The organism is uncultured Erythrobacter sp., from assembly GCF_947502395.1.
Classification (GTDB): Bacteria; Pseudomonadota; Alphaproteobacteria; order Sphingomonadales; family Sphingomonadaceae; genus Erythrobacter.
On sequence record NZ_CANMZM010000002.1, the window covers coordinates 1 to 115,343 of the forward strand.

Here is a 115,343-nt window from a genome sequence, read left to right on the forward strand (position 1 = left end):
GACTTCGTTTCATCCTCGTCTGACTCCTTCGTGCCAGACTCTAACAAAAATCGGTCACATTCCAGAGGAGCGCGTCAGTCCCGTGACGCGTATTTCGCCTTTTGGCCAGTGCAATGTGACGCCAGTAATCTGCTGCGCCTAACTGCCAAGCCGCCCGGCCGAGACCCATGGATTCCATTATGGCTTTGCTCCCAAAAGATTCTCTCGACAAGAACCCGCGCTTCGAGACACACAGCGACTGACATCAAATGCGACGGCAATAATCGCGACACATAGTGCTCACCGCATCTAGATCCTGTTGACAAATTGGATTCACAAGTGCTGTGAGATGTGATTCAAGATAGCTTTTGCGGAGGTTATCTTGGCGCGGTTGCTGATGAGGGATGACGAGTGGGCATTCTTTGAGCCTTTTTTGATGGCGGTGCGGGGTCAGGGCGGTCGCCCGGCGTCCAACCATCGCCGTGTGCTCGATGGCATATTCTGGATTGCTCGCACAGGTGCCGCATGGCGCGATCTGCCTGAAGAGTTTGGCAAGTGGTCGAGCGTCTATCGCCAGTTCCGGCGCTGGACGCTGGCAGGGCTGTGGGAGTTGGTGCTCGATGCCCTCAATGATAGCGGTGCGGTGCCGGACGGCGTGCAGATGATCGACAGCACCGTGATCCGCGCGCACCATCTGGCAGCGGGCGCAAAAGGGGGACTCAAAGACAGGGTTTTGGCCGTTCAAAAGGTGGCTTCACCTCCAAAATACACCTCATTACCCCAAAGATCTCTGGCGCTCACGGCCTCCCTATCCGGGCGGAAGTGACCGGCGGTGAGGTCTCCGACTTCAAGGGCTTCGATGCGCTGGTCGATGATGATCTGGCCGCGGCTCGCATGTTCCTGGCTGATCGAGGCTATGACAGCGATCATATCCGCAAAACGATCACCGAGCGCGGTGGAACAGCCGTGATCCCGGCCAAGGCCAATCGCAAACAGCCGGTGGCGCATGACACCGTCACCTACGCCCTGCGGAATCGGATCGAGCGATGCTTTGCCAAGCTCAAATGCTCACGCCGTCTCGCCACCCGATACGACAAAACATCAGCACGCTATCTCGGCTTCATACATATCGCCGCAACACGCCTCTGGATAAATCAATTTGTCAACAAGGCCTAGACCAGACCTGTGCACTGTATGCATGATTACCCGCAGATTGTGCAGACAGTATCTGATCAAGAAATCTCCGATCTGCCCAGAAACATGGCCTCCGCCGCTTTCGATCGCTGGCACAAAAGCCACTCGCCAATTCAAACGCCAATAACCAATGATTGAGGGCCACAAGTCCATTTCAGATCAAGCAAGGAATCATGAAAATGGCTGCAAAGGTGACGTCCAGAAATTACTAAGAACTCAAAAGAGAGTTTGTTTCCTGCACTCCTGGCGCTTGGAGTTTCAAGGCGTATTTCTGAAGGCTTGACGCTATTGAACTTTAACACCATAGCGAGCACCGCCTGTTGCTGCTCTTTACGACGGCCTGATAGAGGATTCCAATGAACTTTAACGCTGACTTTTTTACCAAGAACTTCAACGAGCTACAATCGCACATCTCCTCGATGTCATCTGGTTATCCTCTAAACTATCAAAGGGTTGATCAGAAAACGGAGCCTGTGATCGATGCATTGCCACACTTTAGAGGGTCCAAGGTTCTTGAAGTTGGGAGCAACTTTGGAATGTATTCACTTCTCATGAGCCCAATTGCCAAGCGAGTTACCGCGCTAGAGTTGGATCAAGACAATATCGAGATTAGCCACAAGTTCCGCCGGTTTTTTGAAGGCAAAGGCTGCAAATTTGAGAATCTGCAATTCTATCAACAGACAGCGAGATCTGTTGTAGATCACGACTATGACGCACTTTTGTTGACTCTTGTTCTTTACCATTTGAACAATGATGAAATCTCAATCTTGTTGAAGGATGCCAAAGAAAAAGCTTCGAAGATAATCATCCAGTGCAGGCCTGCTCGGATGATCAAAGTGAACGACGGATCACTCAAGAGCCACGTCAGCAAAACAAACCTTTACAACGGCTTATGTGATATCGCGTCGAATATCCAGTTTCTCGAGAATATTGGAATGACGAGGATCAAAATCGTGGTGAACGAGAACATGCTCGGCAACGAAGTATTTCCAGTTTTGATCAGCGAGCGCTGACTTGAAACTCTCCGACATCGATTTTACGCGCCTGCGCAACATGACAAGCGACGATCGATGGGGCGCAGACACTCCTCGTGATCGTCACGTTTATTGTGATGACACCTATTGGTATAAGGTTTGGGGCCCGGATTACCTAGCGAAGTCTGGCTGCTTTTACGGAAATCAATACAAGCTCCTTGGTGACATTAAAGAGCCGCATGGTTTCGCAGTTGGCTTTTTTTCTGAGAACATTGCTTCTGCGTTTGTCAGCTATATCTATGACGAAAATGAAAAAGTGAGAGGATACGTTACCCGAGCAGGGACTATGTCCCAAGTCATTCCAAATGACTTTGTGGAAGCCGTGTTTAACGCTTGCGTGAGAAGCGGATGGGTCTTTTCTGACCTAGGTTGGAAGAACGTCATCACGGTAGATGGACGTCCTTCACTAATCGATTTTGACAGCCATTTGGCTTCCTTAGCGCATTTGGATTTGGAGTTCGAAGAGGCTTCAGGTGCTCTGCGCCCTCACGTCGCGCCCCGTTTCCGAAAGCTCTTACGATCATATTTTGACGATCAGTGAGTTGCAGCAACCCAAGTGGCCTGCGAGTCACTTGACCATACCCTCGACCACCTCAAGGCACCTTACCCACGTAGATCGGCGTGGTTGTCCAAGAACCAGCGATAGGTTCCTTCAACTCCCTGATCCAACTCGATCTGGGCGCCCCAACCCATCTTCGATAAGCGCCCAACATCCATCAGTTTTTGCTTCGTTCCATCGGGCTTGCTGGGATCTGTCTTTATCTCTCCCGTGAAGCCCGTCACCTTGGCAACAAGGTGCGCCAACTCCAGGATAGAGACATCCTTGCCGCAGCCAACATTGATGTGGCTGAGCATTTTTTGCGTGTTCGCTTCATAGGTCTCGCGAGGTAGATCAAGCACAAACAAGGACGCTTCCGCCATGTCATCAACATGGAGAAACTCACGTCGAGGACTTCCCGTCCCCCAGATCACAACCTCATCAAAGGAGGCCTCCTTCGCTTCGTGAAACCGTCGGATCAGCGCGGGGAGAACGTGGCTATTCTCAGGATGGAAGTTGTCACCAGGTCCATAGAGGTTTGTCGGCATGACCGAGCGAAAATCCGTGCCGTGCTGGCGATTGTAGCTCTCGCAAAGTTTAATCCCTGCGATCTTCGCTATGGCATAAGGTTCGTTGGTGGGTTCAAGAACGCCCGTGAGCAGGGAGTCCTCGCGCATGGGCTGCGGAATGCCCTTGGGGTAGATGCATGAAGAACCCAGGAAAAGCAGGCGCCTGACACCTGCTTCGAACCCCTGTTGGATGGTGTTCGCCTGCATCATCAGATTGTCGTAGATGAAGTCTGCAGGATAGGTGTTGTTGGCATAAATGCCGCCCACACGCGCTGCTGCCAATATGATCACATCGGGGCGCTCTTCTAGCATGAAGTCAGCAACAGCGGCCTGATTTATGAGATCGAGCTGATTGCGATCCCGCGTGATCAGTTCAATGTCTTCACCCGCCGCATTGCGTGCTTCGAGCTTTCGAAGAATAGCACTTCCCACCATGCCCTTGTGGCCTGCGACAAAGATCTTAGTCATGGCGTGATTAGCTCTCTAGACTGACTGGCAGCTCAAGCCCATGCGACTTCAGCAAGGCATGACGTTTCGCCTCTTTGAGGTCAGCGGCCACCATCTCAGCACACATTTCCTGAGCGGAAATCTCAGGCTCCCAGCCAAGCAGATTGTGCGCCTTTGTGGGATCACCTAGAAGAGTCTCTACCTCGGCTGGCCTGAAATACCGTGGGTCAATCTTCATGATAACGTCGCCAACTTTGAGCGCCGGAGCCTCATCGCCCTCAATCGAAGACACTGTTGCAACCTCTTCGAGGCCTTCCCCGCTGAACTCTAGTGCGATGCCAAGTTCTTTTGCCGACCAATGAATAAACTCACGCACAGAATATTGCTTTCCGGTGGCGATCACGAAGTCGTCAGGTTCGTCCTGTTGCAGCATCATCCACTGCATACGAACATAATCATGGGCATGGCCCCAATCGCGCAATGCGTCGATGTTACCCATGTAGAGGCACTTTTCGAGGCCTAGAGCAATATTCGCAAGACCGCGGGTGATCTTGCGGGTAACAAAGGTTTCGCCACGTCTAGGACTCTCGTGATTAAACAGAATCCCATTGCAGGCATACATGCCGTAGGCTTGCCTATAGTTGACTGTGATCCAGTAGGAATAGAGCTTTGCCACGGCATAGGGCGAGCGAGGATAGAAAGGGGTCGTCTCTTTTTGCGGGACTTCCTGAACAAGACCATAAAGTTCTGATGTGGATGCCTGATAGAAACGGGTCTTTTTTTCAAGGCCCAGAAACCTGATCGCTTCAAGCAGGCGCAGAGTTCCAATTGCATCCACGTCGGCAGTGTACTCGGGCGATTCGAAACTTACCGCGACATGGGATTGAGCCGCCAGATTGTAGACTTCGTGGGGCTCTGTTTCCTTAATGATCCTGGTCAGATTGGATGTATCGGTCAGATCTCCATAGTGGAGCGTCAACTTGGAATTGGGTTCATGGGGATCTTGGTAGATATGATCTATGCGCTGCGTATTAAATGACGAAGCGCGGCGCTTAATACCATGGACCTCGTAGCCCTGCTCCAAAAGAAACTGAGCAAGGTATGAACCATCTTGCCCAGTGATACCTGTAATAAGTGCGCGTTTAGTCATGTATTATCGTGTACCTTCTAGGAAAACTCGACGCGTGCCGTTGTGCCCTACCGATTTGCAAACTGGTTCAGGCTTGGTTCTCCATTTCCCGACCCCGGTCTCAAAGACGAATGTCTCCCAGTTTGATCGCAATTGGTCATTTTGACATGACGGGTTGGCATAGGGGACTATTTCTTCTCGAAACTCACATCGCCATAGCCTTGCCGTAGAATACGTCCACCCCCCTTTTTTATCATTTTTTTGCTCAACTGTTTCTATGCTCTGCAATCAAATCCATCGGAATTGGCCAGTTCTCTTCATCGAGAGCGAATTGACTTACGCACATCCCTCGCTTAGCGCGGCTGCAGATGGTGCGGACGATGCAACACGCATTGCTCGCTAAGAGGGAAGCCGGTGCGCTTTGACGAGCAAATCCGGCGCTGTGCCCGCAACTGTGAGCTGGGAGCCCTGAACTACTTATGTCACTGGCGATGACCTTTGGGTCGAAGCTGGGAAGACAGTTCAGTCGCGTTGATCAGTGAGCCAGGAGACCTGCCATCGCGTCGTTCGTCCGGGGCCGGGTTCAGCCTTGCGGGACAGGAAAGCTCTTTTTCCGAAGTAGCGGCAGTTCGATGGCCATTTTCCTTGGTCGTGCGCGTTTTGGCGTGCGCGATCGGGCCACTGTCTATTGCGCCGCCTGAAGGCAGGAAACCTTGACGCGGAAAAACTCTGGATATCACATTGATAAAACGAAACTTTTATCTTGCAGCCGCGTCAGCTCTCGCGCTGCCATCACCTCCTCTCATGGCTCAGACCACCGATCGGCAGGGCGGCGAAACCACCGAATCTGCTGACATTGTTGTCACCGCCAACCGCACCGCGCGTGCGCTTTCACAAGTCGGCGAGTCAGTCACGGTGATCACCGAGGATCAGATTGTTGAACGCCAGTCCAGTGAAGTAATTGATCTTCTGCGTACCGTCCCAGGCGTCACTTTCAACCGCAATGGCGGCATTGGCACAGCAGCTGGTGTGTCCATCCGCGGCGCGCAGAGCGTTCAAACCGTTGTCCTGATCGACGGAATCAAACTCAATGACCCATCCACCATCGGGGCAGGTTTTGATTTTGGCCCGCTTCTCACCGGCAACATCTCCCGCGTGGAGGTGGTGCGCGGCTCGCAATCGGTGCTCTACGGAAATGAGGCGATCGGAGGGGTGGTCAATCTTCTAACGCGAGAACCAACAGACGAATTAGGGGTCTTCGCAAGAGCTGAATATGGCGGGCGCGACACGGCGGAGCTTGTAGGAAATGTCTCTGGGCGCCTTGGCCCAGTCGCCGCTAGTCTTGGCGGCACCTACTTCACAACGGACGGCATCTCCGCCTTTAACGAGAAGCTCGGCGGCGCTGAAACAGACGGGTTTGAAAGCATCGGCTTCAACGGGAAGATCGATGTGGCGCTTGCCGACAATGTGTCACTCGATCTGCGCGGCTTTTATGCCGATGGGGAGACGGAGATCGATGGTTTCGCTCCTCCTACTTTTGCCTTTGGCGACACCAACGAAGTGTCCAACCGAGAGGACTTTGTGGGCTACGTCGGCCTTAACGGCTCATTCCTCAATGGTCGTTTCCGCAATCGCCTGGGCTTTGCCTACACCGACATCAGCCGGGACAATGTCAATCTTGATACAGATTTCGTCACCTTCGATGGCAATGGTGAGAACCGTCGCTACGAATATCAGGGCGTGTTCGACGCGGCCAAGGACATACAAGCCGTCTTTGGTGCCGAACGCGAGGAATCAGAATTCTCCTCATCGAGCTTTGGCGCGTCACCAACCACAGCGGAGGTCTCGCTCAACTCCTTCTATGGACAAGTCAACGCGCTTCCCTTTGAAGGCCTCTCGCTCACCGGCGGCGTTCGCTATGACGATCATGAGACCTTTGGCAGCGAAGCCACTTTAGCTGGAAGTGGAGCCTTCACACCCAATGGCGGCGATACGGTAATGCGCGCACGCTATGGCGAAGGGTTCAAGGCCCCATCGCTGTTCCAGCAGTTCAGCAATTTCGGCAATCCGAACCTCGATGCCGAAGAATCGCAGAGCTGGGACGTGGGCATTACCCACCGATTCCTAGAAGATCGCGCAGAAGTTGGCGTCACCTACTTCAACCGCGATGGCACTGACGAACTTACCTTTGTGAGTTGCGTCGACAACCCAATCGCTGCATGCAACGATCCGGCGAACCCAAGGCCCTTTGGCACCTATCAGAACACTGACAGCGTCTCCACCGATGGGTGGGAATTTGAGATCGCACTCCAACCAGTCGATGGGTTTGACGTTTCTCTAAACTACTCGATTATCGACGCGTTTGACGACACCACCGGCAATCGGCTTGCGCGTCGGGCTGAGGAAACCGCCAGTCTTGTCGCAGACTACCGCACGAGGAGCGGCTTCAGCGTAGGCGCAACCGTCCTGATCGTGGGTGACAGTTTTGACAACGTTGCCAATACAATTGAAAACGATGGCTATGTGGTGGCCGACCTTCGCGCGAGCTTCGGCATCACGGAGAACCTAGAAGTGTTTGGCCGGATCGAGAATGTGACCGACGAGGACTACGAGACCATATTCCAATTCGGCCAACCAGGCCGCGCTGTCTTTGGTGGCGTGCGTTATCGGATGTGATGCGCTTTGCACCGATCCTTGCAGGCTCGCTAAGCCTTTCACTTCTTGCCTGTTCTTCAATTGAGGAGCAGGAGCCGAGTGTGCCGCAAGGATCGGTCGAGCCTCAGCGGATCATTAGCCTCGATTATTGCGCGGACCAGTACGTGTTGCGCTTTGCGGATCGGGAGGACATCCTCGCGCTCTCCATCGATGCAGACAAGCGCTTCTCTTACCTGCGCGAAGAGGCAAAGGGCCTCCGTAAGGTCCGTCCGCGTGCGGCCGATGTGCTGGCATTGGAGCCTGATCTGATCGTGCGCTCCTATGGTGGCGGTCCAAACGTCACCAGCTTTATGGAGCGAGCCGGGGTTCCGATTGTGCAGATCGGCTTTCCACAAGACATCAATGAGGTGCGCTCAGAGATTGAGCGTATCGGCAAGGCGCTTGGCCAGCCTGGAGAAGCGCGCGGAGTGATCGCCGAGTTTGATCGCCGGCTCGCCGCGCTCACAAAGCCCAGGGGCGGCGAGCCAAATGCGCTCTACATGACACCGGGCGGTGTGACGGCAGGGAGCGGAACGCTCATCCACGAGCTAATGACGGCGGCCGGCTTGTACAATTTTCAGTCTCAGCCCGGGTGGAACCCCATTCCGCTTGAAAGACTCGCCTATGAGCGCCCGGAATTGGTGGTCGCTGCCTTCTTCGAGAGCAAGGCGAATGACCTCAAGAATTGGAGCGCAACTCGCCACCCAATCGCGAAGGCGCAGTTAGAAGAACTGCCCATTGCCTCCCTTGATGGCGCATGGACTTCGTGCGGGGGCTGGTTCCTGATCGAAGCGATTGAGAAAATGTCCAAGGCTGGGAGAGATGCGTCTTGAGCCGACTCTCCCTTTTCTTGGCGCTCGGCCTGATTGCAACGATTGTGCTCTCGCTGCTGCTTGGCTCGGTGCCTTTGCCGCTCGACCGAGTTCTCAGCGCACTGGCATTTCAGGCTAGTGTAGGCGATCAATTGGTCGTCTGGGACATTCGTCTACCGCGCAGCCTCGCCGCTGCATTGGTGGGGGCGGCCCTGGGAATGAGCGGGGCGGCCTTGCAGGGCCTCTTGCGCAATCCATTGGCGGAGCCCGGCATTCTGGGGGTCTCCGCAACCGCGGCGCTGTTTGCCAGTTGCACGCTCTATTTCGGCCTGACTTCCAGCGTGCCCTTCGCGCTCCCCCTGGCTGCTGTTGCAGGGGCGCTTGTTGCAACACTGGTGGTTGCTGCTGCTGCGCTTCGCACCCAATCCGTGGTGACTCTCATCCTGATCGGCGTTGGTCTGTCGAGTTTTTCCGCCGCGCTAATGGCGCTGCTTATGAATTTGGCACCCAATCCCTTCAGCCTCGCTGATATGGTCAATTGGATGTTAGGCACAGTGGCCAATCGCAGCATGGAAGACCTTTTGCTTGCGGCACCCTTCGCTCTCGCTGGAATGATGGTGCTGTTTGTGTCGAGACGCGGGCTTGCTGCCCTCGCTCTCGGTGAGGAAACGGCGGCAGGTCTGGGCCTCGATCTCACCAAGCAGCGGCTTGCGATTATCTTGGGCGCTGGCCTTGCAACCGGCGCAGCAGTCGCCCTCGCCGGAGCCATAGGATTTGTCGGCATTGTCGCGCCGCACCTCGTGCGGCCATTGGTGCGCTATGATGCGTCGCGCTTGCTTGTTCCTTCTGCCCTGCTGGGAGCGCTCCTTCTGGTCCTCGCAGATATCGGGGTCCGGGTTCTCCCTACCGATTTTGAGATGAAACTCGGCGTGGTGGCTTCGCTGATCGGTGCGCCGATCTTCATTTGGATCGCAGCGCGAAGGAGGCTTGCATGAGCTTGTTTGCAGCATCGCGCCTCTCCTATGTTGCATCAGGGAGCGCGCTTGTCGAAGATGCAAGCTTCGCTCTTGAAGCGGGTACGCTGACCGCTTTGATCGGGCCCAATGGCGCTGGTAAGACCACCATGCTGCGTCTCGCTCTGGGGCTTCTCGAAGCCAGTGCGGGCAGTGCGCAAATTCGAGGCCGGAACATTGCAGCAATGAGGCCGATAGAACGGGCACGACTGCTCGCCTATCTTCCTCAGCAACGCCCACTCGTTTGGCCCCAACCCGTGCGCGACATCGTAGCCCTCGGCCGCTTTGCTTACGGCGGAGGACCTTCGCATCTATCGTCAGGGGATGCAGATGCTGTGACAAGGGCGATTGCATCGTGCGACCTAGAGGGTTTCGAGGAAAGGGCCGCCGATACGCTCTCAGGAGGAGAACTCTCGCGAGTTCACTTGGCACGCGCTTTGGCTGCGGAAACTCCGGTTGTGATTGCGGATGAGCCGGTGGCGGCGCTCGATCCGCGCTACGCTCATGAGATCTTGCGGCTGTTCAAATGCGCATCCGGCGAAGGTCGGGCTCTGCTAACGGTGCTCCACGATTTGCCCCTTACAGCACGTTATGCTGACCGGATTATCTGGATGAGCAAAGGGCGGGTTATTGCCGATGGCACCCCGAACGAGACCCTAACACCAGACCGATTGCGGGAAGTTTTCGGGATCGAGGCGTGTATTGATGTCGATGGCACCGGCAGCGTTTCAATCGATATATTGGGGCCATCAGCCGAAGACGGCTAGCTAGAGCTCTTCCTCGGTCTCAAGTTCGCCCGCTTCCAATTGACTAGCCACTCTCAAAACAGCCCGGGCAATTTCACCCGGCACTTCTTCCTGCAGAAAGTGGCCTGCCTCGGTTTCGGTCGTGGGCGCATTAGGGAGGTTCGCCTGCATGGTCGGAAGCGCCGACCCGAGGATCGGATCATTGACGCCCCAGACGATCTCAACTGGGACATCAAGAGTGGCAACATAGGCTTCAATCTCGCGCATTTGGGTGGCGCTGGGATGATCGGGGCCATCGGGAACCATCCGCATTAAGGCAACCGGGGCTTTAGCGTTGCCGCTTTCCTCAACAGGTCGTCCATAAAGCGCTCGCACGTCTTCCGGCATAGATTCTGGATCGCCTTGTGCGCCTGGCAAGCGGTCAAAGATCGAGCCAAATACTTCTAGTGCCATCTCACCCACAACGGGCGTCTTCACCATCGCATGCGCGGAGGAGAGGTCGCGCTTTTCGGTCGGCGCAGTGAAGCCTGTGTTCATGACCACGGCGCCTCGCATTAATCCGGGAGTGCGGGCCATCGCCCCCATACCCACTGGGCCGCCCCAATCTTGCCCAACATAGATCGCCTCGCTGATTTGAAGCTGGGCCAGTGCCGCCGTCATCCATCGCATGTGGTTTTCCAAAGTATGCTGATCCTCTGGGACTTTGCTTGAGAAGCCCAAGCCCACCATTGTCGGCATGATCAGCCGAAATTGGTCCTTAGGCAATTCCTCGGCCACTTTGCGATAGAGGAAGCCAGAGGTCGGATTGCCGTGCTGCATGTAAACCGGCATTCCCTCTCCAACTTCCATGACGTGGATTTTGATCCCGGGCTCAACTTCGACAAAATAGCTTTTGTAATCATCGCCCACGAATGCCTGCGCGTATTCTGGCAATGGAAATGCTTCGAATTCACCGGCCTCAAGTGCAATCACGCCCCCACCTTCAGGTGTGACCAGGCTTCCTGGCCGAGTGATGACGAAAGCAAACACCGCAAACGCAATGATGATAACGCCTAAGCCGATGAGAATCTTCTTGATCATGTATGGTGCTCTTTCCGTTTGACCGACTATGCGGGGTAGAGATTCTGCACCTGCAACTGAGGATTTGTCCAGCAATCATGCGCATGACAAGACCACCGGACCAGGACTGAGAAGATCAACTCCGTTGCCCGAGGACATAAAACCTATTGGGCAAACTTGCGATATTGCAGCGGTGTCGCATTCTCCGACTTTCGGAATGCAGATGTGAAGTGCGATTGGTTGGCAAAGCCAACGGCGGTAGCGATCTCGGCAATCGGCCAGACCGTGTTTCGCAACAATCTCTTGGCCTCGCCCATGCGCTGCGAAGTCACAAATTGGTAGGGAGTCATCCCAAAGGTGAAAGAGAACCGCTTTGAGAATTCCGAAGGACTCATTTTACACAGGTCGGCCATAGTCTCAATCTTGATCGCCCGATCAAGGTGCCGCTCGACATAATCGCTGACCAGCTTCTTTTGGATTGTGTTGAGCGATTGCCGTGCCACGTTGTTATCAGCGTCGACCTTATGACCATCAACTTGGCCCCCAGACCCGCTATGGTTTGCCAAAGCGGTGCTGACCAAGGCTTCGACCTGCCCATCATCAAACGGTTTGACGAGGTAACCATTGGGCCGAACAGCAGAAGCTTTGGCAATCGTCAAATGATCAGCGTGGCTGGTGATGAAGGCAATCGCAACCACATGTTCTTCTCGTAGTTCGGTCGCCAGTGCGATCCCGTCCCGATCTCCGTCAATCTGAATATCGATCAAGACAAGGTCGGGCGCCATTTGCTCCACCAGTGCGACACCATCGCTGAATGTTGTGGCGGAACCTGTCAATTCATGCCCGAGCGAGCTGAGAATCTCAGCAAGGTCACGTGCAATCACACGATCATTCTCAATTACTAAAACCCTTGCCATCGCCACCTTTATCGGCGCTCAACGGAGCAAAGTCCATTAGATCATTTCGAACGAAATCGGTTGCTCGCAAGAATTGAACATTTCGGCCGAAATCTTGAAATACCGAATCAGAAGAAGCCCGTATCTCTCCAATTGTCTCGACAGTCAGTCCCGAGACATAGGAGGAAACAATGGCTTCGGCAGTCGCTTTGCATCAACCACCGCCCAGATCGATGCAATTGCCCGAGATCGTCTTGGGGAAACCGCGATTTGCGAACCAGAGCAGCCCATATGGGGAACCGGACTGGGCGGCGATTAGATCGATTGAAGTGGTGCATATGAGTGACGACCCGTATCATTGGAAGGCATTGCTGGTCCGTTCGCTTCGTGGCGACGGAGAAGCCTTTAGGGAGCTTCTGAGTGACTTTGGTGAAGTCCTTCAGATGTTCTTCGACAGACTCCTGCCGGAAAGTGCAGCATCCCAAGCCGTTGATGAGACATTGCGAAGTGTCTCAGAGAAGCTGGGGACCTGTGACACCCGCCGATCGATCCTTTCCTGGCTGCTCGCCATTGCGATTTTCCGAGTCACCCATGCCCAGCAACGGAGCCTGATCCAGTAACTAGTTTACAAGTTATGCGTGTCCTACCCTCTCCCCCGAACCCTGCGAACCCGACGCAGTGAGACACGCATCTGCGCCCGGCGCCATCGACTAAGTCGAGACGCGCCGGGCGCCTTTTTTTGTTCGCTCAGGCGGCTTTTTTAGCAATTTCGTATGTCCAGATCGTTCCGGAGCTGTTGCTTTCGACTGTGCTGATCGAATCCAGCTGCTCAGCAAGATCCCTGATCAACGTCATGCCGATCCCATTGCTATCGCCAATTGATATGCCTTCGGGCAAGCCCACGCCATTGTCCTTGACTTCGATCTCGATGTTCGTGCCCAAATCCACAAGCGAGAATTCAATGTGTCCTTCATTTTCGTCGAAGGCATGCTTGTATGCATTGGTAACAAGCTCACTGATTAGAAGCCCGAGCGGGGTGACCCGGCCTATATCCATATTGGCCGATTGCACGCTGCGCGAAAGCGTGACCCCCTTTCGACCAAAACTCTCTTCCAGCAGAGTGAGTAGACGCTCAAAAAACTCCTTCACTTCAACCTCGGGCTCATCTTGGCTCGCCTTGCTGTAAATATGGTCATGCAAAATAGCCATCGTCCGGGCGCGACTGGCCGCTTCAAGTTGTCGCTGGTGCGCCTCCTCCGCTGTCACCAGTCGGCGAGCATCCATATTGAACAGGCTTGTGAGAAGCTGGAGATTGTTCTTCGTTCTGTGATGGATCTCGGAAATAAGAGTGTCCTTGGATGCGGCAAGGCTCTTCTGGATTGTAAATGAACGAAAGATAAGGAACGCAACCAGGCCAATCGCCAATGCCAAGGCAAAGCCAAGTGTGGTTTGCAGTCTCGATTGCGAAAGCTGAAGCTCGGAAATCTGTGCTCGATCATTCATCCTTTGGATTCGTTCGTCACGGTCGCGCAACTCGAACAAAAGGCCGCTGTTTGAGATGGCCTCAATTTTCTCATTTTCAAAACGATCATTGCTCAGAGTCAGCGCCGCCTTGAAATATGGGGCAGCAGCTTCAGGGCGCCCCAGCTCGGTCAGCAGCGATCCCATGCTTTCCGCATATTCCAGGGCCCAGAAAGTGTTGCCTGGATTATCAAGCAATCCGGCTGCCCCCTCGGCACCTGGCTCCATTATCTCGCGCGCCCGATTAAGTGCAGACTGGGCATCATCCAATTTCCCATCCTCAAGATACCGCGCCGCTAACCAGTTTAGCGCAGCACCCGCTTCGGCTGGGTCGCGAAATTCAAGGATTTGGGGTACCGCTGTTTCCGCCATCGCAATCGCGTCGCTCCGCCGGTTGATGCCGTAGAGCGCCAATGCATTTTGATAGTTGATGTGTCCTGTCAAACGATTGCCGTTCACTTTGGCATTTTCACCGCGCACTACTTCGAAAGCTTCAACCGCCTCCTCGTACTTTCCCTCATTGGACAACGCGCTAGCTCGATTGACCTTCGCTGCGACACGCCGTTCTGACCCTTCCGGCTCATACTCGTCGTAAATCGCGATGGCTTGCTCATACAAACGGATGGCCTGCAGATTATCTCCGAGGTCGGAGAAAACGTTACCAATATTAGCATAGACTATACCAGTCGACGCGCGGTCGTCATTGGCTTCAAACGCAGCCAAAGCTCTTTGGTACTCATCAACTGCCGCGACGAAGTCACCATCGGCCTTCGCCCTAACGGCTAGTGCGTTGTGAATGAAAGGGATCAGTCCTACGACATCATTCTGACGAGCCAGCTCAAGGGCAACCCGCATTCGGCGCTCCATCTCCTGATGATCGCCTCCGAGGCGAAAAATCCGAATTCCCCGAGCTAATTCATAGTGCGCCCGGGCAAGCGCGTCGTTTGACACCGTCACTCGTGTGCCAAGATCATTGAGTTTCGTGACAGTATCAGGGTCTGGTGAATGCGAATAGTATCGCGAGAAATGGGCTTCCAGAGGAAGGCGTGCAGCGGGATCGAGCGCCGCAATCAGGTCTTCAAATTCAGACTCCGGAATGAATGCAGGCAGAGTTCGGGCATACTCGCGGGCGATGCGGGCCTGCTCTGACACGGGCAGGTTTGGCAGCTGTTCAACGCATGGCCGTCCTGTCTCAATCCTGTCCGGCGTTCTCTTAGGGAGATTCGAGAACACTTGATCGCAGGCATTTGCGCCTTGTGCAGAGGCAGTGGCAGGAAGCGCTCCGGTCAGGAAGAAACCCAAGCAGAATAAACAGGTTAGCAAACCCGCGTTGCATCCGTCACTTCCACTCGACTGCGAGATAAAAAAGCCCTCTTTGTTACGCACGAACTGAGTACTTGTTCTTTGATCTAACGCAAAACTTGTGATTTTGATCCAAGTCGTAAGATGTCTTTTCAGTCAGTTGAGGCCACGGGCGGCGGGTCTGCCAGTTGCCCGGCACCAAGCAAGTCGCCATAAGTCTCAAAGTCGATGTGATGAATGAGAACGAATGTCTGCTACACGTTGGAAAATCTCGAAGTGCTGCGGCCTTTGAAATAGCAATCACAAAGGTGGTGAGCGAATGACCAATCGCAACGTTGGTTGTCTGGGGCGAGATGCAGCGCAAACTTCACTAACCTTGCCAACAACCCATTTAAGTATTTAAAAAAGAAGGTATCATTTTCCGCTAGAAAGACGTCGAGCTACTTTGGCTGCCGCCATGCTACGGCTCGTGATATGGTATGACTCTGGCCCCCACAAACTCAATAGTAGTTGAAACAAAGCATGCTTTTCGAGGCTCGATCCCGGTCAAATCGGTAGAGAGATAGCGATTGTTGCCGTCTGGAAAGACGGTCGCGATCGATTTCCCCTCTTCCCTTTGCAGCGCTGTTTTGATGGCTCCGATCAAGTTGGCACCGCTCGAAATACCTACTCCTACGCCAAGCTCTCGGCACAGCCTTTGCGCCATAAGGATCGCATCACCGTCATGCACTGCGATAACTTCGTCTAAATCTTCGAGATTGATGATGTCAGGAATGAACTCATCGGATATGCCCTGAATGCGGTGAGAGCCAACCTTGTGGCCAGTGCTAAGGGTTGGTGACTCCGCCGGTTCGATCGGGTGCACACCAATAGACAAACCGATTTCTCGCAGGTAGCGGCCGACCCCGGAAACCGTTCCACCGGTTCCTACGCCGGCAACAAAGGCGCCAAGATCGGCTCCGTCGCCCTGAAGCTGGGCAAGCAACTCGGGTGCTGTTCCTTGGAAATGGGCTAGGCAATTGTCCATGTTGAAGAACTGTCGGGGTAGGAAGGCCTCTTCTTCTTGGCCCAATGCTTCTGCGCGTGCGATTGAGCCTAGAAAACCGCCTTCCTCCTTGGAAACCAGTCGAAGCTCAGCGCCAAAACTCTCCAAGAGAGCCTGGCGTTCTTTGCTCATCCAGTCGGGCATGAAAATCGTCACCGGATGCCCTAGGGCGCCTCCGATGGCTGCCAAGGCGATCCCCGCATTCCCGCTGGTTGCCTCGGCTATGCGCTGTCCCGGCGCAAGCTTGCCAGCCTCGGTGGCCCGCTTAAGGATCATCAAGGCCATGCGATCCTTGATGCTGCCCGAGAAATTGAACATCTCTGCCTTGGCGTAGACGGTGATGTCGCGGCCTCTTGCGCGCAGGTCCAATCGAAAAAGCGGGGTGCCTCCCACCATCTTGGCAACACATGGCCAACCGAACGAAGGTTGCGACGAAACTTGATTGAGCATCCAATTATCCTGTCCCAGTTAGACCATTGAGAAGATCAGCCATCACTCGAGAGAAATCATCGTCAAAATCCCTATAATTTACCCATTATGTGTGATATTTTCACACACATGAAAGATTTCACAGAACATTTTGACGGGAATGATCGAGCAATCCTCAAGGCGCTACAGCGAGACGCGACCATTTCGCTCGAAGCTCTGGCTGAGACTCTGAGCCTTTCAACCAATGCCTGTTGGCGGCGTGTCAAAAAGCTCGAAGCGAGCGGCGTGATAGAGAGAAGGGTAGCACTCGTTTCTCCAGAGGCTGTTGGACTGAATGTCACGGTTTTCGTCTCGGTGAAGACCGATAACCACAGCGCTGAATGGCTGACCAGGTTTGCCGATGCCACCTCTCGGGTAGCAGAGGTGGTCGAATTCTATCGGATGGCCGGAGACGTGGACTATTTGCTCAAACTGCTGGTGCGCGACGTCGCCGATTATGACCGCGTCTATAAGAAGCTGATCGCTGCCGCTTCACTCGCTGATGTGTCCGCCAGTTTTGCAATGGAGCGGATCAAGTATGAAACGGCTGTTCCGATAACTTAAAGCATGCAGAGCTGGCTGTATGCAGATTTGTCCGGACAACTCTTCCCAATCAGGCAGGAGGCGCGTAGGTTAATGCCCATGTCAAAGCTCTCAACAATGATCGCAATTGGGCTCGCAGTAATAGCGCACCCGACCCTAGCCAATGACACCATCCCTGCTGGGATCTGGACCAATACCGAGGATGCTTACTTCGCCGAAGAAGAAGGTCGCGAGAAGGCCGATTGGGTTGGGATCGAAGTCGGTGAGGATGGCCAATGGCGGATGATCGACGCCTTCGGCGCATCCAAGAGCGTTTGGTCTTCCGAACCCATACCAAACTTGTCACCGCGTGCAGGAGGCGGCTGGCAGATCGGAGCAAGCGAACTTCGCAAGGCTCGCGCAATGTCCTGCTGGGTCTCGGTCAAGAAGTTTGCTGGCAAACCCAACGGCGATGCCGACTGGGCCTTTGCAAACAAACTCAAGATCTTTGATCAAGGCGGGCGAGTGCTGGTTGCCGGTGAAGGCGTGGCACCCGATGTCACTATCCGGGTGCGCAATGTCACTTGGGCACGTGGGAGCCGCAACAAACCCTCGCTGGTTCTTTACATTCACAAACAGGACCCAGTCCGAGCAGAGAGTTATTCTTGGGCTGCGCCCGACGCCGATCTGATCGGCGTAAACCTTCGCTGGGTCCAAGCAAGTTGTAGCCGGGAGGAAAGCTGAACCATGCAATCAACACGCGCAATATTTATTGAGACCGGCGGGCCTGAGGTCATCGAGTGGATCACTGAAGAGCACCCTGCTCCTGCTCCGGGTGAAGTCACTATCGAACACCGCGCGGTGGGTCTCAACTACATCGACACCTATCACCGGCGCGGGATCTATCCGGTCGCTTTGCCCAGCGGGATGGGGCTTGAGGCAGCAGGGCGGATCGTCGCTCTTGGTGAAGGAGTTGAAGGCTTCAAAGAAGGCGACCGGGTGGCGACGTTTGGGCCACTCTTGGGGGCCTATTCCACGCATCGCAACATTGGTGCAGAGCACCTGTTCCTTTTGCCCGACTCGATCGATGATCAAACGGCAGCTGCGGCAATATTGAAAGCCTGCACTACCGAATACCTCGTAGAGCGTTGCGGGAAGGTCGAGGCCGGATGGCCAGTGCTTGTCCATGCAGCAGCGGGTGCCACCGGGCTGCTACTGGTCCAGTGGCTGCATCATATAGGAGCCGAAGTGATAGGCACGGTTTCTACCGACGCGAAGGCTAAAGCCGCCCGCACGGCTGGGGCAGATCATATAATCTTCTATAAAGAAGAAGACACTGCCGCGCGAACGAGAGAAATCACGGGCGGGAAAGGTGTTCGTGTTACCTTTGATGGAATCGGCAAATCAGCATGGGAAACTTCGCTTGATGCAACTGGACAGCGTGGATTAATTATCAATTTCGGTAATGTTAACGCACCAATCGGCGAGATTGATGTTGGCGTTTTGGCGCTCAAAGGCTCGCTCTACAACACGCGACCGATGCTGTTCCATTACTACGAAGATCCGGTGGAGCGCGCCGCAGGAGCCGCTCGGGTCTGGGACATGTTCGACAACGGCGCACTGTCTGTGACTATTGGGCAGACCTACGCATTGTCCGATGCAGCCCAAGCACACCGCGATCTGCAAGCGGGCAAGACGACTGGCTCGACCGTACTCCTGCCATGAGCAGGATTGCCCCTATGCAGGTCGAGGACCTGCCGCCCGCCACCCGCGAAGCGCTGACCTATGCGCAAGGGATCATGGGATTTGCGCCCAATGATGTGCTGACGATGGCGCATTGGCCCGAACTGCTCGAGGCGATGGAGCGGTTGGTCCAAACGATCTACAAACCCGGTGCATTAGACCCTGTGCTCAAGCGACTAATTGCGACGATCACCAGCGGGGCGGCGGGATGTCGATATTGCCAGGCGCACACCGCGCATGGTGCTGTCCAGATGGCCGGAGGGGAGCGGAACAAAATCGCCAAGGTATGGGAGTATTCTACCGACCCTGCATTTTCGGATGCGGAGCGTGCCGCGCTGGACCTTGCTTTGGCCGCCGGGTCGCAGCCCAATGCAGCAACTGATGACCATTTCCGAGAGCTTGAGAAGCATTTCTCCAAACAGGAAATCATGGAGATCATGGGGGTGATCAGTCTATTTGGCTTCCTCAATCGCTGGAACGACACGCTAGCCACAGAGCTGGAGGACAAGCCTCTAGACTTCGCAAGCTCAACCTATTCAAGCGATGTGTGGGAGCCCGGCCGGCACCGGCGCAGTTAGCTTTTCCAGGCGGCCCCGCCAACCCAATCACCTGCGACGCCGAGGAAGTGGTCGACCTTGATTTCATCCCATACCCCAGCAGCAAAGTAGGGATCGTTTTCAAAGGTTTGGCGCGCATCGGCTTCATCCTCGGCCTTGATGATCAGCAGGGAACCAACGGTTTTTTCGCCATCCTTTAGCGGACCTGCGACCGCAATCTTCTCCAGAACCGTTTCAACATACGCAAGATGATCCGCAAGAAGGCGTTCGCGCAGGCTCGCTCCATTGGCACCATCACGGCATAGAAATGCAAACAAGGTCATTCAGAGCTCTCCTGTGGCGGGGTGAAGACCGATGCATCAATCGGGTCGCCGATGGTTATTTTCTCCCAAGATACCACATTGTTGATTACACCATCGTACAACAAGGTAACGGAGCGGGCCTGCACCCATCCGCTTTCGGGTAACCGAACAAAATCATCGTAAATGCGCTCATGAAAGCCGCGTGGGCTGTCGAAGGCCATATAGCGGACAAAACCGCTTTCACCGTCAAATCCAAAAAGCGTTTCCTGACCTCCAGGATCGGTGATGCGCACGATGGAAACGCTGTGGCCAGCAATGGTGCGCGGCGGCACAAAGCTGAGCGCGAAGCCTTCATCGAGCGCTGAACGAATGATCCCAAAGCCGAAATTGTTCGCCCAATAGGCGTCGGCTTGGTCTTTGGGCATGATGCCGTTCTGGGTCCAAGTGGTCTCACCATTATAGCCGACCTCGAACAGGGTTCGCCCCCCGTCTTTGGCAACGATCCGAACCTTGCCATCTGCGCCGTGCGCGACCGTGCGTCCGCGTTCAAACTCGCGCCACATGCGGTAGTCGTCGGCGGTGGAGCTAACCGCTCCAGTGGCGGGGTCGAAGAAGGTTGCCATGCCTGAGAGTTGGAGCGTTTGCGGGTCGACAAATGTATCGCCGCCATGCGCTGTCAGTCCGCGCTCGATGACATCTCTTGGGGTAAGTGGGCTATCAGCCTTCACAGATGCAGCGCTCAGCATGCAAAGCGCGAGAAGTGTCATGATCCAACGGGTTATCATGCGCCCACCTCCACCAGTTCTAACAGTTCGCCGCCCGCACCAATCGTGGTCGCCGATCGTCTGCCCTGGTAGAGCGGTCCATCGCGCGCTGTCGGCGGGTTGATCCAGTCGACATCACAAGCGTCAAGATCGCGAACTGCCAAGGTGACCAGCGCATTGCCAGGTGGAAGGCAACCAGAATGGCGGAGCCTTTGGGTGGTCTGCGCAGGGTAATCATCCACCTCCACAATCGGCATTCGTTCATGTTGAACCATGGTGATCATCGTCTGCGTATCTGCTGGAAGGCCAAAGGCGTTGTTGATCATCGAATAGGGCAAAGTGTAGTCCGCCCCGCGCGTGAGGCCGACCTTGTCACGGTACCATTCAACACTCGCATTTCGGTCCGGGGTCGCCAGAACGACAATGAAAATCCGGTCTATTGCTGATCCTGCTCGCGGCAAATCAGTCCCTGGCATATCGTTCAGCACTTGGTTCAAATAGACCATTTCGCGGCCTGTCCCGAGCACCTGCATCGGGATGAAGGCGGGCTCAATGTTCTCAAGCTTCTTGGGTGGGCCAACGATGTTGAAACCTGCCTTTTCGACCACCTGTGGCCAATGCCAAACATCTTCAACGGTGCACTCAAACGCCGCCCAGCCGTGGCTTCGCGTGGGGAGAAAGTCGGGATGATCCGCCTGCTCGACTAGGCGGAACCAGCACGGCTCTCCGCTCTTAGGTCGCAGCACAGCGTAAGGAGCGCCTGCATTGCCTGCGCATCCCCAACTCGCGGCCAGATCATCCGGCAATGCGCCTTGCTCGACCACCTCAAGCCCAAGGCAATCGCGGTATCCGCGCAAGGCCGCTTCGAGATTGGGAACGGTTGAAAGCCCACCAAGGATCGTCCCGTGAGCGATGCTCATTGGCCGAACTCTGGCTTACGTTTCTCGACAAAGGCGGTGGTGCCTTCAAGGAAGTCAGCGCCTGTGAACGCCTCGCCAAATATTCGCAGCGTGTCTGCGTCATCGCCGCTTTGACCATCCAGAACGCGACGGACAAACTCCTTGGTTTCTCGGATCGAATGCGGGCTTGCGGCAAGCAGGGCGTTAGTGAGCATCTCAGGCGTATCGGTGATTTCTTCGATCAGACCAATCCGCTTGGCCTCCTCCGCATTGAGCAGCATGCCAGTATACAGCATCCGCTTTGCGTGACCCGGTCCGACCAGGTCAGTAAGCAGTTTCACGTCATGCAAGGGATACACAAGGCCAAGTTTTGCAGGCGTAATCCCAAAGCGCGCCTTTGCACCTGAAGCAACGCGAAGATCGCACGCCAAGGCAATACCGCAGCCACCTCCAATGCAATCCCCCTCCACCACGGCAACCGTCGGCAAGGGAAGCCGCGCCAGTTCAAACTGCACCCGATTGATCGCCGTCTGATTGCGGGCGCGCCAGTCAGCGTCGTCCTTGTTCGCGAGCAATTCGCTGATGTCAGCCCCTGCGCAAAACGCGCCGCCCGGTTTGGCCGAACGGATGACCAACACCCGCACCGCGTCGCTCTCGCATGCCTCGCTAAGCAAAGCAGGCATTGCCTCCCACATCATCATGTTGAACGCGTTGCGCTTGTCGGCGCGGTCAATCAGCAGGCTCGCAACCGGCCCGTCGATCTCAAGGCGTAGATTGTCGGTATTGAAGCTCAAGCTGGGTTCTCCGCCATAAAGTGATCGGCGATTGCCTTACGTGTCGTCACCCAAACCCCGTCATGCATGCGGACATGTTTGAAGAACTCCTCAAGCGCCCAAATACGGCCCGGGCGACCGATAATCCGCAAATGGAGGCCCAAACTCATCATCTTAGGGTTCCCTTCCTCGCCCTCACGATAAGCTTGATCAAAATTCGCCTTGGCATAGTCGAGCCATTGGTGAGGCGTGAGCGCGGGATCGGTCCACATCTTCATGTCGTTGTTATCGAGTTGATAGGGTACGATGCACATAGGAGTGCCGGTCGTCTCACGGTCCCAGAAGGGCACGTCGCCGGAGTAGTCATCCATGTGATAGGTAAAGCCCTCTTCCTGCAAGAGTCGCCTTGTGTTGTCGGTCAGCAGATAGCGCGAGAGCCAGCCATAGGGCCGCACGCCGCATGTCTGCTCAATGCTAGTCACAGCTTTGCGGATGAACTCGCGTTCCTGATCCTCGTCCATCTTGAATTGGTGCACCCAGCGCCAGCCATGGCTGACCGGCTCGTGGTCGAGTTCAACAATCGCCTCCGCAATCTCAGGATGGTTCTCAAGGCTCAGTGCGGCAACCGTCCAACTCGCCATGATGTCATAGCGTTTCAAGAGTTTGACGATCCGCGCAGCGCCCGCTTTGATGCCATAGAGGTAATTGGATTCATTGGAATAATTGCGAATCTTCGACTTCACAAAGACGCCAAGCTCATCGACGGGCTCCATCCCGCGATCGCCGCGCGCGATGGTCATCTCGCTGCCTTCCTCGACATTGACCACGACGCTAAGGGCAAGCTTTGCCCCGCCCGGCAAATCCATGCGCTCTTCCACCAAAGGCATCAGTGCATTTCCTCCCCGCCGCTCACATTGAGGGCCTCTCCGGTAACATAAAACGCTTCATCGCTAGCAAGCCAAAGGCATGCGGCCGCGGTGTCGCTCGGTAGGCCAGGCCTTCCCATTGGATTACGTGCACTCATATTGGTGAGGTAATCCTCAACGGTGTCGAAGCCGAGGAGCTTAGAAAAATAGTCATTCTGCTTGGCTCCCAGCCCAGTGGTCACATGGTTGGGGCAAATCGCATTGACGGTGATCCCATGCGCGCCAAGCTCAACTGCTGACGCGCGGGTCAAACCCACCATGCCGTGCTTTGACGAGACATAGGCGGGCAAATGCGGAAAGCCGGTTTTGGCCGCTTGACTAGCGATGTTGATGATCCGGCCACCTCGATCTCTTTCAACCATCGCGCGCGCCGCGGCTTGCGTGCAGTAGAATGCGCCGGACAGATTTACGCTTAGCACTTGGTCCCACTCATCTGCGGTATCGACTTCGAGCAAAGGCTTCATCTTGAAACCGATACCAGCGTTGTTGACGAAGACATCAACGCCGCCAAAAGCCTCAACCGTCGCCTCAATCAATCCAGTGCACTGATCAGCCTTGGAGACATCACAAGCGAATGTCGCAACCTTGGCGCCGCGACCGTGAAGCTCTTGCGCAACAGCGTCTGCCTCGTCGTCAATGGCAAGGTCAGACACCACACAGTTCGCACCTTCATCGGCGAAGGCTTGCAAGATTCCCTGCCCCAGCCCTTTCTGTTTGCCAGAGCCAGTAACAACAATCGTCTTTCCGGAGAACTTGCCCACGATCAAAGATCCTCCTTACAAATCTTCTGTCAGGATGAATTGCGGGCCGTCAGCATAGTCCTGAAACGGCGCGGCTTTGGCTTGAAATTCAGGGTCCGACACGTCGGCGATGAAGTCGTCCATATTGGTGATGTCGAGCACCTCGAAATAGGCATAAGGCGGCGGTGTATCGGGGTCTCCGAACAGTCCGGTTGCCTTGTGAATGGTAAAGCTGTTGACCGACGGCAGCGCGCTTGCGGTGGGCACATCCTTGGTCTTGGCCCATTCTTCATATTCGGCGATGTCAGTGCCAGCTTTGAGGTTGAAGGGTACGATTATTCTCATGTCGTCTCTCCCATAGATTGCGGAGCGCGATAGGCGCTGAGTTTGTTGTCAATGTGTCTTGCGAGGCGGAATAGGCCGGCCTCTGCACCACCCGCGCCAATGATCTGGATGCCGACTGGAAGGCCGTCCCGCGTCCAGCCAGCTGGGATGCTGATTGCGGGAAGTCCGGCAATATTCGCAAGGCAGGTGAAGTCAGCCTGCGCGGCGGGCTCTGGATCAGAATGAGGAAAGGCTGTATTTGGGACAGTGGGAAGGATCAGGAAGCCGTGTTTCTTCACGATGTGCTGCACCTCGAACTGCATTTGATTGAGCACATCCATATCGAGCGCGAGTTTCTTCTCAGGCCGATCTGGCCCATAGGTCAGAAGTTTGCGCAGGTTGGGTGACAACCCCTTCACACCCTCAAGGTCCGCCGCCATGTTCAGCGATGTCTTGATAAAGCCAGCAAAGCGAATGCGCGAATTACTCTCGCTCAAGCTCGTTTGCTTGGGCTGTGCTGGCAGGACTGAGACCACTTTTTCATAGACACCGGCGACCTCAGGATCAACCTCGACTCCATGCTCAACCAGGGTCGCGCCTGGTCCAGCTATGTCTGCTTCCCCGAAATCGCTCATCACCCGCGCAACCCGCTCGAGCGTGTCGAGATCGCGCGCCAAGGGACCTATCGCGTCAAGGCTTGGATCAGCGGGGATGAGCCCATCCTGACTCACCGCGCCGGTTGCAGGTTTAAACCCATAAACCCCGCAATGCGCCGCCGGAATGCGGACCGAGCCCATGGTATCAGTGCCCAACGCGATATCGCAAAGGCCTGCTGCGACCGCTGCACCGCTGCCTCCCGATGATCCACCAGGGGAGTATCCTTCGCGGTGGGGGTTGTAGGTCGGCCCAAAATGCGGGTTGTCAGTCTTTGAGCCCAGAGCCCCCTCTTCCATGTTGAGAATGCCAGAGATAACTGCGCCCTCTGCGCGAAGCCGCTTCACCACCTCAGCGTCGGCATCAGCAACCCGGCCTTCCCAAGCACCGACCCCCGCGTGAAACGGCATGCCCTTCACAGAAATATTCGCCTTCACTCCGATGGTGAGGCCCGCAAGCGCACCCTCCCCGCCAGAGGCGTTGTCGTCGCGGTAAAGAAAGGCGTTGTAGCGGTCGATCATCGCGTCGCTCAGACCCCTCGCTCGTCGATCAGCCGAAGCGGCTTTTGACGTTTGTCGATCTCGGTCACCGTTGCTGTGGCACCGGGCTCGCAAAGCTGAACTTCAACCTCGACACCAAGCCCTTGCTTGAGCGTCTCTGCAAGCGCGCCCGCATCCGTCCCACCATTGCTTTCGAGCGTAACACGCATCGCATCGCGCTGGCTCGCATCGCGGCTGAGGTGGCAGACATATTCGCCGGTAAGGTCAGGCCGGTTCTCAATGATCGCACCAATCGCATGGGGAAAGACATTGATCCCGCGCAGCTTCACCATATTGTCACTGCGCCCACGAAAGCCTGCGATCCGCTTGAACGCAATCTCGCCGCGTCCATCAAGCTCGTGCGTTATGTCGTGGGTGTTGAAGCGGATGCAGGGCGCGATGTCGTCTTTATAGAGGCAGGTGACCACCATATCGCCGGTTTCGCCGTGCGGGACGGGTGCGCCGCTATCGATATCGAGCAGCTCCAGGTATTGCGCGTCCTCCCAGACATACATGCCGTCGCGCTCCGGGCCCTCGCCTGCAATCGAGCCTGTGTCGCCGACCCCGTACCAATCATAGGCTTTCGCGCCGTGCCATGCGTCTTCGGTTGCTTGGCGGTCCTCTGTGCCCAAATGCCCGATAATCATACGGATATCGATCTTGTCGAACAGGCCCAACTCCTCAGCCGTGCCTGCCAATTTGCGGACGTAATCGACAAAGCCAACCACCGCCGTGACGCCAAAATCGGCCATCAACTGCACCTGATTGGCGCTGCGCGTTTCAATGCCGGTGCCAGCGGACAGGAAGATCGAATTGGTGAACTTGGTAACGGCTTCACGGATATAGTGCCCGCCGTTGATCATGCCGTGGCCATAGACCGAATGTACAACATCGTCGCTCGACAAGCCCATCCAACGGTACATGCGACCGACAAGCAGATTGCCAACCTCGCGGCCCTTGGGACCAAACATCAGAACCTGCGGCTTACCCGTAGTTCCGCTGGTCGTGTGGAAAATCACTGGGTCGCGCGTTGCCGCATCGCCCATGCCGTGAAAGTCGCCATAGGGCGGATAATCGGCGATGGAGGCCATAAGGTCAGATTTATCGTAGACAGGCAGCTTGGCGATGTCTGCAAGGCCCCGGATATCGCCGGGTTCGATCCCTTTCGCGTTCCATAAGCGTTGATAGAAGGGTACCTGCCAACCCTTCACCATCAAGCGCTTAAACTGCGCATCCTGGATCGCAAACAACTCATCCCGGCTCATCGCTTTGTAGCGAGAGACAAACTCCTCTCCGACCGGATAGTCGGCGAGCATTTGCTTGTGATCGAGCGCTTCAAAGTAAGTCGGATAGGTCATTGCGGGTCCGTGAAATAGGCAAGAGGATCATCGAACAGGCGCACATCTGCGCCCGCGGGTGCAAGCTCGCGCGCGAGGTCTAGTTTCGCAGCCGCTTGCTCTGGCGAAAGCGGGTTTTCCGGGCTGCCAAGCGTGTGTTCAACTGGGTGGGTAATGCTGCTGCCGTCGGTCTTTGTGACGGTGAGGCTCTGCGGGAAGAGCGCGTTTCCATCTGTGTTTCCGTCATCAACCAAGCGCACCTTTGCCGCAATCTCGGCAAGCTTGGGGTCGGCAATGTCTGCAGGCGTGAACCGGCGTGGATCGACCCGCCCGTCGGTCAGCATCAGTGCGCTGAGATAGGGCATGCACAGCCGCGCCCATGCAGGCGACATCTCGGGTGAATATGCGCGGTCAACGAGGCGGCGAATAAGCGGCGGGCAGGCGAGTTCAATCGCGGCCACTTCGTCCGGATTGATCGCAATATCCGCTAATTTGCCGAGCGCGGCATGGCTGGCCCGACCCGATGGGAATGGCTTGGTACTGACCTCGGCGATTCGCCACACCGATCCAAGATCGGCGGTGTAGCGGGTGAGGTCGCCACTTTCGAACAGCTGGAAATACCCAAACGGCCCTTCGAGTGGGTCTTTGGGTGCGCCAAATCCCGCGTTTGCAAGGTCGCTTGCCATAACAGCAGCGCGCGCCGCGTTGGCAATTTGAAACGGGAGCGTCTCGCTGCCCTCAACATGCGCCTGCATGGTGCCGGCCGCGCTCGAATAGGCAAGACCGAGCGCATCGGCGAGCGGCGCCCCTTCGATGCGCGCAACCGCGAGCGCTGCGCCCATCACGCCGCAAATGCCGGGGCGGAAAAAACGCATCGCGCTGTCGACGCACAGCCCTAAGCCCGATGCGACATCGACGCCAATGGACAGTGCGAGCAATGCCCCCTCAGGGTCGCATCCTCCGCGCCGATCAATCGCCGCCCCAAGCGCTGCGGTGGCGACGCTCATCGCGTGGACCACGGCGGGTTCGTGAACACCGTCCCATTCAAGGCAGTGGACGCGGTATCCATTGACGAACGCAGCAGAGGCAGCGGGAAGCTTCTCGGACGTCCCTAACAGTCTGCTTTCTTCCCCAGCACCAAAGGTCCGTGCAGTTTGCAAGATAGCTTCTTCGCCTGGTGCGCCTACCGCTGCTGCTCCTATAGCAATGGTGTCGCTGAGCAATCGGACCGCATCGTCGCGCACACCCAAAGGCAGCGTGTGCTGCGCCCCGGCGAAGGCCAAGATTTGTTCGGTCGGGCTCATGACAGCCACTCCAAGAGCATCGCGTCTATTGCAGACGCATCATCGCCGTGAAGCGCGAGTTCGACTGCCCGATCTGCTTCGGCAGTTGCGAGGCCACCCCAGTCTGCCAGCGTGCGCATCTTATCGATGATGTGGTTCTGCGAGACGGGCCTTTCGGGGTCGCCCAAAGTGTCTTTGAGTTCAAATCCGTTGACCCGCGCTCCGAAGTGAGTGGGGTAATTCGCTGTGATTTCAGGATCTTCAGCCACGGTTACCTGAGCCCGCAAATCCGCGAGCTCAGCGATGGCATCTTCAGTGAAGTCCTCCGGCTTGGCCTGCCGTCCATCAACCACAACCGCGACCGCATGCTGGAGCGAGAATTTGGCTTCGAGCTCGGTTGCGGGCTCTGGCCGATCACAAAAGGTCAACGCGTCGCGGTACGTCTCAACATAAAAGGGCGCGACCAGCTTCCCTGCTTCACGCGCCTCTAAGGCCGCATCAATGGCGGGGTGGGCATGGCGGCAGGCCGCAAAAGGCTTGAAGCTGACTTCGTTAATCTGCCAGCTCTTCTGCACCAAGGCAAGTTCACCCGCCCCTTCGATCATTGCTGCAAAGAGCCCTTGGGGCCCTTCAAGTAAGGCAGCGGGCCCTGTCACTCCAGCGTTGGCATGATGCGCGGCATCAATCCCTGTCCGCATCGCGTGATATACGTGCCATTGCTTGGTCAGAACATCATCGTGACGCATATGCCAAAAGCCACCAGCAACCGAGCCCGCATTGCCAAGCGCATCGGTCATATTGTCCTCACCAATGCCAAGCAGCGAGCCAGACGCTGCAGCAGACCCAAACACGCCAGCCGTCGCCGTGGGATGCCAATGCGCATAGTGATGCGCATCGAGCGTCAAACCGACCGCGATCATCGCTTCATATCCGCGAACGGCCGCCTCAAGCCGCTCGTCCAACGAGACATCGGACTTACTCATCGCTGCTGGCCAAACCACTGGCCCCGGATGGAGAAGCGCGGCGCGGTGAACATCATCCATCTCGAGCACATTGCCAAGACAGCTCGCTCGCTCCCAACCAGACCCGAACAATTTTGCCGCAGCCCCCGCCGCATCCGACTGCCGAGCCCCGGCAACGCAGGCCAACCAATCTAACAAGTGCATTCGCGCACGTGACTTATCGCTTTCACTAACGGTACACGCTAGTCCGCGAGAGAGTTGCGAGAGCAGCGGTTCGCTCATACAGCGATCCTCTGCCTCGAGTTTGCAGATTGGAGATTGAGTTGGCCAACGCCGCCACGCCTCTGAAAAAGAAGACGCCTCGCTACATGCAAGTGGCTGGCGAGTTGCGCGAAGCAATCATCGGCGGCCGGTACGAGAATGGTCAGCCCTTCCCGACCGAAACCGCGCTGTGCCGTGAGTATGACGTGAGCCGCTTTACCGTGCGTGAGGCACTCAAGCGGCTTGAAATGGAAGGCCTTATATCGCGCAGACGTGGGTCTGGCACAACGGTTCAACCCGCCTCCGCACGAGGCGGCGCGCTTCATCAGCCGCTGTCCAATGTTGGCGAGCTTCTCCAATATGCCCGCGATAGCGAAGTCGTCTACAAAGAGATCGCCAATGACACGCTTCCTGCCGAAGTTGCCGAACAGATTGGCGAGGACACCAAGGGCAACTGGCGCAGCTTTCGCGGCACCCGTAGGCAGGCCGCCGATGCACCTCCCATCGCCGTCACCGACGCCTATTTCCATGAGAGCCTTGGCGGGGCCGTCGATCAGCTGGACTTGGCAGCGGGCACTTTGTTCAGCCAGATCGAACAATTGGCTGGCGTCACCATCGGCCGCGTCACGCAAGATATTCAGGCGATTGCTGCTGATGCTGAGACCGCCGATGCCTTGGGCATCGAAAAGGGTTCGCCCGTCTTGCGGATCATCCGCTGCTATCTCGATCCCGCCGGCAAAGTCTACGAGATTTCGGTCAGCCACCACCCAGGAGACCGGTTCGCCTACGCGATGCATATCGACCTGGACAGCTAACGCCGTCATCTTCCAAGCTCCGGAGTAGCGCCAGGGATCCATTCCTCGCCTACAAATCGGATTGGCGGGGCGATGTGATGCGCTCCGTCGCTGCCTTCAACAAGGATTCGGCGTTCAGCAATATGCGGTTCGTCCAGCGCGTCGCGAAAGTTCAGGACCGGAGCAAACGCGACATCCTTGTCTGTAAACCATTCGACCCACTCATCGCGGGTACGCGTCACAAACGTATCACGCAGGAACTGAATCAACTCACCTTGTTCTCCCGCTTCACGCTCCGCGTGCGGGATCAAATCCTCTCGTTTCAGGGCTGCGAGCAGGTTTCGAGCGAACTTGATCTCTCGCCCACCGAGCGCGACATGCTTGCCATCTGCTGTTTGGTAGACCTGATAAAAGCCTGCACCACCCAATGACCTTTGGCTCGCCGAAACCGGGCTTTCGCCGCCCGCAATAGCGCTGCCAGCGGTGTGTGCGCACCAGGGCAAAATGCTGTCGAACATCGCGCAATCGATATAGGCGCCCTCGCCTGTGCGATCACGCCCTACCACGGCCATCAGAACCGCCGACAAAGCCGTAAGCCCTGCGGCCATATCGGCGCTCGGAGCGCCTGGGACCACGGGCATTCCGTCAGGCCCGTCATTGACCGCGAGAAAGCCTGTTAGAGCCTGTACCGCCATATCGTGTGCAGGATGGTGCGCTAGCGGCCCCTCCTGGCCAAAGGCCGAAATCGAGCAATAGATGATGTCCGGTTTGACTTGCTTGACCGCGTCGTAATCAAAGCCAAGGCGTTTCATCACGCCGGGCCTAAAGCCTTCGACAAAGACATCGGCCCCTTTGCAAAGCTCGACAAGAGCTGCTTTTCCTTCCTCGCTCTTGAGATCGAGAACGACGCTTTCCTTGGCACGATTGAGGTTAGCGAACCAGACTGAGTGCCCAGCCTCTTTGGGCTCCATCATGCGCGCTGGGTCACCCGCTTGAGGCTCTACCTTGATAACCCTTGCACCTTGATCTGCCATCATGACGGTCATCATCGGCCCAGGCAGAAACTGGGTGAGGTCGACGACGGTTATTCCGGAAAGCTTGCCCATAGTGCGTCAGATGATGCCGCCTGAGCGCATTTTTGCAATGTCCTCAGTCGAATATCCCAAATCCTCAAGGATAGCATCGCTGTCTGCGCCAAGGGTTGGTGCAGTACGGTTGGGAAGGCGTTTGCCGTCAAGCTTGATCGGGCTTGCCAGCACGTCAATCGAACCCTTCTCAGGATGCGGCACTTGATCGCGCATTCCGATGGTCCTGAGCCACGGATTGTCGAGCGCATCGCCGAGCTCATAGACCGGAGCCACAGGCACAAATCCGGCCAGCAGGTTCTGCCAATGCGCCATGGGTTCCTTCAAGAATTCCTCGTCGAGCAACTGGGTGAGGACCTCTCGGTGTTCCAGACGGTCAGCATTCTTCGCAAAGCGCGGATCATCACGCAGGTCTTCGCGCCCGATCCGATCTACGAGAATGTCCCAGAATTTGGGAAGCTGGCACATGACGAACATCCAGCCGTCCTTAGCCTTGAACATCTGGCTGGGCGTTGCTGTGGGGTGAGCGCTGCGCGGGGTGCGCGAGGTTTCGTCGCCCTCATTCATATACCACAGCGCGGGATAGCTAGTTTGATGCACCGCCGCGGAGAGGAGGTCAATGTCGACATCACGGCCTTTCCCCGTGCGCTGCGCGTCGACCAAGGCCGATAGCAACCCAATCGTGAACAGCGTGCCGGTCATAAAGTCGACCATCGAGAGGCCCATACGCTGCGGCTCGCCGCCGGGCTCTCCGGTTACCGCGCAATAGCCCGCCTCGGCCTGCATGAGATAGTCATATCCCGGCCATGTAGCCCGCTCATTATCGCGGCCATAGGCTGACAAATGCGCGCAAACGAGGGCGGGGTTGATGTCCTTTAACGCGTCATAGGTCAGGCCCAATTTCTCCGGCAGATCACCGCGCATATTGTTCGCGACCACATGGCTTTTCGCAGCCAGTGCTTTGAAAACCTGCTGCCCCTCTTCGCTGCGAAGGTCGAGCGTGAGAGATTTTTTATTGAGGTTAAACGACTGAAAATAAAGACTTTCACCCTCGCTCAGAAAATGCGGGCCAACCGCCCTTGCGGTGTCACCTCCACCTTTGCCGCCTTTGCGCGGTGGCTCGATCTTGATCACCTCAGCGCCAAGCTGGGCTAGGTGCATCGTGCCATAGGGCCCAGCGCCATATTGCTCAGCGCTGATAACCCGAAAGCCCTTGAGTGGGAGGTGCATCGCTCTGCCGCGCCCGGACTAAATCTGGTTTTCTTTGAGATGCTGTTTGGCAATAATCATCCGCTGCATTTCGTTGGTCCCCTCACCAATGCACATCAACATGCTGTCCCGGTAATAACGCTCGATATCGTACTCCTTGGAATAGGAGTAGCCGCCGTAAATCCGCATCGCTTCCTGACTGTTTTCGACCGCCGCTTCGGAGGCGAAATATTTGGCGATGCCCGCCTCTTTGTCGCAGCGCTCACCCTTGTCGTAGGCAACCGATGCATCGAGCGTCAGCAGGCGCGCCGCGCGTGCCCGCGTCACCATTTCTCCGAGTTTGAGCTGAATAGCTTGGTGCTGCGCAATCGGCTTGCCCATGGTCTCGCGCTGCTGAGCGTATTCGGTCGCAAGGCGCAGTGAACCTTCGGCGAGGCCCACACCACGAGCCGCCACATTGATCCGGCCAAGCTCAAGCCCGCCGGTCGCTTGGAAGAAGCCCTGCCCCTCGACGCCGCCGATCAACTGATCTGCCGGAATGACATAGTCTTCCATGATAAGCTCAGCGCTATCGATCGACTTATAGCCGAGCTTGTCGAACTTTTTGCCGGTGGAGAGGCCCCCAGAATCATTGGCGCGCTTGTCGGCGATGAAAAGGCTCATACCCTTGTAGCGCGGGTTTGCATCGGGATCGGTCTTCACCAGCATGGCAAAGCAATCACCGTTCAAAGCGTTGGAAATCCACGTCTTGGTGCCGTTGAGAACGTAATCGCCGTCCTCGTTCTTCTTGGCCACCGTGCGGATCGCCTGAAGGTCGGTCCCCGCATTGGGCTCTGTCAGCGCAAGGCCGCCGCGAATTTCGCCGGTCGCAAATTTGGGCAGCCATTTCATCTTCTGTTCTGGCGTACCAAAACGCTCTACGGCTGCCGCCATAATGAGATGCGAGTTAAAAATGCCGGTGATCGCCATCCAATAGCTGGAGATGCGCATCACGATCTTGGCATAGGTCGTCGCAGGCAGACCAAGGCCGCCGTATTCCTGACCAATAGTGGCGCCGAACAGGCCCATCTCGGCCATCTGTTGGACCAGTTTTTCCGGCCAGATATCGCCGTGATCGTGGTCTTTCACGACAGGGATCACCTCACGCTCCAGCCAGCGATCAATCGCGTCCATAAAGGCGCGCTCTTCATCGGGATCGATGGTGCGGATCTGGTTCTCTAGCACTGCGGCGGTGGCCATTGTCTTAGTCCTCTAAAGTCTTAGTCGTCGAGCGAGCCAAAGCCGCGACGCCACACCAAAACGGTGCGCTTATAATGGCTTACCATTTCGCCATGCTGGTTTTTGGCAATCGTCTTGAAGGTCACAATGCCTTGTTCTGGGCGGCTCTTGCTTTCGCGTTTCTCCAGAACCTCGCTCTCACAATAGAGCGTGTCGCCAACAAACAGCGGCTTGGTCATACGCACTTCGTCCCAGCCAAGATTGGCAATCGCCTTACCGCTCGTGTCTGACACGCTCATGCCTGTCATCAACGCGATGGTGAATGGGCTCACCACAAGCGGCTTACCGAATTCGGTGTCCTTGGAAAGCTCATAATCGAAATGCGCCGGGTGCGTGTTCATCGTGAGCAGCGTAAACCACACATTGTCGGCATCCGTAATGGTGCGTCCGGGTCGGTGCTCATAGACATGTCCGACTTCGAAATCTTCGAAGTAGCGCCCTTGCACCTCGCGGAAACGACCCGGTGCAACTTCAATAACTCCATCACGCATGTTGATGCGTCTCCTCAGTTCCCGGCGCGCGCAAGCACGGCCCTGTATTTCTTCACAAACGGCGCCTCGAGCATCTTACCCTTGAACCGGATCGCGCGTTCACCACCTGCCTTGTAGGCATCAAGCGCTTCGCGGGCTTCGGCGATTTCCTGTTCGCTCGGCGCGAAAGCTGCGTTGGCGTGCGGCACCTGGCCCGGGTGGATAACGGCCTTGCACAGGAAGCCGAGCGCGGCGGCGCGCGCACATTCCACAGCAAAACCCTCTTCGTCATCGAGGTGAATATAGGGCACATCGATCGCTGGCTTGCCCGCTTCTGCGCAGGCCAAAACCATTGCGTGGCGCGCGCCCAAAAGCGGGTCCCAAGCAAGGTCAACACCCAGTTCGCTGGAGAAGTCCGCCCCACCAAGCATTAGTGCCGACACCTTGGCGTGGCTGACAATTTCGAGCGCGTGACGGAGGCCACGCGGAGTTTCGACCAGTGGCACAAGGTCCGGACAGCGTTCGCCCAGAACGCCTGCAACGACATCGAGCTCGACTGCAGATTCCACCATCGGCACCATCAGAACGGATGGCAGCACCGCAGTGTCACCCATAGCCGCTAAGTCGCGCACACCGGCCAGAGTGGTTACCGCGTTAATTCGGATACCCCAGCCCTCGGGTGCATCAGATACATGCGCGAGAGCAGCCTCGCGTGCGCTCTCTTTATCTTCGGTCGCAACTGCGTCCTCAAGGTCAATAACGGTTAGTCTCGCGCCAGCCGCTTTAGCCTTCGCGAACCGGTCCGGCCTTGAGCCGGGAACAAACAAAAGACTCGCTGCAGAAAACACGCCGCTCAGTTCCACTCCTTGACTTTGCAAATCCAACCCAAACTTCAGCCTTCACAATTTGTCCGGACAAATATAAAGTCAAGGACGAAATGCTTAAATGTCCGGACAAATCCGGTCAGGTTCGAAATTTCGGAGAGATCACATGAAGCCAATCAAATCGCTTATCGTTGCCGCTGGCCTATTTACCGGCTCTCTCTTTGCAACGGGGGCGGCACAAGCACAGATGCTCGATCCTTCGGTCCCTGAAGAGGCACTGGAGATTTCCAAGCGTCTACAATGCGGTGTTTCTGAAGACGAACCAGCTGTTTATCACTGGTCGGGCAATATCTATGGCCGCACGCCTGGCGAGCGTGACAAGCTGCTTTTCAAAGGCGAAGGGATGAACATCCGCCGCTGTGTCGAAGTGACCGACCCGGAACGCGGCACGGGTTGGCGCTTGATCAGTCGTGAGGTCATGTTGATGCTCGATCCAGAGACCGGCGAAGTCGCCGACACTTGGGAAAACCCCTACACTGGCAAAACTGTTGATGTGATGCAGATCCACAACGATCCGGTGAATGGTCGCCCCAATTTCCCAAGGGGTAGCGACGGCGCACCCTTCCAAATGTCGACTTTGCGGGAAAGCGGGCCATACGTTTTTGTCCCGTTTGAAGTGCCGCTGTTCTACCCCAACCCACTGGCAGGCGAATACCAGCAGTTTGTCGGCAATATGTATCATGCAGTTGAGATCTTCGACTTTGCCGCGTTGAAGAGCGATCTCTACGATTCTTCGACACCGACAGCCTATCCCATGATCAGCTGGGTACGCATCTCGCCTTGGGCCCCTTGGATGGAGATGGGCGGTCGTCCGGGGCAAATGGTCTTCAACGCCATGGGTCAAAAGCTTCCCGGCGGATTTGAGGAACTGCCTGATGTGCTCAAGAATGAAATCCGCGAGAATTATCCGATCTATGAACAAGCCCCGCCAAAGGATGATACGCGCCGCAATGAGACGACCTGGACCAAGTTCAAGCTCTTGACCGACCAGGCGCGCACGGCCGCAGCCGAGGGAGCCAAAAGTGGATCTGAACACTCTGGTCACTGATCGAGAGGTCGCCGATTGACCTGGTTAGCCACACCAACGCGCCGCGCCTTTCTGGCGGGAAGCTCGGCGGCGATAATCGCCGGAGTGGCGCCCCGTTCGGCCTGGGCCAAAACCGAGGTCGATGTCGCCATAATCGGCGCAGGTCTAGCGGGTTTGAACGCAGCGCGCATTTGTGAGGATGCTGGGCTGTCAGTTATGGTCCTGGAAGCTGAAAACCGCATCGGCGGACGGCTCCACACCCTCGATGATCTGCCCGGCAAGCCTGATGCCGGCGGAATTCAGATCGGAGCTGGCTACAAACGACTGCACACAACCGCTGGCGAGCTCGGCGTCCAATTGTCGAGCGACAGCGGCGCTGGTGCTGGAAGGGTTCAGACGCCGGGCAATCTCTACTGGATTGATGGTAAGCGCTACACCGCTGAAGCGTGGACAAGAACTGAAGACAACCCATTAGTAGACCCCGCCTACACTGCGGAACCCGCGCGGCTCTTGCGCAAGTTTGCGAGTGGTCTCGCGCGATTTGAGAAGCCTTCAGATTGGCTCACGCCGGAGCCATACTCGGACATTTCAGTCAAATTGGCGCTTGCCAAAGCCGGAGCCAGTCCAGAGGCGCTGCGCCTGATTGGGGCCAATTTCAACGGCAACTCGCTAGACACAATGTCGCAGCTTCACCTTGCACGCAGTTTTGCAATTTTCCGTGCAGGAGCAGGGCCCGTCTCCACCGTCGTCGGCGGTTCGCAGCGCTTGCCCGAAGCGATGGCTGAGGCCCTAAAATGTGACATACGCTTGGGCGAGACAATTGAAGCGATCGAGGAAAGCGATGATGGCGTTTTGCTCCAAATTGATGGCGGAAATCTCTCAGGGCTCACCGCGCGGCATGTCATCTGTACCGTGCCCTTTGCCGCGCTTCGCTCTTTGTTTGTCGAAGCACCCGTCTCGCCAGAGATGGCGCATTCCATCGCCCATCTCCCCTACACCAGAGCAAGCTTCGCCTATATCGAGGCCAACTCGCCGTTCTGGCGTGACGACCCGTTCCCCGACACCTTGTGGACCGACGATCCATTGCTTGGGCGCGTGTTTGTGCTTGGTGACGATCCGGCCATGCTCAAAGTGTGGACCACAGGCGCAGGGGCGGATTACCTTGATCGCTTGCCAGCAGCGGTTGCAGAGCAAGAACTGGTCGCGCGGATCGAACAGGCTCGTCCCTCTGCAAAAGGCAAGCTGAAGGTGGCGCGCCTGTTTAGCTGGCGACACGAAAAAGGCGCACGCGGCATATACCATCATATCGGCACCGGCATGACTGCGAACCACGCCGCCGCCATTCAATGGCAAGGCTCACGGCTCCATTTCGCAGGCGAGCATCTCGCAATTGAGAACAGCGGAATGGAAGGCGCGCTAGAAAGCGGTGAGCGCGCTGCGCAGCGCGTGGTCAAGCTCTTGGGTTAAGAAAAAGGGGGCGAAAGCTCTCGCTCGCGGCCCCTTTCTCTTCAGAATGGAATGTGCGGAGATCGCGCCCGGACCAGCTCCAGTTAGTACTGAACCCGCAAGATTGCGCCGAAGCGGCGGCTCAAACGGTTGTTGTATTGGAAGCCGCGCGATTGGCCCGCCCCGGCCAGCTGGAACGCGTTCTGGATAACGGTGCCATTCACCGACAAGCTGCCATTTCCGTTGGTCGGATCGATAAAACGAAGCACACCAAGCGGCGCGTCTTCGTTGGTCAAGTTCTTGCCATAAACCGCCAGGCTGACATACTCACCAAAGTTAAAGGTGATGCGTGCATCAAGCTCAAACGAGCTTCCTGTTTCGGCAAGGTTCTGTACCTGCGCAAAGCGGCTTGAGAGATAGTTGCCGTTCACCGAAAAGATCGTGGAGAAGTTGTCACTAAATTCGGCCTCATAGTCGGCAAAAAACGATGCTTGATGGCGTGCTTGACGAGGCAATTCCTGCCCCACAAGTGAATCGTCACCAAAGACCAAGCCCTGTGTCGCTTCTGCGCCGGAAGTGAAGTTCGTATCGGTCCAGGCATACGTGCCACCGATGGAGAGCCCCGGCAAAGCAGCGGGTGAGAAGACACCATCTAGCTCCAAGCCGAAGATGTCCACATCACCAAGGTTTGCGGTCACAGAACCTGTGGTGCTGTTGGCCCCCAATGCGGCCAGATTCTGCGTCAGCTGATAATCCTCAAGCGCGGAGAAGAACCCAGCGGCATTGAAGACCAATTGGCCATCCATAAAGACGTTCTTCGATCCGAGCTCGAACTGCCAAACGGACTCTTCATCGAATGTGCCGAAGCCGAATTGGAACCCTTGTGCACCGTTAAACCCGCCCGGCTTTGTGCCGCGTGCAGCACTCGCATAGAGCAGATTGTCAGGCGTCGCCTCGAAATCGAGGATAAACCGAGGTGTGAGCGCCCCGAAGGATTCACGCACATCGAATGGGCTGCCGTCAGAAAGCGTGGCCAGTCCTCCGCCGGCGCGATCAAAAACGCGAAGGCGTAAATTTTCGTCTGCGTAACGAAGCTCAGCGGTTGCGGTTAGACGATCAGTCAAGTCAAACGCGACGGACCCGAAGGCTGAATAGTTCTCGATGATCAGTTCCTCCGGATCGTCCGGAGACAAATCAAGTGGACCGGCCGCGTTGAACCCGAACAAGCCGCCAAATGCCGCAGCGATCTCTTGAAGTGCCGCCGCCTCATTTGCGAGAAGCGCCGCTTCGCGCTCAGGCGTGAAGGCGTCAAGAAGGACATCATCGTTCTGTTCATTGCGGAAATAGTACCCACCCACGCGCCAGCGGAACGGACGGTCTTGCGGGGAATCGAGCCGTATCTCAGCAACGTAAGTCTGCTGTAGATCATCGTCATTGGTGGTGAAGTCAAACGGGATGAGGCCAACACCAACAGCCACCGGGCCCGCCGGAAATGGCCCAAAAATCCGGGCAATGCCAAACCGAGTGGTTGCCTGACCATCACTGTCGAGCAAGTCGCGGAATCGCTCCCGCGTATAGCCCAAGGTCGAGACAAGCGTATACTCGCCCAGCTCGAATTCATTGTTGAGCGATGCGAAAAACTCCTCTCGCTCCAGACCTCCACCCTCTCCGATCACATTCGGGATCTGCGGAGCACCGCTTGGGTTGGGTGCTACTGTTGGAACCACGCCTTGGAAGAAGGGTTGAACTCCGCCCAGATCGATGCCGCCCGGCACATTCACATTAAGATCCGGAAAGCCAAGAAGACCAATCGGGAAATGTCCGTCATCGTCTTCGTTGTAAGACAAGCGAATTTTGCTGGTCCAGGTCGGCGTAGGCCGGACTTCAAGCGTTCCGCTCACTGTGTATGATGACTCATTGCCTACCGAAGGGTTGGCATTGCTGGGGATGTCAAACTCGCTCTCAAAATCGTAGTATCGCGCAGAGATCGAGAAAAAGACCTTATCATCGATAATTGGACCGCGAACGTTCCCAAGAATCTCGTAGAGATCATCTTCGCCCACTTCGACACTCAAGGTTCCGCCAAAATCATTGGTCGGCTGACGTGTAGTGATGTTGATCGCACCGGAATAGGTGTTGCGTCCAAACAGAGCGCTCTGCGGTCCCTTGATGATCTCAATCGTATCGATGTCACCGAAGTTCAGACTGCGAATGGACTGTGTGACGTTCACGTTATCAATAAAGACCGACACACCGGAGTCCCCAAGAATGTTCGCCTGACCACGTATGATTGGCCTATCAAACTGGCGACCAAAGGGCGTATCGAAGATGAAGCCAGGTGTCCGGCGAGAGATTTCCTCGATGTTCTGAATGCCCTGTTCGAACAGGTCTTCAGAGGTGAACGCCGTAACTGCGATCGGCACATCCTGAATGCTCTCTTCAGTCTTGCGAGCAGTCACAATGATCAGATTGCTGTTTTGCTCTTCAGCAGCCTCTGCGTCAGGATTGGCTCCCCCATCCTGTGCCAGCAATGCACCTGGGGTCATAACGGTAGCCGCGAGCAGTGCACCGCGAATGAGCGTTCTCATAGTTTTTCTCCCTTTGATGCGGCATGATCCCAATGCGCCGCATTCCTCGTCCCTTCCCCCTATTTCTGCCCAGCCATAAAAATTTGTCCAGACAAATCTTGAGAAAGATGTGCATTGCGGCCGGTATGAGGCTTCAGAACAACGGCTTCGCGTTGCCAAGAAAAGCTGTGATCAGAAGCAAGATGTAAACCGCCCAAACCCAGATCCTCGTACGATCCATAGTCCTTCTCAGCGGGACTTCGGTCTCATCGCTCGATCCTTGTTCAAGCACTGCGGTGAGTTGTGCACCTACGGGCTTAAACGTCACATCAATCATGATAGCTGCAACGAAAATCAGCCCGAACAAGAGCGCCTTAAGAGCAAGCCAGTCCGGAGCAAGCGGTGCGTCCAGCCAGAGGCTTTGCCCGCCGAGCCAAAGATAGAATGCGCCGATCAGCCACCTCAGCCATCCCTCGATGCGGCGATTGCGGGCGGCTCTGGGCGTCTGGTCGTGACGGTGGGAATCCCACACGAGCCACAGCCAAAAAAGGCCCACGAACCAGGCGCCCCACAGGAGCAGAGCCGGGACATCCCACCAATTGCCAATATCGACAACACTAAGGGATAAGGGTACCATTAAGGCCCACGAGCTTCGCGGCACCATGTCGATCTCAACTAGCAGCTTGAGCAAGGCGATACGCTGATCGAGAGAATAATCACCTCGACGACGGAAGTGCTGCCCGAGAACAAACACCCCAACATCTGCGCCCAGCCAGAGCACAAACAACAGCAAGTGGGCATAGATCAGCATGGGATAAAGCAAGTCGGACATCAATATACTTCCTCATTCGCAAAACTGTTGCCGTAAAAGCGCAGCAGGAGATAGAATCTGTCAATTTGTCCGGACAAATTGCACTTCTGCGCTTGACAAGCAAGATGTTGTCCGGACAACTTTGCATTCGAGGGACGGGAACCAGTGGCCAGCGAGAGCTGGTAGCACTACACCAAGGGAGGAATACGAAGGATGATTCCGCACATTTCAAGAAAGCTGGCACTCGCGTGTGTCACATCTACCATCGCAATCGCAGCCATGCCGTCGGCGGCGCTGGCGCAAGACAGTGATGCATCTGAAGAAGCAACCTCAGAAAACGACAATGTCATTGTCGTGACGGCTCAGCGCCGAGCTGAGAACCTCCAGGACGTGCCCGCATCGGTTTCAGCCCTCAATATGGCGCAGCTTGAGGCTCGTCAGATTGCCGACACCAATGATCTCACGTCGCAGATCCCGGGTGTCGTCATCACAACAGGCACAGGGACATCGTCGTCGGCGCGCATCTTCTTCAGAGGTGTTGGCGAAGATGAATCGCGCGGCGCAATCGATCCCGCCGTCGGCATTTATATAGACAATGTTTATCTGGGGCGGACGGTTGGATCGCTCGTCGATCTGCTCGATGTAGAGCAAGTCGAAGTTTTGCGCGGCCCTCAAGGCACCCTCTACGGACGCAACACCAATGGCGGCGCGATCAAGTTCACCTCAGTTCGACCGCAGCTCGGCGAAGATTCAGTTTCGGCTGATTTTGGCTACGGCAATTTCGATCGCATTCAGGCGCGCGGCACCGTCAATCTGAGCATTGCAGACTCTCTCGCGGTTCGCCTCACCGGCCTCTACAAAGAGCGTGATGGCTTCCATACGCTCAACCCAAATGGCGATTTTGCAGGGCAAGCCGGAACCGAGGTCGGCGATGAGCAGGTCTTCGCTTTCCGCGGCAGCCTGTATGGCGAGATGAGCGACAATTGGAGCGTCTTAGCGATCTTCGATTACACCCGGGACGAAAGCGATCCTGTGCCAAGCTCGCTTGCCGACAGCAGCACCAATCCAGCCATCACCACCGACGTTGACCAGGACATCTTTACAATTGAACCAGCCGCCGGGGTCACTTGCTCCGCGCTTACTCCGGTCAATTTCCAGCCTATTGGCTGCGTGACCGACTTTGACAGCGAGGTTGAATCCTATGGCGCTTCGATCCAGTTAACCGGTGACTATGACAGTTTTTCGATCACTTCGATTACCGCATTGCGGGCATTGCAGGACGATTTGTCGAGCTTCATCAGCTTTCCATTCTTTCAACAGACCGAGCAGGACCAATTCAGTCAGGAGCTGTTGATCAACACGAATTTTGACGGTCCGTTCAATTTCACCGCTGGTGCGTTCTACTACAATGAGACGGTCGACCTTGATTATGTTTTCGTTTTCCCGTTCGAAAATGACGTGGAAACCGAGAGCTTCTCGCTCTTTAGTCAGGCTACTCTCGATGTCACCGATGCACTGACCCTCACCGGGGGATTGCGTTGGACCACCGAAGACCGGGAATTTGTCGGCAATGCTGGCGGACCTCTAGCTGGGTTTGGTTCGAATATCACCGGAGAGGCTGATACCGATAACGTCACCTGGACAGCCAAGGTCGACTACTCGCTGACCGAAGACATTCTGTTCTATGCGTCCTATTCGACCGGCTTCAAATCCCCCGGTTTCTCGCCCGACTGCTTCAGCCCAGTCGCCTGCTTCCGCGCAGTCGATGAAGAAAATCTGGACAGCATTGAAGGCGGCATACGCACCCAGTTCTGGGACGGCCGCGTCACGTTCAACGCGACATATTTCTACAATGACTATGATGATCTTCAGATCAGCGGAACCTTGCCAACTGGCGGCTTCACCCGGATCAACGCCGGCGAAGCGCGCATTCAAGGGGTGGAGGTCGAAGGCCAGATTGAACCGATCGATGGCCTGACCATTTATGGCAACGCCAGCTACCTTGATGCCGAATATCAAGAGCTCAATGTTGCACAGGCCGGTCTTCTGACTGCAAGTTCCATCGACCCTGCCACTGGCGATGTGACCGCGCTGGGGCTTGCATGCCCAGCTGGCGCTCCGCTGACGGAACAGGCTATCATCGATTGTGCACTTGGCCTGGATCTCAAAAATGCTCCAGAGTTTAAGGCACTGTTGGGCTTCAACTATGAGATCCCCGTCGGAAATGGCGAGGTGTTCTTGGGCGGTGATGGTGCTTGGGAAGATGACACGTTTGGTCTGGTGGCCAACGTGCCCGGCACCGAGCAAGAACCAGGGTTCCGCCTTGATGCGCGGATCGGTTACCGCACGGATCGTTGGCGCTTCACAATCTGGGGCAAGAACCTTACGGACCGGGAGTATTTCCGCGCCAACACCTTCAATGCACCGACTGGACAGAATCAGGTGTTCGCCGCGCCACCTTTGACCGTTGGAGTGGATGTGGGTTTCACCTTCGACTGAGATGCAGATCAAACTCATCTCCAGATGCCGAACTCTGCTCGCAGGGTTCGGCATTCTCGTTTCGGCAACCGCTCCTGCTTTGGCGGGTACGGCTGCTGGATCCCAGGTTGAGCCATGGGCCGAAGCACTTGTTTCGGTTTCGGAGTTTGGGCCTGCCACCCGGCTCTTGCGCTATGCAGGTGGATGGCGGTTGGTAAATTCCGGGGAGATGGATTCAAGCCAGCTTGCCTATTGGCGATTGGATGAGACCGCTTCAGGAGAATTCGAACTGTGGTGCGCACCAGAAGCTGACACCGGCTGCATCCGCTTCATCCGTTTGTCGGGGGTAGAGCAAGAGCCGATCCGCCCAGCCGCACGCGCTTGGGACACTGGAGGAATCTACTCGATCATGGTCCGGAGCGACAATGTGCCAGCGCTCTATGATCAAGCGCTAAAGCTCGGCTGGTGGGCCGAAAGCCCTCCCATCCGATTCCAATTCGGCACCTCTGATCTTCGAAACGTGGTACTAACCGGTCCGCATGGCATTCATCTCGCGGTGTATGAACGGATTACGCCCGACTTCACCGCCTTCCCGGTTGGGAGGATCAGCCAGGGTTTCAATTCCATGCGCATGGTTCGTGACCGTCCTGTGGCGCGCGACTTTTACCGCGATATGCTAGGATTCGACATACTGTTCGACAGCGACCGCGAACCAGCTGAGCCAGCGTTTTCCAACTTCGGCATCCCTTTTAACCACACCCCACAAATTGTTCGCGCCGCCGCCGCGCTGCAGCCCGAATTGCCGGGCGAGACGGGCCGGATCGAGGTGATGCAGATCACCGGCTTCACCGGACATGATCATTCAGACAAAGCCTCACTGCCAAATCTCGGTATTATATCGGTGCGCTATCCCGTTCGCGATTTCGCGGCCTATCGAGAGAGCCTCAAAGCAAAGGGCATTGCCTTTGCATACGAAGCGCAGGATGTTGTGATATCTGGTATTGGTTCAGTCGATCTGTTCGCCGTCCGTGATCCAGATGGAAATTTGACGGAGTTCTATAGTGCAGGCGAATGATCAATCCGCAGAGAGAGGCGAGTTTTCGAAAGGTTGGACTATCCTGCTTGCCGGGGTGCTCGGCGTCGCTTGCGGTGCATCGCCGATCCCATTCAACGTTATCGGCTTTACTGTCGATCCGCTGATTGCTGAGTTTGGCTGGACCCGCACCGAAATCCTCTTCCCAATCACGATCTTCGGCGTGACTGCGAGCCTGCTTGCGCCCCTCTTTGGATCGCTTGCAGATACACATGGGGTGCGCAAAGTGGCCTTGTGGTCGCTGATTGCCTTTGGGCTGTCCTTTGCAGCGATTAGTTTCACGCCAACCGCAGCAGCAACGTCGACGCTGTACACCTACTACGCGCTCTGGATGCTGGTCGGACTGGTCGGAATTGGATCGACTCCGGTTACGTGGAGCCGGGCGATCAACCTGTGGTTCTTCAAACATAGGGGCCTAGCGCTCGGCATTCTGCTGCTCGGCACCAGCCTTGCTGCCATTGTGGTGCCAAAGCTCGCGGTTTGGGCAATCGAGACGCAAGGCTGGCGCGCGATGTTCGCCATGGTTGCCATGCTGCCGCTGTTCGTCGCGCTGCCCATTGCCTTCTTCCTGTTCCGCGAACCACGCCCCGAAGAACGCCCCAAAGCTATCGAAAGCGCGAGCGGCAAGCTTACAGGGGTCGAGCTTAAAGCAGCGCTCAAAGACTATCGCTTTTGGCTGATCTGGCTCTCCATCGCGATTATCGCGACCGCGTTTGGCGGGGCCTTCATCAATATGCCAACTATGCTGGGTGATCGCGGGATCAGCCAGCAAGACGCAGCGAGCGTTATGGGCATCCTCGGCATCGGAATTCTCACAGGCCGGGTTGCGACGGGGGCTTTGCTCGACCGTTTTTGGCAGGGCTTCGTCGCTTTCCCGCTGCTTTGTCTTCCCGCGTTCTCGTGTTTCATCCTGCTGAGCGGCGATGTCACATTTGTGATGGCCGGTATGGCAGGATTCCTCTTAGGCTTCGCCGCGGGCGCAGAGAGCGACCTTATCGCCTATCTTACCGGCCGCTATTTCGGCATGGCGCATTACGGCAAAATCTACGGCATGCTTTATATGCCCTTTGGCCTCTTCAGCGCTTTGTCACCGATCATCTACGCTTACGTGCGCGATACCACCGGAAGCTACGACCCAATCCTACAAGTGGCGATGTTCGCCTTTGTGATAGGTGGCGGATTGCTGCTGTTCTTGGGCAAATACCCCGCTGAGTTACCCGAGGCCGAAGACGACACTTCCGCCCCCTCCCCTGAATTGGAGCCTGCTTGATGGCCAGCCTAGCCTCCACATCCAACGGCCTAGTTGCCAGCCTAAAAGCGACCGGCGCTGAGGTCCTCGATGACCCAGCAAGCCTCGATTTCTACGCCCACGACATCTACGATCGCGGCGCTGATCTTGCGGCAGTGGTTCGACCAAAGGACAAGCACCAACTCGCAAGCGCAGTCAAAGCGGCGACCGATGCCGGACACCCCGTGGCCCCGCGTGGCGGCGGGATGAGCTACACCGGCGGCTACACACAAGTTCAGGCAGGCGCGGTCCTCTTTGACCTAGCGGAAATGAACCGCGTGCTCGAAGTCGACGATGTGTCGATGACGGTCACGGTTGAAGCAGGCTGCACTTGGGCGGCGCTTAAAGAGCGCCTCGCTCACCATCATTTGCGCACGCCGATGTGGGGCACGCTTTCGGGGCTCAAAGCGACAATCGGCGGCGGGATGAGCCAGAACGGAATTTTCTGGGGCACGGGGCGATACGGCTCGGCTGTGCAAAGCTGCAACTCGCTCGAAGTCGTCCTTGCTGATGGAACACTGCTGAACACCGGAAAGAAGCACACTCGCCCCTATGGCCCTGACCTCACTGGTCTCTTCCTTGGCGACACGGGTGCATTGGGCATCAAGGCGACAGTCATGCTAAGGCTCATCCCGGAAGCAGACTTCCATGCCTATGCCAGCTTCGCCTTTGACGATGCAGCGGGGTGGTTTGCCGCCGCCACTGCAATCGAGCGGCAAGGCATCGCGACCGAGTGCTTCGGGTTTGATCCCTACCTCAACGCCATCCGCATGAAGCGCGACAGCCTCACCAGCGACGCCAAGCAGCTGGTCGGCATGATGAAAAAGCAGGGCGGCGTTTTGAAAGCCCTCAAAGAAGGCGCAAAAGTCATCGCAGCGGGTCGCGATTTCTTGAAAGACGCGAACTTCTCTCTCCACATTCTGGCCGAAGCGCGCATTCAAGCGGCCGCCGATGCCGATGTCGAAATCGCACGGCAAATCGTCGCCCAATATGGCGGGCGCGAAGTTGAGAACACGATCCCCAAGATCATCCGCGCCAATCCGTTTGGACCGCTGAATTCCATCCTCGGCCCCGACGGTGAACGCTGGGCACCGATCCACGGGCTGGTTTCTCATGGCCGCTCTGCAGAGTGCTTTGCCGCCTTTGAACGGTTGTTCGCAGAACACACCGATGAGATGGAGCGGCTCGGTGTTCACTACGGCACTCTTGTAGCTGCTGTCGGCGGTGCGGGCATGGTGATCGAGCCGTGCCTCTATTGGCCCGATGCGCGCAATCCGGTGATCGAGGACACGATTGAAGCGGCGCACCTCAAAAAGCTGCCCAAGCATAAGCCCAATGCCGATGCCTGGGCGCTGACACAGAAACTCAAGGCTGCGATTGTCGACATCTTCTACGACCACGACGCCGCGCATTTCCAAATCGGGCGGACCTATCGGTACCGCGACAGCCTTCATCCACGCGCAGATGCGTTGCTTAAGGCGGCAAAGGCCGAACTTGACCCCAAGGGCATGATGAACCCGGGATCGCTTGGATTATAAATGGCGTTAGAGCTTGATCGAAGGCGGGCATTAGCCAGTTCCATTTTGACTGGTGGCCTTCTGGCTGCAATGGCAAGCGCGGCTCCGATTTCGGCTGTAAGGGGCCAAGAAAAGAGGGGAAAGCCGGAAGGCGAGAATATGAGCGACACCTCAACCTATTCAGCAATGGCGATGCAGCTGACCGCACGCTCGCTCGAACGCCTGCCGGATGCTGCAGCGGCGCGGGCGGCAATCTTGGAGCATATCGCGGAGATCGAAGGACAAATCCGCACCAGTTCGATCTTTGTCGCGCAATACTCTGGAAAGCCGGTGAAGCTGGTGGTGCTCCCGGAATATCTGTTCACCTCCTATCCCGGGCGTATCTCAATTGAGGACTTCGCCGCCCGTGTCGGCTTTGCTGCCAACGGCCCAGAGTACGAAGCACTCGGCGGTGTCGCCCAGCGTTTGGGAATGTTCCTTGCGGGCAACGCCTATGAGACCGACGGAGCCTTTCCCGGCTTCTATTTTCAGACCTGCTTTATCGTCGCGCCCTCGGGTGATGTGGTGCTGCGCTATCGCCGCCTGTTGTCGATGTTTGCGCCAAGCCCCCACGATGTCTGGGACGCCTATCTCGACAAATATGGGCTCGACGGGGTGTTCCCAGTCGCGCAGACCGAGATCGGCAACCTCGCCCCGATTGCCTCAGAGGAAATCCTCTATCCTGAGATTGCGCGCGCTCTGGCTCTGCGTGGTGCAGAGGTGTTTTGCCATTCGTCGAGCGAAGTCGGCTCACCCATCGCGACCAACAAGGACATCGCCAAACAAGCGCGCGCGTTTGAAAACCTTGCCTATGTCGTCTCCTCCAACACCGCCGGGATTTCGGGGACCGCGATGCCGCTTTCAAGCGCGGAAGGAAACAGCCAGGTGGTCGATTGGAAAGGCCGCGTGGTGGCGCAAAGCGGCGACGGCGAAACCTTCACCGCATTCTCCACCATCGACCTTGGCGCGCTTCGCGAGGCTCGCCGCACCCCGGCGATGACCAACTACCTCGCCCGCCAGCGCCCCGCTCTGTTCGCTGAGGCCTATGCCGCAGCCGCTGAACCTTTTCGTGGTCCCAATGGGATGAGCGACGGAGGCACTCCCGCGATTCCCGACCGCGACTATTTCCGCCGCGCCCAAGCCGAAATCATTGAACGCCTTAGCAAGGCGGGAGTGATCTGATGAAGCACCGTAATGTGCGTGGCAAAATTCGCTATTCCTCGATGAAACCGGGGATGGAGGGTCAGGAGCGCGGGCGCGAATGGTTCAACTTCTCGCACCACGAAGATGGCTCAGTCATCATGAGCGCGCAGTGCGAGATTGAAGAGCCGGATCCCACGGTCCTTCGCAATATCACCTGTCACATTGGTCCTGATCGAAAGCCGCAGAACCTGTTGGTGCATTTGACCTTGGGCGATGAGTTCTTGGGTTCAGGCTGGATGCGCTTTGACCAAGCCTCCAATCAAATTGTGTGTGAGAGCTTTGGCCCCGGCATTGGGCGCAATTCAGAGACCCGCGAGGCAGTCGAGTTCGACGCCTTCGGTACGCACCCGGTTGTCGGCGACGGCTTCACCACCCGCCTGATGGATGTGAGCAAGGGCCCGCACAAAAGACGGCTCAGATTCTACCTCCCCTCCCCCGATCACCGCGGTGCAACCGCCCCGCAGATCGCCTACCTCGAAATGACGATGGAATATGTTGGTGAGGTGGAAAAGACGGTCGAAGCGGGCACTTTCCAGTGTCGTCACTACCGCTATGTCGATGACAGCGATGACGGTATGGGCGGCACGCGCCACCCCGATATGAACATGTGGGTGACCGCCGATGACGATGCAATTCTCGTCTATTCAGCGATCGATGGGTATATGATGAACTGCTACGAGCTCGTCGAACTGGAGCGGTAAGTCAGCGCTCTATTTGTTCGACACCGTCCGCCGGAAATTCCGAAACAAAGGTGTTGTCGCCGACCTTGCCCACCATATCTTCGCGAAGCGGTGCCTCTGGGTAGACCCGCACGCTGTAGTCGCCTGCACTGGGGTTTTGGCGCAAGGGTAAGATGGTTTCCTGATAGGTCTTGCTGTACCAGAATGCGCGGGCGTTTTCGAGGCAGGGGAAGCGGACGTTCAAGGTGGTGTGGCGCGGATCCTCGGTCCCGTCAAATATCTCCAAAGTGCGCGGGATATTGAGGTAATATCCGCCCAGTTCCTCGTAGATTTTGCTCTCTGCGATGGCGCGGGCGTATTGGCCCATGCGCTCGCGATCGAGGGTAAGGCCGGTGACGACCATGATGACAGGTTGGTCACAGGTCGCTTGCGGCGGGGGTCCAGCACGCTCGGTCTCGCTCTGTGCCATTGCGGGCCCAGCCAAAAGCAGAACAACCGCTGCAAGGGCGCCAAATCTCATCATCCCTCGATCCTTTTCTCATCGCACAAGGTACGCTTCCATGGCTCCTTGCCCTTAAACCACTGCCAAGTGCGCGCGCGGGTTTGCGCTTCCGGAAAGAGGCCAATCATTTCGACATAGCATGCGCCCGGGACATCCAAGCGGTCAAGCCGCAGCATGATCGTGTGTTCATGTGTCTGCCAGCCATAGCCGGAGAAGCGGTCGGTGTCCCAAATGAGGCGATCCCCAACAAGTTTTCCGCCGAACTCAACATGCATCTCGCGTCCATCGGCCCAATTGATCCAATTGTGCTGTACGTAATACCATTCGCCCTCCTCCGGAAATTCGCAGCGGGTTTTGACGCGGCGTTCGTCCAGCAATTGGCCGTCCAGATCAATGTCACGATACCAGCCGTCCCAATACCCCTCGTGCAGCAGCATTGCGGGCATCGCCGCCTGCAAATCTGCACGGTGACCCATCAACCTTGCCCTTCGCGGTAGGCGTCGATGGGGAGCGCTTGGCCGGTCTGCGCGATCATGGCTCTATGCCGAAGGAAGCGAAGGAGACCTTCATCGCCCATACGGCTCGGCCCAAGGCCAGAGGTTTTGCGCGAGTGGTTGGTCGCATCGTTGACCATGGTCGTTAGCGCTCCATCTTGAAGGCTAATTGCTCCTGCTTCAAGACACGCCCCGACCTGGACAGCCTCCTCCAAAGAGCCAGCAAGCACAGCAGCAGACAAGCCATAAGTCGTATCATTTGCAAGCGCGATGGCTTGTTCAAGATCATCGCAGATCTTCACCGGCAGAACCGGTCCAAAGGTCTCGTCGCGCAGTACGGCCATATCCGGAGTTACGTCCGCGAGAACAGTGGGACGCAAATAGTTTGCGCCACCTAGCTGCTCCACTTTTCCACCAGTGAGAACTCGAGCACCTTGGGACACAGCCTCTTCGATCTGTGCCTGTACTTTGCCCGCTTGATCCGGGAAAATGAAGGGTCCGATATGGCCCTGTTTTGGATCGGGGTAAGTGATTTCGACTTGCTCTGCCGCTTCGACCAGAGCCGTCAGGAACGGCTCAGCAATCTCTCGTGCAACAAAGATGCGCTCAATCGACTGACAGGCTTGTCCAGTGGCCACGATTGAGGCGCGCAAGGCAACTCCGGCTGCCCAGTGCGGATCAGCGCTGGCGGTAACGATCATCGGGTCTTTGCCGCCAAGTTCGAGGTTCGCTGGGATGAGCTGCCGCGCAGCCGCCTCAGCCACTTTACGCCCGGTCGCGGTTGAGCCGGTGAAGCAGACGTAGTCGACCTCTTCGATCAGAGCCTGCCCCACCTCTGCACCGCCCATTACATAGGCGAGCGGCAATTCGGACACTTCTGCGAGCACCTCGCGCAACGGCTCAGAAAAGCGCGGGGTTACTTCGGATGGTTTCACCAAGGCCGCACAGCCCGCCATCAGTGCGGGAACCGCATCGATATGGCTGAGGATCACCGGGAAATTCCACGGAGCGATTGCGCCAAACAGAGGATAGGCCGAATAGTCGGAGCGTATCTCAAAACCCGGTGTGGCGGAGGGTTTGCTTACGCGATCCAGCCCAACGAATAGCTTCGGCCCAAGCTCGGCCCAACGACGAATATTGTTAGAAAGCGCCTCAACCTCAATCCAGGAGATAGCGTGGCGACCCGTGTCGACAGCGAGCGCCTCCGCGATCGGGCCTGCCGCCGCATCGACGGCATCGGCGAACTTGAGCATTACTGCAGCTCGACCCTCTGGACCGAGTGCCTCCCATGCGGGTTGCGCATCTCTGAGGCGCGTGGCCTCTGACGCTATCTCAGCTCGCGAATTGACCGCAAATTCGTAGTCCGCCTCGCCAGTGCGCGGGTTATGCGCTCTCATTGTTGAGCTTCCCATTCGGCAACTATCTCCGCCCCCGGTGCAATCCACGCCTCAGCCTGATTGGCAAGGTCTGCGAGCAAATCTTCGAGTGCGCTAACTCGATAGGGTTGGCCGATGATGTAGGGTGTCAGGTGGATTGGTAGCATCCGTCCGCCACCTTTGGTGTAGGCCGTCCCTTTCGCCTCAGCGGCGAGCCAGTCAAAAGCATCGCGCATCATCTGCGCCCAGCCTTGCGCTGAATGCTGCTGCGTTGCGATAATCATGCGGTCGGAGAGTTCGGTGTTGAGCGGCAGGTTGATCAGGCCGTTCCTGAAGCGATAGGGGAGCTCATCGTTCACCCAGTCGCAGGTGTAGGTTAGGCCATGCTCGGCGATCAAATCGGCGGTGCACCAGCTTTGCGAACGCGCGATTGAGTACCAGCCGTTCGGCTTAACCCCGCTCGCTGCCTCAAGCCGGGTAAGGCTATCCGAGATCAAAGCGCGCTCTTGCGCCTCTGGCAAATCCGAGGTGATCGTCCCGTTCATATCCGTTGAATGGGCGATAATCTCATGGCCATCGGCCAGCACCGCTTCGATCAGCTCAGGATAGCGCTCGGCCACAGCCGCATTGGTCGCAAAGCTTGCTTTCACACCGGCGGCCTTAAACGCCTCCAGCATCCGCCACACGCCGACCCGATTGCCATAGTCGCGCACCGTGTAGTGGCGGTAATCGGGATAGGGCGTGACCATATGTCCCGGCGCGCGGAAGGGTGTGTCTTCGGGCGTTATCGGAAACCACTCAAGGCTGACGCACAGCCAGACCGCAACCGATTTGCCCTCAGGCCAAGTGACCGACGCACGCTCATGCATGTTCGACCAGTCGTAAAACTCATGATCATAGCCTTCGCGGCGATGCGGATAGGTGGTGTAGTTGTCCGGAAGGCTCATTGGGCTGCCCTCCAATGGTCAACAATCTCGCCTGCTCGCGCCTTCCAGCAACGCGGATCGGCAGCGATATGGGCGAGCGCATCTTCAAACGGGCCAATGCGGTGTGGCTGACCGATCAAATAGGCGTGCAACGGGATACACATAACCGTCCCAGAGCCGGTACGCTCGCCTTCCTCGGCAAGCCGCTCATACTGTTGGATCAGGCAATCGGCATATTCGCGGCCCGACATGCCATAGACGTTGAAGCCGTAGTGGTCGTTGACCTCTAAGCTATAGGGGATCGAGGCGAGCTCGCCCCCGCCCCCTTTAGTCGCGACCTTCACCTCCTGCACTTGGTCATCGTGATACAGGTCGCAGGTGTAGGTGAAGCCATACTCAGCCAGCAGATCAAGCGTGCGCGGTGTGTGAGTCAGCGCAGGGGCAAGCCAGCCGCGAATGCGCTGTCCTGTGGCACGCCCCACCGTCGCAATCGAATCTTCGATGATTGCGCGCTCTTGAGCCTCGGACATGCCGTAGGAATAGCGCGTGTTGTAAATGCCGTGGCTGAAGAACTCCCAACCTCGCTCTGCTCCATCAGCGACAACCTCCGGGTGATGATCGCAAAGGGCCACCGACAGGCTGACCGAGCCCGGAAAGCCATGACGGCTCATCACATCGGCCATGCGCCAATGGCTCACCCGGTTTGAATGATCGCGGTAGGAATAGCCAACGACATCGGGATGCGCTTTGGACCAGGGTTTACGCTGCGGGTTCGCAGGCGGATCGATCTCGTAATACTCAAGATTGGGCGCGACCCACACCGCGCAAGTTTTGCCTTCAGGCCATGCGAGCTTTGGGCGGGCCCTATAGGGGGCATAGTCATAGAGTCCGGGATCAGGTGCACCTTCCTGCATGGCCTTATCGCGCCTCCAGCCATTCAATCACCGCCTGCACCGGTTCCACATCGGCATATTTCAGCTGTAGGTCGGTGAGGTTGGCGAAATGATAGCTCTCATGCTTGTCGGCGCAGGTCTCAATCGGAACGATGGTGCGATAGCCATGGCTCAGTGAATCCACCGCCGTTGCCCGCACGCACCCGCTGGTCGAGCCGCCGGTCACAACCACGGTATCGACCTTGTGAAAGGTGAGATAGCTCGCGAGCGGGGTTTCAAAGAAAACGCTCGGCATCCGCTTGGTGAATTGCAGGTCGTCAGGCTCAATCTCGCAGCGTGGGTCGAATTTGTGACGTTCAGATGCGTATTTGATGTTCTGCAAGCTGTCCTCAGTGTCGGTGCGCGTGCCCCAAACACCTGCATCGCCCGCGTCCTCTTTGTAGGCGACCCTGCTCCAGATCACCGGCACGCCCTTGGCGCGCGCGAGCCGGCTGATCGTGTTGATATAGTCGATCTGTTTAGGGTCGGTTTCGTAGGCGGTCTTAAACAGATCCGTGCGCGTATAGGCTTGTTGCACATCGACATTCACAATCGCGAGTTTTTCGCCGAAGCCGAATTTCCTGCGCGCCGGATTAGCCATGACCGCTTCGAAGAGCTCGCGCGCGGTCTTTCCCTCTTCAACCATTTTCGTGCCGACCAGATCGTTCATCCACTGCCCTCTCGATTCTGCTTTGACGCAAACAATAATCGCCCTTAGGAGGTTGTCGAGTAGAATTTGTCCGGACAACTTTGGAGGAACAATGACTGTCGCGATCACCCGTCATATGCTGACCATTCCGAAAACAGGGCGGCGAGTGCATTATCGGTGCTGCGGCAATGGGCCGGCGCTGCTGATGGTCCATCAAAGCCCGCGCTCAAGCGCCGAATACGAAGCGTTGATGCGGCAATGGGGAGAACATTTCACCTGTATAGTGCCTGACACTCCTGGTTTTGGACAGAGCGATCCCTTGCCCCAGGTGAACGGCGATGATCCGGAAATCAATGACTTTGCGGACGCGCTTTGCGAATTTCTCGATGCGATGGGCATTGCACGTTGCCCCGCTTATGGGTTTCATTCGGGTGGAATCATCTTGGTCACTGCTGTTAAGCGCCATCCTGAACGTTTCGAATGCCTTGCGATTGGAGGCTATGGGATCTGGACCGACGAAGAAATGCAGATCTTTGGCGAAAGATACCTCCCGGAATTTCATCCAAGTGGTTTCGGTGAGCATCTGGCCTGGCTATGGAACCGCATACTCGAACAAAGCTGGGTCTTTCCTTGGTTCGACACCCGCGAGAAGGCTCGCCTCCCGGGTCCACACACGAAATTGGCCAAGATCAACCAGTCGGTTCTCGACATGCTCAATGCGGGCAACCATTACCGCGCAGGTTATGGCGCTGTGCTGCGAGCTCCGCGCGACATTCCCGATACGAATGCCAAAGTGCCGCCCTGCTTAATCACCGCCTACGATGGCGACCCGCTTCAAGAGCATATTGATCGATTAGGAGACATGCCTGACGGATGGAGCGCTAAAAAGGTAAAGACAGAAGCCGACCATGAATCGGTGTCGTTGGCATTCCTGATTGAGCAATACGATGCATCGGCAACAACCGTACGACTTGTAGAAGACACTAACCAGGGCTGGCTTGCGCTCAAAGAAGGGCTGATCCATTGGAAAGGTGAGCGTGGGGGAAAGCTGATACTCCACGCACCAGCCAGTGAAATGAGGGAGCCGGGCCCCGGAGAGCTCACCATCGACCTACCCGGCCATGGTCAATCCGATCAGTTTTCCGACTTGGAGTCGGTGATAGAGGCGATAGCAACTGCCCTAGATGCGACAGAAGTGATCTGGCCCAATCCGCCCGCTGGCGACCCAGCGCTGCTCTATCCCGACCTTGAACCTGATCGCTTTGGTCAATACCTTCAACGCGCCTGGGCGGTCGCCCGTGCCGAAGTCTTTTTCGAACCCTGGTATGAAGTGAATGATTTGCATACCATCCCAATCGATTCGGCAAAGCTAGCACCCCACTCGCTGCAATCCCGAACCAATGCGCGCCTGCGCGCCGGAAGCAATGCACGGCGCTGGCACGAATTCCTCTTATCCCGCAACGGAGCCCCAACTTGACAACCTTCACCGAATTCACCGAACGAATGCCGTTGCTCGCCCGCCATGAAGGCGTGTGGGATGGCACCTACACCTACTTCAATGCACAGAATGAAAAGGTGGACGAACATGCCAGCCGTTTACTCTGTCGTATGACGGGCGATGATGACACCCCCTATCATCAAACCAACTATTACACCTGGCCGGATGGAAAGACGGAAATACGCGATTTTCCCGCTACTTATCGCGATGACCGGATCTGGTGGGACAATGAGTTAATCCAAGGTTGGGCCGCCGAGGTGCCCCTCGACGAATACAACCGCACAGTGATGTTGTATTGGCAGCGCACCGGCGATCCTTCGCTTTATCTTTATGAGCAAATCCAGATCTCTGACGATGGTCAGAACCGCTGCCGCACATGGCATTGGATCCGCAATGGTATGCTCGAAACCCGCACCGCCATTCAGGAGACTTTCGTCACCAAAGATTGGCACAGCATTGATGAAGAGATGAAGGCTAACGCCTGATCAAAAGCCCCATGGCACAGACACTGTTCGATAAGATCTGGAACCAGCATACGGTCGCAGTTAGCGATGGTGGTTCGGCCTTGATCACGATTGACCGCGTGTTTTTGCACGAGCGCACCGGGGCAGCCGCGCTGAAGCGCATGGCGGAGATGGGCCGCGCAGTTCTCGACCCAGCGCGCGTTTTTGCGGTTATGGATCACATTGTCGACACGCGCATCGGGCGCGGTGACGACACGTTAATGCCAGGGGGCAGCGGCTTTATCACTGAAACCCGCGCTGCGTGCCGGGAGGCTGGCATCCGGCTGTTCGATGTGAACGACCGCGATCAGGGCATCGTCCATATCATCAGCGGTGAGCAAGGCATTGTCCTGCCAGGACTTACCCTAGTCGCGCCCGATAGCCACACCTGCACACAAGGCGCGTTTGGAGCGCTGGCTTGGGGCATCGGCTCTTCCGAAGCCGAGCATGCGATGGTCACGAGCACTTTGCGACTCGAGCGGCCGAAGACGATGCGCGTCCGATTTGAAGGCGAGCTATCCTTTGGCGTCACTGCCAAGGATATGATCTTGACCCTGATTGCTCAGCATGGCGCAGGCGGAGGGGCTGGTCATGTGGTTGAGTTCGCCGGAGAAGCTGTCAAGGCGCTCGACATGGAAGCGCGTATGACGCTGTGCAATATGGCTACGGAATTCAGCGCAATGACCGGTATCATCGCGCCTGATGCGAAGACGTTTGAGTATGTAAGCGGGCGCCCGCTAGCGCCTGCCGACTTCGACGATCCTGCATGGGCGGAATTGGTCAGCGATGCAGGAGCCAGCTTCGATCGTGAGATCACAATCGACGCCTCACAAATCGCCCCGATGGTGAGTTGGGGCACGAGCCCAGAGCAAGCGATTGCAATCGATGGCAAAGTGCCGGGTGGCCCTGCCCGGGCTCACGAATACATGGACCTTCCGGCTGGTCAAACCCTCGAAGGCATCGCCCTTGACGCCGCCTTTATCGGCAGCTGCACCAACTCGCGTATCTCCGACCTTCGTCGCGCGGCCAGCATCTTGCACGGTCAGCATATCGCGCCCTCAATCAAGAAGGCGCTCGTCGTCCCGGGTTCACTCGCGGTGAAACGCCAAGCCGAAACGGAAGGGCTCGATAAGGTCTTCGAAGCCGCTGGGTTTGAATGGCGCATGAGCGGGTGCTCTTTGTGCTTTTACGCAGGCGGCGAAGGGTTCCCCGAGGGCAGCCGCACCATCAGCAGCACCAACCGCAATTTCGAAGGCCGCCAAGGCCCAGGCATCCGCACCCATATCGCCTCGCCCGAAACAGTCGCGGCAAGTGCGATTGCAGGGGCGATTGCTGACCCACGAGCCTATGCGAAGGAGAAAGCGTAATGACCGCCTTCCCGCAGCCATTCTCTTCAATCGCCGCACCGCTGATGCGCGACAATGTTGACACCGACACCATCATCCCCAGCCGCGAAATGCGCTCAACAGGCCGCGATGGGCTTGCGGATGGACTGTTCGCGCCGTGGCGCTACGTGGAAGCGGATGCTCGCGAAGAGAACCCAGAGTTCGTCTTGAACCAGCCCCCATATCGCGATGCAAAGCTGCTTCTGACGGGCGCAAACTTCGGCTGCGGGTCAAGTCGCGAACACGCCGTCTGGGCGCTCGCCGAATGGGGCATCCGCACGATCATTGCTGAGAGCTTCGCGCCCATCTTCCGCAACAATTGCGTGCGCAACTTTATTCTTCCGATCACTTTACGTCGGCCCTTGGTAGAAGACCTAGCGGGCGCAGAAGTCGCCATCGATTTGTGCGATCAGACCATAAGCTGCGCTCGCACATCTTACCCTTTCGAAATCGATGCCGAAGCAAAGCAGATGCTCTTGCATGGGCTTGATGCCATCAATCTAACCCTCAAACAGTCCGACGCCATTCACGATTGGCTTGCAGCGGACAGACCTTCGCGGCCGTGGGTCTATTTGGAGCATACGCAATGACCGACATTCTCATATCCGAAGTGGGACCGCGCGATGGGTTGCAGTCTATCGACCGAGTGATGCCGCTTGAGGCCAAAAAGGCGTGGATTGCAGCCGAGGCCGCCGCTGGCGTGCGTGAGATCGAAGTCGGAAGCTTTGTGCCCCCCAAACTCCTGCCGCAGATGGCGGACACCGCTAAACTGGTGGCATTCGCCAAGGAGATCGACCGACTGGCAATTGTCACGCTCGTGCCCAACGCCAAGGGCGCTGAACTCGCTGTTGCGGCAGGTGTCGATGCAATGAGCATCCCCTTCTCGATGAGCGAGACCCATTCGATCAAGAATGTGCGCAAGGATCATCCCGCCATGCTCGAAGAGATCGCCAAAGCAGCCACGATTGCGAAGGATGCCGGGGTCCACTTTGCCGTCGGATTATCGACCGCATTCGGCTGCACACTGGAAGGCGCGGTGAGCGAAGAGCAGGTAGTGCGCCTCGCTCAGAAAGCCGCCGAAGCGGGCGCGCAGGAGTTCAGCCTGTCCGACACCACCGGCTACGCAGACCCCGCACAAGTCCGCCGCCTCACCCGCAAGGTCAAAGCAGCGGTAGGCGACGACATGCTCACCACTCTCCACCTCCACAACACACGCGGACTGGGGCTCGCCAATGTTGTCGCGGGACTTGAGGAAGGGATCACCACTTTCGACGCCTCGCTCGGAGGCCTTGGCGGATGCCCCTTTGCTCCAGGCGCAAGCGGCAATCTGGTGACCGAGGATCTGGTGCTGATGCTCAATTCGATGGGCTGCAAAACCGGGGTTGATCTTGAGAAACTCCTGCAAGTGCGCAGCATCGTCGAAGATGCTCTCCCCGGCGAACCGCTCTACGGCTTTACACCCGATGCAGGGCCGATGCTCGATTACAACCAGAGGATTGCAGGATGAGCTCCCCTACCCCTCTTGCTGGTATCAAGGTCGTCGAGTTTACCCACATGGTGATGGGTCCAACGGTGGGTCATATCCTAGGAGGGCTTGGCGCGGAGATCGTGCGAGTGGAGCCGATTGGCGGCGACCGCACGCGGCGCTTACTCGGGTCAGGCGCAGGCTATTTCCCGATGTACAACCGAGGCAAGCAGTCGATCTGTCTTGATCTCAAGAGTGAGGAAGGGATCGCGGTTGCCAAAGACCTGATTGCCAAGGCTGACGTGCTGGTCGAAAACTTCCGCCCCGGCGCGCTCGACCGGCTGGGGCTCGACTATGACAGCTGTTCAAAAGGCAATCCGGGCCTCGTTTATGCATCTGAAAAAGGTTTTCTCCCCGGCCCCTATGAAAAGCGCACAGCGTTAGACGAGGTCGCGCAGATGATGGGTGGACTTGCATACATGACCGGGCAGCCCGGCAAGCCGACACGCGCTGGCGCAAGTGTGATTGATGTGACCGGCGGCATGTTTGGCGTCATCGGCATTCTCGCCGCGCTCGAAGAACGGCACCGCACCGGCAAGGGACAAAAGATCACCGCGAGCCTATTTGAAACCACGATATATCTCGTCGGACAACATATGGCGCAATATGCGGTGACCGGAACGCCCGCTGCCCCCATGCCAGCGCGGGTGTCGGCCTGGGCAGTCTATGACGTGTTCGAAACCCGCGATGAGCCAGTCTTTATCGGAGTGGTCACCGACGCGCTTTGGGAGAAGTTTTGTAAGCTGTTTGGGCTCGACGATCTGTGGGCCAATGAGAATTGGCGTGAAAACAACGCGCGGGTGCTTGCCCGCGATGAGATCATCCCGCAGATCCGCGCTCTGATCGGCACCATGACCGCCGCGGAAGTGATCGCCAAGCTTGATGGCTCGGGTCTACCCTTTGCACCCATTGGCAAGCCCGAGGACATGTTCGACGACCCGCATCTCAATGAAGGCGGCTTGGAAGATGTCACACTGGATGATGGGACGCCGGTGCGTCTGCCCACCATCCCGCTTGAGATGGATGGGAAGCGGATCGGAGCACCGCAGCAATTGCCGCAACCCGGAGCGGATGCACACGCGGTATTGCAGGCGCTTGGCTATAAAACCGCAAAAATTGACGCTCTGATCGAACAGGGTGCAGTGGGAGGAAAGCAATGAGAGCATTAATTCTGGCAGCCAGTCTGGCCGTCCTTGTGGGCTGCGATGCAGCGACCGTGCCCGGCACTGACGCGGCGCAAGAGGACTCCGAGCAAGCTACTATTCGCGCGATGGAAGGCGTCGACATAACCGAGCGCCTGCCCACTGACGTGCGGCGCGCCTCAATCATTGTGCGCGATATGGAGAGGAGCCTTGAGTTCTACCGTGACGTGCTGGGGATGGAGGTCAATTACGACACTGAGGTTGAGCTTTCCGGCAGCAATCTTCCTGTCGGCTCGCCCGGCACCAAGGCGCGGCTTGTCCTTCTTAACGGCAACGATCCTTACCTTGGTTGGGTAGGCCTGCTCCACCCCTATGACCCTCCGCTTGAAGGCGCAGATGAGCCCTATCCGACGCGGCTTGGTCCGGGCTCAGCGTTGCTGGTGGTCAACACCGATGATGCCGAGACAACGTGCGAGGCTGCGACCAAGATCGAGGGTGTGACGATGACCGGACCGACGCGCTTGCAGGTTTATCCGGGCCGCGATGGTCGCCCTGACATCAATGTACGCGGGTGCAATGTGTTCGACCCCAACGGTGTTGCAGTCGAGATCAACCAACTGCTGGACTAAAGGCTTTCGAGGACCTGCTGCGCGGTGGTCTCAGCCGCCTCGTCGAGCACTGCTCTGGTGATGTCTAATCGCTCCACAAGCGTGGCATTCGGGATAAGCGAGGCGGCGCGGCGGGTAGCGTCGAGGAGCATGGAGTGGGTCGCGATGACGGTTGCGGGGTGCTGCACCGCCGCAAGCCGCTCCTCAACCGGGTAGGTGAAGCCTGCATGGAACCCAGTGTTCATCGCTTCTCCATGGCGCAAATGCTCAACGAACATTTCGAAGCTGCGTGCCATGCCTTGGCTCTCGACCCGGCGTGTGATGCCGCGTTCCCAAGCGGAGGCTAGGCTGGCGAGATCCGCGGTGAAACCCGGCGGGTTGGTGCTTTCGGAAAGCTGAGCCTTGCGGGTCTCAGCATCGAATGCAGGCACATCGATCAACAACAACTGACGCACAGATTGCGGAGTGAGAAGCGCCAATTCGCAAGCGATCAGGCAGCCAGTGTGAAAGCCGAGTAGATCAACAGGTCGGTCAAGGGACAGGCATTCGATTACACTGTCCATCGCCTCGGCGTAGTCGTGAACGGTGGCATCCAAGCGATGCTGATCCGAGCCGCCATGCCCGGGATAATCAGGTGCGATCACACGCCTTTTTTCGGCCAGGAAAGGCATGATTTTGGCAAAAGCGAGGCCACTAAAGGGCGCGGGATGCAGGCAGATCAGATCGGGTTCGGGGCCGATCTCACCGCAAGCACGCCAATGCACCTGACCAAAGGGCCCATCTGTATAGCCCTTTGTAATCAAGCTCACGAGACGCCGCCCTCAATACGCTGCACTTGCGCCAAATAGCGACGCCGCGTCATTGGCATCATCGCGAGCGGAATCAGCGCAAAGATGAAGGGCACACCAGCTACAGCAAATCTCAGATTGTCCTCCCCAAACACTTGGCTCGAAAGCTCACCCACCACGATTGGGCCGAGTGACCCGAACCAGCTGATCGCGAGATAATACAGCGCGACGATCTGTCCCCGAATCTGAGCAGGGGTGATAACCAGCAATGCCGTCACACCAATGGCCGAGACGATGCCAATCCCCACGGTGTTCAGACACAGCACTGCGAACGCGGACCATGCATCGGGCATAAACATCGGTAGGGCGGCAGTGGGGACCATGATGAAAAAGCCGATATACATCAGCCGCAAGGCGGCATCTGGCACCCCTTTTGAGGTCCATTTGTCAGAGATCGTCCCCATCAACATCATATTGATCGGCCCGATTATGAGGAGGGCGATGCCATTGACCGTGGCATAAGTTTGCGGCGACCAGCCCCATGTCCGTTCAAACACCGGCGCAAGAAAGCCCTGACTGTAGGCAATCGCCGTCATGCAGCACACGACCATGACAAAGCCGAAATACAGCGCGAAGTTGTCCAAGATGTACTTGAACGCGTCGCCGATCCCATTGCCTGCAATCACCTCCTCGCTGGTCTGGGCTGGTCTTCGAGCAGGTTCACGTATGAACAGGAAGAGCGCTGCGAAAAAGAGCCCCGGCAAGCCGACCACGATCAGCGTGAACCGCCATGGCTCCAGCTCTCCGAAAAGCGGTAAACTCTGGTTTCCACTAGCTGCCGTCCACGCAATCACCGCGCCTGACAAGAGCGAGGCGAGCCCCGCACCAATCGGCAGAGCGCTGGAGTAGAATGCGATCGGTTTGCCGCGTTTCTCTGGCGGAAAGCTGTCTCCGATCATGGAGAATGTCGCGGGGCTGAGGGTTGCCTCCCCGACCCCCACGCCCATGCGTGCGGTGAACAGTTGGAAGAAGTTCTTGGCGGTACCCGTTGCAACTGTCGCAGCCGACCATAGTGCCATGCCGATGGCTACAATCCATGTGCGGCGACCTCTGTCGATCAGCCAGCCCATAAAGATCCCGACAAAGCCATAGACCCAAGTGAATGCTGATAGGAGCCAACCAATCGCCCTGTCAGAAAGCCCGAACTCCGCTTTGATCGGCTCGATCAAGAGGCCGAGAATGTACCGATCAACAAAGCTGAAGATGTAGGCAAGTGTCAGCAGCAGAACGAGAAGCCAACCAGCGGCGGCGCTAGGATAAGCTTTCGTTTCGCTCTGTTTTTCGCCTTGTGTTTCACCTTCAGAGCTCATCCGGCGCTCTCCGGAAAGTTGTAGATCACAATCAGATTGTCATCGAAATCGACGATCCCGATCTCTCGGCCAATGCGGCCATCCGCGGTCTTAAGCACTTCCTCCTTGTAGACAGTCAAGCCTAGATCGCTCGCGCCTGCCATCACAGCATCGGGATCGTGGGTTTCGAGCACAATTGCACTACGGCGCGGATACGCCACAGATTTCATCGCCACGCTGCCAATTTCGGTTAGAGCCATGATGCGCCTCTGATTGGGGAGATTCAACGTGACAAAACCCAGCTTTGCTCCTTCAGGGATCTCGAAAATAGGCCGTGAATAGCTCTCCGGATTATCGCCCAGCCGGTATTCGATCTCGAAACCCAAGACGCCCTCATAAAAGGTTAGCGCACGGTCGAGGTCAGCAACAACAAAATTCGCTCTTTGAAAGCGGACGGGGGCCTTTTCACTTACAGCCATTCTTCGGGTTCTCCACGCACTGAGCAGCATTGGACGCCGACATTGGCGCCATAGTATAGGTTGGCGAGGGCCCGGGGCATGGCCGAAAAGCCCTCTTCGATGTCTTGCACGGGCGTCAATCGACCATCCGAAATCCAGCCGGCGATGTCCTCCATCACCTCTTCCCAACGGTCCAAGTGATTGTAGACAAAGAAGCCGCGCATCACGGCATCGGTGGCTCTGAGCCGCGTGTAGTTGGAGAGCTTGAAAGGCTCTTCGCGGGTATACTCGCTGATCGAACCGCACAGGACGACGCGGGCATTCATCCGCAGACGCTCAAGGCACGCCTCCAACGTCTCTCCGCCGACATTGTCGAAGTAGAGATCGATGCCTTCTGGCCTTAACTCATCAAGCTTGGCCTCGGCATCGTCTGCCTTGTAATCAATCGCCGCGCTGCAGCCGTGTTCGCGGATGAAAGCGCATTTCTCCGCCCCGCCGGCCATCCCCACAACGTCGCACCCCACGACGTTGGCCGCCATCTGGCCGACCATTGAGCCAACGCCGCCGGCCGCACCGGACAGAACCATGCGATCGCCTTCGCGAGGGGAGCCGCATGCGAAGAGCCCGGCGTGTGCCGAAAGGCCAGTCATGCCGAGCACACCCGCGCCAAGTGCTGCCGGGAGTCCATTATTGGGCATGCGAAAGAACTTTTCTTGGGAAGTCATGCGGCTGACTTTGTAGGTCTGCCAGCCCATCTGCCCTTGGACCACCTCGCCTTCGCGCCAATCGGGATGTCGCGACTTCACAACCTGCGCAACGCCGCGCCCGTGGATCACATCGCCAATGTTAAGCGTCGCGTCCCCGGTGCGAGCCGTGCCCGCCATATACATGCGCATAACGGGTGCGAGGCCCAGGTAGTGAGTGCGCAGCAACACCTCCCCCTCGGCAGGCTCAGGGATGGGTTCAATATGCAGTCCGAAATCGCCGGGCCGGACATTGCCATCGGGCCTTCGCGCAATGCGCCATTGGTGGTTTACGTCCTCATCGATTGGCTGCACCAAATGCGTGTCAAATTGAGAAAGGGCTTCGGGCAAACTCACGCCTCGTGGATCCGAAGCACCTGATTCACTTCGAAGAAATTGCCATCAAGATCCCAGAAACTCGCGCCCATCATGTCCTTTTGGCGACCATCAGCCCCCGTAACGGTCCACTCCTCGGGCTCTGCATGGACCCTTGACCCCGCAGCACGCGCCCGTTCAACCGTCGCCTCAGTGTCCTCCGAAACCACCACAAAGATAGGCGTTCCAAAGGGTATTTCGGTTGGCAACTCTTCTGGAATGTCGTTGCGCAAAGGATCGACCCATTGCAGCAAACCGATCATCCCGATCTCGTCATGCTCGGCCTGCATGATGACAAGGCGGGTTTGATCGCCCTTTTTGCCTGATGCCAGCTGATTGCCAGAGAGTGTGAAGGGCGTATCCATCCAGCGCGTCATGCCAAGCACACTCTCGTACCACCGCGCCGCCTTCTCCGCGTCCCGCACCATCACGGTCGTGCGTTTGATAACGTCGATGCCCGAACCCTCAGCCATTGAGCGCCTCCGCAACGCTTGGGGCCTCAATCAGCAAGACTTGGCAGTCGGCAATATCCTCGCGCAGCTTCTTGACCTCGCCATATTCGGGGCTGTCCCAGAACGCCTTGGCGGTCTCTTTGTCCGGCCATTCGGAAATCACCATCGACGCCCCGTCGCCGAAATTGCCTTCGAGCAATTCCGCACCCGGTCCGCGCAAGATGTAGCGTCCGCCAAACTTTGCAACGAGCGCGCCAGCGGCAGCGCCGTAGCCTGAGATAAAGGCGTCGCGGTCAGCAATCTTGGCGGTGACAATCATATAGGCTGGCATTGGGGTTCCTTACCTTCGTGCTATTTCATGCTGGCAGCAAGAGCGGCGGCTTCGTCAGCGCAATAGTCGGACTGGCAGCGGTTATGGATGATGTATTCGCCCGGTTTTGAGCCCCAGATCGGGTTCATCGCCTCATCAAACCCGCGCTCTGACGTCGCATAGACGCCTTCGTGATAATACCCGTCCGCGCCTATCCGAATGTTGGCTTGGCGACGCTCGGAGAAGATCTTGCAAGTCGCAGGATCGACCTTGCCGCGCCAGATGCCATCCTCCCCCTGATGCCAAACCTGATCGCAGCCATCGGGCAAAGCAGGCTCGAGATCCTCCATCGAAATCTGATGCAAGATTTCAGGGTTTTGCCAGACATCGACGAAACGCTCTGACTCCTTGAACACAAAGCTGCGCTGGGTGACCTTGCTGCGATCCTTGGAAACCGTGAGCTGATGCAAACGCTGGCGGTAGAGCTCTTGATCGTCGCCGGTGTTCAACTGGGTGTAGAACCAAAGCCCCGATGCCTCGAATGTCTCATAGGGGCCAAAGCGGCGGTCGATGATGGTGGTCTCGCGATTTTCAGGCGCAGTGGCATAGCTGCCTGCGACTTTGGCCAGGAAGTCGAGTACCTCAACGTCAGCCTGTCGATCCAAGGCCAGTGGATCAGGTCCAGCTAACGCAGTCTGCGAGAGCGCCAAGCCCGCGTAAAAGGCAATCCAGCGCCCTACCACCGGGTTTTCGCCCGCAAGTATTGGCCTGCATCCTTGGTGTCGGTTGGTTGGTAGTCCTCAAGCAAATTGGGCCCATAAGGGCTGCGATATTGTTCGAAGATGGGCATCACGAGTTCGCTATGCACGATAGGCTGGCGGTGACGCGCGCGGAAACTTCCAATGGGAATGCGACCATAGATCAGCGTCTCATCATCGGTCTCGGACCGCTCGAAAAACTCACCATCAGGCCCGACCATGCCGGCGTATCCGGGATTGGAATCGGCCAGATAATACTGGTTCTCGGGCGAGGCCGAGTTGTTGGCGATGGTGGAATAGACGCGGTTATACATCGAGACGGCGCGGATGTCAGTCTCGTTGTAATTGCCAGTCGCCGTGCGCAGCATGATCTCTGCGCCCTTCATGGAGGCTGCGCGGAAAAGCTCAGGCTCCATTTGAGAGGAGCTGGTGTAGAGGTTGCCGATTGGGGTCTGGATCACTGGAATAACCGCGTCCCAGCCATAGCGCTCTACATATTCATCGAGCACGTCATAGATTGTGGTGGTGAAGAGCTCGCGCCCTCCGGGGAAGAAGCCTTTGAGATTGCGCGCTTTCCAATCCTTGGCGATAATTTCGCCCTTGTCGTTCAATATCGTGGTGATCGACAACAATCGTGTTGGCCAATCCGGGTCGCGTACATAGGATCCAAAGCTGATGTAGCAGCCATATTCGCGCGCCTTGGCAGCTAGCATCTCGCTTTCCTCACCCGGCAATTCGATCGCGATATTGCGGGCATCATCGAGGTCCCAGACATGTCGGTAGCCAGTGATCGGAAACTCGTGGAATGCGACCAAATCTTTCGAGCCAGAAAATCCATTCGCAATGTCGATCACGTCGCACATATGCTGGACATTGGCCTTGCGGGTTTGGGCGATATTGCCAAGCTCAACCGGCACAACTCGGGTCTGCGCCACCGCGATAGAAATCGTGTCCTTCTTGAGCGGGACGCTGGCGTAACTGCCGTCGGACCGCATTTGCAGAGGGCCTTCGGGTTTGCCGGTGGAGGCGGAAGCAGGCGAAGCGAATGCCGTCCAGTCGATAGTGGCGGCGGCGGCAGCTCCTGCTCCTACTCCCAACAGCGCGCGGCGGTCGATCTCCCCCGCCATCAGAAGGGCTTCACTGCACCCAGGAAACATACCGAGGCAATCGTGATCCAATAAATATATGCGGCCATACGAGCCATGCCGATTTCGCGAGCCAAAGCGGCTTCCTGTTCAGCGTTTGGTCCCATGGCGAGGATGCGGAACCGCTCAGTCCACCGCCGCATGACGAGCCTCAGAAACAGTCCGATGCACAGCGCGAAAGCGTACAGTGCCATCTTGGCTGGATACCACTGATTGAACTCACCAGAGACAATCGGGCCACTGCCCGCAAAAGCCATAAATGAAACGATCAAGAGGCCAGCAATTAAGGGATAGCGCAGCGATTCCTCAGCCCGCGTGACCATAATGCCAATATCGGTCTCGCGCTTGATAAAGGCGGTCCATGTCATCGCCAACCATATGGCGAAAAACAACCACATCCACCACACACCTGACCCATTGAGCAAAGGTACGAAGCCGAATATCTTGCCCATATGCAGGCCAAGCGGAAGCAGGAGCACAATGCCCGTCCGCGCCAAAATATCGATGCGATAGGCCGTTTCCATATGCCGCTTGCGTTCTTCGAGCGACAATGCCGGGTTTGTCACATGGTAGCTGGTTTGAAAGACGCCCCACTCACCGCCAAGCCAATACACCATCGCTAAGATATGCACCCAGCGAAGAATGCTGAGCTCGTGCATCGCTAGAAATTCCATGATCCCTCCCCTTAAAGCGCATCGAGGTCCCGATCCCGCACGCTAAAACTCAAATTTCTATTCGCGCGAAAGCCTCTCCACCACGTCCATGATCGGTGGGTCGTCCGCCTCCATTGCTTCGACATGTTGTTGGAAACCGCGCATGATTCGGGAGACGTAAGCGCGCGTTGCAAGCCCGCGCTCTTCGCCAGCCTCGCGATCTGGTTCGTAGCTCTCGATATCCTCGCGCCTTAACACGCCATTTGTCTCGAGCAGCCGCTCAATCGTGTCCTGCCGTTCGCGAAGGGCGGATACTTCCGCCGCCAAAGCGAAGACGGTCGAATAGAGGCGATCCAACGCGGGATCTTCAAAGTACTCGGGCCGCTTCCCCTTCGCGCGCCGTCCGGAAAGCGAAACCCAGTCGATTGGATCGCTCATGCGGCGACCTCCTTGGCCATCGGCTTCCACGCACCATAGGCATTCCAGATCGCGGCACGGCCAAAGTCCTCCTCTCCTTCATCCGGAGACGGCGGGAAGATTTCGGGATCCACCACTGCCCTTACGCCTGCGACGAACTGGTTTTCGCGGGAGAATCCCGCATCGGCCATGACCTGTTTCAAGTCTTGCCCGTGCATGGCTGACCAGAAGGGTTCGTTGTTGTTGAAGGCATCCCAGTCGCGCATAAACTGCTCAAACAGGGGCATTTCGTCCGAATACTGCGGCTGTTCGATATGCAGGATAAGCCCGCCCGGAGCGAGCACACGGTTTGCTTCGGCAAGGATCTTCGGCATCGCCTTGGAAGAAAGCTCATGCAGGAACATGGTCGTCTGCACCCAGTCAAACTCACCGTCGGCCCAGCGTGAAAGGTCCTCACCCGAAGCTTGGATAAACTTGATGTTCGTGATGCCCATCGCGGCAGCTCTGGCAGCCCCATAGCGAAGCGAAGCAGCAGCCGTATCGATCGCGATCACTTCAGCATCGGGGTAGGCCTGCGCAATAGGCAAAGCATTGTGGCCGATGGTGCAGCCAATATCGAGAATGCGTTTTGGCTGCCAATCGGAGCGTTCGCTCTTGACCCATTCGACCACAGCTTGTCCGCCACCGTCGTTCAAACCGCCCAGCGCGCCGCCAGTGGTCGCAAACAGACCGATGTCATAATTGGCGCCTACCGTGACATCGTCGCTGCGCTCTTCGCTGTGATAGCCACCCGGTTGGCAGTGAATGTCGACAGCCGTCTGGTAGTGTGGCTGCTCCACAGTCGGGTCGAGCTCAAGCATACCAGAATGCTCGTTAAATTGCTTTGCCATCGCGTCGAGTTCGTCGAGCTGGCGCAGAACCGCTTGGCGACCATTGTGTTGGCGCATCTCCATCGAGTTGCGCTTCAACGCCGACCACATGCGGTGCCAATCATTGCGGTTCATTCCATCGCGAATCTCATAACGATGCTCGGGATCCCGGCCGTGCTCAGCGCGAATAGTGGGCAAGACTTGCTTCTCATAAGCAAGCTTGTTGCCCGATCCGACTTCACCCGAAAGGTAACGATTGAAGTGCGTCAGAAAATTGAAACGCGCCGCCTCGTCATGGTTGGCGCGAGGCATCATCGAATGCTTGGTCAGTGCAGTGTACGGCGGGGGAAGATCGGAAGCCATGCCTCTACCTCAAAAGTTGTCCGGACAAATTTGCCTACCCTCGTTTACTATGTCAATCGCAAACGGGCATTGTCCAGCGCGAATACTGGAAGATTGGGCTATTGAGACTCAATTGAACCGAGCGATAGAATGCTGACAAGTGGCGGTGCTGTCAGTCTAACGCGAACTCGTCTCTGGTAGGCAGAGAACGTCCTTCCCGCACTGCGGATCAAGCCATGAGGTTTTGCCACTCGGCCAAGGCGGCTGAGCGGTTGGTCTTGTAAGTATGTCTGTCGGTGAGGTGGCGTTCGGAGTTAAAGTGATTGTGGACGTTGGCGTGAACGGATGCGAATTTCTGCAGGCTCTTCATCCTCCGAAATCGCTGCATCATCCGCTCTCGTCTTCGTAACGGCAAGTGCGAATTCTCAGCTCGATTGTTCTTCCACCTTCCTATTTCGCGTCGGTCTTCGATGCCTAGTTCGCGCATAGCAGATGGGTAGGATTTCAGGCCATCTGTGACGATTGTTTCGACTTTGCCATGGCACTTAAGCGCCTTCTTGAAAAACCTCAAAGCGGCCGATTTATCGCGCTTCTTCGTCACATAGCTTTCAAGGATCTCACCTTCTTGATCCACCGCCCGCCAGAGGTAATGCGTCTCGCCGTTGATCTTCACGAACATCTCATCGAGGTGCCAGCGCCACTGGCGGAAACCGCGCATACGATGGATCCGCTGTCGTTTGATGTCGGCAGCGAACATTGGACCAAACCGATTCCACCAGAAACGCACCGTCTCATGGCAGATGTCGATACCACGCTCGAAAAGGAGGCCCTCCACGTTCCGCAAGCTCAGCGGAAACCGCACATACATCATCACCACAAGTCGAATGACTTCGGGCGAGGAGTTGAAGCGTTTGAATGGGCTGTCTGGTTTGCGACTTCTGGACATGCCCCGCCCTACCCTCGCCGCCTCATTCCGCAAAAGGTACAGTTAGTCTGACAACACCACATGTAAGGCTGCCGTTCCGCATACGACCCACAATTTGGCGCTACGACTCGGGGCTTTGTGCGGGACTATGGTTTCCGACAACTTAACCTTACTTGCCAACCTTGTCTTTCATGTTGGTGTGCAATTCCGCTCCAATGCGCAGAAGGCAAACTACACGCTTGGCGAGACGGACGGGACTCGCGTGCTTGACCCTTTGGGGTATTCTTGCCGCGAGCAGCGCGCACGCTACTTCGACTGCCGCATTGATTCAGCCAGCGATCGCGGCGAGTTTTGTCGAAGGTCTGTGCAATGATCCGCTCTCGCAGCGGCCTCGCGTTACGCCAATCAATCAGCCAGCCGTCATCGCATCAAAAAGCTCAGCGATCTTGGGTGGTGAAATGAGTGCTTTAGAGCGAATGAAAGCGCAGCAGTCTGCCCAATCGGTCGATCTAGCTAGCAATAGCTCTGCATCTGAGCTTGAACAGCTCCAACCGGCTGCCGGTGGATTGCGAGACAGCGGCAAAGTCTGTTCTCTTACGTCAGCTGGAGCGATGAACAATGAAGCGACCCTTGAATTCGGCGCACCTCCGATGCAGGATTTTCTCGCGTCCCGGCTGATTAAAATTCAGAATACTTCTTTCAGCAATGACTGGAATCGTGTCCTCAATCAGACAGTATCTCCCTCCGCGATAGATCGAAGAATTAGACGTCTGGATGCTCAGCAGGCTCAATTGGAGGCGGTCAACAGCTGGGTGAACAAACAGATCAACTATGTTGCAGACAGAAAGCTGTTTAATCGCGCCGATCATTGGGCAGGGGCTCAGGTGACCTTGGCTCTTGGCATGGGTGATTGTGAGGATATTGCGATCGCCAAGATGCAGATGCTGGCCGCGCTGGGTTTTCGCCGGGACGACATGTTCCTTACCATTGCCAAAGATACGCTGCGCCGGTCGGATCACGCATTATTGGTAGTGAAGGTGGATGGTCGCTACTTGCTTCTCGATAACACAACAGACGAGCTGCTCGATGGCGCACAAGCACATGCCTATCGACCCATTCTCAGCTTCAGCACAAACCGCTCCTGGATCCACGGTTTCTGACCCAACCCGCTACTTGATGCTTCTTAGTGCTCAGTCAGAGCGCGATCGAACGCCTTCGAAACTGGCTTGAGAAGATAACTCAAGATCGTTCGCTGACCGGTCAAGATTTCCACTTCGCAGACCATACCTGGGACAATCGGAAACGACTGGTCACCGCGCTCAATCGCGGATTGCTCTGTTTCGATCAGGACGGTGTAGTAGGCTTCACGTTCTACCTCGTCGAAGATGCTGTCAGCTGAGACTTGTTGAACAGTCCCTTCCAACCCACCGTAAATCGAGAAATCGTAAGCGGTCACCTTCACGACAGCGCGATCTCCCACCTTAATGAAAGCGATATCACTGGGCGCAACGCGAGTTTCGACCAGGAGCCGGTCACCCACTGGTACAATCTGCATGATCATCTCGCCCGCATTCACAAAACCACCTTCTGTAGTGATCTGGACGTCATTGACGATCCCCGCAGCTGGCGCACGCAGTTCATTGCGTTGTTGCCGTGCTTCTGCTCCGCGAATGGTTTCCTCATTGACAGCAATCCGCGTCGTCACCTCGCTGCGCTCATCCAGAGCCTGCTGGCGGAAATCGAGCCGCGCAGAGTTGAGATCAGCTTGAGCTTGTCTGATCGCTGCGTTCGCCCTTCCAACAGCCTGCTGCGCCGCAGACAAGCGCCCTTGCGAGTCCACAAGCTCGCGTTGAGCCGTGAGCAATTCAGTGCGTGGGACGATACCTTGTTCGGCCAAAGGTGTGAGCAGATCGACTTGCTCTCGCGCTAAGGCTACGCTGTCGCGTAGCGATGATACTGTTGCCTCGGCCTCGCGCAGATCGCGGCGGCGTTGTTCTACTGCCGCACTGAGTGATCCTTGCCGAGCCCGAGCTGCAGCAACCCGAGCACGTTGAAGTCTCTGTTCTTCAGCGCAAATACTTCCTGGCTCGCAGCTGGCCGAATTTCCACCTGATGCTTCGCTCTCAAGTCGTTGTGCCCTCGCAGCCAGACGCTGATTCTCAGTCTGTAGTTGACCAAGCTCCGATGCGGATTGAGCATCATCAAGACGAACCAGCAGCTGGCCTTCCTCGACCGACTGCCCGCCACGGACCAATATCTCTTCAATAACTGCAGGTTCCGATGGCTGGACAAGCTGAGCTTTGCTCGAGGGGATAACGCGACCCGTGCCTCGTGTAACGCTGTCGACTTGTGCGAAAGAGGCCCAGATCAAAAGAATGGCAATGCCAATCGCAGAAACAGCGATAAGCTTACGCGGTGGGTCGAGTTTTTCCCAGAAACCGAAAACACTCATTGGGCTGCTCCAGCAGCCTCGGTTGGGTCCGAGCTTGCTTCAACCTGATCAGAAACGGAGGCCTCATAGCTCGATCTCATATCTACAGGATCAGGAATAGTCAGACGCCACTCTTTGGTCGTATCAATTCGTCCACCAACGTCATTGGTCGTGTGACGATCTGAAGCCGTTGGTGCGACAGTAAGGCCAGGCACCCATTCATTCCTTTGATCGGACACGGAATCGATTGATGGGAGTTGATCTTGTTCGGCATCAAATCTTGCCCAGTTAATCGAAGGCACGCTTTCGCTGCGTTTCCATTTGGCTGTGAACGCGCTAGGCTCGCCTGCACGACCGCGAAAGCGATAAAAGATGTGTCGTCCGATCACATTGATCTTAGCGAGGGTGTATGCCCACTTGGGAACAACATAATCGGCGTGGTAGTGGGTCGCTGTGCCCACATCAGGCAACTGCTTGCCATTCATCGCCTCTTTAGCAACCGACAGCGATTCTAGCCATTGGCGCTGCAAAGGTTTTCGCAGCAGAGCGCCATCACACGTGAAGCTAAACTGGCAAACACGATTGTTTACACCTTGGTAGACTACCCCGCAGACCGAATTTGGATATGCTGGATGGCGCATCCTGTTCATCACCACCTGTGCAACCGCCATCTTGCCCTTTTGGGGTTCGTTGGCCGCCTCATAGTAAATCGCCTGCGTCAGGCAATTTAGAGCAGTTGAATACTGCGGCAGCCCGCTGCCGATTGGAGCGTAATGCGCCAATTCACGCCCCAATGCTTTATGGACAGGAATCCGTGCGTTCCGTGATTGTGCATCCGTACCAGTTATGAGCAGTTGCTGATCCTTACCGGTCGACATCTCCGGAAGCATTGCCTCTATCTCAGAATCAGCCTGTGAGAATACAGCTGCACTGGTCGGCGCATCAGGCACAAACATTGGTGAAGCTGCCACCGCAGTCGCAGCGGCAAGCAAAGGCACACGTAGAGCAAGGCGGCGCATCAGTCTCATTGACCAAAGCCCTCCACGGAGGTTCCGGCGGAAGCGAGCACTTCCTTGATCGGGCCATCTGCGGCAACCTTGCCATCACTCAAAACAATGAGACGATCGCACAAAGCAAACAGAGCAGGTCGATGGGTCGCTATGACCAGGGTCTGCTCAGGTGAAAGCGAGGCGCCGAGCCGTTCAGTGAAGTGCTTCTCTGTCGCACTATCCATGGCTCCGGTTGGTTCATCCAAAAAGAGCAATTCGCAAGGCGTAACAAGCGCACGTGCAAGCGAGAGAAACGATCGCTGCCCCCCAGAGAGCCTGCTTCCGCCCTCCCCAACTGCGCGTTCGAATCCACCGTTATCCCGAGCAAGAAAACGGTCAGCCCCCGTCTCCTGCAAGGCCGCGAGAATACGCTCGTCGGTTGCTTCACGGCGGCCTAACGCCAGATTCTCCCGGATAGTCCCCGAGAAGAGCGCGGTGTCTTGACCAACAAAGCGCAAGGCATCTCGCAGGTGCTCAGGTCGATACTGGCCCGCATCCAACCCATTGATTAGCATTGCACCTTCGGTTGGTTCATAAAGGCCGCATAAGACCCGCCCGAGGGTTGATTTGCCGGACGCGACTCTGCCGACAATCCCAATCCGCTCGCCCGGTTTGATCTCCAAGGTCACATCGCGCAATGCGGCTTGGCCCTCTTCACCATAAGAGAAACGCACCTGTTCAAGTCTGATCAACGGCTTCTGGATTGAGGCAGAGCCAAGCGATCCGCCTTTCTGACGCTCGTCACTAGCTTCAAAAAGACGCTCAATGCTTCCCAACATTTCATTCGCTTGGCGACCACGTGTCAGAACGAAGGCGATCTGCCCAGCTGGTGCCAGCGAACGCGACGCTAGCATGACAATTGCGATGATCGCACCCATCGAAATCTCGCCGGCTGCGAACAAATAGTATCCGCCAATAATAAGCGAGACCGTCGAAATCTGTTGAAAGGTTTGCGCAAGCCCTACTGCAATCGAATTGACGCTCCTCAACCGCTCCTGCGAGTGCGATCCGGCATCTGCCAGACGATACCAGCGGCCAAGAGCACCGCCCTCGCCGCCCATGCTCTTGAGAGTTTCGATACCTGCCAGAGATTCCACCAGCAGTGTTTGTTGCAAACCGTAATCAGCCTGGGCATCCTGGGCTGCCTCGGTCACTTTGCGTTGCAAAACGTATCCAGCGATCACCATGGCCAATATGATCGCCAATGGGATAAGCGCGAGCCAACCACCTATGATCGCAATCACTCCAACGAAAACGAAGAGAAACATCACATCGATGATCAAAACCACGGTGGTGGACGCAAAAAAGTCGCGCACGATTGCGTATTCTGACACCCGCGCCGCGAGCGCTCCTGTGTGGCCTTGGCGTTCATTTAACGGGGTGGCGAGCAGCCGGCCAAAAATCTTCTGAGAAAGTTTAAGGTCCAACCGCCTTGATATCTGATCCAGGACAGCGGTTCGGCCACGGCGCAAGGCGAACTCAAGCGCAAAGACCAAAAACACGCCGACTCCCAGAACCCACAAGGTCTCGGTCGCCTGATTCGGAATGACCCGATCGTAGACGTTCATTGTAAACAGGGGCAAGGCAACAGCCAGCAGGTTGATCAGAAACGATGCGAGGATTACTGGTCCAAAGGAGCCTCGCTCCTTCCGCAATTCTCCCCAAAACCAGTGCCCACGTGCTTTGGCATGCCAAGGTGCCTCTTCTTCGCGCTGAAGGTCTGGGTTGCTATAAACCGAATAGAGTCGGCCAGCATATTGCGAGGCTATATCCGAATACGAGATCCAAGCTTCTACGGCGGTATCCGGCTGCCAGATCAGAAGCTCGCCCTCGTTGGCTTCCAATGCGACTATGAAGCCGCCATCCTGCAGCTCGACAAGCGCTGGAAAGAATGAGGCACGTTTGGGAAGCTTGCCGCGTTTCAGCTTATCGAAGTTGATCCCAGCGAGTTCGAGCGCCGTTTCAGCCTGATGCCAAGGCAGCCGCCCATCCCGATTTTTCGGGAGCTGAGACAGTGCGGATGGCGAGAGGCCAGAAGAGAGGCGATTGGCAAGCTCGACCACGCACAGCGCTAAGCTGTCGACGCCAGAGCCCGTCAATCGTTCTTCCATAAATGACATTTCCTTGCCTCGCGCCTATTCCGCTCTGCCCGTCGGATCACTTGGGATAGACGCGGCGCTGTTTCTCAGCCTCTACTGGCGGGCCATAATTGAACCGCTCCCGTTCATTTGAGCCCGATCCTGCCCCAGGCGCAACGCTTACTGCGTCGAGAAAGTTACTTGTCGCTGCCAGAATCTGGTAACGCGCAAACATTTCGGAGAAGCGTGCCGTTTCGAGACGAACCTGGGTGTTAAACCTAGTGTTTTGCGCATCCAAAACGTCAAGCAATGAACGGCGACCGATGTTGAACTGGCTGCGATAAGACAGCAGCAAATCATCCGAAACGCTCGCCTGACGATCAAGCGCAGTTACGATGCGGCTTTGTGTCTCCCGTGCGTTCCATGCAGAACGCAGATCTTCTTCCGCCTCTCGCTGGCGCTGATGCAAGGCATATCGCGCCTGTGAGGAGCGTCGAACCATTTCCTGGACTTGGGCCCTGTTGATCCCACTGTCGAAGATATTCCAACGCAAAACCACGCGGCCTTGCACGTCGTTGGTCTCGCCCGAAAAGCCGTCAATATCATCGCCGATGCGGCCGCGCACCTCGAGTCCAACGGTCGGATAAAGCTCTCCCTCGGCCGCTGTTACGCGCGCGTTGGCTGCATCAACATCTGCTTGTGCTTCCCTCACCAATGGATTGCGCAAGCGTGCTTCCCCAATCGCCATTTCGAGCGATTGAGGGAGTGCGTTGACCAAGCTGGGCGGCAGAACGCCGTTGCGGATATCCAGTCCGGTCAGCGTGCGCAAAGAGATTTGCGCGTCGGTCAACGCGCGCTTCGCTTCCTCTTGACGCACAACCGCTGCCTGTAGCCGTTCTTCAGCTTGCTGTTGATCGGCCACGCTGATCGAGCCTTGCGAAACTCCTTGTGACAAGTCAGCTAGGAGGAGCTCATGGAAGCGGGTGTTGTCTTCAGCCGCGGCCGCCACCCTTTGTTGCAGCAGCACGTCAAGATATTGACGTGAGACCTGCAAGGCGACGAATTCCGAGCGTTCGAGAACGCGAAGCGATGCTCCGTCAACGCGGGCCGCCTGACGCAGCAATTCACCGCGCCGCCGACCAAAGTCGAGCATTGTCCATTCACCCGTAATCCCGACTTCGACCGGGAATAGTTCATCGTCTGCAATGCCAAGATTACGGCGCGTGTTGTTCTCCAACCTGCGGATGCCAGCCGAAGCCTCAACATCAACGCGCGGGCCATAAAGACCTTGAGCCTGCTTTCGTTCAAATTCGACGCCTTCTTTGTTGAACTGCGCTTCTTGAACTTGTGGATTGGATCGGACGGCGATGTCTATCGCCTCGGCCATAGTCACCGGTTCCGATGTGCTTTGCGCCATGGCTTGCGGCGAAACTCCGGTGAGGAGCGCGGCAGCGGCGGCTGGAATGATAAGCTTAAACATTGAATTCTCTCTCGATCTTCAATTAGAAACAGTAACTTCAACGCGGCGGTTCTGTGGGCTGCGAACACCATCCTCAGTTGGAACCCGGGGATTGTCCTCCCCTCTCGCGCTGATCGTGATTTGGCCGGGACTAATCCCAAGGCTGCCCATCAGATTGGCGATTGCCTCCGCCCGGCGAAGCGACAGCGCGTCATTGTAGGCGTTACTGCCGGAGCGATCGGTATGTCCAACCACACTGAATGCGCTCCACCCGCATTCGCGCGCCGTCGTAACTGTTGAGCCGATCGTCTGTGTAGCCTCGGGACTTGGATCATATGAATCCCACTCGAAAAACACGAGCGTTGGCTCCCGCTGATCGCAAATGGCGCGCCGAGGCGGTGGTGGCGGTGCCGGTTGCGCGACCGGAGTCTCCACAACTGGTGGAGGCAATATCGACATACGCTTGAACGCGAAGTCGCATTTCTCAATGCTGGTTTGGTCGCGGGTATTCGACTTGAGATATCCCAGAGCGATCGCACACTGAACTTTGGCTTCGGAAGCCCACATATAGCGCGCATCATTGGCCAAGATAATTGATTGGTCATTGGTCAGTGTGAGCGCCGCGTCAAATCGACTCTGAAGCTCCGACCTAAGAGTATCGGTATCGGCGGCCATGAGATCGGCCACCGAATCTTGCGCAGATGCACCGGTCGTTGCCATCGAAATTATGGTTAACGCCGCAAGATAATGACAATTGTTCTTCATCTTACTCCCCCCGTGGGTTTGATTCTGTTTAGGCTTGGGCTGCTGCCGCAGCCGCGTCTTCAAGTTGTTGAGCGAGTGCCTGGCTGGCATCGGGCGGAGTGACTGCAGCGTCCAACACTTCATTGAGCAGTCCCGCGATTTCACCTTGCTCTTCCGAAGCCAGGTAATCGATTGAATCGGATTGGTCTTCGAATTGATCGATGACTTGATCCAGCAAGTTTTCGGCAGCTAGATCTGTAAGCACCCCTTCAACAGTATCGAGGCCTGGTTCGCGGTCAATTTGCGCCGCTTCAAGCACAAGAAGAGCTTCCATGGCTTGGGCCACCTCAATGCCTGCAAAAGCAGAAGGAGAGCTCTCTGTGGAAATAGCGTCCCCAACTTCGAACAACTCAGCCGTTGCGAGTTCGCTGGGTTCAAATTGCGCGACTTTCTGCAGGTCAGCAAGCGCGTTTGCAGCGTCAGAATTGCCAAGAATACTGTCAGAAACCGGCGATAGGAAGTCTGTTTGCTGCTCCAGCAGCAGATTGCTGATTAACTCGTCATACGTAACTGCAGCTTTGGGTGCTTTGGCGAAGGCACTGGTTGAAACATTGCCATCGTCGAACTGGTGCTCGATCCTGAGATGCATCCCATGATCAGAGAGGCCCAACCCAGCCTCTGCTCCTATTAACACCGAACTTGCTAGCGCAGCGACCGTTGCAATCTCTGCAGCTCGCTGGTTTGCGCGAGTTTGCTGGTTGTCGCTTACCGCGCCGGTGGCAAAAGCAGTATCGGCGACCACGCCCGTGCTGCCATCGGCGTAAGTAAAGGTCGTAGTGCCAAAAATTGTGACATCGCCGCCCGCAGCTGTCTCCACAGTCCCGCTTGCATCGAGATTGATCGACACAATGCCTGCCTGTGCCAGAGTTACAAACTCACCCGCTTCGCTCACACCATTTTGGTTTGCGTCGCGCCAAACACCAAACCGCGAGAATGCGCTGTCAGATGAATCGAGAATGCCATCATCGTTATCGTCATAGAGAGCGGCAATGGCTTCCAAATCGGTTTGATCATTCCCGCCAAACACAAATTCCGACGCGTTGGAAACGGTACCATCACCATTGGTGTCGATTGCCAGTATTGCGTCGTCTGCGCCCGCCCAAGCGGTTGCTTCAGCGCTACCGTCTCCCGAGTAGTCGAACGCCACTCCCGCAGAAGTTGGAACGAATTCGACGCCGTCACCATCAAGATCAAGCACCACAGGTGTCACCGAAGGACTGAGAGTGATGTCAAGCACACCGGAGCTGACAATGTCGCCATCGTTATCGACCACAGAAATTGGAACATCGAATTCAACCGGATCATTAGAAATTACGGTCGCGCCAAAGCCACCGATCTGGAAGGTGCCTCCCGATTCATAGGTGTACTCCAGACTATTATACCCATCATCGGTAAAGACACCGATCACCGTGCCCGCCAGCGACGAACCAGAATCGCCTTCCAGCCCGTCGACAGATACTGATCCGTCTGCGTTTAGCGTGACGGTGAAGTCCCGCCCATTTACCGAGTAAACGGTCGGCGTTGTTGTGGGGATAATGATCGTGCCATTGGAAACACCGCGGTACTCAATGGTCACGCCTGTGATCGCATCAATCACGCCATCGCCCACATCGTTGTCGCCATCTGTGTCGTCGAATGCGGTAATTCGGACTTGAGACCCGTTTGTGGATTTAAACAACGCGGTTGCGCCATTGGCAAGATAATGGCCATCGAAGACATGATCCCGGTTTGCGGCAGCGGCATAGTCTTGGCCCCCAACCGTATCAGCGGGATCGCCGCGCAAATCGGTCACAAAGTCGACGCGGAAAGTCTCGCCATTGCCAACGGACGCGCCGTTAGAGACGCCGCCAATGTTTGCCGTTGTATTTACTGAACCTGCGTCTGCACCATTCTCGGCGGGAGTCAGCAGCAGATCCTGACTATCGTTGTCGACTGGAGTGCCACCCAGGTTCTCATCAAGAGACACGAAACCAGTCCACGAGAGGTTGCCACCAGTGAAGTTGAAGTCGGTGTCATTGAACTGCACATTGGTGGTTGAATCGATTTCCTGAACGAGGTTCAAGACATAGTCATCTTCCGCCGAATTCGGGTCAAGCGTGAGGGTGAAAACAGTGTCTGTGGTGCCAGCTTTCACGGCTGTCAGCACAGTTCCATCAGCAGAAATCGAATACTCGAGCGGTATGAAACCTGAGGTCAGGCCTTGGGCTTCAAGCGACGCGATTGAGTTAGCAGTGAAGATGACACGGCCGCCATCTCCGCCGAAATTGTTATCGACATCATCATCAAGATCGAGGTCTACTGACGCCAGGGTACCTGCGGCGTTCGTAGCGCTAAGGCTATCGGCGACCACTGCCTCTGGACCGTCATCTTCAAGATTCACCGTGATCGCATCGATTTGCGTCGTGGTTGTTGTGCCGTCATTGACATTCACATCGACACCAAAGCTGACAACATCTTCGCTGGTTGTATCAGGATGATCGATCTGCGCCGATTGGGTAACGGTGAATGCGCCAGTGTCGCTAATCACAATCGTGAGAACAGTGCCAGCCGAAGTGGTCGAACCCGTTAGAGTTTGACCATCAGGGCTCAGCGACCACACGATGGTTTCTCCGCCTGAACTCAGTGCCTCAGACGGAGCCGACAAGGTCACTGTAAAGCTGGTATCATCAGTGTCGGTGATGGAAATCGTGCCATTGGCGGTCAAACTGTTCGTTGTGTCGCTCGGACTGCCGACCGAGTCAGTCAAACCACCCATGAGACCTTCGTCGGACGTTGCAACGGTGGCTGTTCCTACGACCGGCGCATCGTTTGCACCGAAGATATCGATAGTCAGTGTTGAATCCGCAGTCAGATCACCATCGCTTGCGGTGTAGTTGAAGACATCCGAGAGCGGCGCATCACCTTCATTCAAAGCTTGGACAGCTGCAAATGCGGTTGGGTTCTCTACCTCGGTGAACAGACGATAGCTGTAACTGCCGTCGGAATTGAGCGTAAGGACCCCGTATGTGCCGGAGAAGCTGCCTACTGTCGTAACTGTGAGCGGCTCGATATCGACGTCTGTGTCAGCGACATCACCTCGCGCATTGCCATCTGGTGCCCCATTATGCGCTATCGTCTGCAACACATTGCCACTGATTGCAGATGCTGCGTCTTCGATCGTGAAGTTCGTATCAGCATTCGCAAAAGGTGCATCATTCGCGCCGTTTATGGTGATCGTCAGAGTTGCAGAGCTGGTGTCCCCATCGGCATCAATGATCGTGTAATTGAAAGTGTCGGTTTCGGTCTCGCCATCATCCAAATGCTGAACCGAAGCCTGGTTGAGAACGTAGCTATACGTGCCGTCCGCGCCCAGCGTGAGAATACCGAAGCTGCCTGTTGTCGTGCCTCCGACAGTCCCTGAACCACCCGAGCCACTGATCTCGGTAATGGCGGTCGTTCCTGGTCCATCGGCTCCGAACCCATCGGCGACCGGATCTGTCAGAATATTGCCGCCCACCGAGATATCATCTTCGGAAAGTGCATTGCTGTCGTCGACCGCTACCGGTGTGTCATCGTTAATACGCACAGTTGCTACGGCAAACTCGGAAGAGACTTCGTCTCCATCGGCGTCGGTTGCGACGATCAAATCTGCAAAATTGAAGAAGAGATCGTTCTCACCGCCAGAGGGCGCATGATCCAATGGCGCGTGCAAAGTGAAAGTCCACTGGCCGGTGGTCGCATTGAGCACGAGCGTGAAGATCGGCGTCACACCAGCTGAAGCTGTCAATGTGTTTCCATTCACTTCATAGCTTACGGCCACGCCGCCCGAAGTGAAGCTTTCAAGGGCCGCCGTGTCGGTGTCCAGCGAATAAGCCAAGGGTGTGTCAGCCCCAGAGCTGAAGAAGCCTGTTACTGATCCCGTTGCCACAGTGGCGGTGCCGACCACATCTCCAGTGCCACCCTCAATACCATCATCAAGGCCATCTTCATCGACAGTTCCACTGGAATTGCCATCGGCCGATATTGGCGTATCGTCATCGACTACGATTGTGAGGGATGTGGTATCAGTATCGCCATCGCCATCAGTCAATGTAGCGGATAGGGTGAAGGTTTGCTCATTCTCATCATTGTTGCCATCGTCTGCGTGCAAGATGTTGGCATTCTGGGTGACAGTGTAGTTCCCGGTGTTCGGATCAAGCGTGACTGTAACGACAGTAACTAAGCCGTTGCCCTGAGCTTGCTGGATCAGGATATCAGAGCCGCTGGCGACATATTGGAAACCGGCGGGCGCACCAGTCGTGGCAAATGCGACGGTCCCACCATCAGCTCCGAACCCTTCAACGGGATCGACCAGTGTGCCTGTGAGGTTGGCCTCATCAGGGTCTTGATCATCAGGACCGCCTGCGTTGCCGCCGCTTTGCGTATCGTCGTCAAGGAATGCAGTCTGCGTAACTGCTGCAGTCGGTGTGTCATCCGCGAAGAGCAGATCAGATCCGATATTCAGCGTCGCGCTATCCGTGTCGCCATCTCTGTCCGTGATTGTCGCAGTCAGCTGGACGAGGTCATCGGCGATCAGTGTTGCGTTTGCGCCATCAAGGTTCGACTGCATATGATCGACTGCGCGCAGCTGATCAAGTTCGACCGTACCGTTGCTGGCAACTGTTACGGTGAATACGATATTTCCTGTCGAACTACCCTCGCGTCCAACAACCACACCGCTTTCAAGGAACAGGAACACCTGATTGCCTATCGCAGTATCGAATATGCCGGTGGCAGTTCCATCGACAACGCCCAGAGCGTAATCTGTGTTGAGTTCTTCGTCAGTGCCCGCATCGAAGGTGAAGGCACCGGCAAACGATAGAGACGCGTCGGTCGAAAGATCTGCATCGGAGACCAGGAGGTCAGGATTGATGCCTGAAAGAGAGACCGACGGCCCATCATCTTCAATCTTGAAGACACCGCTCCCAAGTTCAACTGTCGCACTGTCGCTGTCATTGTCTCGGTCGGTAACAGTTTGTTCGATGCGCAGGAATTCGCCTGCTCCATCCAGTGTCAGGGTTTCGAGGTCATCCGGCTCGCTGTCATCGCCTTGCCAGATGTTCTCAAGCTGGATGAAGGTCAGTTCGCCTGCTGTGGTGTCTACAGCGATGGTGAAATAGTCAGTGCCACCGACTGAGCCAGTGACCGTATCGCCAGACAAAGAAAGCAGGATTTCGTCACCTTGCGCACCGTTGGCGCCGAGTGCGAAGAGGCCAGAGCCAATCCCATTGGCGCTAAGCAGCAAGGCGTATGAGACACTCCCCGCTCCATCTGCTCCAAAATCTATGGTTGCACCGAAATTGTCGGCTAGATTTGCCATCGCGCTGCGAATTCCGTCCCCATCGGGCGGGAGCGGGCTTTCGTCCAGGATAAGCATGTCAGCCACCGCATTGCTGACCACTGCGTCTGGCCCATCATCGAGGAAGGTAAATGCACCGGCAATATTGGCGACAGCTGTATCCGTATCGCCATCGCTATCCGTTACCGTTGCACTCAATGTGACAAGATTGGCCGCAGATAAAACGGCCGCATCATTGGGATCACCCCCATCATCATGCCTAATCGCACGCTGCTGATCGAGTGTGACCATGCCATCTGAATCAACTGCCACAGTGAAGACAACGCCGCCGGTGGCGCTGAACCCTTCAACAACATCGCCGTTCAGACGCAGCTGCACGGCTTCGCCCGTTGCAACATCGACAAGGCCGGTAACGCCAGCATTGATGCCGAGCACGTAGTCGCCAACAGTGCCTGGATTGTCCGCATTAATGTCCGCCGTAAACAGGCCGGAGAAATCGGCGGTCGCATCTGTTGTGAGATCCGTTTCATCCACTGTAAGCGCATCAGCTGCAGGTGCCGAGGCGGTGATGGTGGGAAGGTCATCGGATACTGAAACGCTGACAGTGGCACTTGCGGTATCGCCGTCGATGTCGGTTGCGATCACATCAACATCGCCAAGATCGACCAGATCATCGACATTCGCGATTGGATGATCGTCGAAATTGTCATTGAGCGTTGCGGTAACAGTCGCGACATTATTTGTGACCGACAGGTCGAGCGTCACAACAAGGCGCCCGCTGTCAGAACCGGTAATCTGCGTGTCACTGACACGGACCCAATTCAGGCCGCCTCCCAGCGCTGATGTATCGCCGAATACGATCGAAGCAATATCATCAGAGCCCGGAGTAAATGTGATTGTGTCGCTGTCAAAATCAGGCGCGCCAGGAGTTGATCCATCCGCCAGATTTTGATCATCCAAGGCTAGAGTGATATCTGGCCCTGCCATTGGGCCTGCACCATCAACGATAGTGATCGGTTGGATCGCGGTGTCAAAATCACCATCGCCATCGGTCAGCGTGTAAGTAAAACTCGCATCAATATTGCCAGCGCTATGATCGAGGTTGGGGTTGGGGTCGAATGTCCACTCCCCATTTTGATCAATTGTGTAGGTCCCATTCGCTGTGAAGACAGTGATCGAGCTGCCATCCTGCGGCACCGCGGTCGTATTACCGCCGATGGTGATTGCGGTAACAGATGCGCCATCTGCACCAGGGGTGTCACCCGTCCCGTCGGTGACAACATTGCCACCAATTGTGCCAACCGCATCCTCAGCAACATTGATGTTTGCTTGGTCAGTGGCTGTCGGAACATCGTCAATGATGCTGACATCAATCGTCGAGCGCCCGATCTCGTTTCCTAGCGTGTCGGTCACTACATATTCGAAGCTCTCCACTCCATTGACCACATTGGGGCCATTTTCATCGACAGTGTCAGTGAATGGCGTGTCGAGCGTGTAGGTGTAGGCCCCAGTTTGAGTGTTAAGCACGATCGTGCCGAACGCGCCATCGATCTGCACTTCATTGGCGCCTGGCCCTGCAACAGCGCCGGTGAGTGAGTAAACAAGAGTGCCTGACGCGCCAGTAACACTGATCTGGCCATCTGCATCGATTTCGCTGTCGGAAGTCGGATCGCTACCAATCGACAATCCAGCCTCATCGACAAGCACATCATTGTCACTGACCTGACCTGCAACATTCTCAATATTGATGGTCAGCGTCGCCGTTGCCTCATCGCCATCACCATCGACAATCGTGTAGGTGAAGACATCCTGCACATCGGAATTTGTTGCATTGGCGTCGGAGGCATAGTTATAGACGCCAGTGTTGACATTGATTGTGAGGGTGCCGAACTCCCCTGCGAGGATCAGATTACCTGAAGCATCGACCGTGGTCTGATTGCCTCCTGCGTTGACGCTGTCGATGCGGATGATTGCGCCGTTGAGCCCAAATCCATCGGCACCTGATGCGTCAACACCCGAGCCTTGATCATCGCTCAAAGCGTTTCCGCCCGTCATACCGCCTTCGATTACAGTGGCGGAATTGTCGGTTGCAGTCGGCGCATCATCATCAAACACGATGCCGAGATTGGTTAGCGTAGTATCGCCTTCGCTGTCCGCTACCGTGAAGTCGATTGACGCAAATGCATTGTTCTCATCATCGCCCCGAGTATGCAGCACATTGTCGAGTAAAGTAACGACATAGGCTCCCGTTGCTGTGTCAGTGATCTCGACTGTGAACAAGGCGGTTCCATCGCGCACGCCGCCGGTAACAGTTGCGGTCAAAACATTGCCAACCACCGAATAGGCCACGGTTTCTTGTCCAACAGTGGCCGTTGCACCATTCAAGACCGGCGCGAATGAAATCGTCGCCGGGGTATCGTTACCGACATCGAATGACAGCGTCCCCGTGAACGTCGCCTCGCTGGTGTCGCTCGGATCGTCGAACTGATTGGCATCAAGATCGCCAATTGTCGAAAGTGGATTGTTGCCTACAAGACCATCATCATCAACCGTTGCGACTTCTTCGCCGCCCTGCGGTTCCGAGTCCGGCTGAAGCGTAACTGCAACACGCGCTGTCGATGTATCGCCATCGCGATCGACAATCGTATATTCAAAGAGATCAGCTGTGCTGCCGTTCGAACCGGCACCAGCGTCTGGTGTGTAAGTGAACAATCCCGTGATCGGATCGTAGGTAACCGTCCCTTGCGAGGCCTGGGTCGAAACGAAGACCTTTGCAGGATCGGCTGTATCCACATTGTCAGCACCAAATGCATCATTGTCGAGTGCATCGATTGTGAATGCTGCATTCTCAGTTACCTGTGAGGCATTGTCGTCAACTGCATCTGGGCCATCGTCTTCGAAAGCGAAAGAACCGCTTATATCGATTGTCTGACTGTCAGTGTCATCGTCGCCATCGGTGACTGTTGCCGTCAGGTTGATCAAACCGCTGGAGATTGTTTCAGCAGCGTCTGATGCCTCTGTTTCCTCAGGATCGGAAGGATCGTCATGCTCGATCGCACGCAGCTGAGTCTGTACAATACTTCCGGTCGCTGAGTTGAGCGCGAGGGTAAACGCGACCTCGCCCGATGCCTCAAGATAGCCCTCAACCGTGTCGCCATTGAGGCGCAACAAAATGTTCTGACCGGTAAGCGCATCATCAAGACCAGAGTCTTCGCCGTCGCCCCCATTTATCGAGAGCGAATAGACGATTGCATCGGCAGCGGCCGCCCCGTCTGCGCCAAACTCAGTCGAGAAAAGCACCGCAAAATTATCCGCATCACTTGCCCCAGCGCCGATATCGGAATCTTCTGTGACCAGCACTGGCGCATCCACATCGGCTGCAACAACGTCAGGAATATCGTCGATTACAAGGACATCGACCGATGCACTCTCGCTGGAGCCATCAGTGTCGCTTGCAGTGATGGCAAAGCTCTCAAGGATCGCATCTTGGCCGGCTGCGGAATGCGTCAGGGTATTGTCGTTAAGCGTGTAACTGAACGTGACCGTCGCTTCTGTGACATCACCATTCGCGTCTGTCGTCGTCGGGGTAACGCCTGTGATAACAAACGAGCCAATCGCCGTGGTGATCGTCTGGCCAGCAACAAAGCCGCCCGTATCGGTCCAAACAGTGATTCCACCAGCCGTGATCAGAGCGAGGCCATCTTGGCCAACAATCGTGAAGCTGCCGGTTTGCGTCAATTCCGCTGCATTGGGCGACGAACCATCAGGAAGATCGTCTTCGTCAACGGTCAACTCAGCAGGATCAAGATCAAGCCCATTGATTGTCACCCCATCATCGGAACCATTGATCGTGATTGTGAGAGTTGTTGCTGCGGTATCGCCGTCGCCATCGGTGATGGTGTAGGCAAAGACTTCGGTCAGCGTCTCAGTGCTGTCGAGCCCTTGAACTAGCGGATTGTTGTTGTCGAGCTGATAACTGTAGCTGCCGTCTGCATTGAGCGTCAGCGAGCCGTATGCACCGGCTAGGGCGTTGCCAACGGCTCCACCTGTGGCGCCGAAGGCAATCGCTGTTACCGTAGAACCATCTGCGCCGGCAATATCGGCCACACCATCGGTGGGGTTCGCGTCAGAGCCACCACTCCCGGTAAGCACATTGCCGTCCGCGATCAGGGGACCGTCTTCGGTAACGGAATCCGAGTCCGGGTTGGCACTTGGTGTGTCATCGACAATTGTTATGTCGAGGCTGTCCGTGGCGATCGAGCCATCCGTATCCGTTGCGACGACCGCAAAGCTATCGGTGAACTCTCCATCATCCGCACCTGAGTGCAGCAGGGAATTGTCCTGAAGTACGTAAGTGTAAGCGACTGTTGCACTGACGATATCCCCATCGGCATCTGTCACCGGAGTAACCCCGGTAATGGTCAACAAGCCGTAGACCGGGTCGTCGATGGTGACTGGGAAATTCACACCAGATCCAATGACTTCAATCCCCCCGACTGTGAGCGATGCAAGACCGTCCTGAGAAGTCACTGTAAACGTGCCGCTCTTTGTCAGAGCAGCGGAATTTGGTGAAGAGCCATCTGGCAGATCGTCTTCGTCTAAGAAGAGTTCCGCACCTTCAACGTCCAATCCATTAAGAACGACCGGATCGTCCTGGCCATTAATTGTGACGGTCAGGGTAGTGGTCGCGGTATCGCCGTCGCCATCGGTGATCGTGTAGGTAAAGACTTCGGTCAGCGTCTCAGTGCTGTCGAGCCCTTGAACTGTCGCGTTCAAATTATCGAGCTCATAGCTATAGCTGCCGTCGGCATTAAGCGTCAGCGAGCCATATGCACCGGCTAGGGCGTTGCCAACGGTCCCACCTGAAGTCCCAAAGGCAATTGCTGTGACCGTCGCACCGTCCGCGCCGGTAATATCGGCCACGCCATCGGTGGTGTTCGTATCTGAGCCACCTTTCCCGGTAAGCACATTACCGTCTGCAATCAGAGGACCGTCTTCGGTAACGGAATCGGAGTCCGGATTGGCACTTGGAGTATCGTCGACAATTGCGATCTCAAGCGTGTCCTCGCTGAAATCGCCATCCTGATCCGAAACGCGAACGACAAAGTCATCGGAGGTGTTGTCACCGTCAGTGTTCGTGGTCAGCTCATAAGTGTAGGTGATAGAGCTGTCTGTGATCGCATCGATCGTCAGGATTCCGAATGCGCCGGTGAAAGTTTGCCCGACATTGGAAACCGCAACACCGCCAATTGTGACTTGCGCAGGCCCGTCAGGAGCTGTGAACACGAAAGTGCCGGTTGTGAATTCACTGTCAGAAGCAGCGATTGATCCTGCCGGAGGTCCAGCAAGGCCGGCCTCGTCCACCTGGGTCCCGCCTTCGCCTGCAACTGGGAGGCTCAAGGTTGTCGGCGCATCTGCAATTGTGATGACGAGGTTAGCAATCGACGTATCTCCGTCACCGTCCGTAAGGGTGTAGGTGAAGGTGTCGCTTACGCCGCCAGGCGTCTCCGGATTGCGGATGTAAGAATAACTGCCATCGGCATTCAAGGTCAGATTGCCGAACTCGCCAGCCAACGTGCCCCCTGCGTCTGCAGAACCGCCTTCACCGGAAAACCCGGTTACAGTTGCACCATCCGCACCTTGAGTATCATTGACCAGCACGTTGCCTTCAGCAGGGCCAAACTCGCCTGCGCCAATGGAATTGCTGTCATCCAGTGCAGTTGGACTATCGTCGGCGATGAAGATCACCAGCGTGGTGCTCGCAGTGTCTCCATCGCTATCAGTCACGGTGAGCGCGAAATTGTCGCTGTCTGGGTCGGACAGCGTATTGTCCGCTAAAGTGTATGTGTAGCTGTAGATTCCGTCGACGAGCGCAACAACCAAATCGCCTTTCGCGGTGGTGATTGTACCACCGCCGGTAACGTCCACTCCGTTTATGACCAGAGAACCGACTGAATCATTGCCTGTTTCGATCGCAATAATGCCAGTCGCAATTTCGCTATCGCTGGCCTCATCTGAACCTGCAGGTTCTGCCCCGCGGGCGGGCAAGCCTGCCTCATTGACCAAATCCTCACCTTCGACGCCTGGTTCATTGATGCCGATCTCGGGCGTGGAATCTTCCAGGAGAGTTATGGTCGCTGTTGCGGTAGAGACGTCACCATCACCGTCAGTGATGGTGTAGTCGAACGTGATCGGAGCAGGTCCTTGCTCACCGCCGTCCACACCCTCTTCGCCGGGAGCTGGTGTGTAGGTGAATGTCCCGTCGCCATTGTTGACCAGAGTTCCTGCTCCAGTCAGCGAACCTTCGACAACCGTAACTGTGCCGAGCGCGACATCGTCTGCACCCGGAGTGTCATTCGCGAATACGTCGATTGTAACAGGCGCATCTTCTTCGACCTGTGAGGCGGAATCATCCTCTGCTGCTGGCTCGTCGTCAATAACGTTGATGGTCAGCGTATCGCTTGCAACATCACCATCGAGATCAACAACGACGATCTCGAAATCGAAAGAGCTGTCATCTCCAGAGGTGTTGTCTGCAAGAGTGAACTCATAATCGATAGAGCCATCGCCGGTGAGCGGGTCATATGCGAAACCCGTTACGACAAGAGTACCAACGGCGTTATCGATGAGCGTCTGCGGCAGATTGCCCGGAACAATTTCAACACCCCCAAGGGTGACGCTTGCGATACCGTCAGGTGAACTGAACGTAATAGTCGATCCGGTTGTTTCAGAAGGATCGCTGTTGTTGACCGCATTATCATCGGCGAGTTCACCGGTCCCAGCAGGTTCCGCACCGCGCGCAGGAAGCCCGCCTTCCTCGACCACGGTTCCATCACCGGTTTGTGGCACGCTTGTGATCGCATCGGGCGCATCGCCAATCTCAATGACAAGTGTGGCCGTCGAAGTGCTGCCGTCTTGATCAACGATGGAGTATGCAAATGTGTCTGTCACGCCGCCCGGCGTGTTAACGTCACGGACATAGCTATAGGTGCCGTCTGAGTTCAACGTTAGAGTGCCGAACTCACCTTGCAGCGAATCCCCTGGCGCTGCGGTACCGCCGTCATTGCCAAACTCTGCGACTGCGCCTTCTACGGCATAGTCATCTGCGCCCGGAACGTCGTTTACGAGCACATCCCCCGTAATCGGCGCATGGCTTCCCGCTGGGACGAAATCGATGTCGTCTGCCGCAATGGGAGCGTCATCTATGATGTCGATGGTCAAGGACGCCTGAGCCTGGTCGCCATCAACATCTTCAACCACGACATTGAAGACATCAGATTCTGAACCCAATGTATTGTCGTCTAGCGTGTAGCTGAAGCCAATCTCGCCAACCGCAAGGTTGATGTCAGTGATTGTAAGTGTACCAAGAGGTGTTGAAATCGTTTGCCCTACAAGCGTGATCGGTTGACCATTGATGCTGACCGAAGCGAGACCGTCAGGCGCGCTGAAGATTATCGTACCTGTTGTGATTTCCGAGTCACTTGACTCGTCGGTGCCTTCTGGCTCGACCTGGCCGTCAGTGCCGCGTGAAGGAAGACCAGCCTCGTCGACAATCGCCGTTTTATCCTCGGTTGGGATTGGACTTTCAGGCGTTTGGATAGCGACTGTTGGATCTTCATCGCCCAGGGTTGGGAAAATCTCTTCCTCTTCCTCTACCGGGAAGTTGAATTCACCAAACGGAAGCAAATCTCCCAACGCAAAGGCAGACTGGATTTCACCTTCGTCCGTAGCAAAGTTTCCACCAGAGCTTTGAAGCGGGCCAGCTGCTGGCTCCGGGCCTTGATCCGCAAGAAGCTGGGCGACAGTTTGTGGAGGAATGGCTACTCCATCTATAACGAGCTGTGGGACAAGGACGGCGCCTTCTGGAATGACGATCCGGGAACCGTCTTCTAAAGTGACAACAAGATCGCGTCCTTGGACCGAAAGGCCTTCAAGCGATGCGCCATTAGGAAGCGTAACGACATTGTCCGTGCTTGGTGCGACAATTTCGTCTGGCCGAGGGCCAACGCCAACCACTTCGTCCTGTGGCTGTTCTGATCCTGCATTGTCTTCAAAGTTCATCGCACGCTCGTCCTCAAACTGCGGACGAAACCAGAAATCAGTGGGAGTAGCTATCGCACGCGCAAGCGCTGCACCAAAACCGTAAATTGCCCCCACATGAATGTGGCACCCGTCCAAAAGTCCCCTAGCGGCTCAATAAGAGCAGGAAATAAACATGGTTGCAAGTGTGTTAACCTTAGCTTGCAGGCCAGCAACAATTTGTAAAACTTTGTGAATTTTCCAGGAATTGTATTGATTTGTATGAGCGGCGTTAATGCAACTCGAATTTACCTCCTTTCTGGTCGAGTCGTTTGGCCGGGAAAGCTTCCCGTGATGAAAACCTTGCGAAAAGTGGGATTCTGCGAATAATATGAAAAAATCTAGACGCGCATGATGGCTCGAATTCGACGCGCTCATATCAAAGCAAGCCATGTGTGTTGGTCGAGTGAGATGTTCAGCATATTGGCCTTGTTCACGTGGCGGGTGATCCGGGACTTGGCTCTGTGACAAGCGTCCGATTGGGGAGGGGCAATCTTGGCGGATGATCTCGACAAACGCTCGGAAGAGCTTGCCAGCAGGTTTTTGATGGCATTCCTCGTAGTCATTGTCCTCGCCTTGTTATCGGCGGGCATAATCCCGCAAACGCGAGCTCTTCATCCTCCTACCGTTGGTAATACTGGATCAATGGCCGTACGCGCTTTCGAAGATGTGGCTTCCTCGGACGGGGATCTCGCAGCAGGGGCAGATTTGCCAATCGACTTGAGCTCAGTCGCGGAGCGCGTCAGCAGTGATAGCAACGGCACTGCAATTGATTCGCCGTCCATTATCGCCTCCAACTCTCCCGAAACGATCTCGGACGCTTCGGTGCCGATTCAAGTATCTCAATCACCCCCGATTGGCATCCAATTCGATCTTGCCGATTTCAACTCAACATCTGCTTCGGTCCAAGGCGACCAGATCCAGGTCAAAAAAAGTCTCATGTCCAAGGGTGATAGGTTGGGAAGCATCACCGTTACGATCGATGAGTTCGCTCGAAACTATGCGACTCCAGGTGAGCTTCAGTCGCTTCCAGAAGTGTCAAAGTTGAGTAAAAGTCTTGGACAGCTAGAACCGGAAGCGTTGGTCTCTTTTTCCCGCTTGCGCGAGCTTGGAATTGACCTGCGCTATGACCCCATTGCGGATCATATCATTTTGGCGTCGTAGTCATTTTGCGAAATAGGTGGGCAGGCTTGTCTTTTCCCGCGAATGTTCGCCAAGATCTTATCTGGCGACTCAATAAGAGTTTGCTTCATTTTTGGGGTTCGCGTTGGCTCACTGATGACCGATTTCATCCCCAGACGTGGACGCTGGGTCTCTTAAGGCCAGCGCACAATTCCAGTCAGATTTCGGTCTTCTCAGCATGCGTCAAAGTGTCTTCAATCTCGACGCCCAGATAGCGCGCGGTGTTCTCGATTGTCGAGTGACCTAGCAAATCTGGATTCCACGAATGTTGCCAGCTGTTTTTCAGGTGATCGAAGCCTTGGTGCGAAGAAGCGAGTGTTTCCCGTATTCCTCAGGTCGCAAGCCGATTGCCACAACCCACTTGTCAACATGCCGTGCTTGTTGTCGTGTACTCAAGTGGCGGGTGTGATCAGCGCGACTGAGAAATACTAAGTCTTCGAAGTCACCACATCTGAGCTCCAGTCAAGCAAGCCGACTTACGCGAGCGTCAGTTGCAATCTCCAATTGGACGGGCCGATCTGTCTTGCGCTGCGTGACTGTGACTCGCGTCCTAATACCTAGACCATAGAACAGATCTCCGATTTTTCGCTCAACGAGATCGCAACCTCGCAGCTTGCAATCGAACGCTAGGTCGAAAAGGGCCCGGTCTATTGTGCGTTCCTCGCGATCAAGAAATAATCGGATCGCCCAGATCTGTTTCTGGTTGAATGGCCGCTTGGGGCCGATCATCGCACCAAAGTTCCAAGGCACTCGGTTCTGTGAAGCGGGGTCAAAGTGTGAATATGTCATTGCCATTCTCCTTGGCCGGAATGGCCGCAGAGAATGTCCGCTTTCAGCAACTAAAATCTCGAATGGCTACGTCTTGGATTGGGGTGCAAAGCGGTCATTCTGAGATGAATTGAGCGGCTTTCATAAGCGCCACGATCTTCAGCACTGCGCCCTCGAGCTCTTGCACACTCGCTGTATCCGGGTCGTCCCGCTCACCGCCCAAATTCAGTGCGACGACAGCAGCATCCTCCATGAGCATGCCAATCTCAGTGTATATCGCTTGAGACGTCCTTGGCCGACTGTCGTCCATGGCACCACGAAGCCATTGCGTGGCTCACAAGTCCATCGGCATCGTTCGACTATTCGGTCGGCGTAACGAGATCCACATGACTGACCTCAAGCGCCTGCGCGATCTCATAGATCGTCACAATCGTTGGATTGCGTTTCCCGCGCTCTAGATCGCTCAGATATTGCTGCGACAGGCCGCAAAGCTCTGACAACCCTTCTTGAGTCAGACCTCTATCCTTACGGATGCGAGCACAATTCTCGCCAACAAGTTTCCGCATATCCATCGCCAGAAACCATTGGCGAAGCACAGCAATCGTGTTTATCAACTATAGTATGTTGTGAGTGAGTTGAATGCAGGAGAATGTTCGTGAGTAGTTCAAACAAGAGGACCGCCGTGCTGGTATTCGGAGCAGTGTGGGGTGTCATCATAATCGGCGCCATCGGTAGCCAAGGAGGGTCGGTCGATCGCGGTTCCGATACAGCTTCGGAGTCCGCTCCGCTGCCTACCGATGAAGTGACTTGGAAGCTTGTTGCCGAGACTGTGATCAAAGAGCGGTTGCGGGACCCGGAATCTGCTGAGTTCTCGAATATGCAAGTCTACCCACCCACCAAGGATCGCTCGGCGATTATCTGCGGCTATGTGAATTCGCGGAACGGGTTTGGCGGCATGACGGGGCCGCAACGCTTTATCGCTGGCGGAACGGTTCTGATCGAGGAGCAAGTGACCGAAGAGCAAGTGCAAATCGCCTGGGATCAGTTTTGCCAATAGAAACTGTTCCATCATGGCACAACACGGGGCCCAGTGCGTCAGATGTAAAGTTAAAACATAGCTTTAGGCTTGAACACGCTCACATCCTCACCTAAATTCCAACCATCTCAGCGGCATCTTCGATCTTTCACGATCGGGATGGGTGACCGTTCAATGAGACCATGCATTTGTCGCACCGTGCGCGGGCTTCTGATGCGTTCAGAAACGGAGAACAGAAATGAACTTTAACTCTGAACGCAGGACAAATGTATGCAACTTCCAGACACACTTGAACGCAGGTCGGTCGCTGACCTAAAACAAGCCCAGCGCAATGCGCGCACCCATTCCAAGGCCCAGATCAAACAGATCGCTGACAGCATAGAGCGGTTTGGCTTTACCAACCCTGTTCTGGTGGACGCACAAGGCCGGCTGATTGCCGGTCATGGCCGCGTGGAGGCCGCCAAGCAGCTTGGCCTCGAAACAGTCCCTACCCTCTGCCTTGACCATCTGAGCGAAGAGCAGGTTCGAGCTTACGTCATTGCCGACAACAAGCTTGCCGAAAATGCAGGCTGGGATGACGAGCTGCTGGCGCTCGAGTTCCAATACCTCGACAGCCTCGACCTCGACTTCGATCTCACCATCACGGGCTTTGAGATGGCGGAGATCGACGCGATGCTGGTCCTTGATCCTGAAGCCGAGGAAGAGGCTATCCCGGAACCGTGCGACGAGCCATCGGTTACCCAACCTGGTGACCTGTGGCTGATCGGCAAGCATCGGCTCTACTGCGGTGATGCAACCAAGTCTGAAGCCTATGAGGCGCTGTTTGACGGCTCGAAGCCTGCGCAGATGGCCTTCACCGATCCGCCCTACAACGTGCCGATCTCGGGGCATGTCTGCGGCCTAGGCGCGGTCCAGCACCGCGAGTTTGAAATGGCCGCCGGTGAGATGACCAAGGAGCAGTTCGAAGCGTTCCTGAAATCAGTCTTCACGTACCTTGCAGCGAACTCAGTCGATGGTTCGATCCACTATATCTGCATGGATTGGCGCCATATGGCCGAGGTGCTCACGGCGGGCGAAACTGCTTATGACGAGCTCAAAAACCTGTGCGTCTGGGCCAAGACCAATGGCGGCATGGGTTCTCTCTACCGCTCGCAGCACGAGCTAGTCTTCGTGTTCAAACACGGCACCAAGCCACACATCAACAATGTGAAGCTCGGCAAGCATGGCCGCTACCGGACCAATGTCTGGGAATACGCTGGCATCAACAGTTTCGGTCAGAGCAGGGATGAGGACCTTGCAACGCATCCCACCGTCAAGCCGGTCAAACTGGTCGAGGACGCAATCCTCGATTGCTCGAAGCGCGGCGGGATCATCCTCGATGCCTTCGCTGGCAGCGGTACGTCCCTGATCGCCGCGCATCGGACTGGGCGTGTTGGATACGGGCTCGAACTCGATCCTGCCTATTGCGATGTGATCATCAAGAGGCTGCAGGCCGAGACCGGCCTCAAAGCCAAGCTCGCTGGCTCTGATGAGCGCATTGACACCCGAGCGCCTAGCCTTCCAGAACGGGAGATGGCCGATGTCTGATGACGACTATGAGATTGGGTACGGCAAGCCACCTAAGCACACTCGTTTCAAGAAAGGCCATTCGGGCAACCCTGCTGGGCGCCCTCGCGGCGCGAAAAACAAGAAGCCGCCGAAAGGCATTATGAAAACGATCGGTGAGCTCATGCGCAATGAAGCAGAGCGAACGGTCACAATCTCTGAAAATGGCGAGAGGATCGAGGTCCCTATTGCGCAGGTCATCTTGCGCAAAATGGCGGCAGATGCGGCCAAGGGCTCTGATCGCGCGAGGAAGGAGTTTTTGACCTTGGCACTGGCAACGCAAAAGCAGCAGATTCAGGAGCGTGCCTCGCTATTCGAAGCTGTCATCAATTACCGCCACAACGCCTGGCAAGAGCTCGAGCGATGCAAGATGCTGGACATAGATCCGCCTGAACTCGTTCCGCATCCCAGCAATGTTGATATCTGCATGCGGACAGGCGCGGTCACAATCACCGGGCCAATCGACGTTGGTGAGCAAAGGCAGCTCGAGAAATGGCAGGCTCGCAAGAGTGATTTCGAAGCTGAGCTGCGGGCACTCCACGATGAGCTGGAACTCGCAGAGGATGATACACTCAAGGCGCTCATTGAAGAGAACATCGCCGATGCGGAGAGCATTCTTAAGCTCGCCAGGGACGAGGTTCATGTACGCTCGACTGTGATGACGATGTCTGAGGGCTAGAGGGTTTTCGAATGCGGTTGGACGTTATCACTGGCATACCAGTGATAACGTCCAATTCGCTGACTTGACTTCGTTGCCGCCTCGAGCACCAATGGACATTGATTGATCGAGCCGGGCCGTCATGGCCCGGCCAATCCGCCCTCGGCCGCTGACGGTTCAGGGCTTGTCTCAGTGGGACGACGATGTCCCGCCAGAAACGGAGACGAGCCATGAGCAAGAAGACCAAATTGATCCAACTGATGAAGCGCAAAGGCGGCGTCAGCCTTGCCACCGCAGGCAAGAGCCTGGGATGGCAGCCGTACACCGTGCGCGCTGCCATCTCGCGTCTGCGAAAAGCGGGTCACACAATCGAGCTGACCGACACCGATAAGGGCAAACGCTATGTCCTTACCGCAGGCGAGGATGCATGAGCGATACCGCGCCGTACGAGCTCGATAGCCTCGAAGAACTCAACTACCAGCAGCTCCGCGTCAGATGCGAAAGAGCCGGCCTCGATACGCTACCACCGCGCCTTAGCCCTGAACTGATGCGGCATCTGCTTGCGGACACGATGCAGCGCAAACAGCATCCAAAGCTTCCCTCTGATAGCGCCATCCTACGGGCACTTGAGCGAAGCTTATGCTCTGACAGCTCTTCGCAGGCACCACTGGCTCAGTCTGGAACCGTCCTCACCCGCGACTGGAAAGGTAAGCGCCATACGGTCCGGGTCAGCGAGGATGGCTATAAATGGGAAGGTGAGACCTATCGTAGTCTCTCCAGGATCGCCCAGCTCATCACGGGCACGCGCTGGTCCGGACCCCGCTTCTTTGGGGTCCAGAGCTGATGGCGCGCATTCGATGCGCGATCTACACCCGCAAATCCACCGAAGAAGGGCTCGATCAAGACTTCAACAGCCTCGATGCTCAGCGAGAGGCCTGTGAGGCCTATATCAAGAGCCAGGCGCATGAAGGCTGGCGGCTCGACCCGACACGGTATGACGATGGCGGGTTCTCCGGCGGCAATATGGAACGCCCTGCCCTGCAGCGGCTGATGGAAGCGATCCGTGCACGCCAAGTCGATCGCATCATCGTCTACAAGATCGACCGGCTTACGCGCTCGCTCGCGGACTTTGCCAAACTGGTTGAAGACCTGGATGCAGTTGATGCTTCGTTCGTGTCGGTGACGCAGAGTTTCAGCACAGCGACCAGCATGGGTCGGCTCACCCTCAACATGCTGCTCTCTTTTGCGCAGTTCGAGCGGGAGGTCACCGCCGAGCGCATCCGAGACAAGATCGCCGCGTCCAAAGCCAAAGGTCTATGGATGGGAGGACGGATCCCAACCGGCTACGATGCCGATGGGCGAAAGCTTAAAGTCAACGAGGCTGAAGCGCAGACTATCCGTCGTTTGTTCCGGCTCTATCTTGAGTTGGGTCAGGTTCCAAAAGTGGTCGAGGAGGCCAAGCGCGAGGGGCTTCTGACCAAACGATATCAGGCTAAGACTGGTCGGATGCTGGGTGGTCGTCCATTCACGCGCGGGCTGATTTACAGGGTGCTCAACAATGCGATCTATATCGGCCGCATTCCGCACAAGGACACGAGCTATCCTGGCCAGCATCAGGCTATCATCGATCAGGCAGCTTGGGATCAGGTGCAGGCAAAGCTGGCCACTGCAAACCGCACCAAAGGCGGTCGCAACGTCCCGGGCGCGCTATCAGGGCGGCTGTTCGATGCTGACGGCATCGCCATGACGCGCCACACCGCCAATCCGCGCGGCAAGGTCTACACCTACTATCTAACGGGTGAAGCAAGCTCGCAAGATTGGCGGATCCGCGCGGCCGACATTGAAGGATGCTTGTTCTGGGCAGCGCGGCAGATGATCGCCCGGTTGAAGGCCGGCGATGTCGACGGCCTTACCAGCCCCTCGCAGATCAAGGGCTTCGAAGCGGAGAAGGCCGAGCTGCAAAAGCGCTCACGAGCAAAGACACTAGACCTCGTCGAAGCCATCTTTCTTCGTAAGGCCGATATCGAAGTCCGGCTTGCGCAAGCATCTGTTGAAGATGCTCTTGGGTGCGAATTGCAAAGCGCCACCTCGCTTCGATCACGCTTCGACATCGAACTGACCAAACGCAAGCACGAGCTGAAGCTTGTCTACGACGCGGCCATCACCCACCCCGACCTCACACTTCAGCAAGCCCTGCTCAAAGCGATCCATTGGAAAGCCCGTCTCACAGCGGGTGAGACCATGACCGATATCGCAAGGGCCGATGGGCTCAGCGTGCAAGTCACCACGCGCCGGATGCGCCTTGCGATGCTCTCGCCGACCATTCAGATGGCAATCGCGAAGGGCACTCAACCAGTATCGCTGACCTTGCAGAGGATTATCGAGAGCCACCTTCCTCTATACTGGAACGCCCAGGATTCCCTGCTTCTCGAACAGGGAAATTGAATTCCCTGTTCCACGAGCGAAATACCCTGATCTGCAGGGATAAATTCCCTGATATTCGAAATTGAATTCCCTGTTTTGAAACCCGGAAACCGGCGGATTCTATCGTGTTTGCAGGAGTTTAAGAGCGTATAGACCGAGGCAGGCGATGAAAATTTGCAAAATTCCCTGCTAATGGCGTCTCAGCACCCGCCTAATTTCGTTCTGAGACTTTCACGGGAAACCCCGCACTGAGACCGGAATTTGGCGTCTCCGCGGTGCTCAGAGCACGCGCAAGGCCCGCGGAGCGCGGGGCTTTGGGGCATTGATTTTGGAAATCCCAGCGAGGGCGTGACTGGGTGGCGGAGAGACAGGGATTCGAACCCTGGGTACTCGTGAGAGCACAACGGTTTTCGAGACCGCCCCGTTCGACCACTCCGGCATCTCTCCGCTTTCCTTGGCGTTGCAAGCTCGCTCGCAAGGGGCGTGTGGTATCGCCTTTGCAAGGAGGGCGCCGGTTACCTCACACCATCCGGCTTGCCAAGCCCCTGACGAGCACAAAGGTACAACAAAATGCGGGCATATCTGGGGCAGATTCAGCCAAACCGCTTGTTTTGCACGTGCGAAGAGCCATATTCTCGCTCCGATGGAACGTTCGCACTTCTTTTCGAGCCAAGCGGGCCGCACCATAAATGCCCCGCGACAGACCCGCAGCCGCTTTGGTATCGGCGAGGTCGTCCGCCACCGCCTGTTCGATTTTCGCGGCGTGGTCTTCGATATCGATCCCGTTTTTGCCAATAGCGAAGAATGGTATGAGGCGATCCCCGAGGACATGCGTCCGCCGCGCGATCAACCGTTCTATCACCTCCTCGCGGAGAATGAAGAATCGAGCTATGTCGCTTATGTAAGCCAGGGTAATCTGGTGAGCGACAGCCAGGGCGGCCCGGTGGATCATCCCACGGTTCCCCAGCTGTTCGAACAATTTGCGGACGGTCGTTACCGGATGCGGCGATCGCTAACGCATTAAACTTGGATGAGCGGGGGAGGTCAGCTCTTGAGCCTCCAGCCCGAACGCAACATCGCATACACCGCGAGCGCAATCGCAATATTGAGCGCACCAATGCCAATTGCGGCGATGACGACCGCGTTGTCAGGACCGATATCGCTCTCACCCAAGAAGCCGTAGCGAAAGCCTGAAATCACGTAGAAGAACGGGTTTGCCCGGCTTACAGCTTGGAACGCCGGCGCGAGGTTATCGATCACATAGAAAGTACCGGAAAGCAGCGACAGCGGAGCAACTATGAAATTGCTGACCGCAGCGTTGTGGTCAAACTTCTCCGCCCAGACCGAAGTTGCAAGGCCTATTAATCCCAGCATCACGCTGCCCATCAGGCCGAACCAGATGACCGCCCAGACATGCTGCACACCAAGCGAAACGCCAGGCCACAACAGCATGGCGATCGCAACCGCCCCGCCTACCATTATTGAGCGCGTCACAGCCGCTCCGACAATCGCTGCCATAAGCTCACCAGGCGAGAGCGGCGGCATCAGGTAGTCGATGATCGTTCCTTGTATCTTACCACCAAGCAATGAGAAGGAGGAATTGGCAAAAGCATTTTGCATCATTCCCATCATGATAAGGCCCGGCGCAACGAAACTCGCGAACTCCACGCCCAGCACTTCACGCCCACCTCGGCCCAATGCAACGGTGAAAATCACCAAAAAGAGCAAAGTTGTGACCGCAGGAGCCCAAATCGTCTGCGTCTGGACCTTGAGAAAGCGGCGGACCTCCTTCATATAGAGCGCCAAGAGCCCCACGCGATTGATTCCGGTGATCATCGGTTCGCCGCGCGGGGGAAACCGGGTGCTCCCGGCGGATTGTGTCTGTTGGGGAGCCGTTGCACCGTTTGGTGTGGCTGAAAGGTCTCTTTCCATGAAGCAAGCGCCTAAGGCCTCTGGCACAAAGTGACAAGCTGCCTATCTACAGGCAGCAGATAACGGACGGATGTCATATGAGTTGGACTGACGAGCGGATCGAAACGCTCAAAAAGATGTGGGAAGGCGGCTCTACCGCCAGCCAGATCGCTGAAGAATTGGGCGGGGTGAGCCGCAATGCCGTGATCGGCAAAGCGCACCGTCTTGGCCTCAAATCGCGCCCATCCCCCGTCAAATCGGGCGACAAGAAGAAGAAGGCTGCAAAAAAGCCTGCGGCAAAGGCGGCGCCAGCGAAGAAAGCGGCACCAGCGGCGGCCAAGCCAGTCGCCAAGCCTGCACCTGCTGCATCCACAGCACAATCGGCGCAGCCAAACGCCCCGGTCAACAGCCAGCCTGTTCCCAATCCGACGCCCAATCTGCCCAAGATCGTCTCGGTCGGCCCAGGCGGCTTCCTCCGCCAGGGACCCGGCGATCAACAAGCGCCGATTCCACCCGCTCCGCCGCGTCGCCTCGTTCCGGCCAAGCCTGACCCCTCGATCAAGGATAAGACCAGCCTGTTGGACCTTTCGGATAAGGTCTGCCGCTGGCCTGTTGGTCACCCGGGTGAGCCCGACTTCCACTTCTGTGGCAAACCTGTGAATCCAGGCTTTCCTTATTGCGTCGAACATTGTGGGCGCGCTTATCAGGCACAGTTGCCAAGAGGTGCGCGCAGACCCCCGCCGCCACTGCCATTTGGCGGGCCCAGAGTACGTTAAAGGCGGGTTTGCTAGTTTCCTATTCCACGAGGCTCGGTTGCTCAAATAGCTGCCGGGCCTTTTGATTTGAGCGACATCACATAGTACGAGTTTAGACATGGCCCTTACTCTTCATGAAGCTTTCGTTCCTAATGCCATCCAGATTCTTGGCGGGATGCGCGGGATAATCGACAAGGCCGAAGCGCATTGCCGAGAGCACGATCTTCCCGATAGCGAACTGATTGAAGCTACGTTGCATGAGGATATGTGGTCTTTGCCCTGGCACGTGCGTGCGTGCTGGGTGCATTCTGGCTTTGCGATCAATCTCTACAAGACGGGCGCCTTCTCGCCCGACTTCACCGAGATTCCTGGCGATTGGGACGCAATGCGCGCGATGGTGGATGATGCGTTGGCAAAGCTTAAGGCGGTTACGCCGGAATTTCTCGAAGACATCTCGGACAAGACCATCGGTTTTGAACTTGGTGGAAAGCGCGTGCTTGAGATGACGGGACAAAACTTCCTGCTCGGCTTCAATCAGCATCACTTCTTCTTCCACGCGACCACTTTTTACGACATTCTGCGTCACAAAGGCGTTGCTCTCGGCAAGCGCGATTTCACCGGGATTCCCCGTGTGATCGGGGCGTAAGTAGGAGCTCATTTTGACAAAATTCTCACACCTTACCGCAGGGCTTGCGGCCCTGACGCTTGCTTCATTTCCATCCACCGCTCTTGCGCAGCTGCCAGAACCTGTGCGCGCTATGATTGACGCAGCGATTGCCACCGGTGACGAGGCGAAAGTGCGCACCGTCATCGACATTGCGCGCACCACCAACCCGGATGATGGCGCACAGCTCGACCAATTACTCGCCGGGTTTGAGATCCAGCTTGCCGCGAACCAGGCCGAAGAGGCCGCCGCCATGGAAGCGGAGATCCGGTCCGCTGGCATTCTCGAGAACTGGACCGGTCAAGGCGAACTTGGCGCATTCATGTCGTCGGGCAATGCCGATAACACCGGGATCAGCGCAAGCCTTGCCCTTAGCAAGGACGGCATCAACTGGCGGCACAAACTTGCTGGGCGCGCGGATTATCAGCGCAGTGAAGGGGTAACCACCCGCGAGCAATATTTCGCCTCTTACGAGCTCAACTATAAGATCACCGACCGGCTCTTCGCTTATGCTCTGGGACAATATGAACGTGACAGTTTCCAAGGTTTTTCTGCGCGTTATTCGGGTTCGGGCGGGCTTGGTTATGATGTGCTCACCGATGGCCCGACCCTCTCCGTCAAGGCTGGACCCGCGTGGCGGCGCACCGAATTGGTCGGAGGCGGCACGACCAGCAATATTGCAGGGCTGGCAGCAGCGGATTTTGACTGGGCAATCTCGGACAATCTCACCTTCACCCAGGATGCGACCGCATTGGTGCAAAGCGGGTCGAGCACCTTTGTGTCTGATACCGGGCTCCAGGCCTCCATCTCGGACGCTGTTTCAGTGCGTCTCTCCTACACAGTTGAACACGACACCGATCCACCCGCCGGAGCGGTCGAGACCGATACGCTGAGCCGCATCACAGTGATCTACGGCTTCTAGATAAGGGAGCAGAAGGTCACCCTCCCTTTGTCCTCCCAAACCAAATCACATGATGCGCGCCCTTATTGTTGGGCCGCGAGCGCACAGTGCGTTCTTCAACATCAAGCCGCGCCTCTTGCATACGGCGACGGAACCCATGATCGGGCGCTGCTGACCAAACGGATACGATGCCGCCCGGCTTTAAAGCATCGCGCGCTTTGCCAAGGCCGGTGCGCGAGTAGATGCGGTTGTTGTCGGCGCGAACCATCCCATCGGGGCCATTGTCGACGTCAAGCAGGATCGCATCGAACTTGGCACAAGTCCCATCATTGGCATCGTCAATCAGCGCCGCCACATCGCAGATTTTTAGGTCGAGGCGCGGGTCCTCAAGACAGTCTCCCGTCAACTCCGCCATAGGCCCCTGCGCCCATTCGATGATCTTGTCGCTGATTTCTGCCACCACGACTTCGGCGCTCGCGGGAAGCCGCGCGAGCGCTGCACGAAGCGTGAAGCCCATGCCATAACCACCGATCAAGATACGTGGGCATTTCGTCTCCAGCCGGTCGAGCGTCATTTCCGCCAATTGCTCTTCAGAAAAGCGCATGCGTGTGCTCATCAACTCATTGCGCCCCAGCACGATCATAAAGTCGCGCCCGTGGCTAAACAGTTCGAGCAGCTCTCCCTCGTCAATCTGGGCTGTGTCTAAAAGCTCGCGTTTGAGCATTACCATCGCATCCTTCGTGGTTTTGGGCGTCTCTTTGCTAATCAATGACTTGGAAAAAATTTTGAGACACTTGAGACACTGTCCAAAGGCAAGAAACCTTTGGGTGCTGAAACTGGGCTTCGGGAGGAGATTTCAGAGGTAATCAGTGCCGTCGTCATTCCCAACTCCATAGCCTGTTTCTCCCGCGTAGGAAATTGCTCACCCCCAGCACGTCCCGCAGGCGGGAGGGGAGCAAGTATGAGCAAACCTCATCCCTCCCGCTTGCAGGAGGGGCAGTGAGACTTGCAAGCTTGCTTGCTAGTCGCAGCGGGGTGGGCCTACACGCCATCGCCAAAACAAAGCCCCGCCAAGATTGCTCTTAGCGGGGCCTTGTGTTTCGTAGTGAAAGGCGATTAGTCTTTCAGGAAGTCGGGCATTGATGCCGGGCCGTCATTGTTGCCGCCCTTATCACCCCCACGATCATTGGCACCATCACGACGACCACCACGGTCACCGCCACGGCTGCGATTGCCACGTGGACCGCGACGATCGCCGCCGCGACCACCGCCGCCTTCGCGCTTCTCACGGGGTGGGCGGGTGTCTTCCAGCTCTTCACCAGTTTCCTGATCAACAACACGCATCGACAGACGGACTTTGCCGCGCTGGTCGATTTCGAGAACCTTGACCTTCACCTCTTGGCCTTCGGAAACCACATCGGTGACTTTCTCAACACGCTCGTTCTTCATTTCGGAGACATGGACGAGACCGTCCTTGCCGCCCATAAAGTTCACGAATGCGCCAAAGTCGACGATGTTGACGACCTTACCGTTGTAGATCTTGCCGACTTCGGCTTCTTCAACGATGCCTTCGATCCACTTCTTCGCGGCTTCGATTTCATCAGCATTCGAGGAGCTGATTTTGATCGTGCCTTCGTCGTCGATGTCGACCTTAGCGCCGGTTTCAGCAACGATCTCACGGATCACCTTGCCGCCTGTACCGATGATGTCACGGATCTTCGATTTGTCGATCTGCATGGTCTCGATACGTGGTGCGTGCTTGCTAACTTCGGTGCGGGCACCGGTGAGAGCTTTCGCCATTTCACCAAGGATGTGCGCACGGCCGGCTTTTGCCTGCTCAAGCGCTTTTTCCATGATTTCCTGCGTAATGCCGGCAACCTTGATGTCCATCTGGAGGCTAGTGATGCCTTCTTCAGAACCAGCAACCTTGAAATCCATATCGCCAAGGTGATCTTCATCACCAAGGATGTCTGAGAGGACTGCAAAGTCTTCGCCTTCAAGGATGAGGCCCATAGCGATGCCCGATACCGGACGCGCCAGTGGAACACCTGCGTCCATCATCGACAATGCGCCGCCGCAAACGGTGGCCATCGAAGATGAACCGTTGGACTCGGTGATGTCAGAGAGAACACGGATCGTGTAAGGGAAGTCTTCAACCGTTGGCAGAACCGGGCGAAGCGCGCGGAAGGCGAGCTTGCCGTGTCCGGTTTCGCGACGGCTGGTGAAACCGAAACGACCCACTTCGCCGACCGAATAGGGCGGGAAGTTATAGTGCAGCATGAAGTTGCTGTAGCTAAGGCCTTCAAGACCATCGATCATTTGCTCAGCGTCTTTGGTGCCAAGCGTGGTGGTGCAGATTGCCTGCGTTTCACCGCGCGTGAACAAAGCCGAACCGTGGGTGCGTGGAAGCAGACCAACCATGGCTTCGATCGGGCGAACCTGATCCAGCTTACGGCCATCGATACGCGTGCCGTCCTTCAGGATGGACCCACGAACGATGTCGCTTTCGAGCTTCTTAACAAGCTTGAGCGTGCCAAGATATTCGGCTGGATCGCTTTCCGCGAGGTCAGCAAAGGCTTCGCGTGCTTTTTCGCGCGCTGCATTTACGGCATCCTGACGGGCAGACTTGTCGGTGATCTTGTATGCGGTTTCAAGATCCGCACCGATGGCACCGCGAAGGCGTTCCATCTTGGCAGTCTTGTCTTCCACCGGATCAAGCGCCCATGGCTCTTTTGCAGCTTTTTCAGCGAGTTCGATGATCGCGCCGATAACCTTGCGGCTTTCTTCGTGGGCGAACATCACAGCGCCGAGCATTTCTTCCTCGGTCAGCTCTTTGGCTTCGGATTCAACCATCATCACAGCGTCTTGTGTCGCCGCAACTACCAGGTCGAGGCGGCCATCTTCGCCAAGTGCATCTTCAACTTTCGGGTTGAGGATGTATTCGCCATCGTTGGAGAAACCAACGCGCGCCGCACCAATTGGGCCCATGAATGGAACGCCAGAGATGGTGAGAGCAGCCGATGAAGCGATCATCGCAAGGATATCTGGCTCAGTTTCGCCGTCGTAGGACAGAACCTGACAGATTACGTTGATTTCGTTGTAGAAACCTTCTGGAAAGAGCGGGCGGCAAGGACGGTCGATGAGACGCGATGTCAGCGTTTCTTTTTCCGTCGCGCGGCCTTCGCGCTTGAAGAAGCCACCCGGGATACGGCCGGCGGCTGAGAATTTTTCTTGATAGTGTACAGTCAGCGGGAAGAAGTCCTGGCCTTCTTTAACTGACTTGGCGGCGGTCACGGCGCAGAGCACCACGGTTTCGCCATAAGTGGCCAGAACAGCGCCGTCAGCTTGACGGGCAATACGGCCGGTTTCCAGAGTGAGGGTCTTTCCGCCCCACTCTACCGATACGGTTTTCGTGTCGAACATGGATTTTCCTTTTGAACCCGCATGCCACATTGCAATGCGGGGCCTCTAATTTCCGGGTATACCGTCCCGGTCCGGTCTGGGGCGTGGTTTGCAAAGCCCCAAGGCTGGACCACCGAATTGTGATCCGTGCCCCTTATTCTATTATCGTCATCCCAGCGAAAGCTGGGATCTAGAGCCACATAGCACGGCGCTTGAGGCCCTAGATCCCGGATCAAGCCCGGGACGACGGATACTAAACGGCCCGCCGAAGCGGGCCGAAGCATCTCGTCACTTACGCAGACCCAGCTTCTGGATCAGTGCGTTGTAGCGCTCCACATCTTTCTTCTTGAGGTAGGCAAGAAGATTACGGCGCTTGTTCACCATCATAAGGAGGCCACGACGTGAGTGGTTGTCCTTGTGGTTGGCTTTGAAGTGCTCTGTGAGGTTGCGAATACGCTCTGTCAGGATCGCGACTTGCACTTCTGGCGAACCGGTGTCGCCTTTGGCTTGCGCGTTGTCCTTGATGATTTCTGTTTTACGTTCAGGTGCTACTGACATTTTTGTTCTTTCTACTCAGCGACATCGGGTAGGTTGAAACCCCTGACCACTTTTGCGGTCCCCTCCTGAATTTCGACTAGCGCGATAGGACGTGCATCCAGCATCGCACAGTGAAGCCCGGAAGGTTGGGGCAATCCAGACACGACCCGCCCTTGTTGGAGCGCCTGCGCGTCTGTCTGGGTGAGGGTAAGGGCCGGGATGTCGTCCAGCCCTGCCTCCAACGGCAGGAGTAGGTCAGATAATTGCGCGCCATTAGCGATTTCGTTCAACTTGTCCAGTGAAATCGCGTCGCTATCGAGGAACGGACCCGCTTTTGTGCGCCTAAGGTAGGTGACGTGGCCGCAGGTTCCAAGAGCGCGGGCGATATCGCGGGCGAGGCTGCGGATATAGGTACCTTTGGAGACGTGGGCGGTGAGAGTGATTGCTTCCACCGCGTCACCCCGGCGAAGGCCGGGGTCCAGTATCACTTCACCCTCGCCTAGCCGCTCTGGATCCCGGCATTCGCCGGGATGACGAACTGTGAGGGAATGAATTGTAACTGCCCTTGTCTTAAGCTCCACCTGCTCGCCTGCCCGAGCGAGATCATAGGCCCGTTTTCCATCGACCTTTAGAGCCGAGTATGCAGGCGGAACCTGCTCAATCTGTCCAGTAAACTGCGGCACCACCGCCTCCACCTCAGTCAAGCTAGGCCGCACATCTGAGCGCTCAACCACCTCGCCTTCTGTATCAAGCGTTGCGGTCTCTTCCCCGAACTGCACCGTAAACTCATAAATCTTGCTCGCATCGAGCATTCGCCCGGCAAGCTTCGTTGCCTCGCCCAAGGCTATCGGCAACACGCCTTCCGCCAGCGGATCAAGCGTCCCCCCATGCCCCACCTTCGTCTTGGCATAGCCTGCTTGCCGCAGGTTCCGCTTCACCGCCGCAACCCCTTGCGTCGAGCCAAGCCCACGCGGTTTATCGAGGATCAGCCAGCCGTGAGGCGCAGGTTTCTTCACTTCGGTCACGCTTGCGCCCTTACGCCAGCGCAATCGCGTTTGCGATACCTTCGTAAAAGCTCATTACCTTGGCCAGGAGCGGAAGGACGGTTACCTCAAGCCAGCCGGTTCCGAAAATCCAACTGAACGCGATCACGCCGAGGATCAGCACCATTCCAAAGCGCTGTAGTTTCTCCCATTGGTTGCGCAGCGGCTTGGGCAGGAGCCCACCGACAATGTGGGAGCCATCAAAAGGCGGTATCGGCAGGAGGTTGAACAGCCCCAGAAACACATTGATGAGGATGAAGAGATAGAGCCCGGTTGCGACTGGCAGCGCCGTGCCGTCGGCTCCGACCAACATAGGAAAGCCCGCCTCGCTTTCGGCCCAGCCTGCGCCCAAAGTGCCGATCATGCCAAAGGCAACCGCGCCAACGAATGCCAGCACGAAATTGCTCGCTGGGCCTGCCGCTGCAACCGCCATCATACCGAAACGTGGGTTAGAAAGCCGCCATTTGTTGACCGGCACGGGTTTGGCCCAACCAAAGGCAGGCGCGCCAAGCAACAACAACCCACCGGGCACCAATAGAGTGCCAACCGGGTCCACATGGCGAATGGGGTTTAGCGTTAGCCGCCCGCGCTCGCTCGCGGTGGGATCGCCCAAGACCTTGGCCGCATAGCCATGCGCGACCTCGTGAAACACGATGGCAATAACAAGGCATGGGATGAAAACAAGCGCGAAGCTGAGTGTGTCGAACATTGGGTTCTATGTAGGGACGAAGGCCGCGGCCCGCTACCCAAGCGCCCCTGGCTCACCCCTGAGCGCTGCGCTGAAATGCCTGCGGCACAGCGCGACATAGCGATCATTGCCGCCAATTTCGGTCTGTTCCCCCTCGCTCACAGGGCGACCCGAACCATCGACCCGCAGGTTCATCGAGGCTTTGCGACCGCACCAGCAGACGGCTTTGAGTTCGACCAAGGCATCGGCGATCCCCAAAAGGGCACCAGATCCCGGAAAGAGCGCACCTTGGAAGTCAGTCCTTAGGCCATAGCAAAGCACTGGAATGCCGTGTTCGTCGGACAAATGAGCCAGCTCCCAAACCTGATGCGGGGTGAGGAATTGCGCCTCGTCCACCAGCACGCAGTCAAGGGCTCTATCGGAATGCGACTTCAGGATTTCGGCCTTCAAGTCTGTCTCGGGCGTGTAGAGATGCGCGTCAGCCTCAAGCCCGATGCGGCTTTTCACCAGCCCAGCGGAACGCGTGTCGAGTTCCGCGGTCCAGACCATCGTCGCCTGCCCGCGCTCGCGATAGTTGAAGTCGGCTTGAAGCAGCGTGGTCGATTTGCCCGCGTTCATGCTGGAATAGTAAAAGTAGAGCTTCGCCATGGCCCATCACTATCCTGCCCCCGCGCGAATTGTCGAAGGGCGAAAGGGCCTCGGCTGTGCAAAGCCCTGTTGATTAGTCGCCATTCATCGGTGTGACAGGCGCGATCCGCAATGCTAGCCCAACGCCAATCGAGATAAAACAACGGGGATCACTTATGGCATCGGCCGCAGACGCGACCAATACACATCCAGGCATGACCGGCTTTCTTGGCTGGGTTGAACGCAGCGGCAACAAATTGCCGGATCCTGTTTTCCTGTTTTTCTATCTGATCTTCGCACTTATCGCAGTGTCAGTCCTGCTGGCGGCGCTTGGTGTTTCGGCACTGCATCCCACGAGCGTGGATGAAGCGGGCAACCCGGAAGTTATTCAAGCGGTCAGCTTGTTGTCAGCAGACAACATCCAGAAACTCTGGGTCGAAATGCCCAAGACGTTCACCCACTTCCATCCTCTTGGCTATGTCCTTGTGGTGATGCTCGGCGCTGGCGTTGCAGAGCGTTCCGGTTTCTTCGCCGCCGGTATGTCAAGCGCGGTTCGCAGCGCTCCTACGGGCCTGCTCACTCCGGTGGTGGCCCTGGTCGCGATGATCGGCAACCACGCAGCGGACGCCGGTTACGTGGTGCTGATCCCACTGGCCGGCATTCTGTTTGCAGCCGCTGGCCGCCATCCCCTGGCTGGTATCGCAGCAGCATTTGCGGGTGTATCGGGCGGGTTCTCGGCCAATATTTCGCCGGGGCAGCTCGATGCGCTGCTCTTCGGCATCACCGAAGAAGCCGTGGGCGCGAGCGCGCTGGACCCGGCATGGGGCGCGAACCTTGCGGGCAATTGGTACTTCATCGCCGCAATGACCGCGCTTTATCTGCCGATCATCTGGTACGTGACCGACAAGGTGATCGAACCACGCCTTGGCCCATGGACCGGCGGCGCATCGGCAGGCGCGAGCGACACCGATAGAGCCATCGAAGAGGCATCTCCCGAAAACGCGGGCAAAGGTCTTCGCAATGCGGGTCTGGCGGCGCTTGGCGTTGTGGCGCTTTGGGCAGTCATGGTGTTTGCCCCCGGCACGCCGCTTATCAATGAAGCTGCGTGTCTCAACGAAGCAGGTCAGCGTATCCCCGATTGCTCGATCCACGGAGAGCTGCGCCCCTTCTACCAATCGCTGGTGGCAGGGTTCTTTATCCTCTTCCTCGCTTGCGGATGGGCCTATGGCAAAGCCGTGGGCACGATCAAGAACCACCGCGACCTCGTCAATATGATGGCTGAGGCGATGAAGGACATGGGCTATTACCTTGTCCTTGCTTTTGCGGCCGCACACTTCGTAGCGATGTTTGCATGGTCGAACCTCGGTCTGATTTCCGCAGTTCATGGGGCCGCAGCGATCCAATCGACCGGCCTGCCGCTCCCAATTGTGATCGGGCTGATGGTGATCTTCGCAGGGCTCTTGAACCTGTTTGTCGGTTCGGCCAGTGCCAAATGGGCATTGCTCGCTCCAATCCTTGTGCCCATGCTTATGCTTCTTGGCATTAGCCCAGAGGGGGCGACAGCCGCCTACCGTGTCGGTGACAGCGCCACCAACATCATCACCCCGCTGATGGTGTACTTCCCGCTGATCCTGATCTTCGCGCAGCGCTGGGTGCCGAGCTTCGGTCTTGGCAGCCTGACGGCGACCATGCTGCCCTATTCGATCTGGCTGCTGATCTCAGGCACGGTCCTCATTGTGATCTGGTTCTACCTAGGCATTCCACTCGGCCCAGATGCGCCCGTAGGCTATGTGTTGCCGGGCGGTGGCTGAATTGAAAAGTTCGGATAGAACCTAAATCGGGTCTCATGCGTATATGGGTATGATCGAAACTCTTGCTTCCTATCGTCACCGCTTGGGTTTGGCATTGCTCGCGCTTCTGTTGCCAACCTGCCTGACGGCCCAGAGCACAGCTGCGATTAGCTACACGCTGGATGCCAGCGCCAGTTCGGTATCGGCCCGCGTCCCGTTCTTCGGCCTGTCCAGTAAGACCGCGCGATTCCCCCGAATGGAAGGCACCGTGAGCGTGGTTCCCGGCGCACCGGAACGTGCGCTTGTCGATGTGACTTTCGATGCCGAAGCGATTGAAGCACCGGATGAAACCACATTGAGGCGGCTGAGGGGAGAACGCTTCTTCTGGGTCGAGCGCTATCCCACAATCCGTTTTGTCGGCCGCTCGCTCACCATGACCTCCGCCACCCAAGGCCGCGTCACCGGAGAGCTGACCGCTCGCGGAGTGACCCAGCCCGAAACGCTTGACGTGACTTTCACCGGCGATCCTACGGAAGCAGGCTCTGAAGCGGTCAGTTTTTCTGGCGAGATGGAAATTGATCGACGTCAATACGGGATGAAAAGCTATCAGTTGATCGTTGGCAATAAGGTCAAGATCAAGCTGAATGCGCGGATGGTTCCGAACTAGCCGTCTTCATCCAGATCGCGCGCCACCTTGGGGTCGCGCAACAGCGCCTCGATCCGGTCAGCTTCAGCAAAGCTTTCATCTTTGCGGAATTTAAGCTTGGGCGCGAATTTCAGGCCCAGCCGCTTGGCCACTTCACGCTGAAGAAAAGCGGTGTTCTGGCGTAGAGCCTTAACCACATCATCTTCGGCATTGCCAAGAAGAGGTTTCACATAGGCGGTCGCGTTGCGAAGGTCAGGTGTCATACGCACCTCGGTCACTGCGATATTGGACGCACTCACCACATCGTCGTGCACTTCCTGCCGGGCCAGGAGTTCGGACAGGATGTGGCGTACGCGCTCGCCCACTTTGAGCACGCGGACCGATTGCTGTTCAGCGGTGAAGTCTTGTCGTTTCGCCATGCGTTTCCTTTAGCCGGAAGCCACCCAGTCTGCGAGTAAATCTTCGGTGGTCGTAACCAAACGGGCAATCCCCCCGAAACTCTGCACATCGCAAGGTTGAATGAGAAGAGCTCAGATGAGTTTGGAATTCAGCCTCATGAACAGAAATTAGCTTTTGCAATATTATAGAAAGAAATCCCGATGAAAAAACTTGCTACAATTCTTGTCGCCGCCGCCCTGATCACGCCAGTTGCCGTTTCCGCTTCAGCTGCTCACAAGGTGAATACACCCGGCACCCAAGCTCGTCATGAAATGAACCTCGCAGCAAACAATGAGACAGTCGGCAATGCGATCATTGTTGAGCGTAGCAGAGAAGAAGCTCGGCAGGCCCGCACCAAACGTGCACGCTCCGCGCTTGCCGGCAAGGTCAATGTCGCTGCGCGCTCCAGAACCTAGACTGGTCCAGATGTAAACTGGCACGCAACTAAGAGCATCTCTCCCCTAATTGCTCTTGGGTGGGCGGGTGGCGATAGTCGTCATCCGCCCATTTTATTGAGAATGTTCTTGAGGCTGTTCATATTGCGCGCCGTGCCCTTTACGCCGAGACGGCGCTCCAAGAGCTTACCGGTGATGTCAGAGGCGCTCACCCCGTGGACATAATCGAGGAACAGCACCCGGTCACCCAAGGCAAGGCGTTCATCACCCTTTGCTTTGCGCTCTTCGAACAAATCCTCAAATCGTCCGGGTTGCGGTTGATCGCTCAGGAAGATCGAGTGCACCATCTTGTCCGATCCCACGCCGTAGAAAGGGTTGTCGTCCACCGCCTCGCGCACCTCGGCTTGGCTGCGCACCATGGCACAGCTTTTAAAGCCAAAGCGTTCGGCAAGGATCTGCTCAAGCTGCATTTCGATGAGAAAAGGCTCGCGCGGATCGGTGAGGATCACATTCCCGCTGGCCGCGACGGTTTCGAGTTCCTGGAGACCCTCTTGAGCAAGCGCAGCCTTGAGATCGACCATCTTCACCCGGTTGCCGCCGATGTTGATGCTCCCCAGCAAGGCCAGATAACGCGTGCTCAAGCGTCGAGCCCGGTGTTGGTGGAGCTTGGTCGGGATGTCGGGAGCGCGGTTGAGGTTGCCCGCGCCATCAACTTGCCATCTTCGGAGAAAAGCTCACCTTCAAGAATGATAACCTTGCGGCCACCTTTCACCACCCGGCCCTTGCCGATCAGCGGGCCTTCGGGGATCAAGCGGATAAGGCTCATCGAAATCTCAAGGTTGAGCGGCGCCATCTCGCCATTGGTGGAGGCAACATAGGCATAGCCCATCACATCATCGAGATAGCCTGCGACAAGCCCGCCTTGGACCCCGCCGCGATGGGTGATCATCTCACGGCGCACTGTGAAATGCATGGTCGCGGTTTGGGTCGCCTCGTCGTAGGAGACGAACTGCGAGCCCAAAAGAGCGGTGTGCGGGGATGAGTCCGCGTCCTTGGGGTGGATGTATTTTTGCGTCATTCGTTGGGCCCTACAAAAGCCACCAAGTCGGCACGCCGATCAGCAAGATAATTGCGAAGAGATCAATCGAGCAACCTGAAAGGCATCCGTCACGAGCGCGCTTATACCAAGGCTTGTTAGCTTCCTCGCGAGCCCTGATTTGCTCGTCACTCATGTAACGGCTGTCGTCGTCAGTCATTTCGCTCCCCTCATCCCCTCCCGCTCGCGGGAGGGGCAGTGAGACTTGCGAGCTTGCTCGCTAGTCGCAGCGGGGTGGGCCTTCTCAGGCCCATGCCCACCCCCAACCCCTCCCGCAGGCGGGAGGGGAGTTTAGTTACCCAACCTCCAGCGTCCGCTCGCGAAGCTCAACCTCGAAGACTTCAAGCTGGTCGCCCGGCTGGATGTCGTTCGTGTCTTCCAGAACCACGCCGCATTCAAGACCTGAGCGCACTTCGTCCACGTCGTCCTTAAACCGCCGCAGCGATGCGATTGTGGTCGCCGAAACGATAACATCGTCACGAGTGAGACGCGCGAACAGACCTTTGCGGATGACGCCTTCCTCGACGAGGAGACCAGCCGCTTTGTCGCGCTTGCCTGAACGGAACACTTCTTTGACGTGGGCACGGCCAACAACGGTCTCGATCCGCTCTGGACCAAGCTCGCCGGCCATCTCTTTCGCAACGTCTGCTGTGAGGTGATAGATCACATCGTAATACATCATCCGCACGCCGTCGCGTTTCACAAGCTCACGCGCTTTTGCATTGGGACGAACGCCAAAGCCGATAATCGGCGCGTTGGACGCCGCCGCCAAAGTCACATCGCTTTCCGTGATCGCGCCAACGCCTGCATGCAGGACGCGGGCCTTAATATCATCGGTTGAGATGTTGTGGAGCGCATTGACGATCGCCTCAACGCTGCCTTGCACGTCGGCTTTGACCAGAACCGGCCATTCGATGACGTTGCTCGCCAGATTGTTGAACATCGTATCGAAGGACGTAGGCGCAAGCGCGGTACGCTTCTCGGTTGCCTTTTCCTTACGATAGGCTGCCACTTCACGCGCGCGCTGCTCGTTCTCAACGACGGTCAGTCGGTCACCAGCCGATGGCACACCGCCAAGGCCAAGAACCTCAACCGGCATCGATGGACCAGCTTCTTTGATCTGCTTGCCTTGGTCATTGACCACAGCACGCACACGGCCGCTTTGCGTGCCCACCACGAAGGTGTCGCCACGTTTAAGAGTACCGCGCGTCACAAGAACAGTCGCGACAGGACCACGGCCCTTATCAAGCTGCGCTTCGATCACTGTCGCATCGGCATCACGGTCAGGACGTGCTTTGAGCTCAAGCAGTTCGGCCTGAACATTGATCGCTTCAAGCAGGTCATCGAGACCGGTTTTCTTGATCGCAGAGATTTCAACATCCTGCACATCACCCGAAAGCTTCTCAACGATGACTTCGTGTTCGAGCAGGCGGTTGCGGACATTGTCCGGGTTCGCCTCAGGCTTATCCATTTTGTTGATCGCAACGACCATTGGAACGCCAGCCGCTTTAGTGTGCTTAATCGCCTCAATCGTT

The 115,343-nt window shown here is 56.5% G+C and carries 104 protein-coding genes, 1 tRNA gene, 2 pseudogenes and 1 riboswitch (1 of these 108 running past the window's edge); of the genes and pseudogenes, 43 read left to right on the forward strand and 64 right to left on the reverse strand.

Translation table 11 applies throughout. The features are described from left to right. Positions 1-415: 415 nt before the first annotated feature. The 3 genes and pseudogenes from Q0778_RS06200 to Q0778_RS06210 all read left to right on the forward strand — a co-directional run bounded on the left by Q0778_RS06200 (position 416) and on the right by Q0778_RS06210 (position 2,748). Positions 416-1,155, forward strand: a pseudogene (locus Q0778_RS06200) (IS5 family transposase). 374 nt (positions 1,156-1,529) lie between these two features. Continuing rightward, positions 1,530-2,186, forward strand: coding sequence for a hypothetical protein (locus Q0778_RS06205; protein WP_298334890.1), 657 nt, complete (start codon positions 1,530-1,532; stop codon positions 2,184-2,186). A gap of 40 nt (positions 2,187-2,226) precedes the next feature. Next, positions 2,227-2,748, forward strand: coding sequence for a hypothetical protein (locus tag Q0778_RS06210; protein WP_298334892.1), 522 nt, complete (start codon positions 2,227-2,229; stop codon positions 2,746-2,748). A gap of 62 nt (positions 2,749-2,810) precedes the next feature. Here the strand turns inward: Q0778_RS06210 and Q0778_RS06215 are convergent, their stop codons facing one another. Continuing rightward, positions 2,811-3,782, reverse strand: a complete 972-nt coding sequence (locus Q0778_RS06215) for a GDP-L-fucose synthase (protein ID WP_298334894.1) — start codon at positions 3,780-3,782, stop codon at positions 2,811-2,813. 7 nt (positions 3,783-3,789) lie between these two features. Next, positions 3,790-4,911 carry a GDP-mannose 4,6-dehydratase gene (gene gmd, locus Q0778_RS06220; RefSeq protein ID WP_298334896.1) on the reverse strand — a complete coding sequence of 374 codons (1,122 nt, stop codon included), beginning with the start codon at positions 4,909-4,911 and terminating at the stop codon, positions 3,790-3,792. A gap of 331 nt (positions 4,912-5,242) precedes the next feature. Beyond that, positions 5,243-5,465, forward strand: a riboswitch (cobalamin riboswitch). 229 nt (positions 5,466-5,694) lie between these two features. Here gmd and Q0778_RS06225 point away from each other — a divergent pair. From Q0778_RS06225 to Q0778_RS06240, 4 genes are read left to right on the forward strand one after another with little or no spacing between them, the layout of a single operon-like run. Continuing rightward, positions 5,695-7,566: a TonB-dependent receptor gene (locus Q0778_RS06225; protein ID WP_298334897.1), complete on the forward strand. Its 1,872-nt coding sequence runs from the start codon at positions 5,695-5,697 to the stop codon at positions 7,564-7,566. Continuing rightward, on the forward strand, positions 7,566-8,417 hold the full coding sequence (locus Q0778_RS06230; RefSeq protein WP_298308749.1) for an ABC transporter substrate-binding protein: 852 nt from the start codon (positions 7,566-7,568) through the stop codon (positions 8,415-8,417). Before Q0778_RS06225 ends, Q0778_RS06230 begins: the two co-directional genes overlap by 1 nt. Next, positions 8,414-9,391, forward strand: a complete 978-nt coding sequence (locus Q0778_RS06235; protein ID WP_298334899.1) for an iron ABC transporter permease — start codon at positions 8,414-8,416, stop codon at positions 9,389-9,391. The genes Q0778_RS06230 and Q0778_RS06235 overlap by 4 nt, the downstream gene beginning before the upstream one ends. Next, entirely contained in the window at positions 9,388-10,176 is a 789-nt protein-coding gene (locus Q0778_RS06240) for an ABC transporter ATP-binding protein (RefSeq protein ID WP_298334901.1), read from the forward strand. Before Q0778_RS06235 ends, Q0778_RS06240 begins: the two co-directional genes overlap by 4 nt. Here Q0778_RS06240 and Q0778_RS06245 read toward each other — a convergent pair whose 3' ends face one another. Further along, positions 10,177-11,235, reverse strand: coding sequence for an alpha/beta fold hydrolase (locus Q0778_RS06245; protein WP_298334903.1), 1,059 nt, complete (start codon positions 11,233-11,235; stop codon positions 10,177-10,179). It lies immediately after the preceding gene. 143 nt (positions 11,236-11,378) lie between these two features. Further along, on the reverse strand, positions 11,379-12,131 hold the full coding sequence (locus Q0778_RS06250) for a response regulator transcription factor (RefSeq protein WP_298308738.1): 753 nt from the start codon (positions 12,129-12,131) through the stop codon (positions 11,379-11,381). Positions 12,132-12,301: 170 nt separating this feature from the next. On the opposite strand from Q0778_RS06250, the gene Q0778_RS06255 reads away from it, so the two are divergent. Beyond that, positions 12,302-12,730 (forward strand): hypothetical protein, encoded by a 429-nt coding sequence (locus tag Q0778_RS06255; protein WP_298308735.1) that lies wholly within the window; start codon positions 12,302-12,304, stop codon positions 12,728-12,730. A gap of 127 nt (positions 12,731-12,857) precedes the next feature. Here Q0778_RS06255 and Q0778_RS06260 read toward each other — a convergent pair whose 3' ends face one another. Both Q0778_RS06260 and Q0778_RS06265 read right to left on the reverse strand, forming a co-directional pair. After that, a complete protein-coding gene (locus tag Q0778_RS06260) occupies positions 12,858-14,933 on the reverse strand; it encodes a tetratricopeptide repeat protein (RefSeq protein ID WP_298334905.1) in 2,076 nt (691 codons plus the stop codon). Positions 14,934-15,393: 460 nt separating this feature from the next. Beyond that, a complete protein-coding gene (locus Q0778_RS06265) occupies positions 15,394-16,428 on the reverse strand; it encodes a cysteine synthase family protein (RefSeq protein WP_366519522.1) in 1,035 nt (344 codons plus the stop codon). A gap of 108 nt (positions 16,429-16,536) precedes the next feature. Between Q0778_RS06265 and Q0778_RS06270 the strand changes: the two genes are divergently transcribed. The 4 genes from Q0778_RS06270 to Q0778_RS06285 all read left to right on the forward strand — a co-directional run bounded on the left by Q0778_RS06270 (position 16,537) and on the right by Q0778_RS06285 (position 19,289). Beyond that, positions 16,537-17,010: an Lrp/AsnC family transcriptional regulator gene (locus Q0778_RS06270; RefSeq protein ID WP_298334907.1), complete on the forward strand. Its 474-nt coding sequence runs from the start codon at positions 16,537-16,539 to the stop codon at positions 17,008-17,010. Positions 17,011-17,088: 78 nt separating this feature from the next. Then, positions 17,089-17,712, forward strand: a complete 624-nt coding sequence (locus tag Q0778_RS06275) for a hypothetical protein (protein ID WP_298334909.1) — start codon at positions 17,089-17,091, stop codon at positions 17,710-17,712. A 3-nt stretch (positions 17,713-17,715) separates the two neighbouring features. Continuing rightward, the gene (locus Q0778_RS06280) at positions 17,716-18,693 is read left to right on the forward strand and encodes a quinone oxidoreductase (RefSeq protein WP_298334911.1); all 978 of its coding nucleotides are present in this window, start codon (positions 17,716-17,718) and stop codon (positions 18,691-18,693) included. Then, on the forward strand, positions 18,690-19,289 hold the full coding sequence (locus Q0778_RS06285; protein WP_298308717.1) for a carboxymuconolactone decarboxylase family protein: 600 nt from the start codon (positions 18,690-18,692) through the stop codon (positions 19,287-19,289). The genes Q0778_RS06280 and Q0778_RS06285 overlap by 4 nt, the downstream gene beginning before the upstream one ends. Here Q0778_RS06285 and Q0778_RS06290 read toward each other — a convergent pair. From Q0778_RS06290 to Q0778_RS06340, 11 genes are read right to left on the reverse strand one after another with little or no spacing between them, the layout of a single operon-like run. Then, positions 19,286-19,591, reverse strand: a complete 306-nt coding sequence (locus Q0778_RS06290; protein ID WP_298308713.1) for a YciI family protein — start codon at positions 19,589-19,591, stop codon at positions 19,286-19,288. The two genes, Q0778_RS06285 and Q0778_RS06290, sit on opposite strands and share 4 nt — an antisense overlap. Continuing rightward, positions 19,588-20,355: a hypothetical protein gene (locus tag Q0778_RS06295; protein ID WP_298308710.1), complete on the reverse strand. Its 768-nt coding sequence runs from the start codon at positions 20,353-20,355 to the stop codon at positions 19,588-19,590. The genes Q0778_RS06290 and Q0778_RS06295 overlap by 4 nt, the downstream gene beginning before the upstream one ends. Further along, positions 20,352-21,254: a VOC family protein gene (locus Q0778_RS06300; RefSeq protein ID WP_298308707.1), complete on the reverse strand. Its 903-nt coding sequence runs from the start codon at positions 21,252-21,254 to the stop codon at positions 20,352-20,354. Before Q0778_RS06300 ends, Q0778_RS06295 begins: the two co-directional genes overlap by 4 nt. Beyond that, positions 21,251-22,027 (reverse strand): enoyl-CoA hydratase-related protein, encoded by a 777-nt coding sequence (locus Q0778_RS06305; protein WP_298308704.1) that lies wholly within the window; start codon positions 22,025-22,027, stop codon positions 21,251-21,253. The genes Q0778_RS06300 and Q0778_RS06305 overlap by 4 nt, the downstream gene beginning before the upstream one ends. Further along, positions 22,024-22,893 carry a polysaccharide deacetylase family protein gene (locus Q0778_RS06310; protein ID WP_298334913.1) on the reverse strand — a complete coding sequence of 290 codons (870 nt, stop codon included), beginning with the start codon at positions 22,891-22,893 and terminating at the stop codon, positions 22,024-22,026. The genes Q0778_RS06305 and Q0778_RS06310 overlap by 4 nt, the downstream gene beginning before the upstream one ends. Next, positions 22,893-23,693 carry an SDR family NAD(P)-dependent oxidoreductase gene (locus Q0778_RS06315; protein WP_298334915.1) on the reverse strand — a complete coding sequence of 267 codons (801 nt, stop codon included), beginning with the start codon at positions 23,691-23,693 and terminating at the stop codon, positions 22,893-22,895. Before Q0778_RS06315 ends, Q0778_RS06310 begins: the two co-directional genes overlap by 1 nt. A 15-nt stretch (positions 23,694-23,708) precedes the next feature. Then, positions 23,709-24,017 carry an REDY-like protein HapK gene (locus tag Q0778_RS06320; RefSeq protein WP_298308695.1) on the reverse strand — a complete coding sequence of 103 codons (309 nt, stop codon included), beginning with the start codon at positions 24,015-24,017 and terminating at the stop codon, positions 23,709-23,711. After that, a complete protein-coding gene (locus tag Q0778_RS06325) occupies positions 24,014-25,171 on the reverse strand; it encodes an amidase (RefSeq protein ID WP_298334917.1) in 1,158 nt (385 codons plus the stop codon). Before Q0778_RS06325 ends, Q0778_RS06320 begins: the two co-directional genes overlap by 4 nt. An 8-nt stretch (positions 25,172-25,179) precedes the next feature. Beyond that, entirely contained in the window at positions 25,180-26,547 is a 1,368-nt protein-coding gene (locus Q0778_RS06330) for a phenylacetate--CoA ligase family protein (protein WP_298308690.1), read from the reverse strand. Beyond that, positions 26,544-27,830: an MmgE/PrpD family protein gene (locus tag Q0778_RS06335; RefSeq protein WP_298334918.1), complete on the reverse strand. Its 1,287-nt coding sequence runs from the start codon at positions 27,828-27,830 to the stop codon at positions 26,544-26,546. The genes Q0778_RS06330 and Q0778_RS06335 overlap by 4 nt, the downstream gene beginning before the upstream one ends. Continuing rightward, on the reverse strand, positions 27,827-29,053 hold the full coding sequence (locus Q0778_RS06340) for an MmgE/PrpD family protein (RefSeq protein ID WP_298334920.1): 1,227 nt from the start codon (positions 29,051-29,053) through the stop codon (positions 27,827-27,829). Before Q0778_RS06340 ends, Q0778_RS06335 begins: the two co-directional genes overlap by 4 nt. 29 nt (positions 29,054-29,082) lie before the next feature. On the opposite strand from Q0778_RS06340, the gene Q0778_RS06345 reads away from it, so the two are divergent. Continuing rightward, complete coding sequence (locus Q0778_RS06345; RefSeq protein ID WP_298334922.1) at positions 29,083-29,847, forward strand: GntR family transcriptional regulator; 765 nt, start codon at positions 29,083-29,085, stop codon at positions 29,845-29,847. Positions 29,848-29,852: 5 nt separating this feature from the next. Here the strand turns inward: Q0778_RS06345 and Q0778_RS06350 are convergent, their stop codons facing one another. The 5 genes from Q0778_RS06350 to Q0778_RS06370 are packed head-to-tail and all read right to left on the reverse strand — an operon-like array spanning position 29,853 to position 34,716. Then, the gene (locus Q0778_RS06350) at positions 29,853-30,932 is read right to left on the reverse strand and encodes a CoA transferase (protein WP_298334924.1); all 1,080 of its coding nucleotides are present in this window, start codon (positions 30,930-30,932) and stop codon (positions 29,853-29,855) included. A 6-nt stretch (positions 30,933-30,938) separates the two neighbouring features. Continuing rightward, positions 30,939-32,141, reverse strand: a complete 1,203-nt coding sequence (locus Q0778_RS06355) for a CoA transferase (protein ID WP_298334926.1) — start codon at positions 32,139-32,141, stop codon at positions 30,939-30,941. Positions 32,142-32,159: 18 nt separating this feature from the next. Continuing rightward, a complete protein-coding gene (locus Q0778_RS06360) occupies positions 32,160-33,359 on the reverse strand; it encodes an acyl-CoA dehydrogenase family protein (RefSeq protein WP_298334927.1) in 1,200 nt (399 codons plus the stop codon). A gap of 20 nt (positions 33,360-33,379) precedes the next feature. Next, the gene (locus Q0778_RS06365) at positions 33,380-33,889 is read right to left on the reverse strand and encodes a MaoC family dehydratase (protein WP_298308669.1); all 510 of its coding nucleotides are present in this window, start codon (positions 33,887-33,889) and stop codon (positions 33,380-33,382) included. A gap of 14 nt (positions 33,890-33,903) precedes the next feature. Then, on the reverse strand, positions 33,904-34,716 hold the full coding sequence (locus Q0778_RS06370) for a CoA ester lyase (protein ID WP_298334929.1): 813 nt from the start codon (positions 34,714-34,716) through the stop codon (positions 33,904-33,906). A 142-nt stretch (positions 34,717-34,858) separates the two neighbouring features. Here Q0778_RS06370 and Q0778_RS06375 point away from each other — a divergent pair, with 142 nt between their 5' ends. Both Q0778_RS06375 and Q0778_RS06380 read left to right on the forward strand, forming a co-directional pair. Next, positions 34,859-35,800, forward strand: coding sequence for a DUF1838 family protein (locus tag Q0778_RS06375; RefSeq protein ID WP_298334931.1), 942 nt, complete (start codon positions 34,859-34,861; stop codon positions 35,798-35,800). A gap of 15 nt (positions 35,801-35,815) precedes the next feature. Then, the gene (locus tag Q0778_RS06380) at positions 35,816-37,246 is read left to right on the forward strand and encodes an FAD-dependent oxidoreductase (RefSeq protein ID WP_298334933.1); all 1,431 of its coding nucleotides are present in this window, start codon (positions 35,816-35,818) and stop codon (positions 37,244-37,246) included. An 83-nt stretch (positions 37,247-37,329) separates the two neighbouring features. On the opposite strand, the gene Q0778_RS06385 is transcribed toward Q0778_RS06380, so the two are convergent. Then, positions 37,330-39,813: a TonB-dependent receptor gene (locus tag Q0778_RS06385; RefSeq protein WP_298334936.1), complete on the reverse strand. Its 2,484-nt coding sequence runs from the start codon at positions 39,811-39,813 to the stop codon at positions 37,330-37,332. A 133-nt stretch (positions 39,814-39,946) separates the two neighbouring features. Beyond that, positions 39,947-40,624, reverse strand: coding sequence for a hypothetical protein (locus Q0778_RS06390; RefSeq protein WP_298308652.1), 678 nt, complete (start codon positions 40,622-40,624; stop codon positions 39,947-39,949). 192 nt (positions 40,625-40,816) lie between these two features. On the opposite strand from Q0778_RS06390, the gene Q0778_RS06395 reads away from it, so the two are divergent. From Q0778_RS06395 to Q0778_RS06420, 6 genes are all read left to right on the forward strand, one after another. Further along, a complete protein-coding gene (locus tag Q0778_RS06395) occupies positions 40,817-43,102 on the forward strand; it encodes a TonB-dependent receptor (RefSeq protein WP_298308649.1) in 2,286 nt (761 codons plus the stop codon). Between the two features lies 1 nt (position 43,103). Further along, positions 43,104-44,156: a VOC family protein gene (locus Q0778_RS06400; RefSeq protein ID WP_298334937.1), complete on the forward strand. Its 1,053-nt coding sequence runs from the start codon at positions 43,104-43,106 to the stop codon at positions 44,154-44,156. Continuing rightward, positions 44,143-45,444, forward strand: coding sequence for an MFS transporter (locus tag Q0778_RS06405; RefSeq protein WP_298308642.1), 1,302 nt, complete (start codon positions 44,143-44,145; stop codon positions 45,442-45,444). The genes Q0778_RS06400 and Q0778_RS06405 overlap by 14 nt, the downstream gene beginning before the upstream one ends. Then, positions 45,444-47,000, forward strand: coding sequence for an FAD-binding oxidoreductase (locus Q0778_RS06410; RefSeq protein ID WP_298334939.1), 1,557 nt, complete (start codon positions 45,444-45,446; stop codon positions 46,998-47,000). The genes Q0778_RS06405 and Q0778_RS06410 overlap by 1 nt, the downstream gene beginning before the upstream one ends. Before the next feature lie 138 nt (positions 47,001-47,138). Beyond that, entirely contained in the window at positions 47,139-48,200 is a 1,062-nt protein-coding gene (locus Q0778_RS06415; RefSeq protein WP_298334941.1) for a nitrilase-related carbon-nitrogen hydrolase, read from the forward strand. After that, complete coding sequence (locus Q0778_RS06420) at positions 48,200-48,922, forward strand: hypothetical protein (RefSeq protein WP_298334943.1); 723 nt, start codon at positions 48,200-48,202, stop codon at positions 48,920-48,922. The genes Q0778_RS06415 and Q0778_RS06420 overlap by 1 nt, the downstream gene beginning before the upstream one ends. Position 48,923: 1 nt before the next feature. Here Q0778_RS06420 and Q0778_RS06425 read toward each other — a convergent pair whose 3' ends face one another. From Q0778_RS06425 to Q0778_RS06450, 6 genes are read right to left on the reverse strand one after another with little or no spacing between them, the layout of a single operon-like run. Next, positions 48,924-49,424 carry a DUF1330 domain-containing protein gene (locus Q0778_RS06425; protein WP_298334945.1) on the reverse strand — a complete coding sequence of 167 codons (501 nt, stop codon included), beginning with the start codon at positions 49,422-49,424 and terminating at the stop codon, positions 48,924-48,926. Beyond that, the gene (locus Q0778_RS06430; RefSeq protein ID WP_298334947.1) at positions 49,421-49,879 is read right to left on the reverse strand and encodes a hypothetical protein; all 459 of its coding nucleotides are present in this window, start codon (positions 49,877-49,879) and stop codon (positions 49,421-49,423) included. The genes Q0778_RS06425 and Q0778_RS06430 overlap by 4 nt, the downstream gene beginning before the upstream one ends. Beyond that, on the reverse strand, positions 49,879-51,294 hold the full coding sequence (locus Q0778_RS06435; RefSeq protein ID WP_298334949.1) for an aldehyde dehydrogenase family protein: 1,416 nt from the start codon (positions 51,292-51,294) through the stop codon (positions 49,879-49,881). Before Q0778_RS06435 ends, Q0778_RS06430 begins: the two co-directional genes overlap by 1 nt. Continuing rightward, positions 51,291-52,220, reverse strand: coding sequence for a polysaccharide deacetylase family protein (locus Q0778_RS06440; protein ID WP_298334951.1), 930 nt, complete (start codon positions 52,218-52,220; stop codon positions 51,291-51,293). The genes Q0778_RS06435 and Q0778_RS06440 overlap by 4 nt, the downstream gene beginning before the upstream one ends. Further along, on the reverse strand, positions 52,217-53,113 hold the full coding sequence (locus Q0778_RS06445; RefSeq protein ID WP_298334954.1) for a polysaccharide deacetylase family protein: 897 nt from the start codon (positions 53,111-53,113) through the stop codon (positions 52,217-52,219). Before Q0778_RS06445 ends, Q0778_RS06440 begins: the two co-directional genes overlap by 4 nt. A 4-nt stretch (positions 53,114-53,117) precedes the next feature. After that, a complete protein-coding gene (locus Q0778_RS06450) occupies positions 53,118-53,801 on the reverse strand; it encodes an isochorismatase family protein (RefSeq protein WP_298334956.1) in 684 nt (227 codons plus the stop codon). Between the two features lie 91 nt (positions 53,802-53,892). On the opposite strand from Q0778_RS06450, the gene Q0778_RS06455 reads away from it, so the two are divergent. The 7 genes from Q0778_RS06455 to Q0778_RS06485 are packed head-to-tail and all read left to right on the forward strand — an operon-like array spanning position 53,893 to position 60,462. Further along, on the forward strand, positions 53,893-55,257 hold the full coding sequence (locus tag Q0778_RS06455; RefSeq protein ID WP_298334959.1) for an alpha/beta hydrolase: 1,365 nt from the start codon (positions 53,893-53,895) through the stop codon (positions 55,255-55,257). Then, a complete protein-coding gene (locus Q0778_RS06460) occupies positions 55,254-55,763 on the forward strand; it encodes a DUF3598 domain-containing protein (protein WP_298334961.1) in 510 nt (169 codons plus the stop codon). The genes Q0778_RS06455 and Q0778_RS06460 overlap by 4 nt, the downstream gene beginning before the upstream one ends. An 11-nt stretch (positions 55,764-55,774) precedes the next feature. Continuing rightward, positions 55,775-57,148: a 3-isopropylmalate dehydratase large subunit gene (locus tag Q0778_RS06465; protein WP_298334963.1), complete on the forward strand. Its 1,374-nt coding sequence runs from the start codon at positions 55,775-55,777 to the stop codon at positions 57,146-57,148. After that, positions 57,148-57,756, forward strand: coding sequence for a 3-isopropylmalate dehydratase small subunit (gene leuD, locus Q0778_RS06470; RefSeq protein WP_298334965.1), 609 nt, complete (start codon positions 57,148-57,150; stop codon positions 57,754-57,756). The genes Q0778_RS06465 and leuD overlap by 1 nt, the downstream gene beginning before the upstream one ends. Then, on the forward strand, positions 57,753-58,673 hold the full coding sequence (locus Q0778_RS06475) for a hydroxymethylglutaryl-CoA lyase (protein ID WP_298334967.1): 921 nt from the start codon (positions 57,753-57,755) through the stop codon (positions 58,671-58,673). Before leuD ends, Q0778_RS06475 begins: the two co-directional genes overlap by 4 nt. Further along, entirely contained in the window at positions 58,670-59,851 is a 1,182-nt protein-coding gene (locus Q0778_RS06480) for a CaiB/BaiF CoA-transferase family protein (protein WP_298334969.1), read from the forward strand. Before Q0778_RS06475 ends, Q0778_RS06480 begins: the two co-directional genes overlap by 4 nt. Then, on the forward strand, positions 59,848-60,462 hold the full coding sequence (locus Q0778_RS06485) for a VOC family protein (protein ID WP_298308591.1): 615 nt from the start codon (positions 59,848-59,850) through the stop codon (positions 60,460-60,462). Before Q0778_RS06480 ends, Q0778_RS06485 begins: the two co-directional genes overlap by 4 nt. Here Q0778_RS06485 and Q0778_RS06490 read toward each other — a convergent pair. The 12 genes from Q0778_RS06490 to Q0778_RS06545 all read right to left on the reverse strand — a co-directional run bounded on the left by Q0778_RS06490 (position 60,459) and on the right by Q0778_RS06545 (position 70,046). Next, the gene (locus Q0778_RS06490) at positions 60,459-61,250 is read right to left on the reverse strand and encodes an alpha/beta hydrolase (protein WP_298308588.1); all 792 of its coding nucleotides are present in this window, start codon (positions 61,248-61,250) and stop codon (positions 60,459-60,461) included. The genes Q0778_RS06485 and Q0778_RS06490 overlap by 4 nt on opposite strands. Beyond that, the gene (locus Q0778_RS06495; RefSeq protein WP_298308585.1) at positions 61,247-62,599 is read right to left on the reverse strand and encodes an MFS transporter; all 1,353 of its coding nucleotides are present in this window, start codon (positions 62,597-62,599) and stop codon (positions 61,247-61,249) included. Before Q0778_RS06495 ends, Q0778_RS06490 begins: the two co-directional genes overlap by 4 nt. After that, a complete protein-coding gene (locus Q0778_RS06500; protein WP_298334970.1) occupies positions 62,596-63,057 on the reverse strand; it encodes a VOC family protein in 462 nt (153 codons plus the stop codon). Before Q0778_RS06500 ends, Q0778_RS06495 begins: the two co-directional genes overlap by 4 nt. Further along, positions 63,048-64,094 carry an NADP-dependent oxidoreductase gene (locus Q0778_RS06505; RefSeq protein WP_298334971.1) on the reverse strand — a complete coding sequence of 349 codons (1,047 nt, stop codon included), beginning with the start codon at positions 64,092-64,094 and terminating at the stop codon, positions 63,048-63,050. Before Q0778_RS06505 ends, Q0778_RS06500 begins: the two co-directional genes overlap by 10 nt. 38 nt (positions 64,095-64,132) lie before the next feature. Beyond that, positions 64,133-64,627 (reverse strand): VOC family protein, encoded by a 495-nt coding sequence (locus Q0778_RS06510; protein WP_298334973.1) that lies wholly within the window; start codon positions 64,625-64,627, stop codon positions 64,133-64,135. Continuing rightward, positions 64,620-64,937 carry a DUF1330 domain-containing protein gene (locus Q0778_RS06515; RefSeq protein ID WP_298308572.1) on the reverse strand — a complete coding sequence of 106 codons (318 nt, stop codon included), beginning with the start codon at positions 64,935-64,937 and terminating at the stop codon, positions 64,620-64,622. The genes Q0778_RS06510 and Q0778_RS06515 overlap by 8 nt, the downstream gene beginning before the upstream one ends. A gap of 20 nt (positions 64,938-64,957) precedes the next feature. Further along, positions 64,958-65,626 carry a chromophore lyase CpcT/CpeT gene (locus tag Q0778_RS06520; RefSeq protein WP_298334975.1) on the reverse strand — a complete coding sequence of 223 codons (669 nt, stop codon included), beginning with the start codon at positions 65,624-65,626 and terminating at the stop codon, positions 64,958-64,960. A gap of 26 nt (positions 65,627-65,652) precedes the next feature. Further along, entirely contained in the window at positions 65,653-66,801 is a 1,149-nt protein-coding gene (locus Q0778_RS06525; RefSeq protein ID WP_298334977.1) for a nitrilase-related carbon-nitrogen hydrolase, read from the reverse strand. Next, complete coding sequence (locus tag Q0778_RS06530; protein WP_298334980.1) at positions 66,801-67,493, reverse strand: hypothetical protein; 693 nt, start codon at positions 67,491-67,493, stop codon at positions 66,801-66,803. Before Q0778_RS06530 ends, Q0778_RS06525 begins: the two co-directional genes overlap by 1 nt. A gap of 57 nt (positions 67,494-67,550) precedes the next feature. Further along, positions 67,551-67,910, reverse strand: a complete 360-nt coding sequence (locus Q0778_RS06535) for a hypothetical protein (RefSeq protein WP_298334982.1) — start codon at positions 67,908-67,910, stop codon at positions 67,551-67,553. Then, entirely contained in the window at positions 67,907-69,121 is a 1,215-nt protein-coding gene (locus Q0778_RS06540) for a class I SAM-dependent methyltransferase (RefSeq protein ID WP_298334984.1), read from the reverse strand. Before Q0778_RS06540 ends, Q0778_RS06535 begins: the two co-directional genes overlap by 4 nt. Positions 69,122-69,329: 208 nt before the next feature. Beyond that, on the reverse strand, positions 69,330-70,046 hold the full coding sequence (locus Q0778_RS06545) for an IS6 family transposase (protein WP_298309163.1): 717 nt from the start codon (positions 70,044-70,046) through the stop codon (positions 69,330-69,332). 245 nt (positions 70,047-70,291) lie between these two features. Between Q0778_RS06545 and Q0778_RS06550 the strand changes: the two genes are divergently transcribed. Further along, positions 70,292-71,185 carry a transglutaminase-like cysteine peptidase gene (locus Q0778_RS06550; protein WP_298334986.1) on the forward strand — a complete coding sequence of 298 codons (894 nt, stop codon included), beginning with the start codon at positions 70,292-70,294 and terminating at the stop codon, positions 71,183-71,185. Between the two features lie 23 nt (positions 71,186-71,208). Here Q0778_RS06550 and Q0778_RS06555 read toward each other — a convergent pair whose 3' ends face one another. Genes Q0778_RS06555 through Q0778_RS06580 form a run of 6 tightly spaced genes read right to left on the reverse strand, consistent with a single transcriptional unit; the run spans position 71,209 to position 91,320 of the window. Beyond that, on the reverse strand, positions 71,209-72,477 hold the full coding sequence (locus Q0778_RS06555; protein WP_298309157.1) for an HlyD family type I secretion periplasmic adaptor subunit: 1,269 nt from the start codon (positions 72,475-72,477) through the stop codon (positions 71,209-71,211). Continuing rightward, positions 72,474-73,484: a cell wall hydrolase gene (locus Q0778_RS06560; protein WP_298309154.1), complete on the reverse strand. Its 1,011-nt coding sequence runs from the start codon at positions 73,482-73,484 to the stop codon at positions 72,474-72,476. Before Q0778_RS06560 ends, Q0778_RS06555 begins: the two co-directional genes overlap by 4 nt. Continuing rightward, on the reverse strand, positions 73,481-75,616 hold the full coding sequence (locus Q0778_RS06565; RefSeq protein ID WP_298334988.1) for a type I secretion system permease/ATPase: 2,136 nt from the start codon (positions 75,614-75,616) through the stop codon (positions 73,481-73,483). The genes Q0778_RS06560 and Q0778_RS06565 overlap by 4 nt, the downstream gene beginning before the upstream one ends. Positions 75,617-75,662: 46 nt before the next feature. Beyond that, positions 75,663-77,063, reverse strand: coding sequence for a TolC family protein (locus Q0778_RS06570; protein WP_298334990.1), 1,401 nt, complete (start codon positions 77,061-77,063; stop codon positions 75,663-75,665). Between the two features lie 18 nt (positions 77,064-77,081). Next, on the reverse strand, positions 77,082-77,807 hold the full coding sequence (locus Q0778_RS06575; protein WP_298334992.1) for an OmpA family protein: 726 nt from the start codon (positions 77,805-77,807) through the stop codon (positions 77,082-77,084). Positions 77,808-77,835: 28 nt separating this feature from the next. Then, positions 77,836-91,320: a DUF5801 repeats-in-toxin domain-containing protein gene (locus Q0778_RS06580; protein WP_298334994.1), complete on the reverse strand. Its 13,485-nt coding sequence runs from the start codon at positions 91,318-91,320 to the stop codon at positions 77,836-77,838. Between the two features lie 417 nt (positions 91,321-91,737). Between Q0778_RS06580 and Q0778_RS06585 the strand changes: the two genes are divergently transcribed. Then, on the forward strand, positions 91,738-92,406 hold the full coding sequence (locus Q0778_RS06585) for a hypothetical protein (RefSeq protein WP_298309140.1): 669 nt from the start codon (positions 91,738-91,740) through the stop codon (positions 92,404-92,406). Between the two features lie 175 nt (positions 92,407-92,581). On the opposite strand, the pseudogene Q0778_RS06590 reads toward Q0778_RS06585, so the two are convergent. The 3 genes and pseudogenes from Q0778_RS06590 to Q0778_RS06600 form a co-directional block, all read right to left on the reverse strand. Beyond that, positions 92,582-93,153 (reverse strand): annotated as a pseudogene (locus tag Q0778_RS06590) (tyrosine-type recombinase/integrase). A 154-nt stretch (positions 93,154-93,307) separates the two neighbouring features. Beyond that, positions 93,308-93,502, reverse strand: coding sequence for a hypothetical protein (locus tag Q0778_RS06595; protein ID WP_298309137.1), 195 nt, complete (start codon positions 93,500-93,502; stop codon positions 93,308-93,310). Between the two features lie 49 nt (positions 93,503-93,551). Then, positions 93,552-93,764, reverse strand: a complete 213-nt coding sequence (locus tag Q0778_RS06600; RefSeq protein ID WP_298309134.1) for a helix-turn-helix transcriptional regulator — start codon at positions 93,762-93,764, stop codon at positions 93,552-93,554. Between the two features lie 83 nt (positions 93,765-93,847). On the opposite strand from Q0778_RS06600, the gene Q0778_RS06605 reads away from it, so the two are divergent. The 6 genes from Q0778_RS06605 to Q0778_RS06630 all read left to right on the forward strand — a co-directional run bounded on the left by Q0778_RS06605 (position 93,848) and on the right by Q0778_RS06630 (position 98,936). Then, positions 93,848-94,249 carry a hypothetical protein gene (locus Q0778_RS06605; RefSeq protein WP_298309131.1) on the forward strand — a complete coding sequence of 134 codons (402 nt, stop codon included), beginning with the start codon at positions 93,848-93,850 and terminating at the stop codon, positions 94,247-94,249. A gap of 249 nt (positions 94,250-94,498) precedes the next feature. After that, complete coding sequence (locus tag Q0778_RS06610) at positions 94,499-95,815, forward strand: DNA methyltransferase (protein WP_298309129.1); 1,317 nt, start codon at positions 94,499-94,501, stop codon at positions 95,813-95,815. Continuing rightward, a complete protein-coding gene (locus tag Q0778_RS06615) occupies positions 95,808-96,512 on the forward strand; it encodes a DUF5681 domain-containing protein (protein WP_298334996.1) in 705 nt (234 codons plus the stop codon). Before Q0778_RS06610 ends, Q0778_RS06615 begins: the two co-directional genes overlap by 8 nt. Before the next feature lie 209 nt (positions 96,513-96,721). Continuing rightward, positions 96,722-96,922, forward strand: coding sequence for a DUF3489 domain-containing protein (locus Q0778_RS06620; RefSeq protein WP_298309121.1), 201 nt, complete (start codon positions 96,722-96,724; stop codon positions 96,920-96,922). After that, positions 96,919-97,335 (forward strand): DUF2924 domain-containing protein, encoded by a 417-nt coding sequence (locus tag Q0778_RS06625; protein WP_298309117.1) that lies wholly within the window; start codon positions 96,919-96,921, stop codon positions 97,333-97,335. Before Q0778_RS06620 ends, Q0778_RS06625 begins: the two co-directional genes overlap by 4 nt. Further along, on the forward strand, positions 97,335-98,936 hold the full coding sequence (locus tag Q0778_RS06630; protein ID WP_298309114.1) for a recombinase family protein: 1,602 nt from the start codon (positions 97,335-97,337) through the stop codon (positions 98,934-98,936). Before Q0778_RS06625 ends, Q0778_RS06630 begins: the two co-directional genes overlap by 1 nt. A gap of 336 nt (positions 98,937-99,272) precedes the next feature. Here the strand turns inward: Q0778_RS06630 and Q0778_RS06635 are convergent. Then, positions 99,273-99,362 (reverse strand) — tRNA-Ser (locus tag Q0778_RS06635). Between the two features lie 196 nt (positions 99,363-99,558). Between Q0778_RS06635 and hspQ the strand changes: the two genes are divergently transcribed. Next, positions 99,559-99,939 carry a heat shock protein HspQ gene (gene hspQ, locus Q0778_RS06640; protein WP_298308554.1) on the forward strand — a complete coding sequence of 127 codons (381 nt, stop codon included), beginning with the start codon at positions 99,559-99,561 and terminating at the stop codon, positions 99,937-99,939. A 20-nt stretch (positions 99,940-99,959) separates the two neighbouring features. Here hspQ and Q0778_RS06645 read toward each other — a convergent pair whose 3' ends face one another. After that, on the reverse strand, positions 99,960-100,751 hold the full coding sequence (locus Q0778_RS06645) for an ABC transporter permease (protein WP_298309281.1): 792 nt from the start codon (positions 100,749-100,751) through the stop codon (positions 99,960-99,962). Positions 100,752-100,924: 173 nt separating this feature from the next. Between Q0778_RS06645 and Q0778_RS06650 the strand changes: the two genes are divergently transcribed. The 3 genes from Q0778_RS06650 to Q0778_RS06660 all read left to right on the forward strand — a co-directional run bounded on the left by Q0778_RS06650 (position 100,925) and on the right by Q0778_RS06660 (position 103,167). Beyond that, on the forward strand, positions 100,925-101,602 hold the full coding sequence (locus Q0778_RS06650) for a GcrA family cell cycle regulator (protein WP_298334998.1): 678 nt from the start codon (positions 100,925-100,927) through the stop codon (positions 101,600-101,602). A gap of 97 nt (positions 101,603-101,699) precedes the next feature. Next, the gene (locus Q0778_RS06655) at positions 101,700-102,227 is read left to right on the forward strand and encodes a DUF1993 family protein (RefSeq protein WP_298308547.1); all 528 of its coding nucleotides are present in this window, start codon (positions 101,700-101,702) and stop codon (positions 102,225-102,227) included. A gap of 13 nt (positions 102,228-102,240) precedes the next feature. Continuing rightward, a complete protein-coding gene (locus Q0778_RS06660; RefSeq protein WP_298335000.1) occupies positions 102,241-103,167 on the forward strand; it encodes a DUF481 domain-containing protein in 927 nt (308 codons plus the stop codon). Between the two features lie 16 nt (positions 103,168-103,183). On the opposite strand, the gene Q0778_RS06665 is transcribed toward Q0778_RS06660, so the two are convergent. The 6 genes from Q0778_RS06665 to Q0778_RS06690 form a co-directional block, all read right to left on the reverse strand. Next, positions 103,184-103,870, reverse strand: coding sequence for a spermidine synthase (locus tag Q0778_RS06665; RefSeq protein ID WP_298335002.1), 687 nt, complete (start codon positions 103,868-103,870; stop codon positions 103,184-103,186). Between the two features lie 392 nt (positions 103,871-104,262). After that, complete coding sequence (gene pnp / locus Q0778_RS06670; RefSeq protein WP_298308535.1) at positions 104,263-106,569, reverse strand: polyribonucleotide nucleotidyltransferase; 2,307 nt, start codon at positions 106,567-106,569, stop codon at positions 104,263-104,265. Positions 106,570-106,836: 267 nt separating this feature from the next. After that, positions 106,837-107,106: a 30S ribosomal protein S15 gene (gene rpsO, locus Q0778_RS06675; protein ID WP_298308532.1), complete on the reverse strand. Its 270-nt coding sequence runs from the start codon at positions 107,104-107,106 to the stop codon at positions 106,837-106,839. An 11-nt stretch (positions 107,107-107,117) separates the two neighbouring features. After that, positions 107,118-108,110: a tRNA pseudouridine(55) synthase TruB gene (truB, locus tag Q0778_RS06680; RefSeq protein WP_298335004.1), complete on the reverse strand. Its 993-nt coding sequence runs from the start codon at positions 108,108-108,110 to the stop codon at positions 107,118-107,120. Between the two features lie 10 nt (positions 108,111-108,120). Continuing rightward, positions 108,121-108,837: a site-2 protease family protein gene (locus Q0778_RS06685; RefSeq protein ID WP_298335006.1), complete on the reverse strand. Its 717-nt coding sequence runs from the start codon at positions 108,835-108,837 to the stop codon at positions 108,121-108,123. A gap of 33 nt (positions 108,838-108,870) precedes the next feature. Beyond that, positions 108,871-109,464 (reverse strand): thymidine kinase, encoded by a 594-nt coding sequence (locus tag Q0778_RS06690; protein ID WP_298308522.1) that lies wholly within the window; start codon positions 109,462-109,464, stop codon positions 108,871-108,873. A gap of 155 nt (positions 109,465-109,619) precedes the next feature. Here Q0778_RS06690 and Q0778_RS06695 point away from each other — a divergent pair, with 155 nt between their 5' ends. Beyond that, complete coding sequence (locus tag Q0778_RS06695; protein WP_298335008.1) at positions 109,620-111,254, forward strand: AbgT family transporter; 1,635 nt, start codon at positions 109,620-109,622, stop codon at positions 111,252-111,254. Positions 111,255-111,303: 49 nt separating this feature from the next. Beyond that, a complete protein-coding gene (locus Q0778_RS06700; protein WP_298335010.1) occupies positions 111,304-111,900 on the forward strand; it encodes a YceI family protein in 597 nt (198 codons plus the stop codon). Here the strand turns inward: Q0778_RS06700 and rbfA are convergent. Then, a complete protein-coding gene (gene rbfA, locus Q0778_RS06705) occupies positions 111,897-112,298 on the reverse strand; it encodes a 30S ribosome-binding factor RbfA (protein ID WP_298308514.1) in 402 nt (133 codons plus the stop codon). The two genes, Q0778_RS06700 and rbfA, sit on opposite strands and share 4 nt — an antisense overlap. Positions 112,299-112,478: 180 nt before the next feature. Between rbfA and Q0778_RS06710 the strand changes: the two genes are divergently transcribed. Then, complete coding sequence (locus Q0778_RS06710) at positions 112,479-112,733, forward strand: hypothetical protein (RefSeq protein WP_298335012.1); 255 nt, start codon at positions 112,479-112,481, stop codon at positions 112,731-112,733. An 80-nt stretch (positions 112,734-112,813) separates the two neighbouring features. On the opposite strand, the gene Q0778_RS06715 is transcribed toward Q0778_RS06710, so the two are convergent. The 4 genes from Q0778_RS06715 to infB all read right to left on the reverse strand — a co-directional run. Next, positions 112,814-113,353 carry a DUF1697 domain-containing protein gene (locus Q0778_RS06715; RefSeq protein WP_298335014.1) on the reverse strand — a complete coding sequence of 180 codons (540 nt, stop codon included), beginning with the start codon at positions 113,351-113,353 and terminating at the stop codon, positions 112,814-112,816. Beyond that, positions 113,350-113,790, reverse strand: a complete 441-nt coding sequence (locus tag Q0778_RS06720) for a PaaI family thioesterase (RefSeq protein WP_298335016.1) — start codon at positions 113,788-113,790, stop codon at positions 113,350-113,352. Before Q0778_RS06720 ends, Q0778_RS06715 begins: the two co-directional genes overlap by 4 nt. Before the next feature lie 10 nt (positions 113,791-113,800). Continuing rightward, entirely contained in the window at positions 113,801-113,968 is a 168-nt protein-coding gene (locus Q0778_RS06725; RefSeq protein ID WP_298335018.1) for a hypothetical protein, read from the reverse strand. A 135-nt stretch (positions 113,969-114,103) separates the two neighbouring features. Beyond that, positions 114,104-115,343, reverse strand: the 3' portion of a protein-coding gene (infB, locus tag Q0778_RS06730; protein ID WP_298335020.1) for a translation initiation factor IF-2. It continues 1,316 nt past the right edge of the window; the window shows 1,240 of its 2,556 coding nt (coding positions 1,317-2,556); the start codon falls outside the window, past its right edge; it ends in the stop codon at positions 114,104-114,106.

What these genes read in the sequence shown, in the direction of transcription:
- Q0778_RS06205 (WP_298334890.1), top strand. Translation starts at nt 1,530, where the DNA reads ATGAACTTTAACGCTGACTTTTTTACCAAGAACTTCAACGAGCTACAA.
- Q0778_RS06210 (WP_298334892.1), top strand. Translation starts at nt 2,227, where the DNA reads ATGACAAGCGACGATCGATGGGGCGCAGACACTCCTCGTGATCGTCAC.
- Q0778_RS06215 (WP_298334894.1), bottom strand. Translation starts at nt 3,782, where the DNA reads ATGACTAAGATCTTTGTCGCAGGCCACAAGGGCATGGTGGGAAGTGCT.
- gmd (WP_298334896.1), bottom strand. Translation starts at nt 4,911, where the DNA reads ATGACTAAACGCGCACTTATTACAGGTATCACTGGGCAAGATGGTTCA.
- Q0778_RS06225 (WP_298334897.1), top strand. Translation starts at nt 5,695, where the DNA reads ATGGCTCAGACCACCGATCGGCAGGGCGGCGAAACCACCGAATCTGCT.
- Q0778_RS06230 (WP_298308749.1), top strand. Translation starts at nt 7,566, where the DNA reads ATGCGCTTTGCACCGATCCTTGCAGGCTCGCTAAGCCTTTCACTTCTT.
- Q0778_RS06240 (WP_298334901.1), top strand. Translation starts at nt 9,388, where the DNA reads ATGAGCTTGTTTGCAGCATCGCGCCTCTCCTATGTTGCATCAGGGAGC.
- Q0778_RS06245 (WP_298334903.1), bottom strand. Translation starts at nt 11,235, where the DNA reads ATGATCAAGAAGATTCTCATCGGCTTAGGCGTTATCATCATTGCGTTT.
- Q0778_RS06250 (WP_298308738.1), bottom strand. Translation starts at nt 12,131, where the DNA reads ATGGCAAGGGTTTTAGTAATTGAGAATGATCGTGTGATTGCACGTGAC.
- Q0778_RS06255 (WP_298308735.1), top strand. Translation starts at nt 12,302, where the DNA reads ATGGCTTCGGCAGTCGCTTTGCATCAACCACCGCCCAGATCGATGCAA.
- Q0778_RS06265 (WP_366519522.1), bottom strand. Translation starts at nt 16,428, where the DNA reads ATGCTCAATCAAGTTTCGTCGCAACCTTCGTTCGGTTGGCCATGTGTT.
- Q0778_RS06270 (WP_298334907.1), top strand. Translation starts at nt 16,537, where the DNA reads ATGAAAGATTTCACAGAACATTTTGACGGGAATGATCGAGCAATCCTC.
- Q0778_RS06275 (WP_298334909.1), top strand. Translation starts at nt 17,089, where the DNA reads ATGTCAAAGCTCTCAACAATGATCGCAATTGGGCTCGCAGTAATAGCG.
- Q0778_RS06280 (WP_298334911.1), top strand. Translation starts at nt 17,716, where the DNA reads ATGCAATCAACACGCGCAATATTTATTGAGACCGGCGGGCCTGAGGTC.
- Q0778_RS06285 (WP_298308717.1), top strand. Translation starts at nt 18,690, where the DNA reads ATGAGCAGGATTGCCCCTATGCAGGTCGAGGACCTGCCGCCCGCCACC.
- Q0778_RS06290 (WP_298308713.1), bottom strand. Translation starts at nt 19,591, where the DNA reads ATGACCTTGTTTGCATTTCTATGCCGTGATGGTGCCAATGGAGCGAGC.
- Q0778_RS06295 (WP_298308710.1), bottom strand. Translation starts at nt 20,355, where the DNA reads ATGATAACCCGTTGGATCATGACACTTCTCGCGCTTTGCATGCTGAGC.
- Q0778_RS06300 (WP_298308707.1), bottom strand. Translation starts at nt 21,254, where the DNA reads ATGAGCATCGCTCACGGGACGATCCTTGGTGGGCTTTCAACCGTTCCC.
- Q0778_RS06310 (WP_298334913.1), bottom strand. Translation starts at nt 22,893, where the DNA reads ATGCCTTTGGTGGAAGAGCGCATGGATTTGCCGGGCGGGGCAAAGCTT.
- Q0778_RS06320 (WP_298308695.1), bottom strand. Translation starts at nt 24,017, where the DNA reads ATGAGAATAATCGTACCCTTCAACCTCAAAGCTGGCACTGACATCGCC.
- Q0778_RS06325 (WP_298334917.1), bottom strand. Translation starts at nt 25,171, where the DNA reads ATGATCGACCGCTACAACGCCTTTCTTTACCGCGACGACAACGCCTCT.
- Q0778_RS06330 (WP_298308690.1), bottom strand. Translation starts at nt 26,547, where the DNA reads ATGACCTATCCGACTTACTTTGAAGCGCTCGATCACAAGCAAATGCTC.
- Q0778_RS06335 (WP_298334918.1), bottom strand. Translation starts at nt 27,830, where the DNA reads ATGAGCCCGACCGAACAAATCTTGGCCTTCGCCGGGGCGCAGCACACG.
- Q0778_RS06340 (WP_298334920.1), bottom strand. Translation starts at nt 29,053, where the DNA reads ATGAGCGAACCGCTGCTCTCGCAACTCTCTCGCGGACTAGCGTGTACC.
- Q0778_RS06350 (WP_298334924.1), bottom strand. Translation starts at nt 30,932, where the DNA reads ATGGGCAAGCTTTCCGGAATAACCGTCGTCGACCTCACCCAGTTTCTG.
- Q0778_RS06355 (WP_298334926.1), bottom strand. Translation starts at nt 32,141, where the DNA reads ATGCACCTCCCACTCAAGGGCTTTCGGGTTATCAGCGCTGAGCAATAT.
- Q0778_RS06360 (WP_298334927.1), bottom strand. Translation starts at nt 33,359, where the DNA reads ATGGCCACCGCCGCAGTGCTAGAGAACCAGATCCGCACCATCGATCCC.
- Q0778_RS06365 (WP_298308669.1), bottom strand. Translation starts at nt 33,889, where the DNA reads ATGCGTGATGGAGTTATTGAAGTTGCACCGGGTCGTTTCCGCGAGGTG.
- Q0778_RS06375 (WP_298334931.1), top strand. Translation starts at nt 34,859, where the DNA reads ATGAAGCCAATCAAATCGCTTATCGTTGCCGCTGGCCTATTTACCGGC.
- Q0778_RS06385 (WP_298334936.1), bottom strand. Translation starts at nt 39,813, where the DNA reads ATGAGAACGCTCATTCGCGGTGCACTGCTCGCGGCTACCGTTATGACC.
- Q0778_RS06390 (WP_298308652.1), bottom strand. Translation starts at nt 40,624, where the DNA reads ATGTCCGACTTGCTTTATCCCATGCTGATCTATGCCCACTTGCTGTTG.
- Q0778_RS06395 (WP_298308649.1), top strand. Translation starts at nt 40,817, where the DNA reads ATGATTCCGCACATTTCAAGAAAGCTGGCACTCGCGTGTGTCACATCT.
- Q0778_RS06400 (WP_298334937.1), top strand. Translation starts at nt 43,104, where the DNA reads ATGCAGATCAAACTCATCTCCAGATGCCGAACTCTGCTCGCAGGGTTC.
- Q0778_RS06410 (WP_298334939.1), top strand. Translation starts at nt 45,444, where the DNA reads ATGGCCAGCCTAGCCTCCACATCCAACGGCCTAGTTGCCAGCCTAAAA.
- Q0778_RS06415 (WP_298334941.1), top strand. Translation starts at nt 47,139, where the DNA reads ATGAGCGACACCTCAACCTATTCAGCAATGGCGATGCAGCTGACCGCA.
- Q0778_RS06420 (WP_298334943.1), top strand. Translation starts at nt 48,200, where the DNA reads ATGAAGCACCGTAATGTGCGTGGCAAAATTCGCTATTCCTCGATGAAA.
- Q0778_RS06425 (WP_298334945.1), bottom strand. Translation starts at nt 49,424, where the DNA reads ATGATGAGATTTGGCGCCCTTGCAGCGGTTGTTCTGCTTTTGGCTGGG.
- Q0778_RS06430 (WP_298334947.1), bottom strand. Translation starts at nt 49,879, where the DNA reads ATGGGTCACCGTGCAGATTTGCAGGCGGCGATGCCCGCAATGCTGCTG.
- Q0778_RS06435 (WP_298334949.1), bottom strand. Translation starts at nt 51,294, where the DNA reads ATGAGAGCGCATAACCCGCGCACTGGCGAGGCGGACTACGAATTTGCG.
- Q0778_RS06440 (WP_298334951.1), bottom strand. Translation starts at nt 52,220, where the DNA reads ATGAGCCTTCCGGACAACTACACCACCTATCCGCATCGCCGCGAAGGC.
- Q0778_RS06445 (WP_298334954.1), bottom strand. Translation starts at nt 53,113, where the DNA reads ATGCAGGAAGGTGCACCTGATCCCGGACTCTATGACTATGCCCCCTAT.
- Q0778_RS06450 (WP_298334956.1), bottom strand. Translation starts at nt 53,801, where the DNA reads ATGAACGATCTGGTCGGCACGAAAATGGTTGAAGAGGGAAAGACCGCG.
- Q0778_RS06455 (WP_298334959.1), top strand. Translation starts at nt 53,893, where the DNA reads ATGACTGTCGCGATCACCCGTCATATGCTGACCATTCCGAAAACAGGG.
- Q0778_RS06465 (WP_298334963.1), top strand. Translation starts at nt 55,775, where the DNA reads ATGGCACAGACACTGTTCGATAAGATCTGGAACCAGCATACGGTCGCA.
- leuD (WP_298334965.1), top strand. Translation starts at nt 57,148, where the DNA reads ATGACCGCCTTCCCGCAGCCATTCTCTTCAATCGCCGCACCGCTGATG.
- Q0778_RS06475 (WP_298334967.1), top strand. Translation starts at nt 57,753, where the DNA reads ATGACCGACATTCTCATATCCGAAGTGGGACCGCGCGATGGGTTGCAG.
- Q0778_RS06480 (WP_298334969.1), top strand. Translation starts at nt 58,670, where the DNA reads ATGAGCTCCCCTACCCCTCTTGCTGGTATCAAGGTCGTCGAGTTTACC.
- Q0778_RS06485 (WP_298308591.1), top strand. Translation starts at nt 59,848, where the DNA reads ATGAGAGCATTAATTCTGGCAGCCAGTCTGGCCGTCCTTGTGGGCTGC.
- Q0778_RS06495 (WP_298308585.1), bottom strand. Translation starts at nt 62,599, where the DNA reads ATGAGCTCTGAAGGTGAAACACAAGGCGAAAAACAGAGCGAAACGAAA.
- Q0778_RS06500 (WP_298334970.1), bottom strand. Translation starts at nt 63,057, where the DNA reads ATGGCTGTAAGTGAAAAGGCCCCCGTCCGCTTTCAAAGAGCGAATTTT.
- Q0778_RS06510 (WP_298334973.1), bottom strand. Translation starts at nt 64,627, where the DNA reads ATGGCTGAGGGTTCGGGCATCGACGTTATCAAACGCACGACCGTGATG.
- Q0778_RS06515 (WP_298308572.1), bottom strand. Translation starts at nt 64,937, where the DNA reads ATGCCAGCCTATATGATTGTCACCGCCAAGATTGCTGACCGCGACGCC.
- Q0778_RS06525 (WP_298334977.1), bottom strand. Translation starts at nt 66,801, where the DNA reads ATGGCGGGGGAGATCGACCGCCGCGCGCTGTTGGGAGTAGGAGCAGGA.
- Q0778_RS06530 (WP_298334980.1), bottom strand. Translation starts at nt 67,493, where the DNA reads ATGGAATTTCTAGCGATGCACGAGCTCAGCATTCTTCGCTGGGTGCAT.
- Q0778_RS06535 (WP_298334982.1), bottom strand. Translation starts at nt 67,910, where the DNA reads ATGAGCGATCCAATCGACTGGGTTTCGCTTTCCGGACGGCGCGCGAAG.
- Q0778_RS06540 (WP_298334984.1), bottom strand. Translation starts at nt 69,121, where the DNA reads ATGGCTTCCGATCTTCCCCCGCCGTACACTGCACTGACCAAGCATTCG.
- Q0778_RS06545 (WP_298309163.1), bottom strand. Translation starts at nt 70,046, where the DNA reads ATGTCCAGAAGTCGCAAACCAGACAGCCCATTCAAACGCTTCAACTCC.
- Q0778_RS06555 (WP_298309157.1), bottom strand. Translation starts at nt 72,477, where the DNA reads ATGAGTGTTTTCGGTTTCTGGGAAAAACTCGACCCACCGCGTAAGCTT.
- Q0778_RS06560 (WP_298309154.1), bottom strand. Translation starts at nt 73,484, where the DNA reads ATGAGACTGATGCGCCGCCTTGCTCTACGTGTGCCTTTGCTTGCCGCT.
- Q0778_RS06565 (WP_298334988.1), bottom strand. Translation starts at nt 75,616, where the DNA reads ATGGAAGAACGATTGACGGGCTCTGGCGTCGACAGCTTAGCGCTGTGC.
- Q0778_RS06570 (WP_298334990.1), bottom strand. Translation starts at nt 77,063, where the DNA reads ATGTTTAAGCTTATCATTCCAGCCGCCGCTGCCGCGCTCCTCACCGGA.
- Q0778_RS06575 (WP_298334992.1), bottom strand. Translation starts at nt 77,807, where the DNA reads ATGAAGAACAATTGTCATTATCTTGCGGCGTTAACCATAATTTCGATG.
- Q0778_RS06595 (WP_298309137.1), bottom strand. Translation starts at nt 93,502, where the DNA reads ATGGACGACAGTCGGCCAAGGACGTCTCAAGCGATATACACTGAGATT.
- Q0778_RS06600 (WP_298309134.1), bottom strand. Translation starts at nt 93,764, where the DNA reads ATGGATATGCGGAAACTTGTTGGCGAGAATTGTGCTCGCATCCGTAAG.
- Q0778_RS06610 (WP_298309129.1), top strand. Translation starts at nt 94,499, where the DNA reads ATGCAACTTCCAGACACACTTGAACGCAGGTCGGTCGCTGACCTAAAA.
- Q0778_RS06615 (WP_298334996.1), top strand. Translation starts at nt 95,808, where the DNA reads ATGTCTGATGACGACTATGAGATTGGGTACGGCAAGCCACCTAAGCAC.
- Q0778_RS06620 (WP_298309121.1), top strand. Translation starts at nt 96,722, where the DNA reads ATGAGCAAGAAGACCAAATTGATCCAACTGATGAAGCGCAAAGGCGGC.
- Q0778_RS06625 (WP_298309117.1), top strand. Translation starts at nt 96,919, where the DNA reads ATGAGCGATACCGCGCCGTACGAGCTCGATAGCCTCGAAGAACTCAAC.
- Q0778_RS06630 (WP_298309114.1), top strand. Translation starts at nt 97,335, where the DNA reads ATGGCGCGCATTCGATGCGCGATCTACACCCGCAAATCCACCGAAGAA.
- hspQ (WP_298308554.1), top strand. Translation starts at nt 99,559, where the DNA reads ATGGAACGTTCGCACTTCTTTTCGAGCCAAGCGGGCCGCACCATAAAT.
- Q0778_RS06645 (WP_298309281.1), bottom strand. Translation starts at nt 100,751, where the DNA reads ATGATCACCGGAATCAATCGCGTGGGGCTCTTGGCGCTCTATATGAAG.
- Q0778_RS06650 (WP_298334998.1), top strand. Translation starts at nt 100,925, where the DNA reads ATGAGTTGGACTGACGAGCGGATCGAAACGCTCAAAAAGATGTGGGAA.
- Q0778_RS06655 (WP_298308547.1), top strand. Translation starts at nt 101,700, where the DNA reads ATGGCCCTTACTCTTCATGAAGCTTTCGTTCCTAATGCCATCCAGATT.
- Q0778_RS06665 (WP_298335002.1), bottom strand. Translation starts at nt 103,870, where the DNA reads ATGCTCAAACGCGAGCTTTTAGACACAGCCCAGATTGACGAGGGAGAG.
- pnp (WP_298308535.1), bottom strand. Translation starts at nt 106,569, where the DNA reads ATGTTCGACACGAAAACCGTATCGGTAGAGTGGGGCGGAAAGACCCTC.
- rpsO (WP_298308532.1), bottom strand. Translation starts at nt 107,106, where the DNA reads ATGTCAGTAGCACCTGAACGTAAAACAGAAATCATCAAGGACAACGCG.
- Q0778_RS06685 (WP_298335006.1), bottom strand. Translation starts at nt 108,837, where the DNA reads ATGTTCGACACACTCAGCTTCGCGCTTGTTTTCATCCCATGCCTTGTT.
- Q0778_RS06690 (WP_298308522.1), bottom strand. Translation starts at nt 109,464, where the DNA reads ATGGCGAAGCTCTACTTTTACTATTCCAGCATGAACGCGGGCAAATCG.
- Q0778_RS06695 (WP_298335008.1), top strand. Translation starts at nt 109,620, where the DNA reads ATGGCATCGGCCGCAGACGCGACCAATACACATCCAGGCATGACCGGC.
- Q0778_RS06700 (WP_298335010.1), top strand. Translation starts at nt 111,304, where the DNA reads ATGATCGAAACTCTTGCTTCCTATCGTCACCGCTTGGGTTTGGCATTG.
- rbfA (WP_298308514.1), bottom strand. Translation starts at nt 112,298, where the DNA reads ATGGCGAAACGACAAGACTTCACCGCTGAACAGCAATCGGTCCGCGTG.
- Q0778_RS06710 (WP_298335012.1), top strand. Translation starts at nt 112,479, where the DNA reads ATGAAAAAACTTGCTACAATTCTTGTCGCCGCCGCCCTGATCACGCCA.
- Q0778_RS06720 (WP_298335016.1), bottom strand. Translation starts at nt 113,790, where the DNA reads ATGACGCAAAAATACATCCACCCCAAGGACGCGGACTCATCCCCGCAC.
- Q0778_RS06725 (WP_298335018.1), bottom strand. Translation starts at nt 113,968, where the DNA reads ATGACTGACGACGACAGCCGTTACATGAGTGACGAGCAAATCAGGGCT.